The 115,343-nt window shown below is 49.1% G+C and carries 101 protein-coding genes, 1 tRNA gene and 1 other RNA gene (1 of these 103 only partly in view); 56 read left to right on the plus strand and 47 right to left on the minus strand.

Annotated features, from left to right (window positions below; genetic code table 11):
- Positions 1-98: 98 nt before the first annotated feature.
- Complete coding sequence (gene speB / locus BEA93_RS00905; protein WP_000105566.1) at positions 99-1,019, plus strand: agmatinase; 921 nt, start codon at positions 99-101, stop codon at positions 1,017-1,019.
- Positions 1,020-1,148: 129 nt separating this feature from the next.
- Here speB and loiP read toward each other — a convergent pair whose 3' ends face one another.
- The gene (gene loiP, locus BEA93_RS00910; protein WP_000701822.1) at positions 1,149-1,907 is read right to left on the minus strand and encodes a metalloprotease LoiP; all 759 of its coding nucleotides are present in this window, start codon (positions 1,905-1,907) and stop codon (positions 1,149-1,151) included.
- Between the two features lie 277 nt (positions 1,908-2,184).
- Here loiP and tkt point away from each other — a divergent pair, with 277 nt between their 5' ends.
- Entirely contained in the window at positions 2,185-4,176 is a 1,992-nt protein-coding gene (gene tkt, locus BEA93_RS00915) for a transketolase (RefSeq protein WP_105224367.1), read from the plus strand.
- 42 nt (positions 4,177-4,218) lie between these two features.
- Here the strand turns inward: tkt and BEA93_RS00920 are convergent, their stop codons facing one another.
- Entirely contained in the window at positions 4,219-5,127 is a 909-nt protein-coding gene (locus BEA93_RS00920) for a prohibitin family protein (protein ID WP_105224366.1), read from the minus strand.
- A 378-nt stretch (positions 5,128-5,505) separates the two neighbouring features.
- On the opposite strand from BEA93_RS00920, the gene cmtB reads away from it, so the two are divergent.
- The 6 genes from cmtB to BEA93_RS00955 are packed head-to-tail and all read left to right on the plus strand — an operon-like array spanning position 5,506 to position 10,860.
- On the plus strand, positions 5,506-5,949 hold the full coding sequence (gene cmtB, locus BEA93_RS00930; protein WP_001236708.1) for a PTS mannitol transporter subunit IIA: 444 nt from the start codon (positions 5,506-5,508) through the stop codon (positions 5,947-5,949).
- Between the two features lie 27 nt (positions 5,950-5,976).
- Positions 5,977-7,365 carry a PTS mannitol transporter subunit IICB gene (gene cmtA / locus BEA93_RS00935; protein ID WP_105224365.1) on the plus strand — a complete coding sequence of 463 codons (1,389 nt, stop codon included), beginning with the start codon at positions 5,977-5,979 and terminating at the stop codon, positions 7,363-7,365.
- A gap of 14 nt (positions 7,366-7,379) precedes the next feature.
- Positions 7,380-8,657 carry a zinc-binding dehydrogenase gene (locus BEA93_RS00940; protein ID WP_105224364.1) on the plus strand — a complete coding sequence of 426 codons (1,278 nt, stop codon included), beginning with the start codon at positions 7,380-7,382 and terminating at the stop codon, positions 8,655-8,657.
- A complete protein-coding gene (gene glpX, locus BEA93_RS00945) occupies positions 8,654-9,619 on the plus strand; it encodes a class II fructose-bisphosphatase (protein ID WP_016249178.1) in 966 nt (321 codons plus the stop codon). Before BEA93_RS00940 ends, glpX begins: the two co-directional genes overlap by 4 nt.
- A 21-nt stretch (positions 9,620-9,640) precedes the next feature.
- Positions 9,641-10,150, plus strand: a complete 510-nt coding sequence (gene fumE, locus BEA93_RS00950) for a fumarase E (protein WP_001517047.1) — start codon at positions 9,641-9,643, stop codon at positions 10,148-10,150.
- A complete protein-coding gene (locus tag BEA93_RS00955) occupies positions 10,147-10,860 on the plus strand; it encodes a nucleoside/nucleotide kinase family protein (protein ID WP_016262520.1) in 714 nt (237 codons plus the stop codon). Before fumE ends, BEA93_RS00955 begins: the two co-directional genes overlap by 4 nt.
- Here BEA93_RS00955 and BEA93_RS00960 read toward each other — a convergent pair.
- From BEA93_RS00960 to BEA93_RS00980, 5 genes are read right to left on the minus strand one after another with little or no spacing between them, the layout of a single operon-like run.
- Positions 10,832-11,509, minus strand: coding sequence for an ABC transporter ATP-binding protein (locus BEA93_RS00960; RefSeq protein WP_061090721.1), 678 nt, complete (start codon positions 11,507-11,509; stop codon positions 10,832-10,834). The genes BEA93_RS00955 and BEA93_RS00960 overlap by 29 nt on opposite strands.
- Positions 11,503-12,180 (minus strand): ABC transporter ATP-binding protein, encoded by a 678-nt coding sequence (locus BEA93_RS00965; protein WP_001517044.1) that lies wholly within the window; start codon positions 12,178-12,180, stop codon positions 11,503-11,505. The genes BEA93_RS00960 and BEA93_RS00965 overlap by 7 nt, the downstream gene beginning before the upstream one ends.
- Complete coding sequence (locus BEA93_RS00970) at positions 12,168-12,875, minus strand: energy-coupling factor transporter transmembrane component T (RefSeq protein ID WP_105224363.1); 708 nt, start codon at positions 12,873-12,875, stop codon at positions 12,168-12,170. The genes BEA93_RS00965 and BEA93_RS00970 overlap by 13 nt, the downstream gene beginning before the upstream one ends.
- Positions 12,876-13,454 carry an ECF transporter S component gene (locus tag BEA93_RS00975; RefSeq protein ID WP_105224362.1) on the minus strand — a complete coding sequence of 193 codons (579 nt, stop codon included), beginning with the start codon at positions 13,452-13,454 and terminating at the stop codon, positions 12,876-12,878. It abuts the gene before it with no gap.
- A 22-nt stretch (positions 13,455-13,476) separates the two neighbouring features.
- Positions 13,477-13,908, minus strand: coding sequence for a PPC domain-containing DNA-binding protein (locus BEA93_RS00980; RefSeq protein ID WP_105224361.1), 432 nt, complete (start codon positions 13,906-13,908; stop codon positions 13,477-13,479).
- A gap of 371 nt (positions 13,909-14,279) precedes the next feature.
- Between BEA93_RS00980 and epd the strand changes: the two genes are divergently transcribed.
- The 4 genes from epd to mscS all read left to right on the plus strand — a co-directional run bounded on the left by epd (position 14,280) and on the right by mscS (position 18,917).
- On the plus strand, positions 14,280-15,299 hold the full coding sequence (gene epd, locus BEA93_RS00990; protein ID WP_105224360.1) for an erythrose-4-phosphate dehydrogenase: 1,020 nt from the start codon (positions 14,280-14,282) through the stop codon (positions 15,297-15,299).
- Positions 15,300-15,348: 49 nt separating this feature from the next.
- Entirely contained in the window at positions 15,349-16,512 is a 1,164-nt protein-coding gene (gene pgk / locus BEA93_RS00995) for a phosphoglycerate kinase (protein ID WP_000111269.1), read from the plus strand.
- Between the two features lie 91 nt (positions 16,513-16,603).
- The gene (gene fbaA / locus BEA93_RS01000; protein WP_000034375.1) at positions 16,604-17,683 is read left to right on the plus strand and encodes a class II fructose-bisphosphate aldolase; all 1,080 of its coding nucleotides are present in this window, start codon (positions 16,604-16,606) and stop codon (positions 17,681-17,683) included.
- Positions 17,684-18,041: 358 nt separating this feature from the next.
- Entirely contained in the window at positions 18,042-18,917 is an 876-nt protein-coding gene (mscS, locus tag BEA93_RS01005) for a small-conductance mechanosensitive channel MscS (RefSeq protein ID WP_000389807.1), read from the plus strand.
- A 41-nt stretch (positions 18,918-18,958) separates the two neighbouring features.
- Here the strand turns inward: mscS and dctP are convergent, their stop codons facing one another.
- Both dctP and BEA93_RS01015 read right to left on the minus strand, forming a co-directional pair.
- Entirely contained in the window at positions 18,959-20,002 is a 1,044-nt protein-coding gene (gene dctP, locus BEA93_RS01010) for a TRAP transporter substrate-binding protein DctP (protein WP_000142897.1), read from the minus strand.
- Between the two features lie 54 nt (positions 20,003-20,056).
- Complete coding sequence (locus tag BEA93_RS01015; protein WP_105224359.1) at positions 20,057-20,986, minus strand: hypothetical protein; 930 nt, start codon at positions 20,984-20,986, stop codon at positions 20,057-20,059.
- A gap of 214 nt (positions 20,987-21,200) precedes the next feature.
- Here BEA93_RS01015 and argO point away from each other — a divergent pair, with 214 nt between their 5' ends.
- From argO to srsR, 3 genes are all read left to right on the plus strand, one after another.
- Positions 21,201-21,836, plus strand: a complete 636-nt coding sequence (gene argO, locus BEA93_RS01020) for an arginine exporter ArgO (RefSeq protein ID WP_000493344.1) — start codon at positions 21,201-21,203, stop codon at positions 21,834-21,836.
- Between the two features lie 92 nt (positions 21,837-21,928).
- Positions 21,929-22,669 carry an oxidative stress defense protein gene (locus BEA93_RS01025; RefSeq protein WP_000669823.1) on the plus strand — a complete coding sequence of 247 codons (741 nt, stop codon included), beginning with the start codon at positions 21,929-21,931 and terminating at the stop codon, positions 22,667-22,669.
- Between the two features lie 168 nt (positions 22,670-22,837).
- On the plus strand, positions 22,838-23,734 hold the full coding sequence (srsR, locus tag BEA93_RS01030; protein ID WP_000350787.1) for a LysR family transcriptional regulator SrsR: 897 nt from the start codon (positions 22,838-22,840) through the stop codon (positions 23,732-23,734).
- Here srsR and scpC read toward each other — a convergent pair.
- The 5 genes from scpC to argP all read right to left on the minus strand — a co-directional run bounded on the left by scpC (position 23,731) and on the right by argP (position 30,259).
- Positions 23,731-25,209, minus strand: a complete 1,479-nt coding sequence (scpC, locus tag BEA93_RS01035; RefSeq protein ID WP_000063070.1) for a propionyl-CoA:succinate CoA transferase — start codon at positions 25,207-25,209, stop codon at positions 23,731-23,733. The genes srsR and scpC overlap by 4 nt on opposite strands.
- A gap of 25 nt (positions 25,210-25,234) precedes the next feature.
- Positions 25,235-26,020, minus strand: coding sequence for a methylmalonyl-CoA decarboxylase (gene scpB / locus BEA93_RS01040; protein ID WP_000122073.1), 786 nt, complete (start codon positions 26,018-26,020; stop codon positions 25,235-25,237).
- A gap of 10 nt (positions 26,021-26,030) precedes the next feature.
- Complete coding sequence (meaB, locus tag BEA93_RS01045) at positions 26,031-27,026, minus strand: methylmalonyl Co-A mutase-associated GTPase MeaB (protein ID WP_000606737.1); 996 nt, start codon at positions 27,024-27,026, stop codon at positions 26,031-26,033.
- The gene (gene scpA, locus BEA93_RS01050) at positions 27,019-29,163 is read right to left on the minus strand and encodes a methylmalonyl-CoA mutase (RefSeq protein ID WP_016249171.1); all 2,145 of its coding nucleotides are present in this window, start codon (positions 29,161-29,163) and stop codon (positions 27,019-27,021) included. The genes meaB and scpA overlap by 8 nt, the downstream gene beginning before the upstream one ends.
- A 202-nt stretch (positions 29,164-29,365) precedes the next feature.
- Complete coding sequence (argP, locus tag BEA93_RS01055) at positions 29,366-30,259, minus strand: DNA-binding transcriptional regulator ArgP (protein ID WP_000828349.1); 894 nt, start codon at positions 30,257-30,259, stop codon at positions 29,366-29,368.
- A 375-nt stretch (positions 30,260-30,634) separates the two neighbouring features.
- On the opposite strand from argP, the gene rpiA reads away from it, so the two are divergent.
- From rpiA to fucO, 10 genes are all read left to right on the plus strand, one after another.
- On the plus strand, positions 30,635-31,294 hold the full coding sequence (gene rpiA / locus BEA93_RS01060) for a ribose-5-phosphate isomerase RpiA (RefSeq protein ID WP_016249170.1): 660 nt from the start codon (positions 30,635-30,637) through the stop codon (positions 31,292-31,294).
- 258 nt (positions 31,295-31,552) lie between these two features.
- Positions 31,553-32,785 carry a phosphoglycerate dehydrogenase gene (serA, locus tag BEA93_RS01065; RefSeq protein ID WP_001151616.1) on the plus strand — a complete coding sequence of 411 codons (1,233 nt, stop codon included), beginning with the start codon at positions 31,553-31,555 and terminating at the stop codon, positions 32,783-32,785.
- Between the two features lie 255 nt (positions 32,786-33,040).
- The gene (locus BEA93_RS26270; protein WP_370567170.1) at positions 33,041-33,085 is read left to right on the plus strand and encodes a hypothetical protein; all 45 of its coding nucleotides are present in this window, start codon (positions 33,041-33,043) and stop codon (positions 33,083-33,085) included.
- Between the two features lie 324 nt (positions 33,086-33,409).
- Positions 33,410-33,892, plus strand: a complete 483-nt coding sequence (locus BEA93_RS01070; RefSeq protein ID WP_000676303.1) for a PTS sugar transporter subunit IIA — start codon at positions 33,410-33,412, stop codon at positions 33,890-33,892.
- A 20-nt stretch (positions 33,893-33,912) separates the two neighbouring features.
- Positions 33,913-34,191: a PTS sugar transporter subunit IIB gene (locus BEA93_RS01075; protein WP_000725251.1), complete on the plus strand. Its 279-nt coding sequence runs from the start codon at positions 33,913-33,915 to the stop codon at positions 34,189-34,191.
- Positions 34,192-34,222: 31 nt separating this feature from the next.
- Complete coding sequence (locus tag BEA93_RS01080) at positions 34,223-35,590, plus strand: PTS galactitol transporter subunit IIC (RefSeq protein ID WP_105224358.1); 1,368 nt, start codon at positions 34,223-34,225, stop codon at positions 35,588-35,590.
- A 41-nt stretch (positions 35,591-35,631) separates the two neighbouring features.
- Positions 35,632-37,689, plus strand: coding sequence for a BglG family transcription antiterminator (locus BEA93_RS01085; protein ID WP_105224357.1), 2,058 nt, complete (start codon positions 35,632-35,634; stop codon positions 37,687-37,689).
- Positions 37,690-37,709: 20 nt separating this feature from the next.
- The gene (locus BEA93_RS01090; RefSeq protein ID WP_105224356.1) at positions 37,710-38,363 is read left to right on the plus strand and encodes a class II aldolase/adducin family protein; all 654 of its coding nucleotides are present in this window, start codon (positions 37,710-37,712) and stop codon (positions 38,361-38,363) included.
- A gap of 33 nt (positions 38,364-38,396) precedes the next feature.
- Entirely contained in the window at positions 38,397-38,663 is a 267-nt protein-coding gene (locus tag BEA93_RS01095) for an HPr family phosphocarrier protein (RefSeq protein ID WP_016249169.1), read from the plus strand.
- A 56-nt stretch (positions 38,664-38,719) separates the two neighbouring features.
- Positions 38,720-39,871 carry a lactaldehyde reductase gene (gene fucO, locus BEA93_RS01100; protein WP_000184888.1) on the plus strand — a complete coding sequence of 384 codons (1,152 nt, stop codon included), beginning with the start codon at positions 38,720-38,722 and terminating at the stop codon, positions 39,869-39,871.
- 24 nt (positions 39,872-39,895) lie between these two features.
- Here the strand turns inward: fucO and BEA93_RS01105 are convergent, their stop codons facing one another.
- The 3 genes from BEA93_RS01105 to zapA all read right to left on the minus strand — a co-directional run bounded on the left by BEA93_RS01105 (position 39,896) and on the right by zapA (position 41,073).
- Complete coding sequence (locus BEA93_RS01105; protein ID WP_105224355.1) at positions 39,896-40,498, minus strand: 5-formyltetrahydrofolate cyclo-ligase; 603 nt, start codon at positions 40,496-40,498, stop codon at positions 39,896-39,898.
- A 20-nt stretch (positions 40,499-40,518) separates the two neighbouring features.
- Positions 40,519-40,702, minus strand: a non-coding RNA gene (gene ssrS / locus BEA93_RS01110) — 6S RNA.
- 41 nt (positions 40,703-40,743) lie between these two features.
- Positions 40,744-41,073, minus strand: a complete 330-nt coding sequence (gene zapA, locus BEA93_RS01115; protein ID WP_001276008.1) for a cell division protein ZapA — start codon at positions 41,071-41,073, stop codon at positions 40,744-40,746.
- 167 nt (positions 41,074-41,240) lie between these two features.
- Between zapA and ygfB the strand changes: the two genes are divergently transcribed.
- Genes ygfB through ubiI form a run of 4 tightly spaced genes read left to right on the plus strand, consistent with a single transcriptional unit; the run spans position 41,241 to position 45,570 of the window.
- Positions 41,241-41,819, plus strand: a complete 579-nt coding sequence (ygfB, locus tag BEA93_RS01125) for a UPF0149 family protein YgfB (protein WP_001517036.1) — start codon at positions 41,241-41,243, stop codon at positions 41,817-41,819.
- Between the two features lie 25 nt (positions 41,820-41,844).
- On the plus strand, positions 41,845-43,170 hold the full coding sequence (gene pepP / locus BEA93_RS01130) for a Xaa-Pro aminopeptidase (RefSeq protein ID WP_001290085.1): 1,326 nt from the start codon (positions 41,845-41,847) through the stop codon (positions 43,168-43,170).
- A complete protein-coding gene (gene ubiH / locus BEA93_RS01135) occupies positions 43,167-44,345 on the plus strand; it encodes a 2-octaprenyl-6-methoxyphenyl hydroxylase (RefSeq protein WP_016262508.1) in 1,179 nt (392 codons plus the stop codon). The genes pepP and ubiH overlap by 4 nt, the downstream gene beginning before the upstream one ends.
- Positions 44,346-44,367: 22 nt before the next feature.
- Positions 44,368-45,570 (plus strand): FAD-dependent 2-octaprenylphenol hydroxylase, encoded by a 1,203-nt coding sequence (ubiI, locus tag BEA93_RS01140; protein ID WP_016249166.1) that lies wholly within the window; start codon positions 44,368-44,370, stop codon positions 45,568-45,570.
- A 73-nt stretch (positions 45,571-45,643) separates the two neighbouring features.
- On the opposite strand, the gene BEA93_RS24945 is transcribed toward ubiI, so the two are convergent.
- Positions 45,644-45,727, minus strand: a complete 84-nt coding sequence (locus tag BEA93_RS24945; protein WP_122983120.1) for a hypothetical protein — start codon at positions 45,725-45,727, stop codon at positions 45,644-45,646.
- Between the two features lie 290 nt (positions 45,728-46,017).
- On the opposite strand from BEA93_RS24945, the gene gcvT reads away from it, so the two are divergent.
- The 3 genes from gcvT (at position 46,018) to gcvP (ending at position 50,517) form a co-directional block, all read left to right on the plus strand.
- Positions 46,018-47,112, plus strand: a complete 1,095-nt coding sequence (gene gcvT, locus BEA93_RS01145) for a glycine cleavage system aminomethyltransferase GcvT (RefSeq protein ID WP_105224354.1) — start codon at positions 46,018-46,020, stop codon at positions 47,110-47,112.
- 23 nt (positions 47,113-47,135) lie between these two features.
- On the plus strand, positions 47,136-47,525 hold the full coding sequence (gcvH, locus tag BEA93_RS01150; RefSeq protein ID WP_000073211.1) for a glycine cleavage system protein GcvH: 390 nt from the start codon (positions 47,136-47,138) through the stop codon (positions 47,523-47,525).
- A gap of 118 nt (positions 47,526-47,643) precedes the next feature.
- Complete coding sequence (gene gcvP, locus BEA93_RS01155) at positions 47,644-50,517, plus strand: aminomethyl-transferring glycine dehydrogenase (protein ID WP_085449217.1); 2,874 nt, start codon at positions 47,644-47,646, stop codon at positions 50,515-50,517.
- Positions 50,518-50,680: 163 nt separating this feature from the next.
- Here gcvP and bglA read toward each other — a convergent pair whose 3' ends face one another.
- Positions 50,681-52,114 (minus strand): 6-phospho-beta-glucosidase BglA, encoded by a 1,434-nt coding sequence (bglA, locus tag BEA93_RS01160; protein ID WP_016262505.1) that lies wholly within the window; start codon positions 52,112-52,114, stop codon positions 50,681-50,683.
- Between the two features lie 44 nt (positions 52,115-52,158).
- Here bglA and yqfB point away from each other — a divergent pair, with 44 nt between their 5' ends.
- Both yqfB and trhA read left to right on the plus strand, forming a co-directional pair.
- A complete protein-coding gene (gene yqfB, locus BEA93_RS01165; protein WP_001182960.1) occupies positions 52,159-52,470 on the plus strand; it encodes a N(4)-acetylcytidine aminohydrolase in 312 nt (103 codons plus the stop codon).
- 162 nt (positions 52,471-52,632) lie between these two features.
- Positions 52,633-53,292 carry a PAQR family membrane homeostasis protein TrhA gene (gene trhA, locus BEA93_RS01170; protein ID WP_001517030.1) on the plus strand — a complete coding sequence of 220 codons (660 nt, stop codon included), beginning with the start codon at positions 52,633-52,635 and terminating at the stop codon, positions 53,290-53,292.
- 146 nt (positions 53,293-53,438) lie between these two features.
- Here the strand turns inward: trhA and ygfZ are convergent, their stop codons facing one another.
- Positions 53,439-54,419, minus strand: coding sequence for a tRNA-modifying protein YgfZ (gene ygfZ, locus BEA93_RS01175; RefSeq protein ID WP_000886070.1), 981 nt, complete (start codon positions 54,417-54,419; stop codon positions 53,439-53,441).
- A gap of 252 nt (positions 54,420-54,671) precedes the next feature.
- Between ygfZ and sdhE the strand changes: the two genes are divergently transcribed.
- Together sdhE and BEA93_RS01190 are read left to right on the plus strand one after the other, a co-directional pair.
- Positions 54,672-54,938, plus strand: coding sequence for an FAD assembly factor SdhE (gene sdhE, locus BEA93_RS01185; protein WP_000354045.1), 267 nt, complete (start codon positions 54,672-54,674; stop codon positions 54,936-54,938).
- Positions 54,919-55,323 carry a protein YgfX gene (locus BEA93_RS01190; RefSeq protein ID WP_000244789.1) on the plus strand — a complete coding sequence of 135 codons (405 nt, stop codon included), beginning with the start codon at positions 54,919-54,921 and terminating at the stop codon, positions 55,321-55,323. Before sdhE ends, BEA93_RS01190 begins: the two co-directional genes overlap by 20 nt.
- A gap of 33 nt (positions 55,324-55,356) precedes the next feature.
- On the opposite strand, the gene fldB is transcribed toward BEA93_RS01190, so the two are convergent.
- Positions 55,357-55,878 carry a flavodoxin FldB gene (gene fldB / locus BEA93_RS01195; protein ID WP_001055874.1) on the minus strand — a complete coding sequence of 174 codons (522 nt, stop codon included), beginning with the start codon at positions 55,876-55,878 and terminating at the stop codon, positions 55,357-55,359.
- Between the two features lie 110 nt (positions 55,879-55,988).
- Here fldB and xerD point away from each other — a divergent pair, with 110 nt between their 5' ends.
- The 5 genes from xerD (at position 55,989) to lysS (ending at position 62,075) form a co-directional block, all read left to right on the plus strand.
- Positions 55,989-56,885: a site-specific tyrosine recombinase XerD gene (gene xerD, locus BEA93_RS01200; RefSeq protein WP_000806649.1), complete on the plus strand. Its 897-nt coding sequence runs from the start codon at positions 55,989-55,991 to the stop codon at positions 56,883-56,885.
- A gap of 24 nt (positions 56,886-56,909) precedes the next feature.
- Complete coding sequence (gene dsbC / locus BEA93_RS01205; protein ID WP_000715232.1) at positions 56,910-57,620, plus strand: bifunctional protein-disulfide isomerase/oxidoreductase DsbC; 711 nt, start codon at positions 56,910-56,912, stop codon at positions 57,618-57,620.
- Positions 57,621-57,625: 5 nt separating this feature from the next.
- Positions 57,626-59,359, plus strand: a complete 1,734-nt coding sequence (gene recJ / locus BEA93_RS01210) for a single-stranded-DNA-specific exonuclease RecJ (protein WP_105224353.1) — start codon at positions 57,626-57,628, stop codon at positions 59,357-59,359.
- A 90-nt stretch (positions 59,360-59,449) separates the two neighbouring features.
- Positions 59,450-60,548 (plus strand): peptide chain release factor 2 gene (gene prfB / locus BEA93_RS01215; protein ID WP_098729101.1). Its coding sequence is split into 2 segments (ribosomal slippage): positions 59,450-59,524 and positions 59,526-60,548, totalling 1,098 coding nucleotides; the frame shifts between segments, so codons are not numbered across the junction.
- Positions 60,549-60,557: 9 nt separating this feature from the next.
- Positions 60,558-62,075, plus strand: coding sequence for a lysine--tRNA ligase (gene lysS, locus BEA93_RS01220; protein WP_001517026.1), 1,518 nt, complete (start codon positions 60,558-60,560; stop codon positions 62,073-62,075).
- A gap of 43 nt (positions 62,076-62,118) precedes the next feature.
- Here lysS and idi read toward each other — a convergent pair whose 3' ends face one another.
- The 3 genes from idi to uacT form a co-directional block, all read right to left on the minus strand.
- Entirely contained in the window at positions 62,119-62,667 is a 549-nt protein-coding gene (gene idi, locus BEA93_RS01225) for an isopentenyl-diphosphate Delta-isomerase (RefSeq protein ID WP_016262504.1), read from the minus strand.
- Between the two features lie 121 nt (positions 62,668-62,788).
- Positions 62,789-62,914, minus strand: a complete 126-nt coding sequence (gene yqfG, locus BEA93_RS01230; RefSeq protein ID WP_010378596.1) for a protein YqfG — start codon at positions 62,912-62,914, stop codon at positions 62,789-62,791.
- A 1-nt stretch (position 62,915) separates the two neighbouring features.
- Positions 62,916-64,364, minus strand: a complete 1,449-nt coding sequence (gene uacT / locus BEA93_RS01235) for a urate/proton symporter UacT (protein WP_001517024.1) — start codon at positions 64,362-64,364, stop codon at positions 62,916-62,918.
- A 435-nt stretch (positions 64,365-64,799) separates the two neighbouring features.
- On the opposite strand from uacT, the gene ygfT reads away from it, so the two are divergent.
- Positions 64,800-66,719: a formate-dependent uric acid utilization protein YgfT gene (gene ygfT / locus BEA93_RS01245; RefSeq protein WP_085449213.1), complete on the plus strand. Its 1,920-nt coding sequence runs from the start codon at positions 64,800-64,802 to the stop codon at positions 66,717-66,719.
- On the plus strand, positions 66,719-67,207 hold the full coding sequence (locus BEA93_RS01250) for a 4Fe-4S dicluster domain-containing protein (protein ID WP_001517022.1): 489 nt from the start codon (positions 66,719-66,721) through the stop codon (positions 67,205-67,207). Before ygfT ends, BEA93_RS01250 begins: the two co-directional genes overlap by 1 nt.
- Before the next feature lie 35 nt (positions 67,208-67,242).
- Here the strand turns inward: BEA93_RS01250 and ghxQ are convergent, their stop codons facing one another.
- From ghxQ to mocA, 8 genes are all read right to left on the minus strand, one after another.
- On the minus strand, positions 67,243-68,610 hold the full coding sequence (gene ghxQ, locus BEA93_RS01255) for a guanine/hypoxanthine transporter GhxQ (RefSeq protein ID WP_000012179.1): 1,368 nt from the start codon (positions 68,608-68,610) through the stop codon (positions 67,243-67,245).
- Positions 68,611-68,635: 25 nt separating this feature from the next.
- Entirely contained in the window at positions 68,636-69,952 is a 1,317-nt protein-coding gene (gene guaD, locus BEA93_RS01260; RefSeq protein WP_010378591.1) for a guanine deaminase, read from the minus strand.
- Between the two features lie 17 nt (positions 69,953-69,969).
- The gene (gene xanQ, locus BEA93_RS01265; protein WP_001517020.1) at positions 69,970-71,370 is read right to left on the minus strand and encodes a xanthine/proton symporter XanQ; all 1,401 of its coding nucleotides are present in this window, start codon (positions 71,368-71,370) and stop codon (positions 69,970-69,972) included.
- 165 nt (positions 71,371-71,535) lie between these two features.
- Positions 71,536-74,406: a molybdopterin-dependent oxidoreductase Mo/Fe-S-binding subunit gene (locus BEA93_RS01270; protein ID WP_105224351.1), complete on the minus strand. Its 2,871-nt coding sequence runs from the start codon at positions 74,404-74,406 to the stop codon at positions 71,536-71,538.
- Positions 74,403-75,182: a molybdopterin-dependent oxidoreductase FAD-binding subunit gene (gene ygfM / locus BEA93_RS01275; RefSeq protein WP_000572480.1), complete on the minus strand. Its 780-nt coding sequence runs from the start codon at positions 75,180-75,182 to the stop codon at positions 74,403-74,405. Before ygfM ends, BEA93_RS01270 begins: the two co-directional genes overlap by 4 nt.
- Before the next feature lie 50 nt (positions 75,183-75,232).
- Positions 75,233-76,561: a putative aminohydrolase SsnA gene (gene ssnA, locus BEA93_RS01280; protein ID WP_000906234.1), complete on the minus strand. Its 1,329-nt coding sequence runs from the start codon at positions 76,559-76,561 to the stop codon at positions 75,233-75,235.
- 2 nt (positions 76,562-76,563) lie between these two features.
- A complete protein-coding gene (ygfK, locus tag BEA93_RS01285) occupies positions 76,564-79,662 on the minus strand; it encodes a putative selenate reductase subunit YgfK (protein WP_000502356.1) in 3,099 nt (1,032 codons plus the stop codon).
- A gap of 328 nt (positions 79,663-79,990) precedes the next feature.
- Entirely contained in the window at positions 79,991-80,563 is a 573-nt protein-coding gene (gene mocA / locus BEA93_RS01290) for a molybdenum cofactor cytidylyltransferase (RefSeq protein ID WP_001110887.1), read from the minus strand.
- A gap of 105 nt (positions 80,564-80,668) precedes the next feature.
- On the opposite strand from mocA, the gene yqeC reads away from it, so the two are divergent.
- Positions 80,669-81,439 (plus strand): selenium cofactor biosynthesis protein YqeC, encoded by a 771-nt coding sequence (gene yqeC, locus BEA93_RS01295; RefSeq protein ID WP_010378585.1) that lies wholly within the window; start codon positions 80,669-80,671, stop codon positions 81,437-81,439.
- A 47-nt stretch (positions 81,440-81,486) separates the two neighbouring features.
- The gene (yqeB, locus tag BEA93_RS01300) at positions 81,487-83,112 is read left to right on the plus strand and encodes a selenium-dependent molybdenum cofactor biosynthesis protein YqeB (RefSeq protein ID WP_001020352.1); all 1,626 of its coding nucleotides are present in this window, start codon (positions 81,487-81,489) and stop codon (positions 83,110-83,112) included.
- Between the two features lie 39 nt (positions 83,113-83,151).
- On the opposite strand, the gene arcC is transcribed toward yqeB, so the two are convergent.
- Genes arcC through ygeW form a run of 5 tightly spaced genes read right to left on the minus strand, consistent with a single transcriptional unit; the run spans position 83,152 to position 89,281 of the window.
- Complete coding sequence (gene arcC, locus BEA93_RS01305; RefSeq protein ID WP_038355428.1) at positions 83,152-84,084, minus strand: carbamate kinase; 933 nt, start codon at positions 84,082-84,084, stop codon at positions 83,152-83,154.
- A 47-nt stretch (positions 84,085-84,131) separates the two neighbouring features.
- On the minus strand, positions 84,132-85,517 hold the full coding sequence (hyuA, locus tag BEA93_RS01310; RefSeq protein ID WP_016262500.1) for a D-phenylhydantoinase: 1,386 nt from the start codon (positions 85,515-85,517) through the stop codon (positions 84,132-84,134).
- A gap of 52 nt (positions 85,518-85,569) precedes the next feature.
- Positions 85,570-86,781, minus strand: coding sequence for a YgeY family selenium metabolism-linked hydrolase (locus BEA93_RS01315; protein WP_001107131.1), 1,212 nt, complete (start codon positions 86,779-86,781; stop codon positions 85,570-85,572).
- 58 nt (positions 86,782-86,839) lie between these two features.
- A complete protein-coding gene (gene dpaL / locus BEA93_RS01320; RefSeq protein ID WP_105224350.1) occupies positions 86,840-88,036 on the minus strand; it encodes a diaminopropionate ammonia-lyase in 1,197 nt (398 codons plus the stop codon).
- A 57-nt stretch (positions 88,037-88,093) separates the two neighbouring features.
- Positions 88,094-89,281: a knotted carbamoyltransferase YgeW gene (gene ygeW / locus BEA93_RS01325; protein WP_001360948.1), complete on the minus strand. Its 1,188-nt coding sequence runs from the start codon at positions 89,279-89,281 to the stop codon at positions 88,094-88,096.
- 478 nt (positions 89,282-89,759) lie between these two features.
- On the opposite strand from ygeW, the gene BEA93_RS01330 reads away from it, so the two are divergent.
- Positions 89,760-91,538 carry a sigma-54 interaction domain-containing protein gene (locus tag BEA93_RS01330; RefSeq protein WP_001517013.1) on the plus strand — a complete coding sequence of 593 codons (1,779 nt, stop codon included), beginning with the start codon at positions 89,760-89,762 and terminating at the stop codon, positions 91,536-91,538.
- A 39-nt stretch (positions 91,539-91,577) separates the two neighbouring features.
- On the opposite strand, the gene xdhC is transcribed toward BEA93_RS01330, so the two are convergent.
- Genes xdhC through xdhA form a run of 3 tightly spaced genes read right to left on the minus strand, consistent with a single transcriptional unit; the run spans position 91,578 to position 95,240 of the window.
- The gene (gene xdhC, locus BEA93_RS01335; protein WP_001016641.1) at positions 91,578-92,057 is read right to left on the minus strand and encodes a xanthine dehydrogenase iron sulfur-binding subunit XdhC; all 480 of its coding nucleotides are present in this window, start codon (positions 92,055-92,057) and stop codon (positions 91,578-91,580) included.
- Positions 92,054-92,932: a xanthine dehydrogenase FAD-binding subunit XdhB gene (gene xdhB, locus BEA93_RS01340; protein ID WP_105224349.1), complete on the minus strand. Its 879-nt coding sequence runs from the start codon at positions 92,930-92,932 to the stop codon at positions 92,054-92,056. Before xdhB ends, xdhC begins: the two co-directional genes overlap by 4 nt.
- A gap of 10 nt (positions 92,933-92,942) precedes the next feature.
- Positions 92,943-95,240, minus strand: a complete 2,298-nt coding sequence (gene xdhA / locus BEA93_RS01345) for a xanthine dehydrogenase molybdenum-binding subunit XdhA (RefSeq protein WP_000388122.1) — start codon at positions 95,238-95,240, stop codon at positions 92,943-92,945.
- A gap of 388 nt (positions 95,241-95,628) precedes the next feature.
- Here xdhA and actS point away from each other — a divergent pair, with 388 nt between their 5' ends.
- Together actS and BEA93_RS01355 are read left to right on the plus strand one after the other, a co-directional pair.
- Complete coding sequence (gene actS, locus BEA93_RS01350; protein WP_001517011.1) at positions 95,629-96,384, plus strand: amidase activator ActS; 756 nt, start codon at positions 95,629-95,631, stop codon at positions 96,382-96,384.
- A 78-nt stretch (positions 96,385-96,462) separates the two neighbouring features.
- A tRNA-Gly gene (locus tag BEA93_RS01355) sits at positions 96,463-96,536 on the plus strand.
- 39 nt (positions 96,537-96,575) lie between these two features.
- On the opposite strand, the gene BEA93_RS01360 is transcribed toward BEA93_RS01355, so the two are convergent.
- The 5 genes from BEA93_RS01360 to BEA93_RS01380 all read right to left on the minus strand — a co-directional run bounded on the left by BEA93_RS01360 (position 96,576) and on the right by BEA93_RS01380 (position 102,596).
- Positions 96,576-97,982 carry a winged helix-turn-helix domain-containing protein gene (locus tag BEA93_RS01360; RefSeq protein WP_105224348.1) on the minus strand — a complete coding sequence of 469 codons (1,407 nt, stop codon included), beginning with the start codon at positions 97,980-97,982 and terminating at the stop codon, positions 96,576-96,578.
- Positions 97,983-98,646: 664 nt separating this feature from the next.
- The gene (locus BEA93_RS01365; RefSeq protein WP_001517003.1) at positions 98,647-99,129 is read right to left on the minus strand and encodes a hypothetical protein; all 483 of its coding nucleotides are present in this window, start codon (positions 99,127-99,129) and stop codon (positions 98,647-98,649) included.
- Positions 99,116-99,931, minus strand: a complete 816-nt coding sequence (locus tag BEA93_RS01370) for a winged helix-turn-helix domain-containing protein (protein WP_061090704.1) — start codon at positions 99,929-99,931, stop codon at positions 99,116-99,118. The genes BEA93_RS01365 and BEA93_RS01370 overlap by 14 nt, the downstream gene beginning before the upstream one ends.
- A gap of 344 nt (positions 99,932-100,275) precedes the next feature.
- On the minus strand, positions 100,276-100,908 hold the full coding sequence (locus BEA93_RS01375; protein ID WP_001517001.1) for a helix-turn-helix transcriptional regulator: 633 nt from the start codon (positions 100,906-100,908) through the stop codon (positions 100,276-100,278).
- Between the two features lie 458 nt (positions 100,909-101,366).
- Entirely contained in the window at positions 101,367-102,596 is a 1,230-nt protein-coding gene (locus BEA93_RS01380; protein ID WP_000036848.1) for an amino acid permease, read from the minus strand.
- 255 nt (positions 102,597-102,851) lie between these two features.
- Here BEA93_RS01380 and BEA93_RS01385 point away from each other — a divergent pair, with 255 nt between their 5' ends.
- The 5 genes from BEA93_RS01385 (at position 102,852) to ygeA (ending at position 108,505) form a co-directional block, all read left to right on the plus strand.
- Positions 102,852-104,033: an acetyl-CoA C-acetyltransferase gene (locus BEA93_RS01385; RefSeq protein ID WP_000656046.1), complete on the plus strand. Its 1,182-nt coding sequence runs from the start codon at positions 102,852-102,854 to the stop codon at positions 104,031-104,033.
- A 288-nt stretch (positions 104,034-104,321) separates the two neighbouring features.
- Positions 104,322-105,158, plus strand: a complete 837-nt coding sequence (kduI, locus tag BEA93_RS01395; RefSeq protein WP_000383241.1) for a 5-dehydro-4-deoxy-D-glucuronate isomerase — start codon at positions 104,322-104,324, stop codon at positions 105,156-105,158.
- A 29-nt stretch (positions 105,159-105,187) separates the two neighbouring features.
- Positions 105,188-105,949 carry a 2-dehydro-3-deoxy-D-gluconate 5-dehydrogenase KduD gene (kduD, locus tag BEA93_RS01400; RefSeq protein ID WP_000602501.1) on the plus strand — a complete coding sequence of 254 codons (762 nt, stop codon included), beginning with the start codon at positions 105,188-105,190 and terminating at the stop codon, positions 105,947-105,949.
- Between the two features lie 314 nt (positions 105,950-106,263).
- Positions 106,264-107,682 (plus strand): arabinose-proton symporter AraE, encoded by a 1,419-nt coding sequence (araE, locus tag BEA93_RS01410; protein ID WP_000256427.1) that lies wholly within the window; start codon positions 106,264-106,266, stop codon positions 107,680-107,682.
- A 130-nt stretch (positions 107,683-107,812) separates the two neighbouring features.
- Positions 107,813-108,505, plus strand: a complete 693-nt coding sequence (ygeA, locus tag BEA93_RS01415) for an amino acid racemase (RefSeq protein WP_001516999.1) — start codon at positions 107,813-107,815, stop codon at positions 108,503-108,505.
- A gap of 4 nt (positions 108,506-108,509) precedes the next feature.
- Here the strand turns inward: ygeA and lysR are convergent, their stop codons facing one another.
- The gene (gene lysR / locus BEA93_RS01420; RefSeq protein WP_001516998.1) at positions 108,510-109,427 is read right to left on the minus strand and encodes a DNA-binding transcriptional regulator LysR; all 918 of its coding nucleotides are present in this window, start codon (positions 109,425-109,427) and stop codon (positions 108,510-108,512) included.
- Between the two features lie 121 nt (positions 109,428-109,548).
- Between lysR and lysA the strand changes: the two genes are divergently transcribed.
- Positions 109,549-110,811, plus strand: a complete 1,263-nt coding sequence (gene lysA, locus BEA93_RS01425; RefSeq protein ID WP_105224347.1) for a diaminopimelate decarboxylase — start codon at positions 109,549-109,551, stop codon at positions 110,809-110,811.
- 6 nt (positions 110,812-110,817) lie between these two features.
- On the opposite strand, the gene galR is transcribed toward lysA, so the two are convergent.
- Positions 110,818-111,849, minus strand: a complete 1,032-nt coding sequence (gene galR, locus BEA93_RS01430) for an HTH-type transcriptional regulator GalR (RefSeq protein WP_016249151.1) — start codon at positions 111,847-111,849, stop codon at positions 110,818-110,820.
- Between the two features lie 587 nt (positions 111,850-112,436).
- On the opposite strand from galR, the gene aas reads away from it, so the two are divergent.
- Both aas and lplT read left to right on the plus strand, forming a co-directional pair.
- Positions 112,437-114,596, plus strand: coding sequence for a bifunctional acyl-ACP--phospholipid O-acyltransferase/long-chain-fatty-acid--ACP ligase (gene aas, locus BEA93_RS01440; protein ID WP_001516995.1), 2,160 nt, complete (start codon positions 112,437-112,439; stop codon positions 114,594-114,596).
- On the plus strand, positions 114,589-115,343 hold the 5' portion of the coding sequence (lplT, locus tag BEA93_RS01445) for a lysophospholipid transporter LplT (RefSeq protein ID WP_000004668.1). The gene runs 439 nt beyond the window's last position; only the first 755 of its 1,194 coding nucleotides appear in the window; it begins with the start codon at positions 114,589-114,591; the stop codon falls past the right edge of the window. Before aas ends, lplT begins: the two co-directional genes overlap by 8 nt.

The raw sequence follows: 115,343 nt of genomic DNA on the forward strand, positions 1-115,343 counted from the left end.
TTAGCACAAACTTGTGTTTCGCAAATCCAACCCTTCCTCGTCGGGCCTAACGACGCGGAAGGGTTTTTTTATATCGACTTTGTAAAAGGAGTCCATCCATGAGCACCTTAGGTCATCAATACGATAACTCACTGGTTTCCAACGCCTTTGGTTTTTTACGCCTGCCGATGAACTTCCAGCCGTATGACAGCGATGCTGACTGGGTAATTACCGGCGTGCCGTTCGATATGGCTACTTCTGGTCGTGCGGGGGGGCGTCACGGTCCGGCAGCTATTCGCCAGGTTTCGACTAATCTGGCCTGGGAACACAACCGCTTCCCGTGGAATTTCGACATGCGTGAACGTCTGAATGTCGTCGACTGTGGTGATCTGGTATATGCCTTCGGTGATGCCCGTGAAATGAGCGAGAAACTGCAGGCGCACGCTGAGAAGCTGCTGGCTGCCGGTAAGCGTATGCTCTCCTTCGGTGGTGACCACTTTGTTACGCTGCCGCTGCTGCGTGCTCATGCTAAACATTTTGGCAAAATGGCGCTGGTACACTTTGACGCCCACACCGATACCTACGCGAACGGTTGTGAGTTTGACCACGGCACTATGTTTTATACCGCGCCGAAAGAAGGTCTGATTGACCCGAATCATTCCGTGCAAATTGGTATTCGTACTGAGTTCGATAAAGACAACGGCTTTACCGTGCTGGACGCCTGCCAGGTGAACGATCGCAGCGTGGATGACGTTATCGCCCAGGTGAAGCAGATTGTTGGTGATATGCCGGTCTACCTGACTTTTGATATCGATTGCCTGGATCCTGCGTTTGCGCCGGGAACGGGTACGCCGGTAATTGGCGGCCTGACCTCCGATCGCGCCATTAAACTGGTACGCGGCCTGAAAGATCTCAACATCGTTGGGATGGACGTAGTGGAAGTGGCTCCGGCATACGATCAGTCGGAAATCACTGCTCTGGCAGCGGCAACGCTGGCGCTGGAGATGCTGTATATTCAGGCAGCGAAAAAGGGCGAGTAAGCGCCGGATGTGATGCCATCCGTAGGCCGGATAAGATGCGCCAGCATCGCATCCGGCGATGTGCTCTGGCCATATATGTCAGATGCGGCCTAAACGCCTTATCTGACCTACGTTCGGCACCACCAGGTCTTACTTAACCCCATCAGCGCTCATACGGTCGCGAATATGCTGGGCGCGCTCCGCGGATGCTGGATGGTCGTCAAACATTGAGCTTTGACGGCCTTCTTCCAGCTTCGCCAGTTTTTCAAAGCTGGTGGCAAGGCCTGCCGGACTGATGCCGCGTTGGCGCAGCAAGTCATAGGAGTAATCGTCCGCCTCAGCTTCCTGACGCTGGGAGAATTGCGAATTGACTAATTTCTCGCCCAGATCGCCTAGTTGTGATTGAGATAAACTACCGACAATCCCGCCCGCCGATGCCGCAGCTACTCGCACTGCGTTTGTTCCAAGCGCGACCTGCATCCCTTTCTTCACATGGCCTAACGCCACGTGTCCCATTTCGTGACCGATCACCGCTTCGACTTCGTTATCAGTCATCATATCCATCAGTCCGCTATAAACACGGATGCAGCCGTTGGCCATCGCAAAGGCGTTCACATCCTTTGCCATATACACTTTGTAATTTACCGGCTGACCGTTGATATTGTTGCCCAGCGCGTTGGCAATAGTGGCCAGACGTTTAGCATATTCGCTACTGGCTGGCGCAATCGTCGCCTTACTGTCCATCTCCTGACATGCCTGATCGCTCAGGGCTTTGACCTGCGCATCACTCAGAGTGTAAGCCTGAAAAGCTTCCGCTCCTGATGAGAGCAGCCCACTGGAGTCCATATTCTGGCAACCGGTCAATACCGTTGCCACGCTCATTGCTATCAATAAGGCGCGAATTTTCATGTTTTCTCTTCCGCACAAAGTCAGGATTATTCTAAAAATGCGCCGTTTGCAGGTGAATCGACGCTCAGTCTAAGTATAAGGAAAAGCGCAGCGGACGGGCGAGCAGATTGCGCAACATGCGAGCATGATCCAGAGATTTCTGAACCGGCAAAAGGATGTTCCATGTACATGACGCGTGGCTTGCGGTAAATTGTTGGCAAATTTTCCGGCGTAGCCCAAAACGCGCTGTCGTCAAGTCGTTAAGGGCGTGCCCTTCATCATCCGATCTGGAGTCAAAATGTCCTCACGTAAAGAGCTTGCCAATGCTATTCGTGCGCTGAGCATGGACGCAGTACAGAAAGCCAAATCCGGTCACCCGGGCGCCCCGATGGGTATGGCTGACATTGCCGAAGTCCTGTGGCGTGATTTCCTGAAACACAACCCGCAGAATCCGTCCTGGGCTGACCGTGACCGCTTCGTGCTGTCCAACGGCCACGGCTCCATGCTGATCTACAGCCTGCTGCACCTCACTGGTTATGATCTGCCAATGGAAGAGCTGAAGAACTTCCGTCAGTTGCACTCCAAAACTCCGGGCCACCCGGAAGTGGGTTACACCGCAGGTGTAGAAACCACCACCGGTCCGTTGGGTCAGGGTATTGCTAACGCAGTCGGTATGGCGATTGCAGAAAAAACGCTGGCGGCGCAGTTTAACCGTCCAGGTCACGACATTGTCGACCACTACACCTACGCCTTCATGGGCGACGGCTGCATGATGGAAGGCATTTCCCACGAGGTTTGCTCTCTGGCGGGTACGCTGAAGCTGGGTAAACTGATTGCGTTCTACGATGACAACGGTATCTCTATCGATGGCCATGTTGAAGGCTGGTTCACCGATGACACTGCAATGCGTTTCGAAGCTTACGGCTGGCACGTAATCCGCGGTATTGACGGTCACGACGCTGCCGCTATTAAACGCGCAGTAGAAGAAGCGCGTGCAGTGACTGACAAACCGTCTCTGCTGATGTGCAAGACTATCATTGGTTTCGGTTCCCCGAACAAAGCCGGTACGCATGACTCCCACGGCGCGCCGCTGGGCGATGCGGAAATTGCACTGACTCGTGAGCAGCTAGGCTGGAAATACGCGCCGTTCGAAATCCCGTCTGAAATCTATGCTCAGTGGGATGCGAAAGAAGCCGGTCAGGCGAAAGAGTCTGCATGGAACGAGAAGTTTGCGGCTTACGCGAAAGCTTACCCGCAAGAAGCGGCTGAATTTACCCGTCGTATGAAAGGTGAAATGCCGTCTGACTTCGACGCGAAAGCGAAAGAGTTCATTGCTAAACTGCAGGCTAATCCGGCTAAAATTGCCAGCCGTAAAGCGTCTCAGAATGCCATCGAAGCATTCGGTCCGCTGTTGCCGGAATTCCTTGGCGGCTCCGCTGACCTGGCTCCGTCTAACCTGACCCTGTGGTCTGGCTCTAAGGCAATCAACGAAGATGCTGCCGGTAACTACATCCATTATGGTGTTCGCGAATTTGGTATGACCGCGATTGCCAACGGTATCTCCCTGCACGGTGGCTTCCTGCCGTACACCTCCACCTTCCTGATGTTCGTGGAATACGCACGTAACGCTGTACGTATGGCTGCACTGATGAAACAGCGTCAGGTGATGGTTTATACCCACGACTCCATCGGTCTGGGCGAAGACGGCCCGACTCACCAGCCGGTTGAGCAGGTTGCTTCTCTGCGCGTGACCCCGAACATGTCTACATGGCGTCCGTGTGACCAGGTTGAATCCGCCGTTGCGTGGAAATATGGCGTTGAGCGTCAGGACGGCCCGACCGCGCTGATCCTCTCCCGTCAGAACCTGGCGCAGCAGGAACGTACGGAAGAGCAACTGGCAAACATCGCGCGCGGTGGTTACGTGCTGAAAGATTGTGCCGGTCAACCGGAACTGATCTTCATCGCCACCGGTTCTGAAGTCGAGCTGGCGGTTGCAGCATACGAAAAACTGACTGCTGAAGGCGTGAAAGCGCGCGTAGTTTCCATGCCGTCTACCGACGTGTTCGACAAACAGGACGCGGCTTACCGTGAATCCGTACTGCCGAAAGCCGTCACCGCACGCGTTGCAGTGGAAGCAGGTATTGTTGACTACTGGTACAAGTATGTTGGCCTGAACGGTGCTATCGTCGGTATGACCACCTTTGGTGAATCTGCTCCGGCAGAGCAACTGTTCGAAGAGTTCGGCTTCACCGTTGAAAACGTGGTAGCGAAAGCGAAAGAACTGCTGTAATTAACACTATGGTGTGTGAAGAGCCGCAAATGCGGCTCTTTTTTATTTGGTTGAGATAAACGGAACGGTACTGCCAGGGATCATGGTATCGGGCAGTTTTCCGTCCCAGCGTTCGGCAGTGGTAAGGGCAACAAGCCCTGGGTTATCTCGCAGAGCTTCACCGCGCAGGCGGATAGCTTCTGCTTCAGCCCCACTTTTTAAACGAATAGTTTCTGCTTCTGCCGCGCCTCTTACGCGAATCGTCTCCGCTTCTGCTTTGGCTGCCGCCAGTTTACTTTCTGCTTCTGCCTGCGCCTGAGTTACCGCAATTTGTGCCTGGATTTTCTCTGTTTCCAGATTTTGTTTCCGTGTGGCAATGGCGACTTCCGCTTTCATACGATCTTCAATTGATTTTTCATAAGCGTCCGAAAAATCAATATTTTCAATCTGGACCCCGTCAATCACCACCGGACCAACAACGGCTTTGCGCATTGCATTTTGCAGATCCTGAACCAGTTTCGTGCGATCCTGTACAGCGCTGATGGCCGTATATTGACCGAAAACGTTCTCCAGTTGGGTTGGCAACTGGCGAACAATCAGGCGATCTTTTAATGCTTCAATGGTGTTGTAGGTGGTATAAACCGCACCTGCTTCCGAAGGCTTAATATGGAAACTGACTGACACAGTCATTTGTGCGGGTTGCTGGTCGCGGCTGTATGCCTGTAATCCCTGATAGACAACAGCCTGATTACGCGTGGAAATTTTCTCTACGCTTTCCATAAACGGGATCTTAAAACCCAGCCCCGGATCGGCAACTTTTACTATTTTTCCATAGCGCAACAAAATACCACGTTCACCTTCATTCACGGTGTAATACGACAGAAATGGCAGCACAATAACGGCAAGCACGCCAATGGCGATGGCAAGCGATTTTTGTGGGCGGAATGAGGTTATTGAAACAGGTGCTTTCATGTGAGTCTTCCTTGAGTAAAGTGTGGAAATATGTCACATGAGGTGAGAAGAAAACAGCCAACAGTCGAGAATTCAGAATCTATAAAGGGGGAATGGCGGAAAACCAACGAATGAAATAAGTATGTTTTCGAACATTCAATAAACAAATGGTGATATGCATCACGAATGTAATAACGTATAAAATATCTATTGTGTGACATACACAGCAAATATATAGTTGACTTGCGTAAAATTATTTTTATGTCATTGTTATTTAATACTTTGCTATTTTGGCTCGTGGAGTTTGTGCTCTCACGTGCACAATTGCTTTCATTAAGTCGCACGAGTATTTTATTTTTACCGCCGGACAGCACCCTAAAAATAAAATAAGGATAATTTATGCGGCTTATTGATTATTTCCCGGAATCATCAATCTCAGTTATATCTTCAGCAAAAGACTGGCAGGATGTTATCGATTTTTCGATGGCGTCATTGTTAGCAAAAAATTATATCAACGAGAATTACATTCAGTCTATTAAAGACTCAACTACCCGCAACGGGCCTTATTATATTCTCGCGCCGGGCGTAGCAATGCCCCATGCACGACCGGAATGTGGGGCGCTTAAAACCGGGATGTCACTGACATTACTCGAACAGCCAGTTTGTTTCCCCGGAAGTGATGAACCGATCAAATTACTCATCGGGCTTTCTGCTGCCGATGCTGATTCGCACATTGGTGCTATTCAGGCGTTAAGTGAATTACTGTGCGAAGAAGAAATACTCGAACAACTATTAACAGCAACATCAAAAAAACAATTAGCGGACATTATCAGCCGCGGATAATTACTCTCTCCTCTACAGGATAATATTATGGAAAACAAGTCTGCTCGTGCAAAGGTCCAGGCTTTTGGTGGCTTTTTGACTGCAATGGTCATCCCCAATATCGGTGCTTTCATTGCCTGGGGTTTTATTACTGCTTTATTTATTCCTACGGGTTGGATGCCTAACGAACACTTCGCCAAAATTGTTGGCCCCATGATTACCTATTTATTGCCCGTGATGATTGGTTCTACCGGTGGTCATCTGGTCGGCGGTAAACGCGGTGCGGTCATGGGGGGAATAGGGACGATTGGTGTGATCGTCGGTGCGGATATTCCGATGTTTCTCGGTTCGATGATCATGGGGCCGTTAGGTGGTCTGGTCATAAAATATGTTGATAAAGCACTGGAAAAACGCATACCTGCTGGTTTTGAGATGGTTATCAATAACTTCTCATTAGGTATTGCCGGGATGATCCTCTGCCTGTTGGGCTTTGAAGTCATCGGTCCGGCAGTGTTAATTGCCAATACTTTCGTCAAAGAGTGTATTGAGGCGCTGGTACATGCGGGTTATCTACCTCTGCTGTCAGTCATCAATGAACCGGCAAAAGTGCTTTTCCTTAATAATGCGATCGAGCAGGGCGTCTATTACCCGTTGGGAATGCAGCAGGCATCGGTTAACGGTAAATCTATCTTCTTTATGGTGGCGTCCAATCCTGGGCCGGGTTTAGGCTTGCTGCTGGCATTCACTCTGTTTGGTAAAGGGATGAGCAAACGCTCTGCGCCTGGTGCGATGATTATTCACTTCCTCGGTGGCATCCACGAGCTGTATTTTCCGTATGTATTGATGAAGCCGTTGACCATTATCGCCATGATTGCAGGCGGTATGTCTGGCACCTGGATGTTCAATTTGCTGGATGGCGGCCTGGTGGCAGGTCCTAGCCCGGGTTCTATTTTTGCTTATCTGGCACTGACGCCGAAAGGCTCGTTCCTGGCGACAATTGCCGGTGTTACGGTCGGTACTCTGGTGTCCTTTGTCATCACATCCCTGATACTGAAGATGGAAAAAACGGTGGAAACGGAGAGCGAAGATGAGTTCACCGAGTCAGCCAATGCGGTAAAAGCTATGAAGCAGGAAGGTGCATTTTCATTAAGTCGTGTGAAACGTATTGCCTTTGTTTGTGATGCGGGAATGGGCTCCAGCGCAATGGGGGCAACCACCTTCCGCAAACGTCTGGAAAAAGCCGGACTGACCATTGAAGTAAAACATTACGCCATAGAAAACGTGCCTTCGGATGCTGATATCGTCGTCACTCACGCCAGTCTGGAAGGACGAGTGAAACGTGTGACGGATAAACCGCTGATATTGATTAATAACTACATTGGCGATCCAAAACTCGACACTTTATTTAATCAATTAACCGCCGAACATAAAAACTGATTGCAGAGGTAAAAATGAAAACCAAAGTTGCTGCTATTTATGGCAAGCGGGATATCCGTCTGCGTGAATTTGAGTTACCCGAAATTACTGATAATGAACTGCTGGTCAGTGTAATTTCTGATAGTGTTTGTTTATCCACCTGGAAAGCGGCGTTGCTTGGTAGCGAACATAAACGGGTGCCGGACGATTTAGAAAATCACCCGGCGATCACCGGGCATGAATGTGCCGGAGTCATTGTTGAAGTGGGTAAAAATCTTACCGACAAATATAAAAAAGGTCAGCGATTTGTTTTACAGCCTGCGATGGGGTTACCCAGCGGATATTCTGCGGGATACAGCTACGAATATTTTGGTGGTAATGCCACCTATATGATTATTCCTGAAATCGCGATTAATTTAGGCTGCGTATTACCGTATCACGGCTCTTATTTTGCTGCGGCGTCTCTGGCGGAGCCGATGTGCTGCATTATTGGCGCTTATCATGCTAATTATCACACTGCGCAATATGTTTATGAGCATCGAATGGGCGTCAAATCTGGCGGCAATATTGCGCTACTGGCGTGTGCTGGCCCGATGGGAATTGGCGCTATCGATTACGCCATTAACGGCGGCATTCAACCATCACGGGTGGTAGTGGTCGACATCGATGAAAAACGGCTGGCACAAGTACAGAAGCTGCTGCCGGTGGAGATGGCGGCCAGCAAAGGGATTGAGCTGGTATACGTGAATACCAAAGGGATGAGCGATCCGGTACAGATGCTGCGGTCGCTGACAGGAGATGTCGGGTTCGATGATGTTTTTGTCTATGCGGCGGTGCCTTCGGTCGTTGAGATGGCTGATGAATTGCTGGCGGAAGATGGTTGTCTGAACTTCTTTGCCGGGCCAACGGATAAAAACTTCAAAGTGCCGTTTAACTTTTACAACGTGCATTACAACAGCACTCACGTCGTTGGGACGTCCGGTGGTTCTACGGATGATATGAAAGAGGCGATTGCCCTTAGCGCCACGGGGCAGTTGCAGCCGTCGTTTATGGTGACCCATATTGGTGGCCTGGATGCGGTGCCAGAAACCGTACTCAATTTGCCGGATATTCCCGGCGGTAAAAAACTCATTTATAACGGCGTCACCATGCCGCTGACCGCCATTGCCGATTTTGCCGAAAAAGGGAAAACAGATCCGCTGTTTAAAGAGTTGGCGCGACGGGTTGAGGAAACGCACGGCATCTGGAATGAACAGGCCGAGAAATATCTGCTGGCACAATTTGGCGTTGATATCGGGGAGGCAGCGCAATGATGTCCCTTGCGTGGCCATTATTTCGCGTTACGGAACAGGCCGCGTTGGCTGCCTGGCCGCAAACCGGATGTGGCGACAAAAATAAAATTGATGGCCTGGCGGTTACCGCGATGCGTCAGGCATTAAACGACGTCGCTTTTCGTGGGAGAGTGGTTATCGGTGAGGGGGAAATTGACCATGCGCCGATGCTGTGGATTGGCGAAGAGGTTGGCAAAGGTGATGGGCCAGAAGTCGATATCGCGGTTGATCCGATTGAAGGCACCCGGATGGTGGCGATGGGGCAGAGTAATGCCCTGGCAGTAATGGCCTTCGCCCCACGAGATAGCCTGTTACACGCGCCCGATATGTATATGAAAAAACTGGTCGTTAACCGACTGGCTGCAGGAGTGATTAATCTGTCTTTGCCCCTGACGGATAACTTGCGCAATGTGGCAAAAGCATTGGGCAAACCATTGGATCGATTACGCATGGTTACGCTGGATAAACCCCGTCTTCATGCCGCGATTGAAGAAGCGACGCAACTGGGCGTGAAAGTATTCGCCCTGCCGGATGGCGATGTTGCTGCCAGTGTGCTGACTTGCTGGCAGGATAATCCTTACGACGTGATGTACACCATCGGTGGTGCGCCAGAAGGCGTTATTTCTGCCTGTGCAGTCAAAGCGTTAGGTGGAGATATGCAGGCAGAGCTTATTGATTTTTGTCAGGCCAAAGGTGATTACACGGAAAATCGGCAGATTGCACAACAGGAGCGCCAGCGTTGCAAGGAAATGGGGGTTGAGGTCAACCGTGTGTACTCGCTCGACGAACTGGTGAGAGATAAAAATATCCTCTTTAGCGCCACGGGTGTGACGGGCGGAGAGCTGGTGAACGGTATACAACAGACGGCGAATGGGGTGCGGACGCAGACATTACTGATCGGTGGCGCAGACCAAACGTGTAATATAATAGACTCCCTGCATTGATGGTGATCTATCGGAAGACGAATGGCGACGCTGACAGAAGATGATGTGCTTGAGCAACTGGATGCACAGGACAATTTATTGTCATTTATGAAAACTGCGCATGCCATTTTGCTCCAGGGGATACGCCAGTTTCTGCCGTCGCTGTTTGTCGATAACGATGAAGAGATCGTGGAATATGCAGTGAAGCCGTTGCTCGCCCAAAGCGGCCCGCTTGACGATATTGATGTTGCGCTGCGTTTGATTTATGCGCTGGGGAAAATGGATAAATGGCTGTACGCCGATATTACGCACTTTTCTCAATTCTGGCATTACCTGAACGAGCAGAATGAAACGCCCGGATTTGTCGATGACATTACCTGGGATTTTATCAGCAACGTTAATAGCATAACCCGTAATACTTCCCTCTATGATGCGTTGAAAGCGATGAAGTTCGCTGATTTCGCGGTCTGGTCAGAGGCGCGTTTTAGCGGAATGGTCAAAACGGCGCTGACGCTGGCAGTAACGACAACTTTAAAGGAATTAACGCCGTGAAAATCGAACTGACGGTGAATGGACTAAAGGTACAGGCGCAGTACTCTGATGATGAAATTGAAAATGTACATAAACCGCTACTGCGTATGCTGGCGGCCTTACAGGCGGTAAACCCGCAGCGGCGTACGGTGGTATTTCTGAGTGCTCCACCAGGGACGGGTAAATCTACCTTAACTACCTTCTGGGAATATCTCGCACAACAAGATCCCGAATTACCCGCTATTCAGACGCTCCCGATGGATGGTTTTCACCATTACAACATCTGGCTGGATGAGCATCAGCTTCGCCCTTATAAAGGCGCGCCGCAAACGTTTGACGTGGCGAAACTGGCGGAAAATCTGCGTCAGGCCGTGCAAGGCGACTGTACGTGGCCGCAGTATGATCGACAAAAACATGATCCGGTAGAAGATGCGTTGCACGTTACCGCGCCGCTGGTCATCGTCGAAGGAAACTGGCTATTGCTGGATGACGAGCAGTGGCGCACGTTAGCGCAATTTTGTGATTTCTCGATATTTATCAACGCGCCCGCATCTGCGTTACGGGAACGACTGGTGGGGCGCAAGTTGGCGGGGGGATTATCGCAGGCAGATGCTGAAGCTTTTTATGAACGTACCGACGGGCCGAATGTTCGTCGGGTGCTGGAACAGAGTCGGCCTGCAAATTTGACCTTAATGATGACGCCTAACGGTGAATACTGTCTGGCAGATTGACCTCCCTCACTACACCACCTTCCAGTCGCATGACGCGAGAAAAATGACGCCGGGTAAATGCGGCGTCATGACTGATTGCCACCACACTCGTGCCACGAAGGCGGCACTTTTCCAGCCAACTTTCAAATACTGCCAGCCATTGGGCATCAAAATCCCGGCTCGGTTCGTCAAGTAATAACAGCGGCGGGGCGAGAGCTTCCAGGCAGGCGACGGCCACCATCCGTCGCTGGGCGCTATGCAGATCTAACGGATGAGCGCTGGCAACATCTGTTAACTGACAGCATTGCAGGACAGCGTCGGTGCGTTGAGCAATTTCATCAGTTGGGCATTTTTGCAGTTTCAAACCAAATGCGATCTCTTCCGCGACGGTACTGTGAAATAACTGGTTTTCCGCTTCCTGAAACAGCACACCAATGTTTGCCGCGCGTTGGCGGTTCTTGAGTGTATGTAGCGCCAGATGTTGCAACATTACCGTGCCGGACGAAGGGGGTAGAAGACCCGCCATGATACGCAACAGGGTCGATTTTCCCGCGCCATTGTCGCCGGTCAGCGCCAGCCATTCACCTTTTTTGAGTTGTAGAGAAATGTTGCAAAGACAATACGTTGCTGCGTCAGGCCAGCGATAAGTTACCTGATTTAACGTTAACATAATGGCTGGAGTGCTCCGTTTTGCAGTTGCCACGCTTGCTGGCAGTAGTTCAGGAAAGGTGTTTGATGGCGTTCAAAAAGAATAATCAGCGAATCACGTTTCAACGCCCAGTGTTGTAAGCGCTGCAACAGCATTTCGCTGGCCTGCGACGTCAGTCGGCTAAAGGCTTCGTCGAGAATTAAAATCTTAGGTTGCATCGCGATAGCACAAGCGATGACCACGCGTTGGGTTTCCCCGCCGGAGAGTGTTGCCGGATGGCGATGACGCAATGGCTGGCACCCGGTCAGAGTCAGAGCGGCGTCAATACGCGCCATAATCTCTGCTTCAGCAAGACACAGATTTTCTGGCCCAAACGCGACTTCTTCTTCCACGTTGAAGGTACAGCCAGAAAGCTGCAAGTAGGGGGATTGCTGGACGAGTTGAATGGTCGCAGATTGTTCGTTGAGTGAGCGTTGCCCAATGGGCGTATCGAGGAGCATTCCCGTACCTGCTATGTCACCCGGCAAGAAGTCGGGATACCACCCCGCCATCAGTTGCGCCAGCGTGCTTTTGCCACTGCCGTTGTCCCCAAAGATGGCGATCATCCCCGGTTCGTCATAGTAAAAGTCATAACAGAACGGAGGAATTGTTGAGTGTGTCGGGCAATAGCGAAACTGTTCTAACGTAACCATATCCACGCTCCGAATTCTGCCAGCATCAGCAAGATCATGGTGTAACGCGCCACTTTTTCCAGGTTACTGTCAGGTGGTGCCCACAGCGTAGTGCGCCGGTTGTGGAGTCGAAATGCCCGCATATCCAGCGCCGCGCCGCGGATCGCCAGATCGTTAAGCGCATTATGAGTTAGCGGAATAATTAACGCGGGCATCGCACGTAAACGTTGATACCAGCCTTCATCCAGCGGCACGCCGCGAGCGCGTTGTGCTTCATAAATAATCGCTAATTGTCGTTTTAACTGCTCAACGACCAATAACGGCCCGGCAAACAGATAAGCGACGCCCGGCGGCAGGCGAGAAGCAAACAAAGCGCGGATAAAACCTTGCACGGGGACGAATTGCATCCACAACTGTGAAGTTGAAACAATAGCCAGAATACGCAACCAGAGCGTAATGGCATGTGCCCACCGTTCTGGAGAGCGTGGCGCGTCACTTATCCATTCTGTCAGCCAGCCACCGTGCACCAGCCACAGACCGACGCCCAGCGAAAACATCAGCCAGGTGACATATTTTGCCCGCCGCCGCGCGGCCTTTAGCGCGATAAGGCAGAAAAAGGTCGCCGCGCTATAGATCGGCAAAATGGTCTGCGCGGGCAGGATAAGCGTGGTGCAGGCAGCCAGCGCCCACAACGTTAATGAGGTAAACGGATGCATTTAGCGCACGGCGGCCATCATTGGAAAATGGCGTGTGGTGCGAATCGGTAGTTGTCGCAGTAAAAGCCAGACAATCACCGCTGTGAGAATTTTATCGACCAGGTTAGCGCCTATCACCGTAATCGCCACTGATTCCACCAGGTTTTGCCCCATTGAATGTATCCAGGCGACGAACAAATCCGCTCCGCTACCGGTTACTCCGCCAAACAAGGCTGTACGCAGCGGCACGGCAACAATTGTCACCGCAAGAGTAATAATCACCCCGCTGACAATGACTTTCGGCAGAGTACGGAACCAACCCGCTCGCGCCAGCCAACCCGTGACCAGACCGATGACCATCGCCACGGGGGCAAAAGCGGCGGCGATCGGGTCAGTCAGTAACCCCCAGAGTAAATTGGTCAGTAAGCCGGTCAGCATACCGATCACTGGACCAAGCAGTACCGCGCTAATAAGCGTGCCGATGGAGTCGAGAAAAATAGGCAATTTGACTATGCTGGCCAGTTGACCGCCGATCATATTGATGGCGATAGAGATAACGATCAGCACCAAAGCCTGACTGGAAAAGTGGCGACGCGCCATAAGAAAACCTCTCTAAAGGGTGTTATTTAACAGGGGAAATATGCAACTCGTCGTAACCAGAAAGCGCGCAAGGCTGGCGACTGAATGCCAGTTCTTCCAGGCTACCGATCACCAGTTCAAGGGTGGTGCGCACGGTACAGCCAGGCATCATATGACCGCCGAGCATTGCGCCGTGCGGGTCTGAAATGCAGAGATGAAGATGTTCACCTGTCTGTTCCAGTGTGCCGTTCAGTGCGATTACTTCAAACTTACCGTTAAGATGGGTGGTGTTTTCTTGCCCGGCATAGCGTAAGGCGACGTCAGTCAGACTGCCGGTACAACCCGCAATCCACGCGGCGTGAAGTTGTTGCTGTCGCGCGAAGGCGCGTAATTGAGAGAAAACTTCCTGATCGGGAAGCAGGCGCAGCGCGTAAAAGCGCGCAGTTGAAGAATAAAGGTGGGGCAATGTCATCATTGAAGTACTCCGAAACTCGGACGTATTGCGGATGATATCGACGCGACATCAGTCATATTCTGATATAAATCAGGGTTTATGACGGCACAGCGAAAAGATTTTGCTACGCTTATTCGTGATTCTGCAAAGTGGAATAATTCCTGGCATACCATGGCCAAAAACGTGACGTAAGTCAGATAATTGTCTTCTTTGACTGGACAATCATTCCTTTTATTCCGCGTTTCGCTTATCCTAGCTGAAGCGTTTCAGTCGATTAAATGTTCGACAATTAACCAATCAGTCGCAATTTGCGACAGGTAAGGTTTTCCCGAACGATTTGCTGGACTACTCTGTCTGGCAAATTTGCTTTGAGAAAGCCTTGCAGGAGACCTATGACCGTACGCGTAGCGATAAATGGCTTCGGTCGCATCGGGCGTAATGTGGTTCGTGCTATGTATGAATCCGGACGCCGGGCGGAAATCACCGTGGTGGCAATCAACGAACTGGCGGATGCTGCGGGCATGGCGCATTTGTTGAAATATGACACCAGTCATGGCCGTTTTGCATGGGAAGTGCGTCAGGAACGCGATCAACTTTTTGTTGGTGATGACGCCATCCGCGTATTGCATGAACGTTCACTGCAATCGCTCCCCTGGCGTGAACTTGGCGTCGATGTGGTGCTCGATTGCACCGGCGTGTATGGCACCCGCGAGCATGGCGAAGCGCATATTGCCGCCGGGGCCCAAAAAGTGCTCTTTTCACATCCTGGCAGCAACGATCTCGACGCAACTATTGTTTATGGCGTCAATCAGGATCAACTTCGCGCGGAACACCGCATTGTTTCTAACGCTTCCTGTACCACGAATTGCATAATTCCCGTCATCAAATTGTTAGATGATGCGTACGGCATTGAGTCCGGCACTGTGACCACAATTCACTCCGCCATGCACGATCAGCAGGTTATTGATGCGTACCATCCCGACCTGCGCCGCACTCGGGCCGCCAGTCAGTCGATCATCCCGGTCGATACTAAACTGGCCGCCGGTATCACGCGTTTTTTCCCGCAGTTTAACGATCGCTTTGAAGCGATTGCGGTACGTGTGCCAACCATTAATGTGACGGCAATCGACCTGAGCGTGACGGTGAAGAAACCTGTAAAAGCCAATGAAGTCAACCAGTTGTTGCAAAAGGCAGCACAAGGTGCATTTCATGGTATAGTTGACTATACGGAATTGCCGTTGGTCTCTGTAGATTTTAACCACGACCCGCACAGTGCCATTGTCGATGGCACCCAAACCCGGGTCAGTGGCGCACACCTGATCAAAACGTTGGTCTGGTGCGATAACGAATGGGGCTTTGCTAACCGAATGATCGACACGACGTTAGCAATGGCCGCTGTTGCTTTCAGGTAAGACGCAAGCAGCGTCTGCAAAACTTTTAGAATCAACGAGAGGATTCACCATGTCTGTAATTAAGATGACCGATCTGGATCTTGCTGGGAAACGTGTATTTATCCGTGCGGATCTGAACGTACCAGTAAAAGACGGGAAAGTAACCAGCGACGCACGTATCCGTGCTTCTCTGCCGACCATTGAACTGGCCCTGAAACAAGGCGCGAAAGTGATGGTAACTTCCCACCTGGGTCGTCCTACCGAAGGCGAGTACAACGAAGAATTCTCTCTGCTGCCGGTTGTTAACTACCTGAAAGACAAACTGTCTAACCCGGTTCGTCTGGTTAAAGATTACCTCGACGGCGTTGACGTTGCTGAAGGTGAACTGGTTGTACTGGAAAACGTTCGCTTCAACAAAGGCGAGAAGAAAGACGACGAAACCCTGTCCAAAAAATATGCTGCACTGTGTGACGTATTCGTAATGGACGCATTCGGTACTGCTCACCGCGCGCAGGCTTCTACTCATGGTATCGGTAAATTTGCTGACGTTGCGTGCGCAGGCCCGCTGCTGGCGGCTGAACTTGACGCGCTGGGTAAAGCACTGAAAGAACCTGCTCGTCCGATGGTGGCTATCGTTGGTGGTTCTAAAGTTTCTACCAAACTGACCGTTCTGGATTCCCTGTCTAAAATCGCTGACCAGTTGATCGTTGGTGGTGGTATCGCAAACACCTTTATCGCGGCACAAGGCCACGATGTAGGTAAATCTCTGTACGAAGCAGACCTGGTTGACGAAGCAAAACGTCTGCTGACCACCTGCAACATCCCGGTTCCGTCTGATGTTCGCGTAGCAACTGAGTTCTCTGAAACTGCTCCGGCTACCCTGAAATCTGTTAACGACGTGAAAGCTGACGAGCAGATCCTGGATATCGGTGATGCTTCCGCACAGGAACTGGCTGAAATCCTGAAGAATGCGAAAACTATTCTGTGGAACGGCCCGGTTGGCGTGTTCGAATTCCCGAACTTCCGCAAAGGTACTGAAATCGTGGCTAACGCTATCGCAGATAGCGAAGCGTTCTCCATCGCTGGCGGCGGCGACACTCTGGCAGCAATCGACCTGTTCGGCATTGCTGACAAAATCTCCTACATCTCCACTGGTGGCGGCGCATTCCTTGAATTCGTAGAAGGTAAAGTACTGCCTGCAGTAGCGATGCTCGAAGAGCGCGCTAAGAAGTAAAAAATCACAGGGCAGGGAAACCTGCCCTTGTTTCAGCGCGCTCATGTAGCACGCACTTTTTCTCAAGCCCGACGATACAGGACAAAGAAACATGTCTAAGATTTTTGATTTCGTAAAACCTGGCGTAATCACTGGTGATGACGTACAGAAAGTTTTCCAGGTAGCAAAAGAAAATAACTTCGCACTGCCAGCAGTAAACTGCGTCGGTACTGACTCCATCAACGCCGTACTGGAAACCGCTGCTAAAGTTAAAGCGCCGGTTATCGTTCAGTTCTCCAACGGCGGTGCTTCCTTTATCGCTGGTAAAGGCGTGAAATCTGATGTTCCGCAGGGGGCTGCAATCCTGGGCGCTATCTCTGGTGCGCATCACGTACACCAGATGGCTGAACACTATGGTGTTCCTGTAATCCTGCACACTGACCACTGCGCGAAGAAACTGCTGCCGTGGATTGACGGTCTGCTGGACGCAGGTGAAAAACACTTCGCAGCTACCGGTAAGCCGCTGTTCTCTTCTCATATGATCGACCTGTCTGAAGAATCTCTGCAAGAGAACATCGAAATCTGCTCTAAATACCTGGAGCGCATGTCCAAAATCGGTATGACTCTGGAAATCGAACTGGGTTGCACTGGTGGTGAAGAAGACGGTGTGGACAACAGCCACATGGACGCTTCTGCACTGTACACCCAGCCGGAAGACGTTGATTACGCATACACCGAGCTGAGCAAAATCAGCCCGCGTTTCACCATCGCGGCTTCCTTCGGTAACGTACACGGCGTTTACAAGCCGGGTAACGTGGTTCTGACCCCGACTATCTTGCGTGATTCTCAGGAATATGTTTCTAAGAAACACAACCTGCCGCACAACAGCCTGAACTTCGTATTCCACGGCGGTTCCGGTTCTACTGCTCAGGAAATCAAAGACTCCGTAAGCTACGGCGTAGTGAAAATGAACATCGATACCGATACCCAATGGGCAACCTGGGAAGGTGTTCTGAACTACTACAAAGAAAACGAAGCTTACCTGCAGGGTCAATTGGGCAACCCGAAAGGCGAAGATCAGCCGAACAAGAAATACTACGATCCGCGCGTATGGCTGCGTGCTGGTCAGACTTCGATGATCGCTCGTCTGGAAAAAGCATTCCAGGAACTGAACGCAATCGACGTTCTGTAAGATATTCCTTTCTGCTTATCTCAAGGCCCGCTCTGCGGGTCTTTTTTTCGCCAAAAGCAAAATTGCCTGATGCGCTACGCTTATCAGGCCTACACGTATCCTGCAATATATTGAATTTGCAGGTTTTTGTTGGCCGGATAAGGCGTTCACGCCGCATCCGGCATGACAAAGCGCACATTGTCATATGTCTGAGCCCCACTCTGCGGGGCTTTTTTTCGCCAAAAGCAAGGTGATGTACTTAAGAAATTTGTGATCTATTTGGCAAAATTATACTTTATTGTTTACCCTTGTCAGACTGCCCGTCATAAGGCGGCGGAGTGTATTTCTCCATTTTGAGTCAGTTGAAAAGGAATATTGAATGGAAGATTTGAATGTTGTCGATAGCATACACGGTGCAGGTTCCTGGTTGGTGAATAATCAGGCGCTGTTGCTGAGTTATGCTGTAAACATCGTGGCGGCTCTCGCGATTATCATCATTGGTTTGATTGTCGCGCGGATGATTTCCAATGCGGTGAATCGCCTGATGATCTCCCGTAAAATTGATGCCACCGTTGCTGATTTTCTTTCTGCATTAGTCCGTTACGCAGTTATTGCCTTTACGCTAATTGCTGCACTGGGTCGCGTGGGCGTACAAACCGCATCGGTTATCGCCGTACTGGGTGCCGCAGGTTTAGCTGTAGGTTTGGCGTTGCAGGGTTCGCTGTCTAACCTGGCCGCTGGCGTGTTGCTGGTAATGTTCCGCCCGTTCCGTGCCGGTGAATATGTTGACCTCGGCGGTGTTGCCGGTACTGTGCAGAGCGTGCAGATTTTCTCTACGACTATGCGCACCGCAGACGGTAAAATTATCGTTATTCCGAACGGTAAAATTATTGCCGGTAATATTATTAACTTCTCTCGCGAGCCGGCGCGCCGTAACGAATTTATTATTGGCGTGGCGTATGATTCTGATATCGATCAGGTTAAGCAGATCCTGACTGATATTATTCAGTCCGAAGATCGTATTTTAAAAGATCGTGAAATTACCGTGCGCCTGCATGAACTTGGCGCATCCTCGGTTAATTTTATCGTTCGTGCCTGGAGCAACAGCGGTGATCTGCAAAACGTGTACTGGGACGTGCTGGAACGTATTAAACGCGAGTTTGATGCTGCTGGTATCAGCTTCCCATATCCGCAAATGGATGTGAACTTCAAGCGGGTGAAAGAGAATAAAGAGAGCGATGCGGTAACGCGTTAATCATGTAAAGCGCCCATAAGATTCATGGGCGCACTAACAATTCAATGGATTGTTCTATCAAGAAGATTGGCAACTTTTTGCATCACTTCCCTGGCATTGTCTATACCTTCAGCTTTCTGCTTTGCTACCCACTGAGCTTGTTCTTGCTGATAACCAATCGCTTTCCGCCAGGCCTCCAGTTCTGCTTTTGTCAGATAGCGAACATGTGTGCCTTCCTGTTCAAGCGTTTTTACCATGTTGATCAGATTGTTATCTAATGCCTGGCCCAGCGCCTTCTGGGTTGTAATAGCAGCTCGCTGAATCGCCTCGCGATCTTGAGTACTGAGGCTTTCCCAGGTGTGTTTATTCATCGTCAAAAGATAAACATGGCCGAGCCAGAGCGAAGGAGAGAGCAACACATTCGGCGCAGCACGTTCAGCATGGATGTCATACCCGCTATCGAGATTGACCATTAAGCCATCGAGTTTCCCGTCGCGGAGTGCTGTCGTAATTTGCTCATTCCACGGTAAGGTTACGGTTTTTGCTCCTGTATTAACTAAATAAGCCCGATGCCAGAAACTGGCTGTTCGCCAGGAAGTTCCCTGAAGAGCGGTTAATTTCATAATGGGTTTGGTAGAAAAAAAGCCTACCGGATAGCCAAGGAAAAATTGTAAGTTCACGACATTGTTACGCTCAATTTCAGCGTTAAGTTCGGGAATTTCTGCATATACGCGACGAAAGAATTCTACCTGACTGGCTCCATGCTCCGGGCCAATAGCAAAGCTCTTGAATATTTGATGAAGCGGTAATTGTTTCGCTGTGTATTCTGGCACCACTATACCCATATCAGCTTTGCTGCCATCACTTATCGTCGCCAGTGCGTCATAGCTGATGGCGATTTCACCGTTCCAGTGAGGTTCAATTTTCAAACGTCCTTGTGACTCTTTTCCAATTTCTGCAAATAATACCTCTTTAATGAGTTGTGTACGCATTCCACCATAAGGTTCATGATCGGTATAGCGAAGTATTTTTTCAGCAGCAATGTTGGGGAAAGATACCAGAAGTAACCCTGATATCAGAGAAAATAAAAAGTGTTTGAATGTCATATCAGTTCCTTCTGTAATTTTGTTGGTCGTCGTTAATATTAAAAGCAGTGAACTTTAACAACTAAAATCAAACTTCATATTTTTAAAGTCCAGCCAGACATTACCTGTGCCAAAATTATACCCGCCGAAATACTCTTCAAACTCAATATAATAAGGCGACATTCCGTCTGGTATAGGCTGCACGAGCGCCATCGAACCACCGAGATGATCGGGCAGATGTGCGCTATGCCACTGGAGAGGTTCACATTTGCTCTTTCCCTCTGCATCTTTAGAAAAATAATGAATGGACTGATATTCCGTATCATTTCTTTCTGAGGGGCTAATTCCCGCATTAGGATCAAAAGCGCGCGGCTCGCATGAAATCGCCAGATTGAACGCCAGCGACTGCTCAGGAATGGTGCCCAATTTACGGTAAATAAAATTGCTTTCAGGCGTATCTTTTGGTCTGACGTTAGCCTGAAAATAACTAAATGCACTGCCAATAGTCATCCATTCTGGCGTATCTTGCTGGTCGCGATAGTGGTCAGGTATAAGTTCAGGTGGCTCGCAAAATGGGCCGTTGAACTCGTACTGGGTTAGTAAAATTACCGCATAAGAACAACCTAATATATCTGCCATCCGAAATAGCCGTGGATGTCGTTGCTTTTCTGCCAGCCAAAAAACATAAAGATTTGGATCTTCTGGGGGCGTGCAGGATTCAAAATTTTCAAACACATCCAATATTTCTTCTGTACACGGAGTTCCGCCATCGTTGTGTTCTGGCGCAACTGCAAAGAAAGATAACGCGACAACCTCTGGTCCATAAATCCGATAGTCCTCTGGCAATAGTAGGGTAAATCCATGATTCAATGGGAAACCATTATTTGGATCCAGCGGCCACTGTTCGGGTGTTATGCCTGGTGGTAGTCCAAAGCACCAACCTTGTTGTCGCGGCATATTTTCGCGGATAGGGTAGGGGAGCAGAGTGAGATCATATGATTGCATTGTGTTAGTCCTTTACAACGCGAGCAGGGAAGCGAGTCATAACGTCGTTTACGCCATGGGGAATGTTGAGATTGTTATTCTAAAATCAGTCACCGAGTAGAATTATTTAAATTAATATTAAAATTATTTATATGCTATTAGAATTATCAATTTTATCTAATAACAATCCCGCGCTATAGTCTCTGCATCAGGTAATCAACTCGGAATTTTTAACGTGTTTTCTTATTATTTTCAAGGTCTTGCGCTTGGTGCGGCTATGATCCTGCCGCTCGGTCCGCAAAATGCTTTTGTGATGAATCAGGGCATTCGCCGTCAGTACCACATAATGATTGCCTTACTTTGTGCAATCAGCGATTTAGTCCTGATTTGCGCCGGGATTTTTGGTGGTAGCGCGTTACTGATGCAGTCTCCGTGGTTATTGGCATTAGTGACCTGGGGTGGTGTTGCCTTTTTGTTGTGGTATGGCTTTGGCGCTTTTAAAACTGCGATGGGCAGTAATATTGAACTGGCGAGTGCCGAAGTGATGAAACAGGGGCGATGGAAAATTATCGCCACCATGCTGGCGGTGACCTGGCTGAATCCGCATGTCTATCTGGATACCTTTGTGGTACTGGGCAGCCTGGGCGGTCAACTTGATCCTGACCCAAAACGTTGGTTTGCATTCGGGACGATTAGCGCCTCTTTCCTGTGGTTTTTTGGCCTGGCGTTATTAGCCGCCTGGCTGGCACCGCGTTTGCGTACCGCCAAAGCGCAGCGCATTATCAATTTCGTGGTGGGCTGCGTGATGTGGTTTATCGCTCTACAACTGGCGAAAGAGGGGATTGCCCATGCACAAGCCTTGTTCAGTTAGGTGCTATCTGATGGAAAATTAAAACAGAGACGCTAAGCTTGCCTCCAGAGGTCCTGAATTTTGGGCAAGTCAATTAACACGGAGAGACTAACGTGAAGTTCAAAGTTATCGCCCTGGCGGCATTGATGGGTTTCAGCGGAATGGCAGTACAGGCCAATGAACTACCGGATGGTCCGCATATTGTCACTTCAGGAACAGCAAGCGTGGATGCGGTGCCAGACATTGCCACCCTTGCGATTGAAGTCAACGTGGCAGCGAAGGATGCCGCGACCGCCAAGAAGCAGGCGGATGAGCGTGTGGCGCAATATATCTCTTTCCTTGAACTCAATCAGATCGCGAAAAAAGATATCAGCTCTGCAAATTTACGCACCCAGCCTGATTACGATTACCAGGATGGTAAAAGTATTCTGAAAGGCTACCGGGCGGTGAGAACGGTGGAAGTAACGCTTCGTCAGTTAGACAAACTGAATTCTTTGCTGGATGGCGCGCTGAAGGCCGGGCTTAACGAAATTCGTTCTGTTTCCTTGGGTGTGGCGCAACCTGATGCCTATAAAGATAAAGCGCGTAAGGCGGCGATTGATAATGCGATTCATCAGGCACAGGAGCTGGCGAACGGCTTTAATCGCAAGCTGGGTCCGGTATATAGCGTGCGCTACCATGTTTCCAACTATCAGCCCAGCCCGATGGTTCGAATGATGAAAGCTGATGCCGCGCCGGTTTCCACTCAGGAAACTTACGAGCAGGCTGCTATTCAGTTTGATGATCAGGTTGATGTGGTCTTCCAGTTAGAACCTGTTGATCAGCAACCAGCAAAAACACCTACCGCACAATAATACTTTTAGCCCGACGCCTTTGTCGGGCTAATGTCTTCACCTGATATCGCCTCCTTTTTCTGTAATTTTCTGTAAAACCATGATGCAATCACCTATCTTTGCACGCGATTTCATCAAAGATTGAATAACTGAAACGGTTAAGCGGACAGTGATGTTTGGGGAGAGGGTATGGATATTTTTATTTCAAAAAAGATGCGCAATTTTATTTTATTAGCGCAAACTAATAATATTGCCCGGGCAGCAGAAAAAATACATATGACGGCGTCGCCGTTCGGCAAAAGTATTGCCGCGCTGGAGGAGCAAATTGGTTATACATTGTTTACCCGTAAAGATAACAATATTAGTCTTAATAAAGCTGGACAGGAACTTTATCAAAAACTTTTTCCGGTTTACCAACGAATTTCTGCTATTGATAATGAAATTCATAATTCCGGGCGTCGTTCTCGTGAAATTGTAATTGGTATAGATAATACCTATCCGACGATTATTTTTGATCAGCTAATCAGCCTTGGTGACAAATATGAAGGGGTGACAGCCCAGCCGGTTGAGTTTAGCGAAAATGGGGTTATTGATAATCTCTTCCACCACCAGTTTGATTTTATTATCTCTCCGCAGCATGTCTCCGGGCGTGTAAAGGGGTTGGAGAGCCTGACTATCAGCGAACTTTCGCCGCTGCGACTGGGGTTTCTCGTTTCTCGCCGTTTTGAAGAACGCCAGGAGCAGGAGTTATTACAGGAGCTGCCGTGGTTACAGATGCGCTTTCAGAACCGCGCTAACTATGAAGCGATGATTGATGCGAACATGCGTCCTTGTGGGATTAATCCAACAATCATTTATCGTCCCTACAGTTTTATGGCCAAAATAAGCGCCGTTGAGCGCGGACATTTCCTGACAGTCATTCCACATTTTGCCTGGCGGTTGGTGAACCCGGCAACGCTGAAATATTTTGATGCGCCGCATACGCCAATGTATATGCAGGAATACCTCTATTCACTGAAAAACCATCGCTATACCGCCACGATGCTACAGCAAATTTCTGAAGATCGTGACGGTACGAGCAATTAACTCAGCATCGAGCCAGTTTCGATCAAGTTACGATGCAGATCGAAAACGTGGCTAAGATCGTGGTGAATATGCCCACCAGGTGCATTTTCCAGATAGTGATGCAGATAGTCACGGTACATGGGATGGGCACAGTTATCGATGATAGCGCGTGCGCGCTGAAGTGGGGAGAGGCCGCGCAGGTCGGCAATCCCTTGTTCAGTGATGATCACTTTCACGCTGTGTTCGCTGTGATCGACATGGCTACACATTGGCACGATAGTTGATATCTTGCCTTCTTTGGCGATCGACGGTGCCATAAAGATCGACAGGTAAGCATTGCGTTCAAAATCGCCGCTGCCGCCGATACCGTTCATCAAATTAACTCCGGCAACATGCGTTGAGTTGGCATGTCCGTAAATATCAAACTCCAGACCCACGTTCAGAGCGATAACACCAAGGCGGCGGATAATTTCCGGGTTATTGGAAATCTCCTGCGGACGTAACACAATGCGGCTGGAGAAGTAGTCCATATTGTCGTAAATCTTACGCAGTGAATCGGCAGAGATTGTCAGACTGGAGGCGCTGGCACCGGTGATTTTGCCGGTTTCCAGAAGATGAACCACCGATTCCTGTAGCACTTCCGAATACATCATAAACGGTGGAATATCCGGGTTATCTCCGAGACGTGCCATTACCGCATTATTGATGTTGCCAACCCCACTTTGCAATGGCAAAAACTCCGGTGGAATACGCCCCTGTGCCATTTCACGTAACAGAAAGGTGACTACATTGTCAGCGATTTGCTGGCACATGGGATTTTGCTTATCCAGGATATTACCTGCATCAGGTAAGTTGGTTTCCACGACCGCAACAATCTTTTTCGGATCAATGTGCACATAACGAGTACCGACGCGATCCATTGCATGGAAGATCGAAACGCTATTGCGCCGCGGTGGTGCTCCTGGAATCACAATATCTGCCAGTTCCGCAACGCGCGGATCGTGATAGTGATTGAGTTCAATGATCACTTTCTTTGCCTGCAGTAACCAGGTCGGCGCGTTACCGATCCCACTGGTCAACCAGACACGTCCATCCGGTGCGATCTCTGAAGCTTCAATTACCGCAACATCAATGTCACCGAAGAAGCCGTAGTTGACCATTTGCGCTACTTCGCTCAAATGTAGATCAACAAAACTGACCGCACCCTGATTGATCTTTTTGCGTAATCCAGATGATGTTTGATACGGAGCGCGCCACGAAACAGCGTCAGCTTCAGAGAGTACATCATCGGCGGCGGCGCTAATTGACGCTCCGGTTAGCAGGCGAATTTGGTACGGTTTTTTCGCCTCATGCTGTTCATTGGCACGACGGGCAATAGCAGCAGGCAGGGCTTTAGGTGAACCCGCAGGGGTAAAGCCGCTGAATGCCACCATATCGTTGTGCCGGATAATTTCCGCCGCTTCATCGGCGGTCATCCTTGCCCAGGTCATACTCATCCTTTACTCCTTTGTTCGCAGATCATTAATGACCGACGAAATTAGGTTTACGTTTTTCCAGGAAGGCGTTCATACCTTCCTGATAATCCTCGCTGTCATAAACCTCCCGGCGCATCCCCTGAATACGTTCAAACTCATCTGAATTCATGGTGTGTGCTTCGCCCAACACGCGCAGTTCTTCCTTGATTACCGCAATCGCCAGCGGTGCTTTTTCGGAAATGTGGTGAGCCATTTGTAAGGTGAAATCTTCCAGCTCGTTGATGTCAACAACGTGGTTGAGAATGCCAACAGCCAGCGCGCGTTGGGCTGTGATTGGCGAAGCGGTAAAAATCAGCTCTTTGACAATGTGGAAACCCGCGTCACGGGTCAGGTTGTGAATGCCGACCAGGTTATATGGGACGCCGAGGTTAACTGGCGTCATTGAGAAGGTGGAGGTGCTGGCGGCGATGATCAGATCGGAACTCATGATCATTTCAAATGCGCCTCCCCAGACGCTCCCTTCAACCATCGAAATTACCGGTTTGGGGCATTTTTGGATCATGCGGGTGATTTGGCGTAGCGGATCATCGTAGGAGAGTGGATCGCGGCCGCCTGATGGCAGTTCATGAATATCGTGACCTGCGGAGAACACTTTGGAACCACTCGGGGCACGCAGAATGATACAACGGATTTCCGGACGGTTGAGATCGCTTAATGCCTGGAGCAGGTCATCAATAAAGACTTTACTTAATGCATTGAGTTTGCGGCCATAGTTAAACTCAATTACCGCAACTTTGTTGATGGTGACAACATTAACATACTGATAAGACATAAAAATTCCTTTAATCAAAATATTGAGTCTGGATAAATTCACTGAGTTGCCGCAGGCCGGTGCGCGGCGAAAGCGTGTTGTTTTTGACTGCTAATAGCGTCTGGCGGTAATAGCGATCGAAATCTTCATTAGCGAACAGGTGGTGCAGCACTTCTTCCTCGGTTTGCTTACGCAGCCATTCCACCGATTGTTGCTGCCGCATCAGGGGCAAACGACCGCTGGCGGTAAGCGCGGTTTTGAAATCGATAATCGCGTGCCAAATCTCATCGATACCGCATTTTTCCAGTGCGCTACAGGTGAGGACTCGTGGTTGCCATTCTTCATATTTGCGACGCAGAATATGTAGGGCGCTTTCGTACATATGGCGGGCAATGGCGACATTCGTGTGGTTATCGCCATCGTCTTTGTTGATGACAACCAGATCTGCCACCTCCATTAGCCCCTTTTTAATGCCCTGGAGATCATCACCACCACCGGCAATTTGTAGTGAGATAAAACAGTCGACCATGCGGGCTACTTCCGTTTCCGACTGTCCGACGCCGACGGTTTCAACGATCACCACGTCATAACCCGCCGCTTCGCATAACAGCATTAACTCCCGTGCTCGTTGGCTGGCACCGCCCAGATGACCAGATGACGGAACCGGGCGAATAAACGCCGCATCGGCACGAGCCAGTTCGGTCATACGTGTCTTGTCGCCAAGGATGCTGCCACCGGTTACCGGGCTGCTGGGATCAACGGCAATCACCGCGACCTTCAACCCCTGGCGAATTAGCTGCATGCCGAAGACTTCAAGAAAGGTACTTTTCCCCGCGCCGGGTGTACCGGTAACGCCCAGCCGCAGCGCATTTCCACAGAATGGCATGATGGCATCGAGCAACAGGTTACTTAGCGCCTGATGACGCGGATGGCGGCTTTCTACCAGCGTCATGGCTTGGGCAAGTGTGGCTCGTTCACCCTCACGTAAGCGGCGAATGTTGTCTGCTAGTGTGGTTTCGTTAATCATGATGCTGGCTAATTCGGTTCAGCACATCACGTACACTGTCGAGCATGGGAGTACCCGGGCCATAAATCGCCGCCACGCCACGCTCTTGCAGGAAGGCATAATCTTGCGGTGGAATAACGCCGCCAGCGACTACACAGATATCTTCGCGCCCCCATTTTTTAAGGGCTTCGACCAGTTCCGGGATCAGCGTTTTGTGTCCAGCCGCGAGAGAGGATGCGCCCACCACATGAACGTCGTTTTCTACCGCCAGTCTGGAGATCTCTTCTGGCGTCGAGAACATCGGGCTGAGATCAACATCAAAACCCAGATCGGAATAGGCGCTGGCAATGACTTTCGCTCCGCGATCGTGCCCATCCTGACCCATTTTTGCGATCAGAATACGTGGGCGACGACCATTGTTGGCGAGGAACAGCTCCGTTTGCGCAACAATGGCATCAAATTCGCAGGCTGATTTTTCCGACTGGTGATAACTTTGCGCAATCACGCCGGTAACACACTGACTCGGCACCAGATAACGGTCAAAAGCGGCCTCCAGTGCATCGGAAATCTCACCCAATGTCGCGCGAACGCGTGCTGCATTAACAGCGGCAGCCAGCAGGTTTTCGTTTTGCAGCGCAGCGTTAGTCAGGGCGTTCAGCGCGGCGGTTACGGCTGCATCATCACGGGTGGCACGAATGCGTTCCAGCGAAGCAATTTGCTCGTTACGAACCATCACATTGTCGATCTCCAGTACATCGGTTTTGTCTTCGTGATCCCGTTTGTACTTGTTCACGCCAACTATCACCCGTTTGCCCTGGTCGATCAGCGATTGTTCACGCGCAGATGCTTCTTCGATCATTCGTTTTGGCAAGCCCGCTTCGATCGCTTTCGCCATGCCACCGGCTTCGTCGATCTGATCAATGATGGCTCTGGCCTGTTTCACGATCTGATCAGTTAGTGACTCAACGTAATAAGAACCGGCTAGCGGATCGACGGTGCGGCAGAGTTCTGACTCTTCCTGAATAATGATCTGAGTGTTGCGGGCAATACGTGCCGAGAAATCGGTCGGCAGACCAAGAGCTTCATCAAAAGCGTTGGTATGCAGCGACTGAGTACCGCCCAGAGTCGCGGCCAGTGCCTCAATGGTGGTGCGGATAACGTTGTTATAGGGATCTTGCTCGGTGAGACTCCAGCCGGAGGTTTGACAATGGGTACGCAGCGCCAGTGATTTCGGATCTTTGGCTCCAAATCCGCTTACCGCTTCGCTCCAGAGATAACGTGCGGCACGCAGCATGGCGATGTTCATAAACAGATCCATGCCAATACCGAAGAAGAACGACAGACGTGGGGCAAAGTCGTCAATTTTCAGACCAGCAGAGAGTGCAGCTTTGATGTATTCAATCCCATCAGCCAGGGTGAATGCCACCTGCTGCACGCAATTTGCACCCGCTTCGCCCATGTGGTAGCCGCTAATACTGATGGTATTAAAGCGCGGCATATTGCCGGAACACCAGGCGATGATATCAGCGATAATGCGCATAGACGGTTTCGGCGGGTAAATATAGGTATTGCGGCAGAGGTACTCTTTCAGGATGTCGTTCTGGATGGTGCCAGTAAGTTTATCGGGGGGAACTCCTTGCTCTTCAGCGGCCACGATATAAAACGCCAGTACTGGCAGGACTGCGCCGTTCATGGTCATTGACACCGACATTTTATCCAGTGGAATTTGGTCGAACAGCACCTTCATATCTTCTACGGTGTCTATAGCAACGCCCGCTTTTCCGACATCGCCAGCAACACGCGGATTGTCGGAGTCGTAACCGCGGTGGGTGGCGAGGTCAAAGGCAACGGAAAGACCTTTTTGCCCGGCCGCGAGGTTACGGCGATAAAAGGCGTTAGACTCTTTGGCCGTTGAGAAACCGGCATATTGGCGGATGGTCCATGGCTGGGCTGTGTACATGGTGGCGCGGGGGCCACGAACGTAGGGCGGCAAGCCAGGAAGGGTGCCTGTCACTTCCAAATTGTTGAGATCGACTTCGGTATACAGCGGCTTGATGGCGATCCCTTCCGCCGTTTGCCGTACCAGTGAGTCGACGGTTTTTTCCCGACGGCTCAACTCCTTGTTGGCAAGCTGTTGCCACTCCTGCACGTTTGACATTATTTGCTCCATAAAGCGCAATAAAAATAGGGGATTTGCGCTTACGGTGAGCTTTTTAAACGGGTTTGTCGCCAGCAAAAAAAATGCATTGAGGCGTCGTTTTTTGCCGTGTGAGATTTGTCTCTTTTGTGACGTTGTTCAAAGAAGGTAAAAAGAAAGAAGGAAAATGCCTGATATGTGCTATCAGGCATTAAGTGATTGATTAATCCTGACGAAGTACTTTGTGACCATAGTCGAGCAAAGCATCAGTGACTTTACGCATCATGCGGCTTTCTGGGGCAAAGCGATGCCAGTAGAGCATTCGCCGTTGAAACAGCCCCGGTGTCAGGTCTATTAACTCGCCGCTAGCCAGTTCTTTCTCAATTTGTAGGTGTGGGATCATACAGCAGGTTGTTCCCTGGCGAGCGAGTTGAACGAAGGCTTCTGACGAGTTAACGATATGGCACGGTACGCTACCTGGCGGCAGATCGAAGTTTTGCTGCAAAAATGCCTGGTGCATATCGTCAAGATGGTCAAACGCCACCACCGGTGCCTTGAGCAGCGCGGAGCGGCTTACTCCGTTGGGGAAGTATTTCTCAGCAAACGGTTTGGAGCTGACGAACAGATAGTCAAGCGCGCCAAGTTTATCGACAAGACAGCTTGGTAGCGCCTGATGTTGAATACTCACCGCGCCGACCACTTCGCCACGACGCAGGCGCTCCTGGGTACGGGTTTCATCTTCCACCTGTAAATTCAGACGGATAGGAGAGTCAGCCAGCACAGGAGCGAGCGCCGGAAGCAGCCAGGTTGCCAGACTGTCGGCGTTGACTGCAAGCGAAAGCAGTAGCGGGGTTGAACCGGTTTGTTCATCGCCCAGCCACTCCTCTTCCAGCAACTCAACCTGGCGAAGCAGTGCCAGCAGTTTTTGCCCTTGCTCAGTAGGCCGCGGCGGGACAGTGCGCACCAGTAACGGCTGCCCGAACATATTTTCTAGCTGCTTAATGCGCTGTGAGACGGCTGATTGCGTAATGCACAATTTCTGTGCCGCACGCTCAAATCCTCGTTCACGTATCACCGCATCCAGTGCCTGTAATGTCCTGTAGTCCGGGCGTTTCATTGCTTTAACCTACTCCTCAAATTTTCTTATGCCGAACTATGACATAATTTTGCTTTGGGTACAGAGCATTTAGCGTATGAAAAAGTAGCTATAATGGAAATTTTGGGTGGCGTTACCGTGTCTTTTTGTCTTTGTGGAGACCCGGGAAAAGTTCTGTAGAGCTTCACTTTTATCGGTGCAGCTTCAGATATGCACGCTGGTTGATAAAAGGGGTCACCCGATGCCTGCTGATATCCAGGCTTGCAGGGACGAAAGAGAATTCCCCCTATTGCCTGTTATTCATGGATGAGTTAGTCGCACGACTTGCTGACGGGGTCTGAACCGCGTTTTTTGTATATAATGCGTGTGAAATTTCATACCACAGGCGAAACGATCATGACGCAGGATGAATTGAAAAAAGCAGTAGGATGGGCGGCACTTCAGTATGTTCAGCCCGGGACCATTGTTGGTGTAGGTACAGGTTCCACCGCCGCACACTTTATTGATGCACTCGGCACGATGAAAGGTCAGATTGAAGGGGCAGTTTCCAGCTCCGATGCATCCACTGAAAAACTGAAAAGCCTTGGCATTCACGTTTTTGACCTCAATGAAGTGGACAGCCTTGGAATTTACGTCGACGGAGCAGATGAAATCAACGGCCATATGCAGATGATCAAAGGTGGCGGCGCGGCGCTGACCCGTGAAAAAATCATCGCTTCAGTCGCGAAGAAGTTTATCTGTATTGCAGATGCTTCCAAGCAGGTCGATATTCTGGGTAAATTCCCACTGCCGGTAGAAGTTATCCCGATGGCGCGTAGTGCAGTAGCTCGTCAGTTGGTGAAATTAGGCGGCCGTCCGGAATACCGTCAGGGCGTGGTGACTGATAACGGCAACGTGATCCTCGACGTTCACGGCATGGAAATTCTTGACCCGGTGGCGATGGAAAACGCAATTAACGCTATCCCTGGCGTGGTTACTGTTGGTCTGTTTGCCAACCGTGGTGCGGATGTCGCGCTGATTGGCACACCTGACGGCGTCAAAACCATTGTGAAATGATCTGACGGGGGAGTTCTCTCCCCCGTTAAAAATTTTTTTCATTGTTAAATTTGGTGACATCTGTCACGTTTTTAACCCTCTGTTACCTAACGCTCTAAACAAAGTCTTATCTCCAGCATTTTCTTCTGTTAATCAACCTTGTGTGATATTTCCTCAACATCGCGACGCAAACGTTCATATTGCCGCAATATTATTTTTTGATATGTTGAAAGGCGGATGTAAATCCACACACAACATTTCAAAGACAGGATTGGGTAAATGGCAAAGGTATCGCTGGAGAAAGACAAGATTAAGTTTCTGCTGGTAGAAGGCGTGCACCAAAAGGCGCTGGAAAGCCTTCGCGCGGCGGGTTACACCAACATCGAATTTCACAAAGGCGCGCTGGATGATGAACAATTAAAAGAATCCATCCGCGATGCCCACTTCATCGGCCTGCGATCCCGTACCCATCTGACAGAAGACGTGATCAATGCCGCAGAAAAGCTGGTCGCTATTGGTTGTTTCTGCATAGGCACAAACCAGGTTGATTTAAATGCTGCGGCAAAACGTGGGATCCCGGTATTTAACGCACCGTTTTCGAATACGCGTTCCGTTGCTGAGCTGGTGATTGGCGAACTTTTGCTGCTATTGCGCGGAGTGCCGGAGGCCAACGCTAAAGCGCACCGTGGCGTGTGGAACAAACTGGCGGCGGGTTCTTTTGAAGCTCGCGGCAAAAAGCTGGGTATCATTGGCTATGGTCATATTGGTACGCAGCTTGGCATTCTCGCGGAGTCGCTGGGGATGTATGTTTACTTCTATGATATTGAAAACAAACTGCCACTGGGCAACGCGACTCAAGTGCAACATCTTTCCGACCTGCTGAATATGAGCGACGTGGTAAGTCTGCATGTGCCAGAAAATCCGTCCACCAAAAATATGATGGGCGCGAAAGAGATTGCGCTGATGAAGCCCGGTTCGCTACTGATTAACGCCTCGCGCGGTACTGTAGTCGATATTCCGGCACTGTGTGACGCGCTGGCGAGCAAACACCTTGCTGGTGCGGCAATTGACGTATTCCCGACGGAACCGGCGACCAATAGTGATCCGTTTACCTCTCCGCTGTGCGAATTCGACAACGTCCTGCTGACGCCACACATTGGCGGTTCGACTCAGGAAGCGCAGGAGAATATCGGCCTGGAAGTTGCAGGAAAATTGATCAAGTACTCTGACAATGGCTCCACGCTTTCTGCGGTGAACTTCCCGGAAGTATCGCTGCCGTTGCACGGTGGTCGTCGTCTGATGCACATCCATGAAAACCGTCCGGGCGTGCTGACTGCGCTGAACAAAATATTTGCCGAGCAGGGCGTTAACATCGCCGCGCAGTACCTGCAAACGTCTGCTCAGATGGGCTACGTAGTTATTGATATTGAAGCCGATGAAGACGTTGCCGAAAAAGCATTGCAGGCCATGAAAGCTATTCCTGGCACCATTCGCGCCCGTTTGCTGTACTGATTCCCCTTCTCTGACAAACAACGGGCAGGTCGCTGACTTGCCCGTTTTTTTGTCCCTTTTCCCCATGCTTCTCACCACATTTGCAGGGTTGTGCAATCGCCTTTGTGAGCCTGCTCGAAGAAAGAAATCAAAGCCAGATCAATACGTTGTGTTTACTCGAAGAAGATTTACGATGGCGGTGCAGCATGGCGCTGTAACGGTAAAGCCCTCACCGAAGCGAGGGCTTAAAGGAGAAGGGGTATGATGTGACTTGTCATCATACTGATTGTACTGTTACTGATAAATTTGCCAGCTTATTAACAGTCAGTCTCAGGACCCTTACTCACTAAATTAGGTTAAAAAATAAACGATGTCAATCAGGGCGATGCAGGTGTGTCGTTTTGAGCCAATATAAATCTATATAAACAGTATCAGTCGTATTCTGGGGCGCTGGGGAAAAGTACTATATATGATCTATTCACATAATGAATATATGTAAATTACATATATCAGAATATGTGATTTCAATCGCACATTTCATCACAATTGTGGACAACTTGCTGCCGAAAATTTGTGAGCAAATAATCTTGTGGTTTTTTAAATGAGATTTATTATTCCGTTATTACGATTTAATGGGGTGTTATTATGAAAGGAATTAATCAGAATTTTACTAATGTCATTAGATTCACGGATGACCTGGTTTTTCTTCGCCAGCGTTTTATCGACTCTGATGATTTCTTTCATACTGTAAATGAAAAACTTCTGGCTGCTAATTTGGTAACAATTGACTTTCTTCAGAATATTCGTTTGCGAGAGAGAGAATATCCTACCGGATTGGCGTTGGAATCGTTTTCAATTGCTATTCCTCATACAGATATTAAATTTATAAAAGAACCATTTGTCGCTTTTTATCAACTTGCCGAAGAGATGCCATGGAATGAAATGGGGGCAGACGAAAATAAACTTAAAATCAAATTTATTATATTGTTAGGACTGGTAGATACTTCCAGTCATATTGATTTTCTACAAAATCTGATCACCTTATTTTCAACTGAGAATCATGCAGATTGGTTAAGCAAAACCCAAAGTAGCCATGACGCTACTAATTACCTTAATAAATACATTTAATTAAATTATAAGGAATTATCATGAAAAAGATTGTTGTAGCCTGTGGTAGTGGCGTAGCAACTTCACAAACAGTAGCAAGTAAAGTGGGACGTTTGTTAAAAGAAAAAGGATTTGAAGATATCAGAATTGAGGTTGTCGATCTCAAATCTCTGGATAATCATCTCCGGGATTCTGTTGCTTATGTGGCGATTACAAAAATAGATAAGGAATATCCGATCCCTGTTATAAACGGCATCGCGTTTTTAACAGGGATCGGTATGGAACAAGAATTACAAAAAATTATTAATCTTTGCCAATAGACAATTATCACGTCTACAAGGAATAAATACTATGGATTTTCTTGCGCAAATAATTAATTACATCCTGAATTTAGGTGCTCCGGTTTTCGTGCCATTTATTATGCTGTTAGCTGGGCTTTGTGTCAAAATGCGTTTTAAAGAAGCCTGTTCGGCTGCAATAACACTTGGTGTGGCTTTTGTGGGCATGAGTATGCTTATCGGCTTTATGGTTGGAGCCATCGGTGTTGCTGCTGAAGCAATGATGAAACGAACAGGACTTGAACTTAGCATCATTGATGGTGGCTGGACCACAATGGCAAATATTTCATGGGCCTGGCCATATGCGTTTTTAATGTTCCCATTGCAGATTGGCATCAATATCCTGATGCTGATGTTAAAAAAGACCGATACTTTCAATGCAGATTTATGGAATGTCTGGGGGAAAATATTTACCGCATTTATCGTTATGGGGACGGTAACGCCACTGTTTGGCTCAACCTGGGCATTAGTGATAGCATTTATCATCGCCTCTTTGCAAATTATCCTCGAACTAAAGTCTGGTGACTTACACCAGTATCGTATCGAGAAAATGACCGGGATCCCGGGAATTACCTGCACGCACCGGATGATGTTTCTCGGTGCTATTTATTATCCCTTTGATGTGTTGTTACGCAAAATTCCTTTGTTGAATAAACCAATGGATGCGGCAACGTTACGTAAGAAAGTCGGGATCTTTGCGGAAAACCATGTTATTGGTTTCATCCTCGGGATACTTTTTGGCATCGTAGCGGGTTACGATGTGGCGAAAACCTTGATGTTGGGAATACAGGCGGCTACGGCGTTACATCTATTTCCTGTCATTTCGAAGTTTTTTATGCAGGCACTATCGCCACTCTCTGAAGCGATTAGTGATTACATGAATAAACGGTTTTCAGGACGTAAGCTCTTTGTTGGTATTGACTGGCCATTTCTTGGCGGGGCGAGTGAAATTTGGTTTGTTATTATTGTCGCAATTCCTCTTACCTTGCTCTGGGCTATAATCTTACCGGGGAATAAAATTCTACCTTTTGCCGGCATTATTAACATAGTGTTAGTGGTTCCGGCCTATCTGTTAACGCAGGGTAATACTTTACGAATGGTCATTCTTAGTTTTATTGGTATTCCATTCTTTTTATTTGTGGGGACTGAGTTTGCACCCATAATTACTGAGCTGGGGAATGTGACCAAAGCGATAGACATTCCTGTAGGTAAGCTCATATCAAATAGCTGTATTGATGCACCAGTGTTTACCTATGCGTTTTCTCATTTATTTCAGTTTATGCAAGGGAATTTTGTTCCATTAGTAATGGCAATAATCTGGAGTATTGGCTTTTACTTTTATTGTCGAGGGTTATCACAGGACGCGAAACAAGTAGAGTAAAAATCCTAACCCGCAATACTTATAATAAAGAGGTTGTTACTATGATTGATAACCGTATTTATGCAGTGCTGAATGCCATAGTACGTGAACCTCTTATTACCAGTGGAGAGTTGTGTAAGAAATTTGTATTAACCAGGAAACAACTCAGTTATACATTGCTTAAAATAAATGACTATCTGGCGACGAAAGAACTTTTGCCAATTTCCCGTCAACGCAGCGGTGGTTTCAGTGTTGATGCTAATGTATTAGCACTTTTTTACAGCGATATTGAATATCAGCTTAACGAGCGTTATGTCTATAGCGAAAAAGAGCGACATTATATTATACTGTTTTTATTATTGTGTCGTAATGAGAGAATTAAACTTTTTCACTTTACTCAAACATTACGTGTAAGCCAGAATACTATTCTTAATGATATTAAGAAAATTAATTCAATAACTGATCGCTACGAAGTTCTGATCGTTTATGAAAGGAGGCAGGGCTATTTTATTGAGGGCAGTGAAATCCAAAAAAGATACTTATTACTGGAGGTTGTGACTTATTGTCTTTCCAGACCATTTTTTGAGGATTTCACTGTAGAAATTACTAAAAATGTTGAACTGCACCGGAGAGTGTTTGCTGATGCACTGACCTTAATTGAACATGAGTTTAAAATATTTCTGACCGATGAGAAAATCCAGCAACTGACTTTATACATGAGTCTGGTCATGCTACGAATTAGTGCCGGGAAAATTCTACATGCTTTGCCAGAACATCTCCATGAGGTCTACCGGACTCGTGAGTTTTTAATTATAGGTAAGATTTTAAATAAAGTAGGTATTAACCAGGTTTCTGAACAATCATTTTTAACGGCGATAATTCGTAGTGCAAATATTCAGACAATTTCAGATCGTTATTTTAATCTTGAGCCATTATTGTTAGAAGGGATAGTTGCTGTTGTTAATAATTTTGAGAAATTATGCTGTATTGCCTTTCGTGACAAGGATGAGTTGATTAACAAAATCTATCAACACTGGAAGCCAGCTTATTATCGCATTATTTATAATTTTACTTATGATTCTGGAGTTTATGAATTAATTGCTCAGGAGTTTAACTATCTTCATCAACTTGTCATTCGCTCAATTAGCCCGCTGGAGAGTTTGCTGCAGCAAGGACTACCGGAAGAGGAAGTTGCCTCATTGACGGTAATATTTGGGGGATGGTTAACGCGTGAGGGGTTGCTGCATAAGGTTAAAGTGAAAAAGTCTGGAGTTGTGGTGAGCTCAGGTAATGTCACGGTTTCTACATGGATTTTCTTGACGTTACAATCGCTGCTGCCTGAAATCTACTTTCAGGATATCTTGTCATTTCGCGAGTATGAAAAATATACTAAAGAGCATGACGTTATTTTTAGCACCAGCCTTTTTTCGACCCATCGCCCTTTGTTGCTAATTAATTTACCTTTTGATAATGGACAAAAAAATACGCTACGCGGTCAGGCTCTTTCGTTATTGGGATATCAGGATAATGAATCTGTACAGGTTGAGAATGTTTTAGCTATCGTTGAACGGTATGGCACTATCCAACAACGAAAGGATCTTCGGACTGCTCTTGAAGACTACCTCTATAGCCATTCAAGACCCGTTAACAATTTAGTGGCAGCCCATCCGTTACCCTCTTTGGGCAGCTTGCTGCAGAAAGATTTTATCACTCTTGAGATGGATATACCAAAGACATGGCAAGAAGTTATTCATCAGGCAGCATTACCATTACTGAAAAATGGTGTAATCGAGTCATGTTATATATCTGCGATTATTAATAAGATTATTAACGAGCGGCCATATATTATGTTAGGGGAAGGGGTGATAATTGCTCATGCCGGAGTTGATGAAGGCGTTAATAAAATTGGCTTTTCATTATATCGATTACCACATCCGGTTCTGATAAATGATTATATATATGCAGATATTATCATTACATGTGCAACCCATAATACGCAGGGGCATTTAAAAGCTTTATCGCAGTTAAATAATTATCTTGAAGAATGCAATGGCGCAAAATTTATTCGTGACGCAGTAGATAAAGAAGTGATCATACGAGCGTTACAATACTACTCGTAATCAACAGAAGGAACGTTATTATGTTAGAAATACTAAAGCAGCAAGTTGTAGAAATGGCAAAAACGACCCAACAGTGGGGGATGTGTAAGCACAAAGCCGGGAATACCAGTGTCCGGGATCCAGAAACGGGGCTTATCTGTGTTACACCAACCACCGTTGACAAAAATGAATTAACCGTTCGGGATATCGTTGTCCTTTCTCCAGAGGGAGAAATTGTCGAAAACCTTTCCGGGCTGCGACCCACCAGTGAATGTATGATGCACCTGCAGGCCTACCGGACACGGCAGGATATTCACGCTGTTTGTCATACGCATTCACGTTTTGCTTCCATTTTTGCAGTACTGGAAAAAAGTATCCCCGCGGTTATTTATGAATGTGCAATTTTAAATCTGCAACAGGGGATTGTACCCGTTGCACCATTTGCATTACCTGGTACTCAAGAGCTGGCATTAAGTATCATTGAGCCCCTACAACAAGCCGATGCTATTTTATTAGGTCGCCATGGAGCGATGACCGTTGATGTGTCGTCTTATGATGCTGTATTAAAATCCGCCTACCTGGAAGAACTGGCTGAAATTTATTATCACACACTACTGGTAAATGGTCCGCAGGAACCGAAAGTATTTAGTGGTGAGGAACTGGCATGCTGGTCGTATCCACAGGTTATTAGATGAGCCACTATTAGCTATAGAGAAATTAGGTGGCCTATGATTAAAGAAATAGTGTGGGTGACAAACAAAACGGGGCTTCATGCCCGACCTGCAAGTGTACTAGCGAAAACTGTAAGACAATTTCAATGTGTGACAACCTTAAACTATAAGGGAAAAAATATCAAACCACACAGTGCGATGGCGTTATTAACGGCAGGTATCAAAGCTAACTCTCAAGTTGAACTGATTTGTGAAGGTGTTGATGAACAGCAAGCAATTTCGGAGTTGAAAAGATTATTTGCTATTGGTTTTGGTCATGATTAAACGAAAAATTTATTAATCCATTTATAACACAACATCCGTTGAATAAGGAAATCATTGTGACAAACAGAATCGTACTTAATCCCATTGCCTATTTTGGTAATGGGGCGATAAAACGCATCCTTGATGAAGTAAAAAAACGAAAATTAACAAAAGCATTTATTGTAACGGACTCAGAGATTGTCCGGTGCGGTGTAAACGAAAAAATAACTAACTTATTAAAGCACAACGATCTCACTTACACAGTATTCGATGGCGTTGAAGCGAATCCAACAATAGAAAATGTACAAGCTGGCGTCAGGGCGTTTAAGTGCAGTAATGCAGATTATTTGATTGCGGTAGGGGGCGGTTCTTCAATCGATACGGCTAAAGCAATTGGAATAATTATTGCTAATCCTGGTTTTGCCGATGTTCGTTCTCTGGAAGGGGGCGCAGCCACAGAGAACCCTGCGATACCGACTATTGCTGTTCCAACTACAGCGGGGACTGCGGCAGAAGTGACCATTAACTATGTCATCACAGATGTGGAGAATAGGCGCAAATTTGTTTGTTACGATCCACATTCTGTACCAGTGGCTTCAATTATTGATGCAGACATGATGTCTTCTATGCCGCCATCATTAAAAGCGGCAACCGGGATTGATGCACTCACACATGCGATTGAAGGTTACACCACTCTCGGCGCATGGACGTTGACAGATATGTTCCATATACAAGCGATTGGACTCATTGCCGATGCGCTAAGAGCTTCCGTGGCAGGAGATACACAGGCGAGCGAAGATATGGCGCTGGGACAATACATTGCCGGGATGGGCTTTTCAAATGTTGGGTTGGGGTTGGTGCACGGCATGGCGCACCCGTTGAGTGCATTTTACGGTACGCCTCATGGCGTGGCGAATGCTGTTTTGCTACCGTCTATCATGGAGTGGAATGCGGAATTTACCGAGGAGAAATATCGCAATATAGCGGCAGCGTTTGATATACCGCAAGCGTATACCATGCCATTATCCGAAGCGCGTAGAGAGGCAGTGAACGCGGTTCGAAGACTTAATCAGGATATCGGTATTCCATCACGCTTACGCGAAATTGGGATGAAAGAAGAGGATGTGATGGCTTTAGCGACTGCCGCTATGGCTGACATTTGTACAGGGGGCAATCCTCGGCCTGTAACCTTGACGGATATCCAGCAGCTTTATCGTCAAATGTATTAATTACTCTATGGGAGTGTGTCGTCCTCACCACTCCCAGACTTTCGACGGTGTAACCACCGCAGGTAGCGGAATATCCCACTCTTCGACAGGAAGTTTTTCTACTAACTGACAATCATGTGCATAACCAACTGGTTGCATTTTATAGTGCTGCCAGTTTTGCAATGTCCGATCATAAAAACCGCCACCCATTCCCAGGCGTTGACCGTACTTATCAAAGGCTACCAGCGGCGTTATGAGGACATCTAATTGGGAAAGGGGAAGTACATCGCGCACGTCCAGTTTCGGCTCGTGGATTTTTAATCTGTTCACCACCAGTTCACTTTGCGGATGGTAATTCAGGAACAGTAAGTTACCGACACTAAAGGGATGCAAAACTGGAAGATATACGCGCTTACCGGCACGCCAGAGCTGTTCTATGAGCGGTTGGGTGTCGAGTTCGCCATCAAATGAGAGAAAAACGGCAACCGTATGCGCCATTACAACAGGGGGGTAGTTCATCATCCGGGTTGCGGCCTGCTGACCCATTTCGCATTGTTGCTCCGGCGTTAAGGCACGACGGCGATGCCGAATCATTTTACGGATTTCTTGTCGGGATAATGTAAGTGGAAGTTCTGGTAGTTGTGTCATGGCTGGTGCCAGATAAGAAGGGAATCTCCGAGATGCCGCCGCAGGCTGTAACCCTTGAACCCTTGGTTCAAGGTGAATGTGTCGTCGCAGTTTTAAGGCTTCTCGGACGAACCGAGCATGCTCACCAACCACGGAGCGCCACATTCTTGTGGTATGAAATATCGGCTCAGGGGACTGGCCCGCTTGCGAACATCTCAGAGAAATTTTGTCTTCACGTTTACTCTACCACAGTAAACCGAAAAGTGTCATTCAAAGTTTTGGTTCGTTTTTTCGGTGATGCGACCTTGTTCAAGTAACGCTTGTTCTATGGTCTGTTGCAGCATCCGAATACGCTGTTCCATACTTGCCGCGTAGTCACGAGTCTTCGCTTTTTCTTGCGCTAACTCATAGCTGATGTTCAATGCAGCAATGAAAACCAACTGTTCTGTATTTGTGACTCTAGTGCGTTCTTTCAGATCTTGCAACCGTTGGTTCAGATCGTCCGCAGCCTGATTCAACGCATCCCTTTGGTCAGGCGGGCAGTTCACACGCAGTGAACGGCCAAAAATTTGGATATCGACGGGTTGTGCAGACATGCCACCTTCCTGCTGATTGACTGCGCTGCCTTCGCCTTCAGACCTTTGGTCTGCGAAGGGGCGAAACTATAGCTACCCTGGTGCAATGAGACAAGCCCTTTTCTGGTTCACCAGGGTCCAAAGTGATAGCATATCATGAATCTTCCTCCCTTTGATGTCGAATGCTTATGTCTATACAGAACGAAATGCCTGGTTACAACGAGATGAACCAGTATCTGAACCAACAAGGGACAGGTCTGACCCCTGCTGAAATGCATGGTTTAATCAGCGGGATGCTTTGCGGTGGCAATGATGACAGCTCATGGCTACCGCTGCTTCATGACCTGACGAACGAAGGCATGGCTTTCGGTCATGAGCTGGCACAGGCATTGCGTAAAATGCACTCTGCTACCAGCGATGCCCTGCAAGATGACGGCTTCCTTTTTCAGCTTTATCTGCCTGATGGCGATGATGTCAGCGTTTTCGATCGCGCTGATGCACTGGCAGGCTGGGTAAATCACTTCCTGCTTGGTCTTGGCGTCACACAACCGAAGCTCGACAAAGTGACCGGTGAAACCGGTGAAGCTATTGACGATTTGCGTAACATTGCACAACTGGGCTACGACGAAGACGAAGATCAGGAAGAGCTGGAAATGTCCCTCGAAGAGATCATTGAATACGTTCGTGTTGCTGCGCTGTTATGTCACGACACCTTTACCCATCCGCAACCGACCGCGCCAGAAGTACAAAAGCCGACTCTACACTAAAAACAAAAAACGTAAGGAGAGTGTTATGAGTGAGATATCTCAGCAAGAATTTCAGCGCCGCCGCCAGGCTTTACTGGCGCAAATGCAACCTGCCAGCGCCGCGCTGATTTTCGCAGCGCCAGAAGTGACCCGTAGCGCCGACAGCGAATATCCCTATCGTCAAAACAGCGACTTCTGGTACTTCACTGGCTTTAATGAGCCAGAAGCAGTGCTGGTGCTGATTAAAAGCGATGACACTCATAACCACAGCGTTCTGTTTAACCGCGTTCGCGACCTGACGGCAGAGATCTGGTTTGGCCGTCGCCTGGGGCAAGATGCCGCACCGGAAAAACTAGGCGTTGACCGCGCACTGGCATTCAGCGAAATCAATCAGCAACTTTATCAACTACTTAACGGTCTGGATGTGGTTTACCATGCCCAGGGCGAATATGCGTATGCTGATGAAATAGTGAACAGTGCACTGGAAAAACTGCGTAAAGGCTCGCGGCAAAATCTCACCGCTCCGGCAACGATGATCGACTGGCGCCCTGTTGTTCATGAAATGCGCCTGTTCAAATCGCCAGAAGAGATTGCCGTACTTCGCCGCGCTGGTGAAATCACCGCACTGGCGCACACTCGGGCGATGGAAAAATGCCGTCCAGGAATGTTTGAGTACCATCTGGAAGGCGAAATTCACCACGAATTTAACCGCCACGGCGCACGTTATCCTTCCTACAACACCATTGTCGGCAGCGGTGAAAATGGCTGCATTTTGCATTACACCGAAAACGAGTGTGAACTGCGCGACGGCGACCTGGTGTTGATTGACGCGGGGTGTGAATATAAAGGTTACGCTGGCGATATTACCCGCACCTTCCCGGTCAATGGCAAATTCACTCAGGCACAGCGTGAAATCTACGACATTGTGCTGGAGTCTCTTGAAACCAGTTTGCGCCTGTATCGTCCGGGAACCTCCATTCAGGAAGTCACGGGTGAAGTGGTGCGTATCATGATTAGTGGCCTGGTAAAACTGGGGATCCTGAAAGGTGACGTCGATGAACTGATCGCCCAAAATGCCCATCGTCCTTTCTTTATGCATGGCCTTAGCCACTGGTTAGGTCTGGATGTTCATGATGTGGGTGTTTATGGTCAGGATCGCTCGCGCATTCTTGAACCGGGTATGGCTTTGACCGTAGAGCCGGGGCTGTATATCGCGCCGGATGCAGATGTGCCGGAACAATATCGCGGTATCGGCATTCGTATTGAAGACGATATTGTGATTACTGAAACCGGTAACGAAAACCTCACCGCCAGCGTGGTGAAAAAGCCGGAAGAAATCGAAGCATTGATGGCGGCCGCGAGAAAGCAATGAGCGTAATCATCGTCGGTGGCGGCATGGCTGGCGCGACGCTGGCGCTGGCTATTTCCCGGTTAAGTCACGGGGCGCTGCCGGTACATCTGATTGAAGCGACTGCACCGGAATCACATGTTCATCCTGGCTTTGATGGCCGAGCTATTGCGCTGGCGGCGGGCACCTGCCAGCAACTGGCGCGCATCGGCGTCTGGCAATCTCTGGCTGATTGCGCAACCGCCATCACCACTGTTCATGTCAGCGATTGCGGTCATGCTGGATTCGTCACCCTCGCCGCAGAAGATTATCAACTGGCGGCACTGGGGCAGGTTGTTGAGTTGCACAATGTCGGGCAACGGCTGTTTACATTGTTGCGCAAAGCGCCTGGCGTGACGCTGCACTGTCCGGATCGCGTTGCTAACGTTTCTCGTACTCAGGATAACGTTGCCGTAACGCTGGAGAGTGGCGAGACGCTGACGGGGCGTGTGCTGGTTGCGGCTGATGGTACGCATTCAGCATTAGCGACCACCTGCGGCGTTGACTGGCAGCAAGAGCCTTACGAACAACTGGCAGTGATTGCTAATGTTGCTACCTCTGTTGCGCATGAAGGCCGTGCTTTTGAGCGCTTTACGCAATATGGCCCGCTGGCGATGTTGCCGATGTCTGGCGGACGTTGTTCGCTGGTCTGGTGTCACCCGCTGGAACGGGGCGATGAGGTCATGGCGTGGAGCGACGAGACGTTTTGCCGTGAACTCCAGTCCGCTTTTGGCTGGCGTCTGGGGCAAATTACCCACGCCGGTAAACGCAGTGCTTATCCGCTGGCGTTAACCCGCGCCGCTAAACCCATTACCCATCGCACCGTGCTGGTGGGTAATGCAGCGCAAACCCTGCATCCGATTGCCGGACAAGGATTTAACCTCGGTATGCGTGATGTTATGAGCCTTGCAGAAACCCTGACTCAGGCGCAAGAACGTGGTGAAGACATTGGTGATTACGGCGTATTGTGCCGCTACCAGCAGCGTCGGCAGAGCGATCGCGAAGCGACTATCGGCGTTACGGACAGTCTGGTGCATCTTTTTGCCAACCGTTGGGTGCCGCTGGTTGTCGGGCGCAACCTCGGGCTGATGGCGATGGAATTATTCACTCCGGCACGCGATGTGCTGACGCAGCGCACCCTCGGTTGGGTGGCGCGTTGAAGGCGGTTTTAAGGAATAAACAATGCAAAGTGTTGATGTAGCCATTGTTGGCGGCGGCATGGTGGGGCTGGCGGTTGCCTGCGGCTTACAGGGGAGCGGCTTACGCGTCGCCGTACTGGAACAGCGTGTACCGGAACCTCTGGCGGCGGATGCACCACCACAACTGCGCGTTTCGGCTATCAATGCCGCCAGCGAAAAATTACTCACCCGTCTTGGCATCTGGCAGGACATTCTCTCCCGTAGAGCCAGTTGCTATCACGGTATGGAAGTGTGGGATAAAGACAGTTTTGGTCACATCTCTTTTGACGATCAAAGCATGGGCTATAGCCATCTTGGGCATATTGTTGAAAACGCAGTGATTCACTACGCGCTGTGGAACAAAGCGCAACAGTCGTCAGATATCACCCTGTTTGCCCCTGCAGAATTACAGCAGGTCGCCTGGGGGGAAAACGAAACCTTCCTGACGCTGAAAGACGGCAGCATGTTAACGGCGCGTCTGGTGATTGGCGCGGACGGGGCAAATTCCTGGTTGCGCAACAAAGCCGATATCCCGCTGACTTTCTGGGATTATCAGCATCACGCGCTGGTAGCGACCATTCGTACTGAAGAACCACATGAAGCGGTGGCGCGCCAGGTTTTCCACGGTGAAGGCATTCTGGCTTTTTTGCCGCTGAGCGATCCGCATCTTTGCTCGATTGTCTGGTCATTACCTCCTCAGGAGGCGCAGCGGATGCAGCAGGCGAGCGAAGATGAATTTAATCGCGCATTAAATATCGCTTTTGATAATCGCCTGGGCTTATGCAAGGTTGAGAGCGAGCGTCAGGTGTTCCCGTTGACGGGGCGTTATGCCCGCCAGTTTGCCGCTCACCGCCTGGCGTTGGTGGGCGACGCCGCGCATACCATTCACCCGCTGGCGGGGCAGGGGGTGAATCTCGGCTTTATGGATGCCGCAGAGCTGATTGCCGAACTGAAACGTCTGCACCGTCAGGGCAAAGACATCGGGCAGTACATTTACTTGCGTCGCTATGAACGCAGCCGCAAGCACAGTGCGGCGCTGATGCTGGCAAGTATGCAGGGATTCCGCGATCTCTTTTCCGGAGCTAATCCGGCGAAAAAACTGCTGCGCGATATTGGTTTGAAACTGGCCGACACGCTGCCTGGCGTTAAGCCGCAGCTTATTCGTCAGGCAATGGGGTTAAATGATTTGCCTGAATGGTTGCGTTAAAAATTTCTCCTCTGTTGTTTATTTGATACCCATCACACTTTAATCTCCCGGTTTTTCTGTCGGGAGATTTTCCTCATTTGAAATAAACTAATTTCACCTTCAATTTCGCATTATATTTTCTAATGTTACGATTTTTTGATTTAGTGATTTTTGACATATTTTCAGTTCTTAATATTGCTTTATCCAAATTCAATTTCTTAATACATTGTATTTATATAAAAATAAAATCAATTTTTGGTTTTTTATTCTGTTGAGATTTTTGCGTTTTTTAACCATAAGCTAATGTGATGATCAATTTTACCTTATGGTTAACCGTCTATTTCGGTGGTAAGTTCAGAGAAAAGAGAACGATTGCGTTGGGGACCGGGAGTGGCTCCGATGCTGGGTTTCGTGGTGATAATTTCACTGTGAAAAAGTTGTCAGCCCCGCTTATTCAATGAGGACAAGATGGCACAACAGACTCCTTTGTACGAACAACACACGCTTTGCGGCGCACGCATGGTGGATTTCCATGGCTGGATGATGCCGCTGCATTACGGTTCGCAAATCGACGAACATCATGCGGTACGAACCGATGCCGGAATGTTTGATGTGTCGCATATGACCATCGTCGATCTCCGCGGCAGCCGCACCCGGGAGTTTCTGCGTTATCTGCTGGCGAACGATGTGGCGAAGCTCACCAAAAGTGGCAAAGCGCTCTACTCCGGGATGTTGAATGCCTCTGGCGGAGTGATAGATGACCTGATCGTTTACTACTTCACTGAAGATTTCTTCCGCCTCGTTGTTAACTCCGCCACCCGCGAAAAAGACCTCTCCTGGATAACCCAACACGCTGAACCCTTCGGCATTGAAATTACCGTTCGTGATGACCTTTCCATGATTGCCGTACAAGGGCCGAATGCTCAGGTAAAAGCTGCCACACTGTTTAATGACGCCCAGCGTCAGGCGGTGGAAGGCATGAAGCCGTTCTTTGGCGTGCAGGCGGGCGATCTGTTTATTGCCACCACCGGTTATACCGGCGAAGCGGGCTATGAAATTGCGCTGCCAAATGAAAAAGCAGCAGATTTCTGGCGTGCGCTGGTGGAAGCGGGCGTTAAGCCATGCGGTCTGGGTGCGCGTGATACGCTGCGTCTGGAAGCGGGCATGAATCTTTATGGTCAGGAGATGGACGAAACCATCTCGCCGCTGGCAGCCAACATGGGCTGGACCATCGCCTGGGAACCGACTGACCGTGACTTCATCGGTCGTGAAGCACTGGAAGTGCAGCGTGAACATGGCACAGAGAAACTGGTTGGTCTGGTGATGACCGAAAAAGGTGTGCTGCGTAATGAACTGCCGGTGCGTTTTTCCGACGCGCAGGGTAATCAGCATGAAGGCATTATTACCAGCGGGACTTTCTCCCCAACGCTGGGTTACAGCATTGCGCTGGCGCGTGTGCCGGAAGGCATTGGCGAAACGGCGATTGTGCAAATTCGCAACCGTGAAATGCCGGTAAAAGTGACTAAACCTGTTTTTGTGCGTAACGGCAAAGCCGTCGCGTGATTTACTTTTTTGGAGATTGATTGATGAGCAACGTACCAGCAGAACTGAAATACAGCAAAGAACACGAATGGCTGCGTAAAGAAGCTGACGGCACTTACACCGTTGGCATCACCGAGCATGCTCAGGAACTGTTAGGCGATATGGTGTTTGTTGACCTGCCGGAAGTGGGCGCAACGGTAAGCGCGGGCGATGACTGCGCGGTTGCCGAATCAGTAAAAGCGGCGTCAGACATTTATGCGCCAGTAAGTGGTGAAATCGTAGCGGTGAACGACGCACTGAGCGACTCCCCGGAACTGGTAAACAGCGAGCCATACACTGGCGGCTGGATCTTTAAAATCAAAGCCAGCGATGAAAGCGAACTGGAATCACTGCTGGACGCCACCGCATACGAAGCATTGTTAGAAGACGAGTAACGGCTTTATCCCTCTTCTTTGGGAGAGGGGCAGGGTGAGGAAAATTTACGCCTCACCCTTACTCTCTTCGCAAGAAGGGAGGTTCACAATTCACTGCACGTTTCAGGAACCATCGCTCATGACACAGACGTTAAGCCAGCTTGAAAACAGCGGCGCTTTTATTGAACGCCATATCGGACCGGACGCCGCGCAACAGCAAGAAATGCTGAATGCCGTTGGCGCACAATCGTTAAACGCGCTGATCGGCCAGATTGTGCCGAAAGATATTCAGCTTGCGACCCCGCCGCAGGTTGGCGCACCGGCGACCGAATACGCCGCGCTGGCGGAACTCAAGGCTATTGCCAGTCGCAATAAACGCTTCACGTCTTACATCGGCATGGGTTACACCGCCGTGCAGTTGCCGCCGGTTATTCTGCGCAACATGCTGGAAAATCCGGGCTGGTATACCGCGTATACCCCGTATCAGCCTGAAGTCTCCCAGGGCCGCCTCGAAGCCCTGCTCAACTTCCAGCAGGTAACGTTGGATCTGACCGGGCTGGATATGGCTTCGGCGTCTCTGCTGGACGAAGCTACCGCAGCCGCTGAAGCAATGGCGATGGCTAAACGCGTCAGCAAACTGAAAAATGCCAATCGCTTCTTCGTTGCTTCTGACGTTCATCCGCAAACGCTGGATGTGGTTCGCACCCGTGCAGAAACCTTTGGTTTTGAAGTGATTGTCGATGACGCGCAAAAAGTGCTCGATCATCAGGAAGTGTTCGGCGTGCTGTTACAGCAGGTTGGCACTACCGGTGAAATCCACGATTACACAACGCTTATCAGCGAACTGAAATCACGCAAAATTGTGGTCAGTGTTGCCGCTGACATTATGGCACTGGTGCTGCTTACTGCACCGGGAAAACAGGGCGCGGATATTGTCTTTGGTTCGGCGCAACGCTTCGGTGTGCCGATGGGCTACGGTGGCCCGCACGCGGCCTTCTTTGCGGCGAAAGATGAATATAAACGTTCTATGCCGGGCCGTATTATTGGTGTATCGAAAGATGCCGCAGGCAATACCGCGCTGCGAATGGCGATGCAGACTCGCGAACAACATATTCGCCGCGAGAAAGCGAACTCCAACATTTGTACTTCCCAGGTACTGCTGGCAAACATCGCCAGCCTGTATGCCGTTTATCACGGTCCGGTTGGCCTGAAACGCATCGCTAACCGCATTCATCGTCTGACCGATATTCTGGCTGCTGGCCTGCAACAAAAAGGTCTGAAGCTGCGCCATGCGTACTATTTCGACACGTTGTGTGTAGACGTAGCTGACAAAGCAGGCGTGCTGGCGCGTGCCGAAGCGGCTGAAATCAACCTGCGTAGCGACATTCTGAACGCCGTGGGGATCACCCTTGATGAAACCACGACGCGTGAAAACGTGATGCAGCTTTTCAGCGTGCTGCTGGGTGATAATCACGGGCTGGATATCGACACGCTGGACAAAGACGTGGCTCACGACAGCCGCTCTATCCAGCCTGTAATGTTGCGCGACGATGAAATCCTGACGCACCCGGTATTTAATCGCTACCACAGCGAAACCGAAATGATGCGCTATATGCATTCGCTGGAGCGTAAAGATCTGGCGCTGAATCAGGCGATGATCCCGCTGGGTTCCTGCACCATGAAACTGAACGCCGCCGCCGAGATGATCCCGATCACCTGGCCGGAGTTTGCTGAACTGCACCCGTTCTGCCCACCGGAGCAGGCCGAAGGTTATCAGCAGATGATTGCGCAACTGGCTGACTGGCTGGTCAAACTGACTGGTTATGACACCGTCTGTATGCAGCCGAACTCCGGTGCTCAGGGTGAATACGCGGGCCTGCTGGCGATTCGTCATTACCATGAAAGCCGCAACGAAGGGCATCGTGATATCTGCCTGATCCCGGCATCTGCCCACGGGACTAACCCAGCTTCTGCGCATATGGCGGGAATGCAGGTGGTGGTCGTGGCATGTGATAAAAACGGCAATATCGATTTGACTGACCTGCGCGCGAAAGCGGAACAGGCTGGCGATAATCTCTCCTGCATCATGGTGACTTATCCATCCACCCACGGTGTGTACGAAGAAACAATCCGTGAAGTGTGTGAAATCGTGCATCAGTTTGGCGGTCAGGTTTACCTTGATGGCGCAAACATGAACGCCCAGGTCGGCATCACTTCACCGGGCTTTATTGGTGCGGACGTTTCGCACCTCAACCTGCATAAAACTTTCTGTATTCCGCACGGCGGTGGCGGCCCGGGTATGGGGCCGATCGGCGTGAAATCGCATCTGGCACCGTTTGTGCCGGGTCATAGCGTGGTACAAATCGAAGGCATGTTAACCCGTCAGGGCGCGGTTTCTGCGGCACCGTTCGGTAGTGCATCCATTCTGCCAATCAGTTGGATGTACATTCGCATGATGGGCGCAGAAGGGCTTAAAAAAGCAAGCCAGGTAGCAATTCTTAACGCCAACTATATTGCCAGCCGCCTGCAGGATGCCTTCCCGGTGCTGTATACCGGTCGCGATGGTCGCGTGGCGCACGAATGTATTCTCGATATTCGTCCGCTGAAAGAAGAAACCGGCATCAGCGAGCTGGATATAGCCAAACGTCTGATCGACTACGGTTTCCACGCGCCGACAATGTCATTCCCGGTTGCGGGGACGCTGATGGTGGAACCGACTGAATCCGAAAGCAAAGTGGAACTGGATCGCTTTATTGACGCGATGCTGGCTATCCGTGCGGAAATTGACCAGGTGAAAGCCGGAGTCTGGCCGCTGGAAGATAACCCGTTGGTAAACGCGCCGCACATTCAGAACGAACTGGTTGCTGAGTGGGGGCATCCGTACAGCCGTGAAATTGCGGTGTTCCCGGCAGGCGTGGCAGACAAATACTGGCCGACGGTGAAACGTCTGGACGATGTTTACGGTGACCGTAACCTGTTCTGTTCCTGCGTACCGATTAGCGAATACCAGTAATTAACTGATTTGACTATCTTCTAAAGGCGCTTCGGCGCCTTTTTAGTTTGTTAATAAGGTGCGCTTTGTGTGTCGGATGAAGCGTAAATACAAAATCCTGGAGTTCAATATATGACAGGAGCTCCAGGCCTGATGAGCGGGGCGCATCAGGCACATCGGCTAATTAAAGTTTCTCGCCGTTGCTGGCGATCACCTCTTTGTACCAGTTAAAGCTCTTCTTACGTGAACGCGACATATCACCAGTACCGTCGTCATGCTTATTCACATAGATAAAACCGTAGCGTTTGCTGTACTGCCCGGTGGTGAATGATACGCAGTCGATGCAGCCCCACGGCGTGTAGCCCATCAGATCGACGCCATCGTAAGTCACCGCTTTTTTCATCTCTTCAATGTGGGCGCGCAGGTAATCAATGCGGTAGTCATCGTTGATGCTGCCGTCCTCTTCTACTTTATCGTAAGCGCCAAAACCGTTTTCGACGATAAATAGAGGCTTCTGATAACGCTCATACAGTTCGCAGAGCGCGTAACGCAGACCCACCGGATCAATCTGCCAGCCCCAGTCAGAGGCTTTCACATATGGGTTCGGCACGCTGCCTTCGAAACCAGAAATCGCATCACCGGTGCCGCCTTCGGCTTTTACCGCGTTGGTCATGTAATAGCTGAAGCCGAGATAATCGCAGGTACCTTCGTGCAGTACATTCAGATCGCCATCTTCCATTTTGATGTTAAATCCGCGACGCTCCCACTCGTTCAACACATAGGACGGGTAATAGCCGCGCAGTTGCACATCGGTAAAGACATAACGTTCGCGCATCGATTCCTGGGCGAACATCACATCGTCCGGGTTACAGGAGTAAGGATAAAGTGGCACCATTGCCAGCATACAACCGACTTTCATCTCCGGGTTGATGCGACGTGCCGCTTTCACCGCCAGGGCGCTGGCAACAAACTGATGATGCAGCACCTGGTACATCGTCTCTTCTGGATTTTCATGTTCGGTATAAACCACGCCAGAGCAGCAATAGCCAAACAGCGGTGCGCGCCAGTTACGCTGGTTGTTAATCTCGTTGAAGGTCATCCAGTATTTGACTTTGTGCTTATAGCGTTCAAACACCACTTCAGCAAAACGTACAAAGAAATCAACCACCTTACGGTTGGTCCAACTGCCGTATTGCTGCACCAGATGTAGCGGCATTTCAAAGTGAGAAAGGGTGATCACCGGTTCAATGTTGTATTTCAGCAGTTCATCGAACAGGGCGTCGTAAAACTTCAGCCCTTCTTCATTAGGCTGGGCTTCATCGCCTTTCGGGAAAATGCGCGTCCAGGCGATGGAAGTACGAAAACATTTGAAGCCCATTTCGGCAAACAGCTTGATGTCTTCCTTATAGTGACCATAAAAATCTACTGCTTCATGGTTCGGATAGTATTTGCCTGGCAAGACTTCTTTGGTGATTTCGCGCGGTACGCCGTGTGCGCCGCCGGTCAGAACGTCACAAATGCTTGGCCCTTTGCCGCCTTTGTTCCAGCCGCCTTCGACCTGATGGGCGGCAACTGCGCCGCCCCATAAGAAATCTTTCGGTAAGGTGAGTTTTTTCACTATCATAGGCTCCAAATGAGTCAATTCTTACAGGAAATATTACCATGCAGCCAAACGACATCACTTTTTTTCAACGTTTCCAGGATGACATTCTGGCTGGGCGTAAAACCATCACCATCCGTGACGAATCTGAATCGCACTTTAAAACGGGCGATGTACTTCGCGTCGGGCGCTTTGAAGATGATGGCTATTTTTGCACTATTGAAGTCACCGCAACTTCAACAGTGACGCTGGATACTCTCACAGAAAAACATGCGCAACAGGAAAATATGACTCTGGCTGAACTGAAAAAGGTCATTGCTGACATCTATCCCGGTCAGACGCAGTTTTATGTAATTGAATTTAAATGCCTTTAAGTTGAACTAACGCCTGTTAGCTGAAACTTTATATTTAATTTCATGATTTTTCGGAGATTACTCTCAAATCAGAATTTATTTTAGCTAACAGGTGTTCACTGGAACTATTCTCAGTTACGCTGGAGTTGCAATCACGCGCGTGGACGTTCTCCGGAGTAAGTTATGGTTCAGAAGCCCCTCTCTAAACAGGGATATTCGCTGGCAGAGGAAATTGCCAATAGTGTCAGTCATGGTATCGGACTGGTGTTTGGCATTGTCGGGCTGGTGTTACTACTGGTTCAGGCTGTTGATCTCAACGCCAGCGCCACGGCGATAACCAGTTATAGCCTCTATGGCGGTAGTATGATCCTGCTGTTTCTGGCCTCGACGCTGTATCACGCTATTCCCCATCAACGGGCAAAAATGTGGCTGAAGAAATTTGACCACTGCGCCATTTATCTGTTGATTGCCGGAACTTACACACCTTTTTTGCTGGTGGGGCTGGATTCACCGCTGGCGCGCGGGCTGATGATTGTTATCTGGAGCATGGCGCTGCTGGGGATTCTGTTCAAGCTGACCATCGCGCACCGATTTAAAATATTATCGCTGGTGACCTATCTGGCTATGGGCTGGTTGTCGCTGGTGGTTATTTATGAAATGGCAGTGAAGCTCGCGGCGGGCAGCGTTACCTTACTGGCGGTAGGCGGCGTGGTTTACTCGCTTGGCGTAATTTTCTACGTCTGCAAACGCATCCCATACAACCATGCCATCTGGCACGGATTTGTGCTCGGCGGCAGCGTGTGCCATTTCCTGGCGATCTATTTGTATATTGGGCAGGCGTAATTGGCGCACAACCGCCGGATACGGCGAAAACGCCTTATCCGGCTTACGGGTAGCGTGCCCATTGTGAAAACAGATACCCACTCCCATGCCTGATAAGACGTGTCAGCGCCGCATCAGGCAATAGATGCCAGGAGCGATACAGAGATTTACTCTTCCAGCGAATAAGGTAGCGGCTCGATATGCAGCGTATTCGCATCGTCACGAACGCGGAAGATGCTGTCCGGCTCCATATCGTTATTCATGACTACCTGAACCACGACATGACCATCGTCCAGTTTTACCGCCGCCAGTACGGTTCCGGTACGACGCCAGTTCTCGCCCATTTTCAGTTCTAAGTCTTCGCCCACTTCCGGCACACGACTGGCACTACCCGCCAGCAACCAGAGTGCACGTTTGTTGGCACCGCGGAATTTAGCTCGTGCCACCATCTCTTGTCCGGTGTAGCAACCCTTCTTAAAGCTGATCCCACCCAGCGCCTGAATATTCGTCGCTTGTGGGATAAACTGCCCACTGTTGGCCGCGTCAATCACCGGGAAACCCGCTTCAATATTCAACGCCAGCCACTGTTGGCTATTGTTCAACTCCGCTTCACCGCGAAGTTTATCGGTCAGCATATTGGCGGTGGCTTCATCGGTGACGATCAGAAAACGCTCTGCCGGATGTTCAAACCAAAGTAGGGTTGTCGCGCCTTCTCTGACTACCTGTTTTTCCTGAGTCGGCAGCTCACTGAAAAGATTCGCTAATGCGGCGCGCGCCTGGAACCCGGCAACACCAAGCAGTACACGTTCATCGTCCGGGACGATAGTCACTTTAGAGAAGACCGCATATTTTTTCAGTTCGGTAAGCTGGTTGTCGCGCACGCTGCGACGTTCAATCCAGGCAAAACCGTCGCCGTCGCGGAACAGACGTAAATTGCTCCACATCTTACCTTTGGCATCGCAGTGCGCGGCAAGCAGATGCTGGTCTTCGGTCATCTGGCTGACATCTGCCGTTACCTGGCCCTGCATATATTTTTCGCTATCTGCGCCGGTAATGGTGGCAAGCGCCCAATCATCAAGCGTCATCAACGTCAGCGGTAAACGGGCAGAAGCCGTGGGCTGACGGGGAGGAAAAGGTGTAAAAGCCATAATGGAGTCCTGTTTTACAAACGGCGTAATTAATGACTAATGGTAAAAGAGCTATGGGGCATTGCAAGTGCTTTCACTACGCGATCCGTGCCTTCTGATTCGCTTTGCGAGATGACTTCCAAAAAAATGAAGCCATTGAATTGTTGTGGATTAATTTCGCGATCGCGATTGTGTTTACCGATATTCCCGCAAAAGAAGTCGAAAAACACGTTACAATATCCTGGTACTGGATTTTCGTGAGACAGGAAGAAAATGGATATTAACAACAAAGCCCGCATTCATTGGGCATGCCGCCGCGGTATGCGTGAACTCGATATTTCAATCATGCCGTTTTTCGAACATGAGTACGACAGCTTAAGCGATGACGAAAAACGCATCTTTATTCGTCTGCTGGAATGCGACGATCCGGACCTGTTCAACTGGCTGATGAATCATGGTAAACCTGCCGATGCAGAACTGGAAATGATGGTCAGACTCATTCAGACACGGAACCGGGATCGTGGTCCTGTGGCAATCTGAATTACGCGTCTCCTGGCGCGCGCAGTGGCTTTCCCTGCTGATTCATGGGCTGGTTGCCGCAGTTATTTTACTCATGCCATGGCCACTTAGTTACACCCCGCTATGGCTGGTGTTGCTTTCGCTGGTGGTGTTTGATTGCGTTCGCAGCCAGCGACGCATTAATTCCCGTCAGGGAGAGATTCGCCTGCTGATGGATGGGCGTTTACGTTGGCAAGGACAGGAATGGAGCATCGTCAAAACGCCGTGGATGATTAAAAGCGGCATGATGTTACGTTTACGTTCTGATAGCGGCAAACGTCAGCATTTGTGGCTGGCAGCAGACAGCATGGACGAAGCCGAATGGCGTGATTTACGGCGAATTTTGCTACAGCAAGAGATACGATGACGGCGAAGCAAATACGCTAAGCCGTCAGGGAAATCAGGCGTAGTGTTCCGCCATTTCATTAAGAATTTGCTCGCACCAGCTCTGAATACGCTCATCGCTGAGGTCATACTGGTTGGTTTCATCCAGCGCCAGGCCGACAAACAGTTGTCCGTCAGCAATAACGGGTTTCGGGCTGGTGAATTCATATCCTTCCGTTGGCCAGTAACCGACGAACTTCACGCCTTTGGTTGAGAGTTTGTCATGCAGCATTCCGAGCGCATCGAGGAACCACTCGCCATACCCGAGTTGATCGCCCAGCCCATACAGCGCAACAATTTTACCTTCGAGGTTCAGGTCGTCGAGCTGATCCCAGACGGCCTCCCAATCCTCCTGGATTTCACCAAAATCCCAGGTCGGAATTCCCAGAATGAGCACATCGTATTGCTCCATTAATTTAGGGGAGTCGTCCTTGAGGTTATGTAAGGTCACCAGTTCTGGACCGATAATATCGCGGATTTTTTCCGCCGCCATTTCGGTGTAACAGGTGCTGGAACCGTAAAAAAGACCCATATTCATAACGTAAGCTTCTCGATTCTGCTGTGGCTTTTGCGGCTAGTGTATCAGAATCGTTTTAGTCACGGCACAATAAGGCATAATGCATCAAACGAGAAATGTAAGGGGCGCAAGTGAAACAAGATTTGGCACGCATCGAGCAATTTCTTGATGCCCTGTGGCTGGAAAAAAATCTGGCAGAAAATACGTTGAACGCATATCGCCGCGATCTGTCAATGATGGTGGAGTGGTTGCATCATCGTGGGCTAACGCTGGCAACGGCGCAAAGCGGTGACTTACAGGCATTATTGGCAGAACGGCTGGAGGGCGGGTATAAAGCCACCAGTTCAGCCCGTTTATTGAGTGCGGTGCGCCGATTGTTCCAGTATCTTTACCGCGAAAAGTTTCGTGAAGACGATCCCAGTGCGCATCTTGCTTCACCGAAATTACCCCAGCGCTTACCGAAAGATTTAAGTGAAGCGCAGGTCGAAAGGTTATTGCAGGCACCGCTGGTGGATCAGCCACTGGAACTGCGTGACAAAGCGATGCTCGAAGTGTTGTATGCTACCGGGTTGCGCGTTTCTGAACTTGTCGGTCTGACGATGAGTGATATCAGCTTGCGTCAGGGGGTGGTGCGGGTAATAGGTAAAGGCAACAAAGAGCGACTGGTGCCGTTAGGTGAAGAGGCGGTCTACTGGCTGGAAACCTATCTGGAACATGGGCGACCGTGGTTGTTAAACGGTGTGTCGATTGATGTACTGTTTCCCAGCCAGCGCGCGCAGCAAATGACGCGGCAGACTTTCTGGCATCGCATTAAACACTATGCTGTGCTGGCGGGGATCGACAGCGAAAAGTTATCGCCGCACGTGTTGCGTCACGCCTTTGCCACCCATTTGTTAAATCATGGTGCGGATTTACGTGTGGTGCAGATGTTGCTGGGTCACAGTGATCTCTCCACGACTCAAATTTATACGCATGTCGCCACTGAGCGTCTGCGGCAACTTCATCAACAGCATCACCCGCGGGCGTGATAGCTGAAAAGAACAGGATGATTTATGAAGAAAGGTTTTATGTTGTTTACTTTGTTGGCGACGTTTTCTGGCTTTGTTCAGGCGGATGACGCGGCAATACAACAAACGTTAGCTAAAATGGGCATCAAAAGCAGCGATATTCAGCCCGCGCCCGTTGCTGGTATGAAAACAGTGCTAACTAACAGCGGCGTGCTGTATATCACCGATGACGGTAAACACATCATTCAGGGGCCAATGTATGATGTTAGCGGCGTGGCACCGGTCAACGTCACCAACCAGATGCTGTTAAAGCAACTGAATGCGCTGGAAAAAGAGATGATTATCTACAAAGCGCCGCAAGAAAAGCACGTCATCACCGTGTTTACCGACATTACCTGCGGTTACTGCCACAAACTGCATGAGCAGATGGCTGACTACAACGCGCTGGGGATCACCGTGCGTTATCTCGCGTTCCCGCGTCAGGGGCTGGAAAGCCAGGCGGAGCAACAAATGAAAGCCATTTGGTGTGCAAAAGATAAAAACAAAGCCTTTGATGACGTAATGGCAGGCAAAGCTGTTACTCCGGCAAGTTGCGATATCGATATTGCCGACCATTACGCACTTGGCGTACAGCTTGGTGTTAGTGGTACTCCGGCGGTTGTGCTGAATAACGGTACTCTGGTGCCGGGCTACCAGCCGCCGAAAGAGATGAAAGCATTCCTCGACGAACATCAAAAAATGACCAGCGGTAAATAATTCGCGTGAAACAACAGATACAACTTCGTCGTCGTGAAGTCGACGAAACGGCAGACTTGCCCGCTGACCTGCCCCCCTTGCTGCGCCGTTTATACGCCAGTCGGGGCGTGCGCAGCGCGCAGGAACTGGAGCGCAGTGTTAAAGGTATGTTGCCCTGGCAGCAACTGAGCGGTGTCGAAAAGGCTGTTGAGATCCTTTACAACGCTTTTCGTGAAGGAACGCGGATTATTGTGGTCGGGGATTTCGACGCCGACGGAGCCACCAGCACAGCCCTTAGCGTGCTGGCGATGCGTTCTCTCGGCTGTGACAACATCGACTATCTGGTGCCAAACCGTTTTGAAGACGGTTATGGTTTAAGTCCGGAAGTGGTCGATCAAGCTTATGCGCGTGGTGCGCAGTTGATTGTAACGGTTGATAACGGTATTTCTTCCCACGCAGGTGTTGAACACGCTCGCTCGCTGGGCATTCCGGTTATTGTTACCGATCACCATTTACCCGGCGAAACGTTACCCGCGGCGGAAGCCATTATTAATCCCAATTTGCGTGACTGCGAGTTCCCGTCAAAATCACTGGCAGGCGTTGGTGTGGCCTTTTATCTGATGCTGGCGTTACGCACCTTTTTACGTGATCAGGGATGGTTTGATGAGCGTGGCATCGCAATCCCCAATTTGGCGGAATTGCTGGATCTGGTCGCTCTGGGGACTGTGGCGGATGTTGTGCCACTGGACGCCAATAACCGCATCCTGACCTGGCAAGGGATGAGCCGTATTCGTGCCGGGAAGTGCCGACCGGGGATTAAAGCTCTGCTGGAAGTGGCAAATCGCGATCCGCAAAAACTCGCTGCCAGCGATTTAGGTTTTGCGCTGGGGCCGCGTCTCAATGCTGCCGGGCGACTGGATGATATGTCCGTTGGCGTGGCGTTGCTGCTTTGCGACAACATCGGTGAAGCGCGCGTTCTGGCCAATGAGCTTGATGCGTTAAACCAGACACGTAAAGAGATCGAACAGGGAATGCAGGTCGAAGCATTGACCCTGTGTGAGCAACTGGAGCGTAGTCGCGATACACTGCCCGGCGGGCTGGCAATGTATCACCCTGAATGGCATCAGGGCGTCGTTGGTATTCTGGCTTCGCGCATCAAAGAGCGTTTTCATCGTCCGGTTATCGCCTTTGCGCCTGCAGGTGATGGTACGCTGAAAGGTTCCGGTCGCTCCATTCAGGGACTGCATATGCGCGATGCGCTGGAGCGGTTAGACACGCTCTACCCTGGCATGATGCTCAAGTTTGGCGGTCATGCGATGGCGGCAGGATTGTCGCTGGAAGAGGATAAATTTGAACTCTTTCAGCAACGCTTTGGCGAGCTGGTTACCGAGTGGCTTGATCCTTCTTTATTGCAAGGCGAAGTTGTGTCAGACGGCCCGTTAAGTGCAGCGGAGATGACAATGGAAGTCGCGCAACTGCTGCGTGATGCCGGTCCGTGGGGGCAGATGTTCCCGGAACCGCTGTTTGACGGCCATTTCCGCCTGCTGCAACAGCGCCTGGTGGGGGAGCGCCATCTGAAGGTTATGGTTGAACCGGTCGGCGGCGGCCCGCTACTGGATGGTATTGCGTTTAACGTTGATACGGCTCTTTGGCCAGATAACGGCGTGCGCGAAGTGCAACTGGCTTACAAACTGGATATCAACGAGTTTCGCGGCAACAGCAATCTACAGATTATCATCGACAATATCTGGCCAATTTAGCGTCATCTTCTCTATAAAAAAGAGTGTGGATTGGGTACAATCCCGCTCTTATCACCGCATTTTGACTAGCTCAATAAAAGAAATCAGACCATGTTTGAAATTAATCCGGTAAAGAATCGCATTCAGGACCTCACGGAACGCTCCGACGTTCTTAGGGGGTATCTTTGACTACGACGCCAAGAAAGAGCGTCTGGAAGAAGTAAACGCCGAGCTGGAACAGCCGGATGTCTGGAACGAGCCTGAGCGTGCGCAGGCGCTGGGTAAAGAGCGTTCCTCCCTCGAGGCTGTTGTCGATACTCTCGACCAAATGAAACAAGGGCTGGAAGATGTTTCCGGTCTGCTGGAACTGGCAGTAGAAGCCGACGACGAAGAAACCTTTAACGAAGCCGTTGCTGAACTCGACGCCCTGGAAGAAAAACTGGCGCAGCTTGAGTTCCGCCGCATGTTCTCCGGCGAATATGACAGCGCCGATTGCTACCTCGATATCCAGGCGGGCTCCGGCGGCACAGAAGCGCAGGATTGGGCGAGCATGCTTGAGCGTATGTATCTGCGCTGGGCAGAATCACGTGGTTTTAAAACTGAAATTATCGAAGAGTCGGAAGGTGAAGTGGCGGGTATTAAATCCGTGACTATCAAGATCTCCGGTGATTACGCTTACGGTTGGCTGCGCACAGAAACCGGCGTTCACCGTCTGGTGCGTAAGAGCCCGTTTGACTCCGGTGGCCGTCGCCACACGTCCTTTAGTTCCGCATTTGTTTATCCAGAAGTAGATGACGATATCGATATCGAAATCAACCCAGCGGATCTGCGCATTGATGTTTATCGCGCATCCGGTGCGGGCGGTCAGCACGTTAACCGTACCGAATCTGCGGTGCGTATTACCCACATCCCGACAGGGATTGTGACTCAGTGCCAGAACGACCGTTCCCAGCACAAGAACAAAGACCAGGCCATGAAGCAGATGAAAGCGAAGCTTTATGAGCTGGAGATGCAGAAGAAGAACGCTGAGAAACAGGCGATGGAAGACAATAAATCTGACATCGGCTGGGGCAGCCAGATTCGTTCTTATGTCCTTGATGACTCCCGCATTAAAGATCTGCGCACCGGGGTGGAAACCCGCAATACGCAGGCAGTGCTGGATGGCAGCCTGGATCAATTTATCGAAGCAAGTTTGAAAGCTGGGTTATAAGGAACCAACATGTCTGAACAACACGTACAAGGCACTGACGCGGTAACCGATCTTAACAATGAACTGAAAACCCGTCGCGAAAAGCTGGCGAACCTGCGTGAGCAGGGGGTTGCTTTTCCGAACGATTTTCGTCGCGACCATACTTCTGACCAACTGCATACAGACTTCGACGACAAAGAGAACGAAGAGCTGGAGGAGTTGAACATCGAAGTGGCTGTTGCTGGTCGCATGATGACTCGTCGAATCATGGGTAAAGCCTCCTTCGTTACCCTGCAGGACGTCGGTGGCCGCATTCAGTTATATGTCGCTCGTGATGATCTGCCGGAAGGCGTTTATAACGATCAATTTAAGAAATGGGATCTTGGCGATATTATCGGCGCAAAAGGTAAGCTGTTTAAAACCAAGACCGGCGAACTGTCGATCCACTGCACCGAGCTGCGTCTGCTGACCAAAGCACTGCGTCCACTGCCGGACAAATTCCACGGTTTGCAGGATCAGGAAGCGCGTTATCGTCAGCGTTATCTGGACCTCATCTCTAACGATGAATCCCGCAACACCTTTAAAGTTCGCTCGCAGATCCTCGCTGGCATCCGTCAGTTCATGGTGAACCGCGGCTTTATGGAAGTTGAAACCCCGATGATGCAGGTGATCCCTGGCGGTGCGGCGGCGCGTCCGTTTATTACCCATCACAATGCGTTGGATCTCGACATGTACCTGCGTATTGCGCCGGAACTGTACCTCAAGCGTCTGGTGGTTGGTGGCTTTGAACGTGTGTTCGAAATCAACCGTAACTTCCGTAACGAAGGTATTTCCGTGCGTCATAACCCAGAGTTCACCATGATGGAACTCTATATGGCTTACGCGGATTACAAAGATCTGATTGAACTGACCGAATCGCTGTTCCGCACTCTGGCGCAGGATATTCTCGGTAAGACTGAAGTGACTTACGGTGATGTGAAGCTGGACTTCGGTAAGCCGTTCGAAAAACTGACCATGCGTGAAGCGATTAAGAAATATCGTCCGGAAACTGATATGGCGGATCTGGATAACTTCGACTCTGCGAAGGCGATTGCTGAATCTCTCGGCATTCACGTGGAGAAGAGCTGGGGTCTGGGTCGTATCGTCACTGAGATCTTCGACGAAGTGGCAGAAGCGAATCTGATTCAACCGACCTTCATTACTGAATATCCGGCAGAAGTTTCTCCGTTGGCGCGCCGTAACGACGTCAACCCGGAAATCACCGATCGCTTTGAGTTCTTCATTGGTGGTCGTGAAATCGGTAACGGCTTTAGCGAACTGAATGATGCTGAAGATCAGGCACAGCGTTTCCTCGATCAGGTTGCAGCAAAAGATGCAGGCGACGATGAAGCAATGTTCTACGATGAAGATTACGTTACTGCACTGGAACATGGTCTGCCGCCGACAGCAGGTCTGGGAATTGGTATCGACCGTATGGTTATGCTGTTCACCAACAGCCACACTATCCGTGACGTGATTCTGTTCCCGGCGATGCGTCCGGTAAAATAAGCCTTACGCGTAAGCACACAGCCCCGGCATTTGTCGGGGTTTTTTATTTTTGTTGCGCGAAGGCTGACAACATTTTTCTGGCTTCGCTGTTTGTCGCCTGCATGACCATCCACGGACTGAACGCCCACGGTGTGGCATCAATACTGCGTAATACTTCCGCTAAATCACACCATTGATAATCGATCACTTCATCATCGTTGAGCTGTAACGTACTGGTAATTCGTGCGGCAAATACCGGGCATACTTCATTTTCGACAATGCCATTCGGGTCAGTGGCGCGATAGTGGAAGTCTGGATAAACCGGTTCGGGTGGTGTTATTTCTACGCCCAGTTCATAGCGGCAACGGCGGATCACCGCCTCTTCATTGCTTTCACCCAGTTGCGGATGTCCGCATACCGAGTTGGTCCACACACCTGGCCACGCTTTTTTGTTTAGTGCACGGCGAGTAACCAGCAATTGTCCTTTGGCGTTAAATAGCCAACAGGAGAACGCGAGATGTAAGGGGGTATCAGCCGTGTGTGCAGCATATTTTTCCAGTGTTCCCGAAGGGACTCCCTGTGTATTCAGTAAAATGACGTGTTCCGTTGGCATAATTTCTCACATGTAATTCTAATCATTCGTCATTATAGATAACTAAAATGTTAAATGATTAACCAAGTGAGTGTTATCGGCAACCGCCCGTTTTGAGCGGATGCCGACAGAGGAATGTCAGCTAAAAAAGCAGCATCATATATTTGAAGCGACTTTCAATAGCCATTGCAACACAGTCAGAAATGACAGGAATGGAGATCATAAAGAGCAATAACAGGCTGAATATAGCGCGCATTACAAGATTCATATTATTCACCATGCTCATTTTTCTTCAGCTTGCGCATCAGAAGCCACATGCGTACTGTCCTGACTTTTAAATCTTTATCAGAGACAGATTCTTTCACCAAATCGGCATGATGCTGATAGCCATTAAAGAAAACGTTCAGCACAACAGCGCTAAGGGTTGCCAACATAATGCCGCTATGCAGCAATGGTTGTAGTACGGCTGGTAACTTAGAAAAGAAATCGTGAGAAAGCGTTGGGGTCATGCCCACGCCAAGGCTGATTGCCACAATATAGAGGTTGTAACGGTTGGTGGTGTAGTTACAACGCGACAGAATACGGATCCCTGTCGCCAGCACCATGCCGAACATGACAAGCCCTGCGCCACCAAGTACAAATTGCGGAATGGAAGCTACCAGCACTGCCATTTTGGGCACCATACCGAACAGAATAAGAATGATCCCGGAAGAGATACACACCCAGCGACTGTGAACGCGTGTTACGCTGACCAGACCGACGTTCTGCGAAAATGAGGTATGCGGGAAGCTGTTAAATGTACCGCCAATCATTGTTCCGACACCATCTACGCGCAGCCCGCGAATAATGTCTTGTGAAGAAAGTTTTCGACCAACAATTTCCCCCAAAGCCAGGAACATCCCCATTGACTCAATAAACACGATGATTAACACGGCGGTCATGGTCAGAATGGAAACAGGATCGAAAACTGGCATACCAAACGACATTGGCGTGACAATGGCAAACCACGATGCATCATATAATCCGGACAGATTTACTTCGTTCATCATCCATGAAAGGAAGAAGCCAAATACAATCCCCAGTAATACGGCAACGTTGGACATAAATCCTTTCGCATAGCGAGTAATGAGCAAGATAAAAATTAAGACTGCGAAAGAGATGCCTAAATAAACGGGATTGCCATATTGCGGATTGCCCTTACCACCAGCAGCCCAGTCAATACCAACCTGAATAATACTCAGCCCGATAGAGGTAATAACTACACCGGTAACCAGCGGTGGGAACAAAGGCATTAAGCGACCAATAAGTGGTGCTAATAATGTTGTGATAAACCCTGCTGCGATAGTCGCGCCAAAAATCCCCAGCAGGCCGATATCGGGGTTCATCCCAATGGCAATCATTGGCGTTACAGCCGCAAAGGTCACCGACATAATCACCGGCAGGCGGATCCCCATAAAGCGGCCGACACCGATACATTGCAATAACGTGACGATCCCGCAGCAAAAGAGATCCGAGCTAATAAGCATTGCTATTGCTTCTTTGGAGAGGCCGAGTCTGTCACCAATCATCAGTGGTACAGCGACCGCGCCTGCGTACATAACAAGGACGTGTTGCAGACCGAGTATGATCAACTTTCCTGGTGATAATATACGGTCAACCTCATCAGTGGGGCAGTCTTGCCCTGAAGATGAGGGTAATTGGGAATCTATGGCGCTCATCAGTCATTCTCCTTTCGCTCGCCAGAGTAAAAAGCAACCGTTTACGTTAATAAAACTGTCTAATGACATGCTCGTGGGATGCCAGTTTTAGCGATGAGAGGGAGTTATAGAATGGAAATGCGGAGGCAATCACATAATCGCGGTTAAACCGAAAAAGTGAGAAAATAAATGGGCAGTGAAATTATCTCTAATTTTCTCATATTGATATTTCTTTAATCATTCTGGCATGTCGGACTCTCGCATTTAATGTTTTTGAGTCGGATACTTCTGTTTTTTGTAATGATGTTTAATGAATGAAAGCAGCATATATTGGGGGGCAATAATTTGATCTCAGTAGCAAAATGATTATTAAATCGGGCATGTTCTATAATATATGCCCGTTTATTGCATCGCGACATTTGAGAAGACATAACTCATCAAATGAAAGGGATGCAAATGAATAAGTTTATCGCTGCTGATGCTGCGGAATGTATAGGCTGCCATGCCTGTGAAATTGCCTGTGCGGTGGCACACAATCAAGAACTCTGGCCGCTGAGTCATCGTGACTTTCGACCCCGTATCCACGTTGTTGGGAAAGGGCTGGCGGCTAATCCGGTGGCCTGCCATCATTGCAACAATGCTCCCTGCGTTACGGCTTGTCCGGTAAACGCTCTGACTTTTCAGCCCGATAGCGTACAACTGGACGAACAAAAATGTATTGGTTGTAAAAGATGCGCAATCGCTTGCCCCTTTGGGGTCATTGAGATGGCCGATACTATTGCGCAGAAATGTGACCTTTGTAACCAGCGCAGTTCCGGCACGCAAGCTTGTATTGAGAGTTGCCCAACACAGGCGTTACGGCTGATGGATGATAAAGGGTTACAGCAGATAAAAATGACCCGCCAACGCAAAACGGCACAAGGAAAAGCGTCAGAGGGAACTCCTCCATCCCGCCACGCGGCGTTGCTCCCTGTTAACCCACGCAAAGGCGCAGATAAAATTCCAGCGAATGAGCGGAAAAAACATTTTGGCGAAATTTATTGCGGGCTGGATCATCAACAAGCGGCTTATGAAAGCGAGCGATGTGTTTATTGTGCCGGGAAAGCCAACTGTAACTGGTTTTGCCCACTGCATAATGCGATTCCCGACTATGTTCATCTGGTACAGGAAGGGAAGATTATTGAAGCGGCAGAACTCTGTCACCAGACCAGCTCCTTACCAGAAATTTGCGGCAGGGTATGTCCACAGGACAGGCTTTGTGAAGGCGCATGTACGTTAAAAGATCACTCTGGCGCTGTATCGATCGGGAATCTGGAACGCTACATCACCGATACCGCGCTGGCGATGGGCTGGCGTCCCGATGTCAGCCTGGTTGCTCCCCGCGTGGAAAAAGTGGCGGTGATTGGCGCAGGGCCAGCGGGGCTGGGGTGTGCTGATATTCTGGCACGCGCGGGCGTTCACGTTGATGTCTTTGATCGTCATCCAGAAATTGGCGGTATGCTAACGTTTGGCATTCCTCCGTTCAAGCTCGATAAAAGGGTATTAAGCCAGCGGCGTGAGATATTCACCGCAATGGGAATCGACTTTCATCTCAACTGTGAAATTGGCCGCGATATCTCTTTCAACGAGTTAACGGTGGAATATGACGCAGTTTTCCTCGGTGTGGGGACTTACGGGATGATGCGTGCAGATCTGCCGCATGAAGACGCTCCCGGTGTCATTCAGGCGCTACCGTTCCTGACCGCCCATACCCGCCAGCTTATGGGATTGCCGGAGTCTGGAGAGTATCCGCTGACGGAAGTTGAAGGTAAGCGAGTCGTGGTATTGGGCGGGGGCGATACGACTATGGATTGTTTGCGTACTTCCATCCGTCTGAATGCCGCCAGTGTGACCTGTGCTTATCGTCGTGATGAAGTCAGTATGCCGGGTTCTCGCAAAGAGGTGGTCAACGCGCGCGAGGAAGGCGTTGAGTTTCAGTTCAATGTTCAGCCGCAATATATCGCCTGTGATGACGATGGGCGTTTAACTGCGGTGGGTCTGATTCGTACTGCAATGGGGGAGCCTGGGCCAGATGGTCGCCGTCGTCCACGTCCGGTGGCGGGGTCGGAGTTTGAGCTGCCCGCCGATGTTCTGATTATGGCCTTTGGTTTCCAGGCACATGCGATGCCGTGGTTGCAGGGCAGCGGAATTAAACTTGATAAATGGGGCCTGATTAAAACCGGCGACGCGGGATACTTATCTACTCAGACGCATCTGAAAAAAGTCTTTGCGGGTGGTGATGCCGTTCACGGCGCGGATCTGGTTGTTACCGCAATGGCCGCAGGAAGGCAGGCGGCGCGCGATATGTTAACTCTGTTTGATACAAAGGTATCGTGATGAAATCGTTAATTATCGTTAATCCGGCTGACTGTATTGGCTGCCGTACCTGTGAAGTTGCCTGTGTAGTCGCTCATCCGTCTGAACAGGAGTTGAATGCCGATGTCTTTTTACCCCGGCTAAAGGTACAGCGGCTGGACAGCATTAGTACGCCAGTGATGTGCCACCAGTGCGAAAACGCTCCTTGTGTTGGCGCTTGTCCCGTGCAGGCGTTGAGCATAGGGGAGCTGATGGTGCAGGCAAACTCTGCCCGCTGCATTGGTTGTCAGAGTTGTGTTAGTGCATGCCCATTTGGGATGATCACTATTCAGTCGTTGTCCGGTCATACCCGGCAACAAATCGTGAAATGTGATCTCTGTGAACAGCGGGAAGAGGGGCCAGCCTGCGTTGAATCTTGCCCGACGCAGGCTTTGCAGTTGCTGACCGAGAGAGAGCTCAAGCGAGTTCGCCAGCAGCGTATTGCAGCCAGCGGTGCGAATCCTCTTTGATAAAAACCTCCGCGCTGAAAGGCGCGGAGAATCGTTTAGATTGCCCAACCACCCGCGTAAAACGCGACCAGCGCGGCGGTAATGATAACAGTGCCGATATTCAGCTTGTGCCATTCGCGAGCAAAGACGCGACCTACGACCAGCGTCACAAACCCCAGCATAATACCGGTGACGATATTACAAGTCAGGACGATGAATACCGCGCAAACCAGCCCTGCCATTGCATCAATAAAGTCATTGAAGTCCAGCTTTGAGACGTTGCTCAACATCAGTAGCCCAACGTACATCAGCGCGGGGGCGGTGGCATAACCGGGGATCAGAAACGACAGCGGAGATAAAAACAGAATCAACAGAAACAGAACGCCAACCACGGTTGCGGTTAAACCGGTTTTACCCCCGGCTGCGGTCCCGGCCGCTGATTCGATATAAACTGCCGCAGGTGCTGCACCCACCAAACCGGAGAATATTGAACTTACCGAGTCACTGGTCAGGGCTTTGCCCCCGTTGATAATCTGGTTGTCTTTATCCAGCAGATTCGCCTGGCCGGCTACGGCACGGATGGTGCCAGTGGCGTCAAACACGGCGGTCATCACCAGCGCCAGTACACTCGGAAGTACGGTTGGCTGGAGCGCGCCCATAATATCCAGACTGAAAATCAGAGACTTACCATCTTCGCCAGTCAGGCTCGGCATTGCCACCAGACCGTGGTATTTCACCGCCGGATCAAAGATTAAACCGATGATCGAGATGGCGATAATGACCAACAAGATCCCGCCTGGTATGCGGCATTTTTCCAGACCGAAAATCACCGCTAATCCCAGCAAGCTCATCAGCACCGGGAAGGAGGTAAACGCGCCGAGCGCAACCGGTAAGCCTTCAATCGGGTTTTTGATAACCATACCAACACCGTTAGCGGCAATCAGTAGCAGGAAAAGACCAATACCGATACCTGTACCGTGTGCAATACCCATCGGTAAATTACGCAAGATCCAGGTACGAATACCTGTTACGGAGATGGCGGTGAATATCAACCCCATCAGAAAGACCGCCCCCAGTGCTACCGGAACGCTAATTTGTTGCCCGAGCACCAGACTGAATGCGGTAAATGCCGTTAAGGAAATGGCGCAACCAATCGCCATTGGCAGGTTAGCCCATAACCCCATCAGCAGGGAGCCAAAGCCTGCGACCAGACAGGTGGCAACAAAGACCGCTGCGGGAGGAAAACCTGCTTTACCCAGCATTCCTGGCACTACGATAACGGAGTAAACCATCGCCAGGAATGTGGTCAGGCCTGCCAGAACTTCCTGGCGAACGGTACTGCCACGAGCGGTAATTTTAAAATAATTATCCAGGGCGCCCTGTGGCTTTGATGCGTCCGGTGTTTGTAGGATGTCTCCAGACATAATGATGTCCTCACGAGGTTTATTATTAGTTACGTTCGTACACCAGACGACCATCAACGTAGGTGCGGTAGATCGAACGATCATCGCCCAGCGTCATCATCACGAACAATTTATCGACTAAAGATACAGAGTTGTCATAGCGCAGTTGCTGTAGCGGTGTGGCAGTGGGTTCCATCACCACAAAATCAGCCTCTTTGCCTGGTAAAAAATTGCCAATCAGGTTGTCAAGGCCCAGAGATTTCGCGCCGCCGAGCGTGGCAAGGTAAAACGCTTCATAGGCTGAGAGACGATAGCCCTGTAATTGCAACACTTTGTAGGCTTCGTTCAGTGTTTGCAGCATGTTGAAGGTGGTTCCGGCACCGATATCGGTTCCCATGCCCACTTTGACTTTCTTCTGCCATGCTTTTTGCAGATTGAATAAGCCGCTACCGAGATAAAGGTTGGAGGTCGGACAGAAAGCGATGCTGGATTGAGTTTCGCTAAGGCGATCCCACTCTTTTTCTTCCAGATGAACGCAGTGAGCAAAGACGCAGTTTTTACCGGTCAGACCGTACTGGTGGTAAACATCCAGATAACCATCATGTTCAGGATAAAGTGATTTCACCCAGGCAATTTCATCTTTGTTTTCACAGAGATGGGTATGTACCCACGTATCGGGGTACTCTTTTTTCAGGCGTTGCGCCATTGCCATCTGTTCGGGCGATGAAGTGGGGGCGAAGCGTGGCGTAATGGCGTACAACAGACGACCATTTTTGTGCCAGCGTTTGATCAGCTCTTTGCTTTGCAGGTAGCTGCTTTCGGCGGTATCAAGCAGATAATCCGGCGCGTTGCGATCCATCATCACCTTACCGGCAATCATGCGCATATTGATATGACTGGCGGCTTCAAACAGTGCATCAACGGATTGCGGATGAACCGTACCAAACACCAGTGCCGTGGTTGTGCCGTTACGTAAAAGTTGCTTGATGAAGAACGCCGACATTTCACGGGCGTACTCTAAATCCTCATAGCGACGTTCAGTAGGGAAGGTGTGTTTATTCAACCATTCCAGCAATTGTTCGCCATAGGCACCGACCATTTCACTTTGCGGGTAATGGATATGCGTATCGACAAAGCCCGGTACTATCAGTTTGCCGCGATAGTCGCGAACGCGAATGGTGTCAGGAATTTGATGCTTGCCGTCTTCCCATTCGCCAAACCATTCCACCTTCCCCTGTTTAATGAGTAATAAACCGTCCTCAATAAAACGCAGCGCAGAGGCAATCTCTTCCGGGTTATCGACTGTACGGGTGACATCAATAAAACTGCCTCGTACTGCTTTTAACGTGTGTTCTCCTGACATCATTGACTCCTTTATTGTTAATCCATCTCTTCCGCTGAGGTAATACCCGGCAGAACGCTTTCCTGTCGGTAGCCACCAGGGAGGATAATATTTAATAAAATCGCAGTTAACCCGCCTGCACAAATAGGGTTTTCAACTAATACATAAATTGAGGCAGGTAATATTTTAAAAATTTCGGGGTCGTAGGAGACGCCAAGCCCTAAACCTAAAGAAGTGGCGACAATAAGTGTTTCACGGCGTTTTAATCCGTTGGTGATAATGATGCGGATACCGGCGATGGCAATCATGGAAAACATTAGCGTCATTGCCCCACCCAGAACTGCTGAGGGAATGGTAGTGAAGAAGCCGCCGATCATCGGAAATAACCCGAGGATAACCAACATTACCGCGATGGTTCGCCCGACATAACGTGAGGCGACGCCGGTCATCTGAATAACACCGTTATTTTGCGCAAAGGTAGTTAATGGTAATGAGCCGACTGCGGAGGCGATAACAGAAACCAGACCATCAGCCAACACGCCGCCTTTCAAACGTGATTGATATTCTTCCCCCTGAATGGGGCGGCGGGAAACCATTGCCGTGGCGGTGATATCGCCTACTGCTTCCAGTACGCTAAGTAGATAAATCGTGCCGACCACCAGGAACTGATGAAAGTTGAAACTAAATCCGTATTTGAAGGGATGCGGGACGGTGATTAACGGCAGATTGCGCATACTGCTGAAATCTACCATTCCCAGGCATAAGGATGCGATATAGCCGACACATAGCCCAATGGCGATCCCGCCCATGCGTAACAACGGACTGCGGCAGCAGTTAAAGCCGATCACCACAATCAGAACCAATAATCCAACGCCGAGGTGTTCGTAATTGCCGAACGTACCGCTGCTTTTGGCTGCAAATCCACCACCAAAATCAATAATGCCGACTTTAATCAGACTTAAGCCGATCATCAGCACCACAATACCGCTGACGGTGGGGGAGATAACCCGACGTAAATAGGGCAGGATAAAAGAAGAACCGACAACCAGAAATGCGCCAACGAAGGAGACGCCGAGTAGCGACGACATGATTAATTCTTCGTGAAAACCGTCACTTTTCATGCTGCTGCCTAGCGCAATCATGACCGTAACAAATGAAAAATTAACGGATTGAATTGAGAGCAAACCGGAACCCACAATACCGTAACGGTTTACCTGTAACCAGGTGCCAATGCCAGAGGCAATCATCGCCATAGAAACCAGATAGGCGGTCGTTTCTGCAGAAAGCTGTAAAGCCGCACCAACAATTAATGCGGGGGTCACCATCGGAACAAAAATTGCCAACAGATGGGTAATGGCACCAACAATAGCCTGATGAAAGGGAGGGCGATCCTCCAGTTCAAATATAAGGTCGGAGCCTGCATGGTTTATATCAGACATCCCTTCACTCCTTTTAAAGTAAATTTGATCATCTGAATCAGTAAAATAAATACCCACGAATTTGGGGCGCAGGACGCCTTGAGAACGGCTTATCTCATTTTCGCAGTTACTAATTAGTTATCTTTAATACAAGGGAAACAGGCCGCCGAAGCGGCCATTAATTACTTATATTTTTTTCAGCGCGGTAAGTATTTTCTCCGGTGTGAAATGCCATTCGCGTAGCCAGATGCCGCAGGCATCGTGAATTGCGGTGGCAATTGCTGGTGCTGCACCATTTACACCAATTTCTGAGATCGATTTTGCTCCGAATGGACCGACTTTATCGTCGCTCGGCACCAACACGGCACGGAAATCACGCGGGATGTCACCAATTTTGGGAGCACCGTAGCTACGTAAATCACGTGTTAACGGGTGTCCTTCGGCGTCATAAATGATTTCTTCGCTCATACTGTGTCCGATAGCACGCAGGGTAGCTCCATAGATCTGTCCCAACGCTAACTCTGGGTTAACTGGCGTACCGCAATCCAGCAATGCGTAGAATTTGTCCAGGCGGATTTCACCGGTACGCGTGTTGACGGCAACTTCAGCAAAGTTTGCGCCATACGGAAAGGCGAAATCAGGCGTGATGTAGCAGGCTGTTCCCACCAGCGAACCAAAACCAGTACCGGTTTCGCCTTTATGGGCAATATCCCCGAAACTGACTTCGCCTTTCTTGCCACGAACGACACCTGGCGTTGCCAGTTGGACATCTTCCAGTGGTTCATCAAGCATTTGTGCGCCATGAAAGAGAATTTTCTCGCGCAGATTTTCTGCCGCCATACGCGCCGCGTTGCCTGAGAAGCAAGTACCAGACGAGGCATAAGCGCCTTTGTCAAACAATGCATGGTCAGTATCACCGGAGATAACATGCACATCCTGAGGTGGACAGTGCAGCACTTCTGCTGCCAGTTTTGTCACTACGGTATCCAGGCCGGTTCCGATATCAGCACCACCAGAATGGACAATAAAGGTGCCATCAGATTCCAGTTTGATCATGCAGTTAGCCTGATCGATATCCGGGATCCCCGATTTCTGCATGATAATGGCGACGCCACGACCTGTGCGCCAGTCACCTTCCTGTGATTTCGGTGAAGACCATTGGATCATTTCACGACCCTGACGCAGGATCTCTTCCAGTGCGCAACTGGCAGCAGAAGGAACGGAGGTTGGCGCTTTACCTTCACCAATCGCACCGAGGATCTTCAGCTCTTGCCCTTCATGTACCCGGTTACGTTCGATAATTTCCAGTTGATCAATCTGTAATTGTTCAGCAAGTTCTGCTAACGCCATGGTGATAGCAAAGTTACCTTTTGGCGCGCCATAGCCCTGATAAGCACCATTTGGACAAATGTTGCTGTAGTAGGTGGTGACCTGAAAATCGACGTTATCGCACGGGTACAGCGGCAACGACAGCGCCGGTCCGTTACACGGTACGGTGAGTGAGTGGTTGCCATAAGGGCCCGTATTGGCGCGGAAATCCATTTTCACTGCCGTCAGGCGACCATCTTTTTTTGCCCCCAGTTTGACGGTGACTTTCGCGACGTGACGAGAGGTGTTAGCAATAAACTCTTCTTCACGGGTGTAGTGGAACAGTACCGGACGCCCGGTCACACAGGTTGCCCAGGCGCACACTTCCTCCAGCAGGATGTCCTGTTTGGAGCCGAAACCGCCGCCCACGCGTTCTTTAATGACATGAACTTTATGCTGTTTCATACCAACGAGACGCGCTACCTGACGGCGCAGGTGCCACGGTACTTGGGTGGAGGCGTGGATCACCAGCCGATCGCCATCCATACGGGTAAAGCAGATATGTGTTTCAGTCGGGCATTGTTGTGCCTGAGTTGAATTATAGGTTCGCTCAATGATCACATCAGCATCAGCGAAGCCTTTGTCCATATCACCGATATGACCATGAATGCTGGCGGCAATATTTTTACGTGGGCGAGAACCGATAGGGAAGTTAATGATCATATGCTCGCCGCGCTGGGCCGCGTGGCTATTGTCTTCTTCCAGCGTCTCTGGCGCACCAGCGACGTACACCACCGGTTCATCGTGAACGACAGGGGCATCTTCCGCCATTGCTTCGTCAATCGACATTACCGGTTTAAGCACTTCATATTCAACGTCAATGAGCTTCAGTGCTTCGAGCGCAATTTCTTCACTTTCGGCAACGATCGCAGCAACGCGATCGCCAACGTGACGCATTTTTTTGCCGAACATGCGACGGTCGAGCGGTGAAGGTTCTGGCGCGCTTTGACCACCAGGAGTGTAGTAAATATCCGGGCAGTTGAGATGAGTGATAACGTGAACGACGCCCGGTAAGGCTTCGGCTTTGCTGACATCCAGATGAGTAATCAGTGCGTGAGCATGTGGGCTGCGTAACATTTTAATGACGCAGGCGTCAGCCGTTACGCGGTCTTCAACATAGCAGGGTTTCGCCTGCACCATTTTAGCAGCATCGGTTTTGGGGTAGTGCTTGCCAATAACTTCAAGGTCGTTACGGAAAGTGGGGGCGATGTCAATCGTGGCACGCGGGTTATTTTTACGCGCAATAGCCAGTTCAATGACTTGATAGTATTGCTGCCAACCCGCATCGCGGCTGAACAGACCAGAAAGCGCGTCGTCGATCTCTTCGCGGGTTGGCTCGGCAATGCGATCGAGTAGATCGGTAATAATCAAAGATGCTGCCGGATCGTTATAACCGGACTGCACCACGCCAACATCAACCATTGCCTGTTGAACCGGGCTTAATTCGTTCCATTTGCCTAAGGATTCTGCGGTGCGAATGTTTGCTTTTTCTAACTGTGCTGCAATCAGCAAGGAGGCATTAACGATGTTGCCGTTAAAAAGAATCGCATCAGAACCGGCGAAACCGAAACCATCATCACTGTTGCGCACGGAATGCATACCCATACCAAACAACAGCTTTTGCACGTTTTCGCCAGGGTTAACGGTTAGCCCCTGGGGTGCGCCATTTAAAGTAAAGTGGATGATCATACGGCTTCCTCCCCAGCCTGTTGGCAGTCGGCATAAAGGTCGGCCACCAGAACTCCCGTGATATAGCGTTTATACGCTACGCTCCCCCGCAAATCTTCCTGGGGGAAAATGGCGTTGGCGACGGCCTGTTCAAGTGCATTGCCTTCCAGGTTTTGTTTTTCGACATCGTGCAGGCGCAGGGCTTTACTGGCAACGCCATCCAGCGCAATTCGCAGTCCGTCGTGGTCAGTTAATGCAACGGCTGCAGTCACCACTGTTAACCCCGCCCGGGAACGGCTAATTTTACGGGTCGCACAGGTGCGATACGGATCTTTAATGATGATTTCGGTTAGCAGGCGATCGCCCGGATCGGCCAGATAGCTCTCAATCGACAACGTTTCACCATTGCCAAAGACCAGTTCTGCATCCAGTGCTAACAGAACCGGAAGAAGAACGGACTCTTCCTGCCGGGCCGCTATTTCGCCGCCGATAGTCGACTGATTTCGTACATGACGAGAGTAGACAAAGCCGAGAGCTTCACGCAGTGCCACTGGAATAAATCGCGCATCGCGCAGTGGTTGTAAGCGCGACATTGCGCCAATACGCAGTGCGCCGTTATCCCAGTCAATCCAGTCCAGTTCCAGATCCTGCAAGGAAATAGCAATTTTTTTATTGGTACGGGTTGGCGTGGCGTTGAGTTTGCTGCCCCCGGCAAACCAGACGGCTTCATCCTGGTAGCGGCGCTTCAGTTCCAGCGCCTGTTCTACAGAGTCGGGCCTGAAAAATTGTTCAATCATCTTCTTTCCTTATTTAACCCTCTTCCCTGAAGGAAGAGGGTATAGGTCATTTATGCCAGCGCATCCATCCGACGCCACATACTGGCGGCGGCTTTTCTGGCTTGCGCATAAATGGAATCGCAATCGAAGTTAAACTGACGATCTTCGTAGACCATCACGCCGTTAACCATCACGCTGTTAACGCTGCCTGAACCCATACCGAAGGCGATGTGGCCTGCAATATTGTCTGCCAGCAGCGGCGTTGGCGAGTTGTAATCGCAAATGGTTAAATCTGCTTTATAACCGGCTTCCAGAAGGCCAAATTTCGCACCAAAGTTGCGGCTCATCAGTTCGTTGCCGTTAGTCAGCGCTCTGGCAAAACTGTCTGGCCACAGTGGGCCACCAGAGTCACGATGTTTAAAGAAGGCGAATTTCATCTCTTCAAACATGTCTGAACCGATGCCGTCAGTTCCCAGTGCCAGATTGCGAATGTCGCTAAGATGATGGTTGTAACCAACATGGTTGTTCATGTTTGAACGGGCGTTATGTACCAGGAACGCGTCACGTTGGTTAAGCAGGGCAATATCCTCTTTCGACAGATACAGTCCATGAGCGACCAGCGTTTTGCTATCGATGAGATCGAATTGCGCCAGGCGTGCCAGCAGATCTTTTCCGTACCTGTGGTGACTGTAAGAAACGTCGTAAAGGTCTTCCGCAGCGTGTATGTGTAAACCACGGCCTGTGGCTTTCACTGCTTCGCGCAGCATTTCCAGACCAACATCTGGCACGGTAAACGGCGCGTGAGCACCGATATGCGCTTCTACCAGATACGGCTCGCTTGCCGCTTTCTTCGCGTCGTCAATCTGACGGGCGAAACGGATGTTTTCCTCTACCCCATCCTGCAACTCTTTAATACCGTTATTACGATCTGTTGTTTCAAAACAGGTCATCGCACGTAGACCAACTTTTAGAAATGCGTTGCGCAACGTCGAGAGCGATCCGCCGATATAAGCCGGAGAGGCATGGTGATCGATAACCGATGTACATCCGCTCTTAATCGCTTCCAGTGAACAAATCAGCCCGCTGTAATAGAGCGACTCTTCATCAAGGGCGCGATCGAGTCGCCACCAGAGATTTTTTAGCGTTGAGATGAAGTCCGGGCAGGGGGCAATATTCGCCATAATTCCGCGGGAAAGCCCTGAGTAAAAATGGTTGTGCGAGCATACGATCCCTGGCATCACAATCCGGCCATGCATCTCTTTGTAGCTGGCTTCAGGGTAGCGGTGTGTCAGGGCGTTGCCGATAGCGATAATGACATCATTTTCGATGGCGATATCGACGCCTTCCTGCACTTTCGCCGGGTGTAGCTGTACTGCAGTGACATTCTTCAGAATCAACATGATTACACCTCCACGCGGCCCAGCAGATAATGATGATGCTGGTGAATATGGCTGATAATGCGGCACATATCGTTCAGCTCTGGCGGTACGTTGTTGAACTGGCCTTCGCTATTAATGTTCAACACCCAGCTTTGGTTATTCAGACGTACGCTTACCCGATCATCTTCCACCAGGAAGCCAGGGTTGCTGCTGTTATCAAAGTCTTGCGACAGACTGAAGACGGTGATTTTGTCTTTGTACGGTTTACCGTTCCATGGACAGAACTGAGCACAGTTACCGCATTCGTTGCAGTAGGCATCAAGGTGCAGCGTCTGGAAACGGTTCTGGAAGCCAGGAACCGCAATTGAGATGTTGGCGCGGTTCGGGCAGACATCCACACACTTGCTGCAAACGTAGTTACATTCAAGGCAGCGCGCGGATTCCTGAGCGACAAATGCGTCACGATCATCGCTGTTCACCAGGGTGACAGAGATGTCGCCTTTACGTTGGTAGATTTCTGCCGGGTTAACGTTGTTCCAGTATTTATCGCGCTGGTGGGAACGGATATTTTCCCGGCTAAGGATGGCATCGGCTGCCCGACGAGCGGTGCTGACAGCGGCAACGATCGAGGACGGCCCGCGTTGTACGTCACCGATCATAAAGACGTCAGTCAGACGGGTTTCGCCGTTATGGTCGACGTCAGGCCAGCCGTTTTTGTCCAGTGGCACACCCATCGCATTCAGGGCTTCGGTATCCTGCTGTTCGCCAATGGCAGTAATCAGGCTGTCTACATGCAGCGTTACCGTTTCGTTGGTTTCAACCGGACGGCGGCGACCTTTCTCATCAGGTTCGCCAAGTGACATGACGCGCAATGTTAAGGTGCCATCAGCATCGAAACGTTGCGGATTGTTCAGGAAACGGAACTCCACGCCATCGTGCAACGCTTCTTCATACTCTTCGCGCCACGCGGGCATCTCTTGCAGTGAACGACGGTAAACCACAGTTGCTTTTTCTACGCCCGGAACGCGTAACGCTGCTCGCGCGCAGTCCATTGCGGTGTTGCCCGCACCGACAACCACTACATGTTTGCCAAGGTTGAGCGCCGTACCTTTATTGTACTCGCGCAGGAAGGGGAGTGATTTCCAGATATTCTGGTTGTCGCCTGCCAGTTTCACACCGCTGTTTTTATCGGTGCCGGTAGCAATCAGAACGTAGTGGTAGCCCTGATTCTTTAACTGCTCGACGGTCAGTTCCGGTGAGCAGCCATACTCAAATTTCACACCGTGATCGGCAACAAAATCGATATCGTGCTGAATTAACTCTGCCGGAATACGGAACTGAGGAATGATATTTTTCACCACGCCGCCTGCGTTGGCTTCGCGTTCAAATAACGTAACCGGATGACCCGCTCTGGCAAGGAAGTAACCGGCAGCCAGACCTGCTGGACCCGCGCCAATCACGGCAACCGGATGGCGTGAACCGGAACCGGCAGGTTTGTGCCAGCGTTGCTTATACTCATCCCAGCCTTTTTCCAGGGCGACTTTTTTCAGTTCGCGGATATTCAGTGCGCTGTCGTAATCGAGGCGGGTACAGTTGTACTGGCACTGATGATCGCAAATGTGGCCGGTAATGGCGGGCAGCGCATTACGTTGGTAGATGAGTTCCAGCGCATCGGCATAGCGATGTTCGCCCAACAGTCGAATGTATTCCGGAATATCTTGTTTGATGGCACAGGCAGTGACACATGGAGCAACGTAGCAATCGGTCAGCGGTAGATCTTCTGCCACTTCAATACGCTCTTCTGGCTTCCAGTGTTTTTGAGTGTATTCCATGGTTAATGCATCTGCTGCCAGCTTGCTCAGTCGTTCAACGTCAACGTGGTTAAGCCCCCAGGCGTCTGACCCTTCCAGTTCGCGCATACAGGCGCTTAAACGCAGATAGCCGCCAGGTTTCAGCAGGTCGGTTGCCATAGTGATCGGGCGAATACCGGTATCGAAAATATCGCGGATCGTCAGTTGGCTCGCACCACCGGAGTAAGAAATTGGCAGTTTGCCGTCAAAGGCACGAGACAGAACGGCTGCAACATTGATAGAGAGTGGGAACAGCGCGCGACCCGACATATACATCTCTTCACCAGGCAGTGCGCCTTTATTGTTGATAGTGCCGAGGGTGTTAGTCAGTTTGACGCCAAAGCCGAGTGATTTCTCTTTTGCCAGCGCCATCAGGCGTTCCAGCATTTCCAGTGCCTGCGCCAGCTTGAGGTCATGATCAAATGATTCTTCTTTTAAGCCGATGTAATCGAAGCCGCAGCCATCGAGAATCTCGCGAACACGAGCGTAACCTAATAAAGTTGGGTTGAGTTTTACAAAGGTATTCAGCTCTTTTTCTTCCAGCATGTAGCGGCAAATGGCTTCGATTTCATGCGGAGGGCAACCGTGCATGGTGGAGAGAGTAACGCCTTGTACCATGCTGGTGGGGATGCGTGCCGGTAATGCCTGTAAATGTTCGCGTTTATCCTGCAAATCGTGACGAGCCAAAAACGCGTCATCCTGAAGCAGTTTATTAAGCGTATCGCGGTATTGAGCGAATTTCGGATGGTCAGATGCGTCCATCATATTATCGATGAACTGCTGCATTGGCGGCTGCTTAATACCGTCGAGGTTGTAACCGACGCTCATATTAAAGATGAACGACTTGCCTGATTCTGAAGGCTGGAACAGGGCTTCAAGCAGATGCAAGGCAAACCAGGCTTTAAGGTATTCATCCCACGCTTTAAGCAGAGTGAATTCGGTAGACCATTCGGTGTTAAAACACTCGTCTTCGGCATCGATACAGGGTTTTTCCAGCTCCAGACGGTCAAGAATTTGTACAGTTTTTAGTTCGATGAATCGTCCGCCGGTCAGCCAGGAGGTGACGATGTTTTGCGCGAGCTGTGTGTGCGGTCCGGCGGCTGGGCCGACGGGGGTAGCACAGGTTTCACCGAAGACGCTAACAGATTTACCTTTTACGGGTGAGTAAAACTGTTGTTCGGGAATACCAAAGATTGAGCGTTGTTGTTGGTACTCATCAAATATGCGCGTCAAAAGTTCCTCAAACGGAATGGGACGCATAATATCCCCCATAACCCTCTCCTTAGCTTATACAGATATCATTGAGTGACCGGTATTGATAAATCCGGTGGTTTAAGGGGATAGAGCAACAATCGCACCACTCTTGCCCGGTTTGCCCGGAAATATAAAAAAATGTGAAGCGCCTCGAAACTTAATGGTTTTTTGTGAATGATCTCACAGGTGCCAAATGAGAATTAAAATCACTCCTGAACGTTATTATTCTTATGGCTTTTATCATCTTTTCTCATTTCTCAAAAACAGTGGTTCCTTATCATTATGATAAAGGAGTGGAGGGTGGATTAAATATTTGAACGCAATCGTTTAGCTTGATTTTCTAAAATTAAGTATGCCATTTTTGCGCATTAATAAAGTCATCCGGAGTATCAATGTCTAAAATTATTTCTTCATTTTCCATCTCGACGGAATAATGTTCACCCATGCGTAATGCCTGACGCATATTGATTACATTGGGGCGTTGTATTGCCTGCATCAGGCTCGATTTTGAGATTAAAATGGGATGGCCAGGGATACCATTGTGTAGCGGGAGTATTGCGCCGCTGTTACGTAACTGCCAGATTTTTAGGAAAATATCTCTATTTAGAGTTGGCATGTCACCATGGGTAATAAAGCAATGCTCTGTTTGCACTTCGTGGGCCGCTGCCTTCACCGAGGTCAGTAAACCCTGCTCATAATCTGGATTATAAATAAGAGTAATATTGGCAGTATGTGCGTAGCGATGATGCAGTTCATTGGCGCGAAAACCTGTGACTAAAATAATTCGGCTACAAAACTGCAACGCATTTTTGATACTTGCATCAAGAATTGTTCCTTGCTGCCAGGGTAACATCATTTTCCATTGTCCCATTCTTGATGATAATCCGGCAGCGGTAATTATACAGTCGATAGCTGGCATAGTCGTTCCATTATTTATATTGGGTAATAACGTCTGGGGATTACGTTACTTCCTGGTTAATGAATTTGTGGGGTTAATTTATCCCTGAGAGGACTATAAAGATTTGTGAAAAGTATAATTGACCCATCAGCGTTATTCATTGACTTAGACGTGCAGAAACGTCCTGCTGTGATTTCAGTTGTTGGCGCAGGGGGGAAAACCAGTCTGCTTTTTTGGCTGGCAGAGGTACTCCGGGCTAGTGGCAGACGTGTGTTAATTACTACGACTACGCATATGTTTATGCCAGTTTCTCATTGGCCTGTAGTTTTTTGCCGTGATCCTGCAACACTTCCTCATGCGTCTCTCACATCCCCCATTTTATTTTGTTTTCATCGTTGGAAAGCGATACAGGGGAAAGCACAGGGATTTTCGCCAGATGCCATTGATGCACTGGCGCAACGGTCGGAATGTGACGTAATTCTCATTGAGGCTGATGGCTCGCGTGGAATGCCGTTAAAAGCGCCGGATGAGCACGAACCTTGCATACCACGAAGCAGTTGTTGCGTGATTGCTGTGATGGGGGGGCATGTTTTAGGCGCAAAAGTTGGCGCGGAAAATGTCCATCGCTGGCCGCAGTTTGCCGACATTACTGGCCTGACGCCGGGGGCGACCTTGCAACTTAGCGATCTTGTTGCCCTGGTTCGCCATCCGCAAGGTGCGTTTAAAAACGTGCCATCAGGGTGTCGGCGGGTCTGGTTTATTAACCGTTTTTCTCAATGTGAGAATGCGATTGCGCAAAGCGAACTACTCAAACCACTGCAACACCACGACGTAGAGGCAATCTGGCTGGGCGATATACAAGAGTATCCTGCAATCGCGCGCAGATTTGTGAATTAGCGACCTGGGTATTCCGGGTTACTGAAAGGATATCGATTGAGGTTGGTATGAATATTTTCACAGAGGCTGCAAAACTCGAAGATCAAAATTGTCCGTTTGCTATGGCGCAAATTGTGGATAGCCGAGGCTCTACTCCCCGCCATTCTGCACAAATGTTAGTGCGTGCCGATGGTTCCATCGTTGGTACGATTGGTGGAGGAATGGTTGAGCGTAAGGTGATTGAAGAGTCGCTACAGGCATTGCAGGAACGTAAGCCGCGATTATTTCATGGACGAATGGCCCGTAACGGCGCGGATGCCGTCGGGTCAGACTGTGGAGGCGCAATGTCAGTGTTTATCAGCGTGCATGGTATGCGGCCACGTCTGGTGTTGATCGGCGCGGGGCATGTTAACCGGGCGATTGCCCAGAGTGCTGCGCTATTAGGGTTTGATATTGCTGTTGCCGATATTTATCGCGAAAGCCTCAATCCTGAACTTTTCCCGCCAGCAACCACGCTTCTACATGCCGATTCGTTTGGTGCAGCGGTAGAGGCGCTGGAAATTCGACCTGATAATTTTGTTCTCATTGCCACGAATAATCAGGATCGTGAAGCTCTCGATAAACTCATTGAACAGCCCATTGCATGGTTGGGGTTACTGGCAAGTCGCCGCAAGGTTCAGCTTTTCCTGCGTCAATTGCGTGAGAAAGGCGTGGCTGAAGAGCATATTGCCCGTTTACATGCACCAGTTGGTTATAACATTGGTGCGGAAACGCCGCAGGAGATCGCCATCAGCGTGTTGGCAGAAATATTACAGGTGAAAAATAACGCGCCGGGCGGGTTGATGATGAAACCTTCGCATCCTTCCGGGCATCAACTGGTGGTGATTCGTGGCGCGGGAGACATTGCCAGTGGAGTGGCGTTACGTCTGTATCATGCGGGTTTTAAAGTGATCATGCTGGAAGTTGAAAAGCCGACGGTGATTCGTTGTACCGTAGCGTTTGCCCAGGCCGTGTTCGACGGTGAAATGACAGTTGAAGGTGTTACTGCTCATTTGGCTTCGACCCCTGCGGAGGCGATGAAACTGACTGAGCGAGGATATATCCCGGTAATGGTGGACCCTTCCTGTTCGCTGCTTGATGAACTGAAACCGCTGTGCGTGGTAGATGCCATTCTGGCGAAACAGAATTTGGGTACGCGTGTGGACATGGCACCGGTAACAATTGCGCTCGGTCCTGGTTTTACCGCAGGAAAAGATTGCCATGCGGTTATTGAAACAAACCGTGGGCACTGGCTGGGACAGGTGATCTACTCCGGTTGTGCGCAGGAGAATACCGGTGTTCCAGGTAATATTATGGGGCATACCACCCGGCGGGTTATTCGCGCTCCGGCGGCGGGTATCATGCGCTCGAATGTGAAATTAGGCGATCTGGTAGAAGAGGGGGATGTTATTGCCTGTGTTGGCGATCATGAAATTAAAGCGCCGTTGGCTGGTATGGTGAGAGGCTTGCTGAACGATGGGCTGGCTGTCGTCGGCGGTTTTAAAATCGGTGATATCGACCCTCGTGGCGAAACGGCTGATTTCACCAGCGTTTCTGATAAAGCCCGGGCGATTGGTGGTGGTGTACTTGAGGCGTTAATGATGTTGATGCACCAGGGCGTTAAAGCGACGAAAGAAGTACTGGAAGTGGCTTAAATGAAAACGGCCGGATGGCATCGCCACCCGGCCTTTAACTTACTGGCAAATCACCGTTCCGGTTTTACCTTCAATCCCTTCTTTCGCTTTGCTTAACACGGTAATCAGCGCTTCGCGGCCTGCGCGAGAGCGAGCAAATGACGCGGCGGCTTCCACTTTCGGCAGCATCGAACCTTTAGCAAAATGCCCCTCATCAATAAAGCGTTCTGCATCGGCCAATGACAGGCGGTCGAGCCACTGTTCATTCTCTTTACCAAAATTAATTGCTACTTTCTCTACCGCAGTAAGAATGATCAGCATATCGGCATCGATCATTTCTGCTAAACGGGCGCTGGCCCAGTCTTTATCGATAACCGCGCTGGCACCGCGCAGATGGTTACCTTCACGAATCACCGGAATACCGCCACCGCCAACGGTGATTACGACCTGGCCGGAATCTACCAGAGCTTTTACCGTCTCTTTTTCAATAATATCAACTGGTTTTGGCGAAGCGACGACACGACGATAGCCACGACCCGCATCTTCTTTCAGGGTGTAACCCTGTTTTGTCAGTTGTTCTGCTTCCTGCTCGGTAAAGAATGAGCCGATCGGTTTGGTCGGATTGAGGAATGCCGGATCGTTAGCGTCGACTTCAACTTGGGTAACCAGCGTTGCAACGGGTTTATTAATGCCACGAGAAAGCAGTTCTTCCCGTAAGGCGTTTTGCAGATCGTAACCAATATATCCCTGGCTTAAGGCGACACAGACAGACATCGGCAGCATAGGCGAATGCGCTTCCGTTTTTGCGGCGGCTTCGAATGCCTGGTTAATCATGCCCACCTGTGGTCCATTACCATGAGTGACGATAACTTCATGCCCCTGGGCAATTAAATCAACAATTGCCTGAGACGTAATTTTTACCGCTTTCATTTGTCCGGCCAGATCATCGCCCAGCGCATTCCCGCCCAGGGCGAGAACAATTTTCTTACTCATTTTTCCTCACTCATCATTCTTGATTGTGTATAGATCCCTGGCAGTGGTTAGAACACGGGAGGGACAAACGGTTTGCGTCGCAGGAAACGTCCCCGTCCGGCTTTGCCTGTAAAGGTGCCGTCACAGAAAATCGTTTCACCACGGGATAGGGTTCTGACAATTGCACCCTGGCAGGTAAAGCCCTCCCAGGGCGAGTAGTCAGCATTGTCGTGGAGATGGCAATGCTGAATTTGCTGGCTCTGATGTGGATCTATAATCACTACGTCACCATCTGAACCGGGCGCTAATGTTCCTTTTTGTGGCCACAGGCCAAACAGTCTGGCGGGCATTGCACTGGTTAATTCAACAAAACGCTCCGGTGTGATACGTCCGGTCATTACGCCGCTGGAGAACAGCAACTGCATACGATTCTCCACACCGGGAAGGCCATTTGGGCAACGGCTGAAATCACCTTTGGAAATCTGCTGGCGCTGGGCCATTGAGAAGGTGCAGTGATCGGTCGCCACCACGTCAATCGCACCATCGCTGATGCCGCACCACAGCTTGTCCTGCTCGCGAACGTTGCGCAGCGGTGGGCTAAGAATAAATTTCATGCCGTCTTCTGCGTCATAACTACGTTCGTCGAGCAGAAGATATTGCGGACAAGTTTCAACCCAGACAGGCTGGCGGTTCGCGCGGGCAAGGCGCAGATAATCCAGGCCTAAGCCGTTAGACAGGTGGACGATATAGAGCGGTACGTTACCGGCAAGTTTTGCCAGGTTGATCATTCGGGCGATGGCTTCCGCTTCGCACTCCAGCGGTCGACTCAATGCGTGATAGCGCGGCGCGGTTAGCCCGGCAGCGATAAACTCCGCCCGCTTACTGGCGATAGCAGCATCATTTTCCGGGTGTACGGTGGTTAGCGCGCCGGACTCATGCAAACGGCGTAACGCCTGTAACACTTCGTCATCGTTGAGTTTGTATTGATAGGTTAAATAGAGTTTAAAACTAGTCAGCCCTTCTTCGACCATCATCGGAATTTCATCGAGGATAGCGTGATTGATATGCTGGATAACACCGTGAAAGCTGTAGTCGATGACCGCTTTATGGGCGGCATAACCACGATAAACTTCCAGTTGATGGCGTAACCGGCAGCCGTTTGGGCCAAATCCCATATGGTCAATAATGGTTGTTGTACCGCCACACGCAGCCGCGCGGGTGCCGGTAAAAAAATCATCACAACTGCGCGCAATGCCGACATCAATATTAAAATGCGTATGGACATCCACGCCGCCTGGGAAAACGTAACAGCCAGTGGCATCAATTTCTTCATAAGGGAGCTGCGGCGAAATATCGTTACCTAACTGGCGAACAATCCCGCTTTCAATCAGCAAATCCTGCTTTGCTTGCCCATCAGCGTTAACAACAGTGCCGTTTTTGATCAATACACGCATAGCAAACTCCAGAAACCCTCCGGCGAACCGGAGGGGAATAAGTGATGAATAATTATTCGGTTGCCAGCCAGCTTAATGGGATTGCCGCATACATAGCGGCACAGGTTACCAGGTGAGATTTCCAGGTTTTTTCGTTTGGCGCGTGCGCTTCAGGTTCTTTACCGGGGCCAAAGCCGATAACCGGAATACCGTGACGGCCCATGATGGAGACGCCGTTAGTTGAGAATGTCCACTTATCAACGACCGGTGCTTTGCCGAACAGCCCTTCGTAGGCATTCACCAGCGCTTTAACGGTGAAGTGATCTTCTTCTACTTTCCAGGTCGGGAAGTAGCATTCGGTTGGGTAAACCAGACCAGTCCAGGACGGACGGTCGTAGTTGTACATAGAAACGACTGCGTTGGCTTTCTGTACCGCAGGCAGCGCGCGGATTTCATCCAGTGCACCTTCCCATGTTTCGCCCCAGGTCAGACGACGGTCAATAGAAACTGCGCAACTGTCTGCGACAGCGCAACGACTTGGGGAGGTAAAGAAGATTTCGGAAACGGTCAGCGTACCTTTACCGAGAAATTCGTCATAGCCCAGACGTTGGGACAGTTCTTGTAATTCGCCAAGAATTGGGCCCATTTTGAAAATGGCGTTATCTCCGCGTTCTGGTGCAGAACCGTGGCAGCTAACACCCTGAACATCAACACGGATTTCCATACGACCGCGTTGACCACGGTAGACCTGGCAGTCGGTCGGTTCAGTACTGACCACAAATTCCGGACGAATACCGGATTGTTCAATAATGTACTGCCAGCACAGACCGTCGCAGTCTTCTTCCTGCACTGTCCCCGTTACCAGCAGGGTGTATTCATCTTCCAGCCCCAGATCTTTGATGATTTTACCGGCATAAACCATAGACGCCATGCCGCCTTCCTGGTCAGAAGTACCGCGACCGCCGATCAGTTCATCAGTTTCCATACCTTCGTACGGGTCGAATTCCCAGTTTTTGATGTTGCCAATACCGACGGTGTCGATGTGAGCATCCATTGCAACCAGACGCGGGCCGTGGCCGATATAACCGAGAACGTTGCCCATCGGGTCGATTTCAACTTTATCGAAACCTACTTTTTCCATCTCTTCTTTAATACGATGCACTACGCGTTTTTCATCGCAACTTTCGCTGGGAATCGCAACCATATCGCGCAGGAAGCGGGTCATGTCTGCCTGGTAATCTTTTGCTTTTTCAAGAATCAGTTTGAATGGAATATTCTTAGCCATTATTTTTCTCCAGATTTTTGACTCCCCGTTTGGCGGGGAGCTATTTCCAATAGGGTGATTATGGTGCTACAGAGTGTTTGCCTTCCCAGACAACTTCGCGGTAGTGCTTCACGTCAGTGTCGCCTTCAGTGCTGATAACCAGCACCACGGCATCTTTGTTCAGCGCCAGTTTTTCCATCAGACTTTGACGTTGCGGGTGATAATGAACAGCCGCAAGAACGCCTAAACCGACAGCGCCAGATTCACCGGAGATGATGCGCGGATCGTTGCCGTAGGGATTACCCAGCACGCGCATACCTAATGCGGCAACGCTGTCCTGGCAGGAGATGAATTGGGTGGCACAGTTACGTAAGATTTCCCAACCCAGCGGATTCGGTTCGCCGCAGGCCAGGCCCGCCATGATGGTGGCCATATCGCCGCCAACGTTAACGATGTCGCCTTTGACGCCAGAGCGATAAATACAGTCAGCTTTGTCAGGTTCAACAATGATGCTGTGCAGATTTTGAGGACTATAGACATCCACCAGATATCCCAGCACGCCGCCGGCCATTGCGCCGACGCCAGCCTGCAGCAGGACGTGAGTTGGCGTAACGCCCATTTCACGCATTTGCTCAACAGCCTCATCCGCTAATGTGGCGTAGCCCTGCATGATCCAGGTTGGGATTTTGGTATAGCCTTCCCAGGCGGTATCTTGTACGACTTCCCAGCCGTGTTGCTGAGCGTGTTGCATAGTCAGGCGGACGGTATCGTCATAATTCATGTCGGTGACGATGCACTCGGCGCCGAGGTTCAGAATGGCGTCTACACGCTCCTGAGCAGAACCTTTCGGCATGTAAATCACCGCGTTTTGACCGAGTTGTTGAGCAGCCCAGGCAACACCGCGCCCGTGGTTGCCGTCGGTGGTGGTGGCGAAGGTCATCTTTTCGCCAATGGCATTTTTCAGATGCTCAAATGACAGTGTTTCGATATCCAGATGATATTTTTCGCACAGTAACTGAGCGATAGCGTACGCACCGCCGAGCATTTTGAAGGCGTTCAGACCGAAGCGTTTTGATTCGTCCTTAACGAGAATTTTCTTTACACCAAAAAGAGTTGCGAGATCGTCCAGCGCACAAAGCGGTGTTGGGCGATAGCCAGCAATTTTCTGGTAAAACTGGCGCGCCAGTTTTGCCTGGTTTTGCGAAAAGAGCGGTGATGTTTCGCCGTTGAAAAATTTGTTATCGACGATATCAACCTTCAATGAGAAAACGGACATATCCTATCCTTTTGGCCTCTGGAAATAGAGAGCCGACCTGCCGATCGGCTCGAGGGGTTATTTCACGCGTTCTTGCGCTTCTTTCAGCAGTTGTTCGAGCAGTGCACCAGGTTTGGAATATTTACGGGAAAGGATCATCGCGGCGATGATATAGGGTTTCCAACTGGCTTCTTTGTAGGTAGCGATACGGTATTTTTCGAATACGCCTTCCGTGACTTCACCTTCTTTGCAGGATACGCCGCTAATATCGGCTGGCAGACAGTGCATATACAGGGCTTCACCGTCGCGGGTGAGTTCCATCATCTCTTCAGTGCAATGCCAGTCTTTATGTTGCGCGTTCTGTGCCAGGCACTGTTTTTCCAGTGCTTTTAAGCCTTCGTGATCGTTCGCGCGCAGCAGTTCAGTTCGCTCTTCCATCACTTTATAAGGTGCCCATGACTTCGGATAAACGATGTCTGCGTCTTTGAATGCTTCTTCCATGCTGGTGACCTGACGGAAGCTACCGCCGGATGCTTTAGCGTTGTTTTTAGCCACTTCAACGACATCCGGAATCAGGTCATAGCCTTCCGGATGAGCCAGGGTGACATCCATACCGAAGCGAGTCATCAGGCCGATAATGCCTTGCGGTACAGAGAGCGGTTTACCGTAGCTTGGGGAATACGCCCAGGTCATGGCGATTTTTTTACCTTTCAGGTTTTCCAGTGAACCAAAGTGTTCACGTAACCATGCCAGGTCGGCCATAGACTGAGTCGGGTGGTCGATATCGCATTGCAGGTTAACTAAAGCCGGACGCTGCGGCAGTACGCCCTGTTTGTAGCCGTCGTCAAGCGCGGCTCCCACTTCACGCATATAGGCGTTGCCTGCCCCCAGATACATATCGTCACGAATACCGATAGCATCGGCACAGAAGGAGATCATATTGGCCGTTTCACGAACGGTTTCGCCGTGCGCAATTTGTGATTTACCTTCATCAAGATCTTGCTGCGCCAGGCCGAGCAGATTAAGCGCGGAAGCATAAGAAAAACGGGTGCGGGTAGAGTTGTCGCGGAATACGGAAATACCTAATCCACTATTAAAGACTTTGGTCGAGATGTTTTCAGCACGCAGTGCTTTTAACGCTGCGGCAACGTCCAGTACTTGTTTCAGTTCATCTGGCGTCTGTTCCCACGTTAACAAAAAATCTTTCTCGTGAAGGTGAGAGGTCAGCGAATTGATATCCTTAATCAGCTCATTAACAGTTTTCATCATAAAGTCCCGATAGTGGAATGACAGGCAAAGTGGTTTATTTCACTGTGACATGCCAATGTGATTGGTGTTTTCACAGCTATACCAGGAACTAACAATAAACATGCCAGAATTATCTGCATGGTTATGAAATGCTAATTTAACGAATAATGTGTGGGTTTGATCACAAATTATTGATGTGCTATGGAACATCAAAATATACGGAAACGATTGGCTTTTTTTATGCAGTTATTTATTTGCTGCTAAGCATCAGAAATAAGATAAAGAGGCAGGTAAATCGTCGTCAGTTTGATAAATGCACTCCCGTAATTCTCATATTGATATAGAAATGTGATATTACTTCCATAATTTCATTAGAAAATGATAAAAATCCTATGTTTTTAGCAAAGCTATATTTGTCTGAGTTAATATCGTCATGACCTGTGAACCATCAACGTCTTCAATGATCGACTTTTAAGTGATTCTGGAAGGTAAAGCTATGGAGCTTGTTTCTACGCAGTCAGTATTGATGCAAATTCAACCAACAATTCAGCGTTTTGCCAGAATGCTAGCCAGCGTTTTGCAGCTTGAGGTTGAGATCGTTGATGAAAACTTGTGCCGCGTCGCTGGAACTGGCGCATATGGGAAATTTCTTGGTCGCCAGTTGAGTGGCAACTCGCGCTTGCTCCGCTATGTCCTCGAAACCAAAACCGAAAAGGTTGTGACACAATCTCGCTTCGATCCCCTTTGTGAAGGTTGCGACAGTAAAGAGAGTTGTCGTGAAAAGGCATTTCTGGGCACGCCTGTTATTCTACAGGAACGCTGTGTCGGGGTAATAAGTTTGATTGCTGTTACTCATGAGCAACAAGAACATATCAGTGATAATTTACGCGAATTTTCAGATTACGTTCGCCATATATCGACTATTTTTGTTTCAAAGCTTCTGGAAGATCAGGGGCCAGGAGATAATATAAGTAAAATATTCGCTACCATGATTGATAATATGGATCAGGGAGTATTAGTTATTGATGAAGACAATCGTGTTCAGTTTGTTAACCAGACTGCATTAAAAACTCTCGGTGTTGCTCAAAATAATATGGTTGGGAAACCTGTTCGTTTCAGGCCATTAACATTTGAGAGTAATTTTACTCATGGCCATATGCAGCATATCGTTTCGTGGGATGATAAAAGTGAATTGATAATTGGTCAGTTGCATAACATACAGGGCCGACAGTTATTTTTAATGGCATTTCACCAATCTCATACCAGTTTTTCCGTGGCGAATGCCTCTGATGAACCGCATATTGAACAATTAGTTGGCGAATGCCGGGTTATGCGGCAATTAAAACGACTCATTAGCCGCATTGCGCCTAGCCCATCCAGTGTTATGGTCGTTGGTGAAAGTGGCACCGGGAAAGAAGTGGTGGCTCGCGCAATCCATAAGCTGAGTGGACGGCGGAACAAACCATTTATTGCTATCAACTGTGCGGCGATTCCGGAGCAGCTTCTGGAGAGTGAGCTGTTCGGTTATGTTAAAGGCGCATTTACTGGCGCTTCAGCCAACGGCAAAATAGGGTTGATTCAGGCGGCGAATACAGGCACGTTGTTTCTTGATGAAATTGGCGATATGCCATTGATGTTGCAGGCTAAATTACTGCGAGCTATTGAGGCGCGTGAAATCCTGCCGATTGGTGCCAGTAGTCCAATACAGGTCGACATCCGCATCATTTCTGCAACCAACCAGAATTTAGCCCAGTTCATTGCCGAAGGTAAATTTCGCGAAGATCTCTTCTACCGACTCAATGTCATTCCTTTAACTTTGCCACCGCTGCGTGAACGTCAGGAAGATATTGAACTGCTGGTGCATTACTTTTTACATCTACATACCCGTCGTTTGGGATCGGTTTACCCAGGTATTGCTCCCGATGTTGTGGAGTTACTGCGTAAGCATTATTGGCCAGGGAACCTGCGAGAGTTAAGCAATCTGATGGAATATCTGGTCAACGTTGTTCCTTCTGGTGAAGTCATTGACAGCACGCTTTTGCCACCCAATCTGGTAAATAACGGTGCGATGGAGCAAAGTGAGATGCCAGAAGCTTGCGAGGCACATTTGGCACTTGATGATACTGGCGGCACGGCGCTGGAGGAGATGGAAAAACAGATGATACGCGAGGCGCTTTCACGTCATAACAGCAAGAAGCAAGTCGCTGATGAACTGGGTATCGGCATTGCTACCCTCTATCGTAAGATTAAAAAATATGAGTTGTTAAGCGTGTAACCACGGTAAATCCGGCCTGAATTCAGGCCGGATTTCGTTTTACTTCGTTTCTTCGCAGTCCAGTACTGTATTCACAATCATCTGATAACCGGTGCAGCGACAGAGATTTCCCGCCAGGCCACGACGAATCTCCGTAATGGTTAATGGTTTCTCTCGTGGTTTCGCCAGCATTGCCGTGGTGGCCATAATCAACCCTGGCGTACAAAAGCCACACTGCACTGCGCCGGATTTCGCATAAGCCTGTTGAACATGAGAAAGTTTGCCACCTTTTGCTTCGCCTTCCAGCGTGCGGATCTCTTTTCCTTCAGCCCATGCGGCCAGGTATAAACAACTGTCGATTGCCGTTCCGTCAACCAGTACTGTACAGGCACCGCATTCGCCAACGCAGCAACCTTGCTTGACACTAAGCAGTCCTTGTTCGCGGAGCATCTCCGAAAGTGGCATTCCTGGTGCGGCGTGAAGCTGAAAAGGCATACCGTTAATGACACATTCAATGGTAATACTTTTGCTGTGATTCATTGCAATGTTCCCCCCGCCGCGGCGACGGCTTCGCTAATGACTTTTTTGGTCATCGTCTGGATGAGATGCAGACGAAACTCTTTACTTGCACGCCAGGAAGAACGCGGGGCGACATCCTGTAGGACTGATTCGCTAATAGCTTCCAGCGTTTGCTGAGTTAATGGCGCGTTTTGTGCAGCCTGTTCAGCATGTTGGCAGCGAATCGGCGTTGGTGCGGCAACACCAAATGCCAGGCGTAATTCACTGAAATTGCCGTTGTCCAGGCGGCAATGAGCAGCGCAACCGATGGTTGAAATATCCATCGCGTCGCGCATGGCATATTTAAAATGCGCGCTACCTGCATGTTCTTTCGGCTGCGGTGGGAAATGAAATGCGACAAGGATTTCATCATGCTCAAGGGAAATCTTGCCCGGCCCGGTATGAAAGCCGTTAATCGGGACGAAGCGAACACCGCGCGGGGAGTGGATCTCCAACTTCGCGTCATATATCAGTGTTGGCGTGGCTGAGTCTGCGCTGGTGGCACCGTTGCAAATATTTCCACCGTAGGTCGCGACGTTACGGATCTGCGGCCCGGCAATTGACGAAGCCGCAGCACATAACGCCGGGAGATGACGCTGGGTTAATAGATTTTCAATTAACTGGGTAAAGGTCGTCGCGGAACCGATTCGTAGCGCGCCATCTTCCGCCAGCGTAATCCCCCGAAGCTCTGCCAGATTGTGGATATCAACAATATGACGGTAACGGTCATTGTGATGGTGGAGCTGAATCAGCACGTCAGTGCCACCGGCGAGCAGTTTGGCCTGCGGATTGTGAGTCAGCAGGTTGATGGCATCGGCAAGGGTGGTTGCGCGATGGTAAGATGCAAAATCAAACATGATGTTATCCTCAAATCAATCCTGCCAGATGGAACTCTTCGTATAACCGTTTTGGCGTCAGCGGCAGGGTATTGATTGCAACACCGGTAGCCATTTTCACCGCGTTACGAATCGCAGCGGCGACAGGAATTATTGGCGGCTCACCCAGTGACTTATGTCCGTATGCGGATTGTGGTTCATTGATTTCGACAAACGCGCTTTCCAGTTGTGGCAGATCCGGCATGGTCGGCATTTTGTAATCCAGCAGATTGGGGTTACGTACCACACCACTTTTCGCATCGATAATCATCTCTTCAAATAACGCCCAGCCAATGCCCATTCCCATTCCGCCGTGTACCTGACCTTCAGCCAGCAGCGGGTTAAGAATATGGCCCGAATCATGGACGTTGAGGATGCGATTGATGGTCACTTTACACAGCGCAATATCAACCGTCAGATCAACAAAAGTACAGCCAAATGCCGGTGGGTTAGTGGTGGTTTTGATCGAGCTTTCAGCAGAAAGTTGCCCGCCGCGCTCAGGATGATAAAAAGCATCCATCGCCAGATCTTTTAACGACAGCAATGGCTCTTCCGGCCTTTTAACCAGCGCGATATGGCCTTTTATCAGTGTCAGATTCATCGCTGACTGATGTAGCATTACAGCGGCATGAGCGATGATTTTCTCTTTCAATAGCAATGCAGCACTGCGTAACGCAGGCGCGGCAACATAGCTCTGGCGTGAAGCAAACGCACCTGGGTCGAATGGCGTAATATCGGTATCTTGTGTCGAAATCACGCGGACATCGCTGACCGGAACCCCCACGGTTTCAGCCACCATTTGCGAGAACACAGTGTCGGCACCCTGACCGATTTCCGTAGCGCCGCTTTGCACGTTGATAGTTCCATCCTGATTCATCAACAAGCGTGCGCCCGCGATTTCTACACCAACAGGCCAGGTGTTAGAGGTGTAGCTAAAACAGGCAACGCCAACGCCGCGGCGTAAATTGCCTTGCAGGTTCTGGCACTCTGCACGTCGTTTTTCCCATTCAAAGATTTCCCGCCCTTTTTCCAGACACTCAGGTAATCCGGCACTGTAAATGCGTTTTCCAGTGAGTGGATTTGCATCGCCTTCACGGGCGGCATTACGTAAACGAATTTCTACCGGGTCAAGATCTAACGCGGTAGCGGCGTCATCCAGCATTGATTCGACGGCAAAAACGACTTGCGGTGCGCCATAACCACGCATTGCGCCAGCCGAGGGTAGATTGGTATAGCAGGTCTTTGAGCTGTAAGCGTAGGCGCAACGAGGATAAAGATACGCGACTTTGTTACCACCTGCGGAAGCAATGGAATGGCCGTGAGAGGCATAAGCACCCGTGTTGGACAGAACATCCAGACTATAGCCTTTCAGCGTACCATCGTGGTTAACCCCCATTTTCCCGTCAATGGTAAAAGCGTGGCGGGTACGGGTCGCCAGGAAACACTCTTCACGACTAAGGGAAACTTTCACCGGAATACCGCCGAGCTTGCTGGTCAGGAATGCCGCCATTGGCTCCTCCAGCACATCTTGTTTATTACCAAAACCTCCACCGACAAACGGTTTGATTACCCGCACGCATGACCAGGGAATATCCAACGCCTGACCGACAACGCGGCGAACAATGTGCGGGATCTGCGTACTGGAGACGATGGTAATTCGCGCGTCATCCTCCATCCACGCCAGCGATGTCACACTTTCCATGTGGCAATGTTGAATGACGGGGGTCTGATAGTGTCCCTGCACCTGGTAATCGGCGGCATCGATTGTTTGCTGGACATTGCCCGTAGACATCGTGCTTTGCTTAAGCAAATTACCGCGGCTGTGAATTTTAGCGGCGTCTTCTGCAAGTGCCGCTTCTGGTGTGGTGATAACGGGTAATTCTTGCCACTCAATACTGACTAATTGCGCTGCTTTTTCTGCTGTGAGTTCATCTCGGGCCACGACGATGGCAACGGCATCACCATGATGGCGAACATGGCGAGTTAACAGTGCGCGATCGGCGGTATCGCGTTTATTTTCGTCAAGTGTCCAGGCATGCCCTGCCGTGGCGAATGGGATATCCGGTACATCTTCCCAGGTAAAAATAGCCAGTACGCCAGGCAGACTTCTGGCTTGTTCATCATTAATACTTACGGCATAACCATGTGCGATAGGACTACGTACATATTTCGCGTAACACATGCCCGCCATAACATAATCGTCAGTATATCGTGCCCGCCCGGTAACCTTAGCAATGGCATCTACGCGCATACATGATTCACCTGTAGCGGTTGCTTCCCGCGCTTCCATAGAAATCCCCTTGATTTGAACATTTGGTTCTTATGGCAATGATTTAGTCTTTGAAGGCAAGAATTACGCCAGAAACGACTATAAGCATGAGGGGAGGAGGGAAGTGTGATGTTGTTAATAAAACGCCAGGGATGATGTGGTTTTTATCAGCAAAGCAAGAGAGTGCTGTGTATCAATATGAGTGTGATAAAAATCATTGTGATAAATGAATATTAGGAGGCAGTCATGATGCTTTCTTTTTCGTTATGATGTACTAATGGTGGTTATCCTATCCTAATAGATTCATTAACAATTCTTGATTTGTACATCCATTTTCCGAGCAATGGATTGGGTATCTGACAGGTGACTGCTATGATATAGCGTCTTGTTTTTTGAGCGAGGAAAGATTTTGAGCGCAGGACGCCCGAATAAAAAAATGCTGGGTATCGTGATGCTGTTATCGGCTGGACTGCTTCTGGCGGGCTGTTCGGGTAGCAAATCATCAGACACAGGAACGTATTCCGGCTCCGTTTACACCGTGAAACGGGGGGATACGCTTTATCGTATTTCACGCACCACGGGAACAAGCGTAAAAGAACTTGCCCGGCTCAACGGCATTTCTCCCCCCTATACCATCGAAGTAGGCCAAAAGTTGAAACTTGGTGGGGCAAAAAGCAACCGCAGTTCGCGGAAATATACCGCCAAATCAACGACGAAAACAGCGTCAGTAACGCCGCCGCCAGTGGTTCCGAAATCTTCATGGCCACCTGTTGGACAACGTTGCTGGTTATGGCCAACGAGTGGAAAAGTTATCATGCCTTACTCAATGGCAGATGGCGGCAATAAAGGGATTGATATTGCTGCAGCGCGCGGGACGCCAATATACGCAGCCGGTGCCGGTAAGGTGGTGTATGTCGGTAACCAATTACGCGGCTACGGTAATCTCATCATGATTAAACACAGTGAAGATTACATCACAGCCTACGCTCATAACGACACGATGCTGGTAAACAATGGGCAAAGCGTTAAGGCTGGGCAAAAGATAGCGACGATGGGCAGTACTGATGCAGAATCCGTGCGGTTACATTTCCAGATTCGTTACCGTGCTACGGCAATTGATCCTTTGCGCTACTTGCCGCCACAGGGCAGCAAACCAAAGTGTTGATGGTGAATTAATCAGCAGTCAGTAGCAAGACACTTGCTAAGAAGAGCGTAAGGTTTATAATGCCTTACGCATCTCAAAGCGGGCGTAGTTCAATGGTAGAACGAGAGCTTCCCAAGCTCTATACGAGGGTTCGATTCCCTTCGCCCGCTCCAGTTTTTTTACGCCCTCATATATTATTTCTTTATAACGCATCAAGCTACCGCATATTGATTATTAAAATCGATAGTGTTGTTATAATTTGTCAATTGCCTTAGTTTTTGGATGTTGTTAATAATAGCTAAATGGTGTTCTTTCTCAGTGCCGTGATAAGAGAGTACGCTTTTTTTATTCTGCATTGTAGAGACATATGCATCAATGGATTTTTTTATTACCGCAGTTTTATGTATTTTTGGTTCAAGTAACAGTGATTGTTCTATACAAGAGATTGCATCCTCAATTCTTTCATTATATATGTTTACCAGTGACTTATAGTAGTATAGGGAAGCGACATCTAATATTTTTATTTGTGCATGATCAAAAAAAATACGTGATGTTGTTGCTTGTCCGGAAAGACCAGTTATCAGCCCCATAATTCCTAATATCTTACCATCAAAAATAGCTTTATCTGATACCTTATCTATAAATTCTAATGCCTTTTGAGTAGCATGTTTATGTTCATATATACCATGAAGAGCCAGAGACATATGGCATTCAGCTAACAGACAATAGCATTCATTTATTAATAACTGAGCATTGTATTTTTTTATCAGGTTTTCAAATATAGTTATTGCTTTGACAATGCTTTCTGGTGTGAACTCATTTAGTGCATTTTTCCCAGCAGACATTTCTTTGGATAAAACATGCTCATTAGATGATTCGTTTTGGCTAATCAATCCTGGTGCAGTTTCAGGATCCTTCATGACCATATACAAGTTACTTATTATAAATTGTGATATTTTTTGTATATCATCAGCCTGAAGATGAGTGCTGGCAACAAGATAAAAACTTTTTGCATCGATCACCTCAACATATAAGCTGTTTGATGTGTCATGTTGGTTAATCCTTCCTGTTATAAAATAATCTGGTTTGAATCTGGCCAGAAAAGCTGTTTGGGATTTATTATCTATACAATACTGGGTTGCAGCCATTGGGTATATATATAGGTTATCGTTTTTTTTATTTGAAATGAACTGTATAAGCTCTTGATTAAGTGTTAATGGATCCTGGTGGCTGTGAGACGTTGTAAATGGGAATAAAGCAATAGTGCTTCCTGCTTCATTATATTGATTTCCTTTTATTTTGAATACTTGTCCACTGAATCGGTAACCTTTTCTATATATGGTTTCTATACAACGGGTATAACCAATTTGTTCAAAAATACATCTTAATGAATATATACAACGTGTAAGGGACTCATCACTTACAATTACATTTTTCCACACGGATTCGATGATCATATCTTTTGATACAACATTGCCAGCAGATTCAAGCAATACAAATAATACACCTAGCTCTTTGGGGGGAATGTAAGATTGCTCATTCCCTTTAGTAAGAATACCATCTTCTGTCAGTATTATCCCATCAGGGAAATGATATGAAAATTTAATTTCTAAATCCATTAGCTAACCTCTGTGAATTTTATGGCTATTTGCGTCCTGCATGAGTAATAGATATGACTGATACTCATATATATTTCATTAAACTGTATATGACTTTGTATATACAAAATTCCCATGACTGTTGGCATTAATTTATCCAGAATTGCTTTGAATGTAATCTGAAATATTCTTAAGTAATGCATGTTAATCATGTATGTGTATAACTAATTGAAATACATAGATAAAAAGTGGGTGTTTCATTTCTTAACTGAGCATTAATTTCATTTAAGAAAGATAAAATACTAAAAGGTAATCTATATATCGAGATACAATCTGTTTGTAGAAACAATATGAGTAACACTTCTATTCATTAGCTAACTATTGTTTTTGATATAATAGGTTAAGATAATCATATGCGCTTTCTTTTTGCACCGTTAAATCATCTGTTTTTATAATGTAGCATCTTCGCCAAAGAGTGCTTTTGATGTTTTCTGACAAAAATATTATGTAAAGTAATTGTCATGCGGGGGAGGGATGTACTATTGGTGTTTTTATAGCGCGAGGGAGTTATGTATAAGAGTTTAGATGTACAGAATTATAAATTTCAAAAGATTATGGCGTGTTTCAGTACCAATAATATTCAAATGGTTGTTTTTAACATTTTTGTTTCTATAATGATATTATATTATCTTGCACAGTACATAATTGCTCTATTACTAATATTAAAAAGAAATCCATGATTACGTTGTTTTTGTATATTATAGCTTATTATTTTTCCTGAAAAGACATAAAAATCAGGAAGGAGTAGTGCAAGTTTATCATCCTCAACTTGATCAATAATATCAAATTTGTTTATTTTGTTGGAGATGAGATGCAAAGTATTATAATTTTCACTCCATGTATATTCAATATCTCGTCGAATTGCTTTATAAACCTTTGTGTTTTGTTTCCATGTGCCACTCAGTGCAACTGTTCCAGTCTTTTGGTTTTTATTATACATAAAATCAAGAGTAAGATTGGCTTGTCCCTGGTCATTAAAAATAACCCAATTAGCCGTACATTTTTCATTATATGCGATTTGTTCTTTAGAATAATGATAGGCAATGAATAAAATAAACCCACTGATAAAGCATAAAACAATAAGCAGGACTTTTTTACAGCGAGTCACGATTAACCTCACGATAAGACAGAGTTAAACAGCCGGCAACTTCGTTATTACTGTAGTTTTTTTTGCATGCCATAACAATCAAACCCGGAGACGACCTGGAGAGTGAAAAATATAGCCACGGATATTTTTTACAGTCAATTCCTGACCCTAATATACGGTTCTTATATTTATCGAAATCTTTCAAACCATCGATGCTATCTTCTGCAACATTAAAATGACAACCATTTATTTGTGCAACAGTTCTGTAATCTTTGAAAAATGATCTGGGTTGACTATTATTCCATAGTAAAAATGCGGTAAGCAAACCTACACCAAACGCACTTAACATTGGTAAATAAAATTTAGAGCGCCAGAGTATGTTCCTGACATGATTATCTGGAGCAACATTTATGTCTCTAAGCTCATCTGTAACGTTCAGGTTGTGAGGAGAATTGTTCTTTTGAACATCTACTGAAGGGGGGAGGGTATGACTTCCTATGTTTATATCATTATTGATCTTGAACCCTTTTCTCGGCACGGTTGCAATAAGCGAATGCGTAGTCTCACCAACCGCACGAAATCCGCGTCTGATAATCGATATGTTTTGGTATAACGTGTTGACCGGTACACGCATACCTTCTTCTTCCCAGACTCTGGAGAAAAAATCTTGTTGGGCGACCACATCTGGAAAAGCTTCAAGTAGCAACGATAAACACCTGCTTGCTGGCGTTGTCAGAACGACGTTCAGCTCGGCGTCATGTACCGAAATTAATTTCCTGTGTTCCGGCCAGAACTCAATATTATTGTTAATAATCCAGTACATACGTCAATAAAATACGGCATCAAGAAAATTGAAATTAAATAGTTTGATAAGTATATTAGTATTTATCTAATAAATATATATTAATTTTATATTCATTCCGATAATCATGATTGCAATATGTTAATGTAACTTAAAATTCTATATGTATTAACAAATTTAACGGTTGTAACGACGTTTTTATGATTTTTCTCTCATGATGTCTCTTCATCTTTTGAGATAACACACAAAACTTACATGATTAAACTAAATATTTAACAAATGGCGTTAAAAGTGCGTGATATAAAATACGGGCATCTTTATAAATGCCCGTATATACAATAATTATGATTATTGATAGTTACGTTTCAATGCTGAACTGAGTTTGAACGTATAAACAATTCGTTAATTTTACCACCCATCCTTTTTTCAATTCTTTGCTTGTAGGCGTAGATGCTACGGATATCCATGTTGAGTGTTTCTGCAATCTGATATGGATTATAGCCAGAGACCATATGCCCCATTATGGTGAACTCCATTTGAGTTAACGTATTGCCTCTGGTAAACGACAGATAACGACCGATAAACAACTGTCTGATCTTTTCGTTAGCAACATCCAGTCCATCATCATTATATATAATGGCTGATATTGCTGGGTTATGTTTTCTCCAGTAATTAGCAAGAGATTGCATATTCCTGTCGCTTACCAATACAATTCCCATATCAGTACTCGTAAGATAGTCAATCCAGTCTTTATCTAAAAAAAGACGTAAAAAACTTACTGAAAAATCTACAAAAATGTATCCGCTTAATCGTGCGTTATGGTTTTTACTTAATATGCCTTCAACCACACCACGATTAAAATACGAACTATCTTCGGGCCACATACAAAAGCATGCGTTTGCACAATACTGCAAACGTGGTGACTTTTCTGGCATTATTTGACAATGCATTGAGCAACTATTGCATGTAAGACTTTTATATCTACTACAAAGTCTCATGTTAATAACCTCCCTATTCATAGATAATCGCATAATTTCATTGGTTATTGATGATGTCAATACACTCTGATTTAATAAGCTTTTAATAGAAATTTGCGTTTAATCTGTATTTGATATTATTCTCAATAAACTATTTAAGAATACGTCGTTAAGTTTTAAATATGGTTTGATTTCACTTGGTTAACCATATTGGCTTTATTGCAAATCAGATAACTACCTAATGCATTAGGAATATCTATACTGCGAATTGTTTTCGAATAACCAGAAGATATCTTGTAAATCTAAGTGAAGCATCTTAAATAGTCTTATTTAAGATGTTCAGATTTTTACTGATGATAACAGCTTGATAATGCTTGTTTATGCTATGAATAGTCAGAGGGAGGATTAATGGTGGGCAGGCATTGTAAGAATTGGAATGGTTCAAAATTATGACTATTTTGAACCATTCACCTCAGAGATTAACTAAAGAACATTACCGAAACGCACAAAATACCCACGATCAACGTAATTAGATTTCCGATGGAACGCCAGGGTTTAAGCGCAGGGATGAGGTACGTAGACAGTGTAGGCATGATAAAAAGAATCATGGCAATGAGCGGACCGCTGATTGCGTAGATCATCGAAATTGCGTTAGGGTTGATGCAGCAGACGATGAAAGTAATCAGTGATACCAACATAATTGACAGTGCGCGGTTAAATGCACGGCTTTTTTTAACCCCTACCTGCTGTAACGTTGTTTTGACTAATTCCGTCGCACCTTCAATAACGCCAAAGTAAGTGCCTAAAAATGATTTAGACATTGCAACTACCGCGACAATAATCCCAGAAATTGACAACCATGCAGGGGCATTTGGCAACATAGACAGTGCCGATAAAATGGTGACGCCTTCCTCTTTTGCCGTTTCAATATATGAAGGTGGAATTGATAACAGGCAGCTAAAGACAAAGAATAGCACGCTCACGCAGATGATGAGATAAGCGACCTTCATAATTTTTTTGCATTTATCCATAGCGTGTTCGCCGTATTTTTCACGTCTGTCGATGGCAAACGTAGAAATAATCGGTGTATGGCTAAAGGCGAAAACCATCACGGGAATCGATATCCATATCTGGTGAAGGGTATTCTGATTGAACTCTACCTGGGTTGTTAATAAAGAAGGCTGCCAGCTACCGACCAGGTAGATGGAAAGAAATAAAAAGTAGGCAATCAGCGGGAAAACCAAAAATCCCATTACCCGAATTGTGGCATGGCGTCCCATCAGAAAAATGAGATTCAGGATCAACACAACACCAAGACTCACCAGCATACGGATGCGTAGATCAATGGCCATATGCTTCGCCAGTTGTTCAGTGAGTGAGTTGGTGATTGCCACTGCATATATCAACACGACGACAAAAAAAGCAATGAAGTACAGAGTGGTAATCAGATTACCAATCTTCTTGCCATAGTAGTGAGTTACCGCGCCAGTGATCCCTTCGCCTGCTGATGTTTTTGAAGAAAGGATGAACTGGCACAAGGCCTTATGTGGCCAATATGTTAAAGGCCAGGCGACCAGTGCAGTAATAAACAGGACCACCGCTCCCGCTGAACCTAACTGAATAGGAAGGAAGAGTGTGCCTGCGCCAACGGCAGTGCCGTAGAGTGCGAAGCTCCAGAGAGTTTCTTCTTTTGACCAAATCTTAGACATTATTTGAACGTATCATCTACAAATTAAACAAAATGGAGGGCAATTTACCATAAACCAGGCCAGACATGGGAGATTAACGCTATATCAACCGTGGATTGGTGTGTTAGTAGATGCAAACCTTGCGTGCCAGCCTGGTATCTCCATCCCTCATTCCGACGAATTTCCTTTGTGATAAAAATCACTATTTTTAAACATTTAAGATAATTGTTGTTAACAATCATTTACTATTACGCGGTTAATTGGTGCGAGGTTGTGATGAAAGACGTTGTGATTGTCGGGGCGTTACGAACACCTATCGGTTGCTTTCGTGGAGCATTGGCAGGCCATTCCGCCGTGGAATTAGGCAGCCTGGTCGTGAAAGCATTATTAGATCGCACTGGTGTTGCAGCACATGCGGTAGATGAGGTGATTCTGGGACAGGTTCTGACCGCCGGAGCAGGGCAGAATCCAGCACGGCAATCAGCGATTAAAGGTGGTCTTCCCAACAGCGTTTCGGCAATTACCATTAATGATGTTTGTGGTTCCGGACTAAAAGCTTTGCATCTCGCCACTCAGGCGATCCAGTGTGGTGAGGCTGATATTGTTATTGCCGGTGGCCAGGAAAATATGAGTCGCGCGCCGCATGTTTTGACTGATAGCCGCACCGGAGCACAGCTTGGCGATAGCCAATTGGTTGATAGCCTGGTGCATGACGGCTTGTGGGATGCATTCAATGATTACCATATTGGTGTCACCGCCGAAAATCTGGCGCGCGAATATGGTATCAGCCGCCAGTTACAAGATGCCTACGCACTTAGTTCGCAGCAAAAAGCGCGGGCGGCCATTGACGCCGGACGATTCAAAGATGAGATCGTCCCGGTCAGAACGCAAAGCAACGGGCAGTTATTGATCGTTGATACCGATGAACAGCCGCGTACTGATGCCAGTGCAGAAGGGCTAGCCAGTTTAAATCCGTCATTTGATAGCCACGGCTCTGTTACTGCGGGAAATGCCTCATCCATCAATGATGGTGCTGCTGCGGTAATGATGATGAGCGAAGCCAAAGCGCGAGCGTTGAATTTACCCGTGCTCGCACGTATTCGCGCCTTTGCCAGCGTTGGTGTCGATCCTGCACTGATGGGCATTGCCCCGGTGTATGCAACCCGCCGTTGCCTGGAGCGTGTTGGCTGGCAACTGGCCGATATCGATCTTATTGAGGCTAATGAAGCATTTGCCGCGCAGGCGCTTTCTGTTGGCAAGATGCTCGAGTGGGATGAACGCCGGGTCAATGTCAATGGGGGCGCGATTGCGTTGGGCCACCCGATTGGTGCCTCCGGGTGCCGCATTTTAGTTTCTTTGGTTCATGAAATGGTGAAACGCAACGCTCGTAAAGGATTGGCTACACTCTGCATTGGTGGTGGTCAGGGGGTGGCATTAACTATTGAGCGTGACGATTAGATCTGTATTTCTTCCTTATCCGTTAAACATCTGCCGCCATCAATCTGCTTTATGATGATGGCTGGCACCGCTATGCACATTTCATATAAAACCTGACTTTTCTCCTTCTACCTGGCTGATTCGTGATCGGTACTACACTTTTTTCAATCCTTTTCCAGAAAATGAAACAATGTTTTATTTTTAATTGAAAACCATATCCCATGGGCATATCATCCCTTTAAAGAGAAAACGAAACGATGTTTCACTATCGTTTGTAATTTCATGCTTCACTGATTATCGGAGGTTGATGTGGACGTAAGACAGAGCATCCACAGTGCGCACGCGAAAACGCTGGATACCCAGGGGCTGCGCAATGAATTTTTGGTTGAAAAGGTATTCGTCGCGGATGAGTACACCATGGTTTACAGCCACATTGACCGTATTATTGTTGGCGGTATTATGCCGGTAGCAAAAACGGTTTCCGTTGGCGGGGAAGTCGGAAAACAACTGGGCGTGAGCTACTTCCTTGAGCGTCGCGAGCTGGGTGTTATCAATATTGGCGGTGCCGGAACGATTACTGTCGATGGTCAATGCTATGAAATCGGTCACCGCGATGCCTTGTATGTAGGTAAAGGTGCAAAAGAGGTTGTCTTTGCCAGCATCGATAGTGCCACTCCAGCGAAGTTTTACTACAACTGTGCGCCTGCTCACACAACGTATCCCACCAAAAAAGTGACTCCGTCCGAAGTGTCTCCGGTTACGCTGGGCGATAACCTCACCAGCAACCGCCGCACGATTAACAAATATTTTGTGCCGGATGTGCTGGAAACCTGCCAGTTGAGTATGGGGCTGACGGAGCTGGCACCGGGTAACCTGTGGAACACGATGCCGTGCCACACCCACGAACGTCGGATGGAAGTTTATTTCTATTTCAACATGGACGATGACGCCTGCGTTTTCCACATGATGGGGCAGCCGCAAGAAACGCGTCATATTGTGATACATAACGAACAGGCAGTGATCTCCCCAAGTTGGTCTATCCATTCTGGCGTAGGAACCAAAGCTTATACCTTTATCTGGGGCATGGTCGGTGAAAACCAGGTCTTTGATGATATGGACCACGTTGCCGTTAAAGATCTGCGCTAGTCGCGAGTATAAATGAATAAGGTATTATTATGATTTTAAATGCATTTTCTCTTGAAGGTAAAGTTGCGGTAGTCACCGGTTGTGACACCGGGCTGGGACAGGGAATGGCACTGGGGCTGGCACAGGCGGGTTGTGACATTGTCGGCATCAACATTGTTGAGCCAACAGAGACTATTGAACAGGTTACTGCGCTGGGGCGTCGCTTTTTAAGTCTGACTGCCGATCTGCGTAAGATTGATGGCATCCCAGCACTGCTGGATCGTGCGGTAGCAGAGTTCGGTCATATTGATATCCTGGTGAATAACGCCGGATTGATTCGCCGTGAAGATGCCCTCGAGTTCAGCGAAAAAGACTGGGATGATGTGATGAACCTGAATATCAAAAGCGTGTTCTTCATGTCTCAGGCTGCGGCGAAACACTTTATCGCTCAGGGCAACGGCGGCAAGATTATCAATATTGCGTCAATGCTTTCATTTCAGGGCGGGATCCGTGTGCCTTCGTATACCGCATCAAAAAGCGGCGTGATGGGCGTGACGCGCCTGATGGCGAACGAATGGGCAAAACATAACATCAACGTTAATGCGATTGCTCCGGGTTACATGGCGACCAACAATACTCAGCAATTGCGGGCTGATGAACAACGTAGTGCGGAAATTCTTGAGCGCATTCCTGCCGGACGCTGGGGGCTACCGAGCGATCTGATGGGGCCGGTGGTATTCCTTGCCTCCAGTGCTTCAGACTATGTGAATGGTTATACCGTTGCTGTGGATGGCGGCTGGCTGGCACGTTAATTTATTCAGTTTGCTATTAAGACCCTACCTGACGGCGGGGTTTTTTATTTCTGATAATCAGCATAATCCATATCATGGTTATGAAATAATCCATATTAATTATCAATTAATAAACTTTATGATTTTTATCTGCTTTAAAATTATATGCTTAATTATAATGTCATTAATTTCACTTAATTTTAAAAGTGTAATGTCCATCACATAACAGTATGTAGCAGCAGTTTAATCCATATTTATGATGTTTCCGACCTGACACCTGAGTTAATTGTTCACGTATTTTTTCACTATGTCTTACTCTGTGCTGGCAGGAAAAAATGGTTACTATCAATACGGAATCTGCTTTAACGCCGCGCCCTCTGCGCGATACGCGGCGTATGAATATGTTTGTTTCGGTAGCTGCTGCGGTCGCGGGATTGTTATTCGGTCTTGATATCGGAGTTATTGCCGGAGCGTTGCCGTTCATCACCGATCACTTTGTGCTGACCAGTCGTTTGCAGGAGTGGGTGGTCAGCAGCATGATGCTTGGCGCGGCAATCGGTGCGCTGTTTAACGGTTGGCTGTCGTTCCGCCTGGGGCGTAAATACAGTCTGATGGCGGGGGCTATCCTCTTTGTGCTCGGTTCGATAGGGTCGGCTTTTGCGACCAGCGTTGAAATGCTGATTGCCGCCCGTGTGGTGCTGGGGATTGCTGTCGGAATCGCCTCTTATACTGCACCTCTCTATCTCTCAGAAATGGCGAGTGAAAACGTTCGTGGCAAGATGATCAGTATGTACCAGTTGATGGTCACACTCGGCATTGTGCTGGCGTTTTTATCCGATACAGCCTTCAGCTATAGCGGTAACTGGCGCGCAATGTTAGGTGTTCTTGCCTTACCTGCAGTCCTGTTGATTATTCTGGTGGTCTTCCTGCCGAATAGTCCGCGCTGGCTGGCGGAGAAAGGGCGTCATATTGAGGCGGAAGAAGTGCTGCGTATGCTGCGCGATACATCGGAAAAAGCGCGAGAAGAACTCAACGAAATACGTGAAAGCCTGAAATTAAAACAGGGCGGTTGGGCGCTGTTTAAGATCAACCGTAACGTCCGTCGTGCCGTGTTCCTCGGTATGTTGTTGCAGGCGATGCAGCAGTTTACTGGTATGAACATCATCATGTACTACGCGCCGCGTATCTTCAAAATGGCGGGCTTTACGACTACCGAACAGCAGATGATTGCGACTCTGGTGGTGGGGTTGACCTTTATGTTCGCCACCTTTATTGCCGTCTTTACGGTCGATAAAGCGGGGCGTAAACCGGCGCTGAAAATTGGTTTCAGCGTGATGGCGTTGGGAACTCTGGTGTTGGGTTATTGCCTGATGCAGTTTGATAACGGAACGGCTTCCAGTGGTTTGTCCTGGCTCTCTGTTGGCATGACGATGATGTGTATTGCCGGTTATGCGATGAGTGCCGCGCCTGTGGTGTGGATCCTGTGCTCCGAAATTCAGCCGCTGAAATGTCGCGATTTCGGTATTACTTGCTCGACCACCACCAACTGGGTGTCGAACATGATTATCGGCGCGACCTTCCTGACGTTGCTCGACAGCATTGGCGCTGCCGGTACGTTCTGGCTCTACACCGCATTGAACATTGCGTTTGTGGGCATCACTTTCTGGCTCATTCCTGAAACCAAGAATGTCACGCTGGAACATATCGAACGTAAACTGATGTCTGGCGAGAAGTTGAGAAATATCGGCGTCTGATTTCACTGGCCGGATGTGCTGTACATCCGGCCTTTTTTTCGCTAATAGAGATCGGGCACCTGGCCGTTGAGGCGTTCGTTACGTCCTTTATTCTGCCTCGCTGCGGTAACTCACAAGACAGGAGAGAGGAATGAAAACAATTGGTTTGCTGGGGGGAATGAGTTGGGAATCCACCATCCCTTACTATCGCCTGATAAATGAAGGCATTAAACAGCGGCTTGGTGGACTTCACTCTGCGCAAGTGCTGCTACATAGCGTCGATTTTCATGAAATAGAAGAGTGTCAACGTCGTGGTGAATGGGATAAAACCGGGGAGATTCTGGCAGAGGCGGCGATTGGCTTACAGCGGGCGGGTGCAGAGGGCATTGTGTTATGTACCAATACGATGCACAAAGTGGCAGATGTCATCGAATCCCGTTGCTCGCTGCCTTTTTTACATATTGCGGATGCCACCGGACGAGCAATCAGCCGCGCCGGAATGACGCGCGTAGCGCTACTGGGCACGCGCTACACTATGGAGCAGGATTTTTATCGTGGGCGGTTGGCGGAGCAATTTTCTATCGATTGTCTGGTGCCTGAAGCAGATGAACGGGCGAAAATTAATCAGATTATTTTTGAAGAGCTGTGTCTGGGGCAATTTACCGAAGCATCGCGCGCTTATTATGCGCAAGTGATTGCTCGCCTCGCAGAACAGGGCGCGCAGGGCGTGATTTTCGGCTGCACAGAAATTGGTTTACTGGTGCCTGAAGAACGCAGCGTTCTTCCCGTATTTGATACTGCAGCGATCCATGCCGAGGATGCGGTTGCCTTTATGCTGTCGTAACTGACTACAAAATAGCGTCAAGCGAGGCAACCAGTTTCGGTAAACCGACTTGTAAATGCTCTGTAAATGCCTGTACCAGTGCTGAAGACGGGCGGTGCAGGGGGCGAATCAGGCTAACGGTGAAGGGAACAGCAATACTGAATCGCCGCACGACTAATCCGCTTGCTGCATAATCCAGAGCAGTGAGTGGGTTAACTATCGAAACGCCCGCTCCCGCCCGTACCATCGCGCAGACTGACGCGGCACTATGGGTCTCCACAATCATGCGGCGTTTAACCTGATGTTCATTAAACAGTTGATCCAGCAACTGGCGATAGCTGTCAGTACGGGAAAGGCTGATGTAATTCTCACCCTGAAAATCTTCCGGCGTTAATACCTCTTTTGTCGCCAGCGGATGTGCCCGCGGTAAAACACAGACTTCATCTAAAGACAGTAATTCGGTACGTTCCGTACCCGCAGGCGTATGCAGCGTTTCGGTGAGTCCTAAATCATGGCGCTGGGCCGAAAGCCACTCTTCAAGTAGCGGCGATTCCTGCGGCACGATATTTAAACTGACTTCAGGATAACGGGCCAGAAAAGGTTGTAGCAGCGGGGGCAAAAAAGACTGCGAAAAGACCGGCAGGCAGGCAATTGAAAGTTCTCCCTGGCGAAACTCGCGCAGACTTTCAGCGGCGCTGACGATGCGATCCAGCCCGTACCAGGAGCGCTGCACCTCTTCAAATAGCCGCAGTCCTTGCACGGTAGGATGTAATCTTCCGCGTATGCGCTCAAACAGTTTCAGCCCAATCACCTTTTCAAAACGTGCCAGTTCGCGGCTGACAGTTGGCTGTGAGGTGTGCAGCAGTTGTGCGGCTTCAGTCAGGCTTCCGGCGGTCATAACCGCATGAAAAATTTCAATATGACGTAAGTTAACGGCGGCCATCGACTTTCTCTCGCAATCCGGTAATCCATATCATTTTTGCATAGACTCGGCATAAATCGATATTTTTTATTCTTTTTATGATGTGGCGTAATCATAAAAAAGCACTTATTCGGAGTTTGTTATGCCACATTCACTGTTCAGCACTGATACTGATCTCAGCGCCGAAAATCTGCTGCGCTTGCCCGCAGAATTTGGCTGCCCGGTGTGGGTCTACGATGCACAAATTATTCGTCGGCAGATTGCGGCGTTGAAACAGTTTGATGTGGTGCGCTTCGCACAGAAAGCTTGTTCCAATATTCATATTTTGCGCTTAATGCGTGAGCAGGGCGTGAAAGTAGATTCCGTCTCGTTGGGTGAAATCGAGCGTGCGCTGGCGGCGGGATACAATCCGCAAACGCATCCCGATGACATCGTCTTTACCGCGGATGTTATCGATCAGGCAACGCTTGAGCGCGTCAGTGAATTGCAAATTCCAGTGAATGCTGGCTCTGTCGATATGCTCGACCAACTGGGGAAGGTTTCGCCAGGGCATCGGGTATGGCTGCGCGTTAACCCGGGGTTTGGTCACGGTCATAGCCAAAAAACCAATACCGGTGGCGAAAACAGTAAGCACGGCATCTGGTATGCCGATCTTCCCGCCGCACTGGAAGTGATACAACGTCATCATCTGCAACTGGTCGGCATTCACATGCACATTGGTTCCGGTGTTGATTACGCGCATCTGGAGCAGGTGTGTGGGGCGATGGTGCGTCAGGTCATCGAATTTGGTCAGGATTTACAGGCTATTTCTGCAGGTGGTGGGCTTTCTGTTCCTTATCAGCAGGGAGAGGAGTCGGTTGATACTGAACATTATTATGGTCTGTGGAATGCCGCGCGTGAGCAGATCGCTTGCCATTTGGGGCATCACGTGAAACTGGAAATTGAACCGGGTCGCTTCCTGGTGGCGCAGTCTGGCGTGTTGATTACTCAGGTGCGGAGCGTCAAACAAATGGGCAGTCGCCGCTTTGTGCTGGTTGATGCCGGATTTAACGACCTGATGCGTCCGGCAATGTACGGCAGTTACCACCATATTAGCGCCCTGGCGGCTGATGGTCGTTCTCTTGAACAGGCACCAACGGTGGGAACCGTTGTCGCCGGGCCGTTATGTGAATCGGGCGATGTTTTTACCCAGCAGGAGGGGGGAAATGTCGAAACCCGCGCTTTGCCGGAAGTGAAGGCGGGTGATTATCTGGTGCTGCATGATACGGGGGCATATGGCGCGTCAATGTCATCAAACTACAATAGCCGCCCACTGTTGCCAGAAGTTCTGTTTGATAATGGTCAGGCGCGGTTGATTCGCCGCCGCCAGACCATTGAAGAATTACTGGCGCTAGAGTTGCTTTAATCACCGCTAGTCGCTGGCGGTGTTATGCGTTGCCTCCAGCGACGGCGTTGAAACTGAATGGCGGCGTACCAGCGTAGGACTAAAGACATTGGTGATTTCGGGGAGGGGGCGATTATCCGCCAGCGCTAATGCCAGTTCGGCAGCCTGGGTTGCCATCGTCACAATGGGGTAACGTACGGTGGTCAGCCGTGGGCGCACATAGCGTGATACCAGCACATCATCAAAACCAATCAACGAAATCTCGCCCGGTACATCGATCCCATTGTCATTGAGTACGCCCATCGCGCCCGCCGCCATTGAGTCGTTATAACAGGCCACCGCGGTGAAATTCCGGCCTCTTCCCAGCAGTTCAGTCATTGCCTGTTCGCCGCCACTTTCATCCGGTTCACCAAAAGTTACTAACCGGTCATTAACTGGAATACCGCTTTCAGTAAGGGCATCGTAATACCCCTGGAGGCGATCTTCGGCGTCAGAAATAGAGTGGTTAGAGCAAAGGTAACCAATACGGGTATGACCTTGCTGAATTAAATGACGTGTCGCCAGCCAGGCACCGTAACGATCGTCCAGAGCGATACAACGGTTCTCAAAACCAGGGAGTATCCGGTTGATCAGCACCATGCCTGGCATTTGTTTCATCAATGCGGCTAAATCGGCATCCGGGATCATTTTGGCATGGACAACCAGTGCGGCGCAGCGATGACGGATCAACTGCTCAATGGCCTGACGCTCTTTTTGCTCGTTGTGGTAACCATTACCAATCAATAAGAAATTACCGGTGTGATAAGCCACCTGTTCGACCGCTTTCACCATTGCGCCGAAAAAGGGATCGGAAACATCGCCAACGATCAGGCCAACGGTTTCAGTTGTCTGTTGTGCCAGCGCCCGGGCGTTGGCGTTTGGGTGATAGCTAAGAGATTCCATCGCGCTATGCACAGCCAGACGAGAAGCTTCACTGGCTTTTGGAGAGTTATTAATGACGCGGGAAACTGTGGCGACTGAAACGCCTGCCAGTCGGGCTACATCCTTTATGGTCGCCATGAAAATACCTTTGTGGGTAAACGCTTACATTCTGTCAGTGTTACGGAAAACGCCCGTTGGTTCAAGGGGTGTGGTGTTTTCTGCGCGGGGAATGTGAGCGAAACGCGAATAAGTAAGACAAAAAAAGAGATTACAAACCTTTGGTTACACTTTGCGAAACGCTGTTGCGATTGACCGCTGGTGGCGTTTGGCTTCAGGTTGCTAAAGTGGTGATCCCAGAGGTATTGATAGGTGAAGTCAACTTCGGGTTGAGCACATGAATTACACCAGCCTGCGCAGATGCGCAGGTTTTTTTTCGCCTGACATCAATCTGTAACAGTAACCGATAATTTACACACCTCGTTGCATTTCCCTTCATTCCTTTGCGTTTTCTCGCTGGCGAACATGCTTTGCGCAGACCACAATCAAGATCCCAGAGGTATTGATTGGTGAGATTATTCGGTACGCTCTTCGTACCCTGTCTCTTGCACCAACCTGCGCGGATGCGCAGGTTTTTTTTCATACCTATTTTACTGTCGCTCGAGTTCTCCTTCTGGTGTAATCTCGCACCATTCATTATTACTGAAGAATGAGCAAAGGGAGTTGGAATGCTTTTTAGCTTTTTTCGTAATTTGTGCCGTGTTCTGTACCGCGTTCGCGTGACAGGCGATACCCAGGCACTGAAGGGCGAGCGCGTTCTTATCACGCCCAATCACGTCTCATTTATTGATGGCATATTGCTGGCGCTGTTTTTACCCGTTCGCCCTGTTTTTGCCGTTTATACTTCCATTAGCCAGCAGTGGTATATGCGTTGGCTGAAATCATTTATCGACTTCGTTCCCCTCGATCCGACGCAACCCATGGCGATTAAACATCTGGTGCGTCTGGTGGAACAGGGCCGCCCGGTGGTGATTTTCCCTGAAGGGCGAATCACGACAACCGGTTCGTTGATGAAAATCTACGATGGTGCGGGGTTTGTCGCGGCGAAGTCAGGCGCGACGGTTGTTCCGCTGCGTATTGAAGGGGCGGAGCTTACGCACTTCAGCCGCCTGAAAGGGCTGGTTAAACGCCGCCTGTTCCCGACAATTCATCTGCATATTTTGCCGCCAACACAAGTGCAGATGCCAGATGCGCCGCGCGCGCGTGATCGTCGCAAAATTGCAGGCGAAATGCTGCATCAAATTATGATGGAAGCGCGTATGGCCGTGCGTCCACGTGAAACGCTGTACGAATCGCTGCTGAGCGCGATGTACCGTTTCGGGGCCGGAAAAAAGTGTGTTGAAGACGTCAACTTCACCCCGGATACCTATCGCAAATTACTCACTAAGACACTGTTTGTTGGGCGTATACTCGAAAAATACACTGCTGAAGGGGAAAGAATCGGCTTAATGCTGCCTAACGCAGGTATTAGCGCAGCAGTAATTTTCGGTGCTATCGCCCGTCGCCGTATCCCGGCAATGATGAACTACACCGCCGGGGTAAAAGGGCTGACCAGCGCCATTACCGCGGCTGAAATCAAAACCATTTTCACTTCCCGTCAGTTTCTCGATAAAGGCAAACTCTGGCATTTGCCGGAACAGCTTACCCAGGTACGCTGGGTCTATCTGGAAGATTTAAAAGCGGATGTCACTACCGCCGACAAAGTGTGGATCTTCGCGCATTTGCTGATGCCGCGCCTGGCACAGGTAAAACAGCAGCCGGAAGAAGAGGCGCTGATCCTGTTCACCTCCGGTTCAGAAGGCCATCCGAAAGGCGTGGTTCATAGCCATAAAAGCATTCTGGCGAATGTCGAGCAGATTAAAACTATTGCCGACTTCACCACCAATGATCGCTTTATGTCGGCATTGCCACTGTTCCACTCTTTTGGTCTGACTGTTGGCCTGTTTACGCCACTGCTGACTGGGGCGGAAGTGTTCCTTTATCCAAGCCCGTTGCACTATCGAATTGTGCCGGAACTGGTGTACGACCGCAGTTGCACCGTGCTTTTCGGCACCTCGACCTTCCTCGGTCACTACGCGCGCTTTGCCAACCCGTATGATTTCTATCGTCTACGCTATGTGGTGGCAGGCGCAGAAAAACTGCAAGAAAGCACCAAACAGCTTTGGCAGGATAAATTTGGCCTGCGCATTCTTGAAGGTTACGGCGTGACGGAATGTGCTCCGGTGGTGTCCATCAACGTACCGATGGCGGCGAAACCCGGTACGGTAGGGCGTATTTTGCCTGGTATGGATGCGCGACTGCTGGCGGTTCCGGGTATCGAAGACGGCGGTCGCCTGCAACTGAAGGGGCCGAACATTATGAACGGCTACCTGCGAGTGGAGAAGCCGGGCGTGCTGGAAGTACCTGCGGCCGAGAATATCCACGGCGAGATGGAGCGAGGCTGGTATGACACTGGCGATATTGTGCGTTTCGACGAGCAGGGATTTGTGCAGATTCAGGGGCGAGCGAAACGCTTTGCCAAAATTGCCGGGGAGATGGTGTCGCTGGAAATGGTTGAGCAACTGGCTATTGGTGTTTCACCAGACAAGATGCATGCCACCGCCATTAAGAGTGATGCCAGCAAAGGCGAGGCGTTGGTGCTCTTTACCACAGACAATGAATTGACTCGCGATAAGCTGCAACAATATGCCCGCGAGCACGGTGTGCCGGAACTTGCCGTACCGCGCGACATTCGCTATCTGAAGCAGATGCCATTACTGGGCAGCGGCAAACCTGACTTTGTCACGTTGAAAAGCTGGGTAGACGAAGCGGAAAAACACGATGAGTGAGTCAGTGCAAACTAACACTTCGCTATGGTCGAAAGGGATGAAAGCGGTTATCGTCGCGCAGTTTCTCTCTGCGTTTGGCGATAACGCGCTGCTGTTTGCCACTCTGGCGTTACTGAAAGCGCAGTTCTATCCGGAGTGGAGCCAGCCCATCCTGCAAATGGTGTTTGTAGGTGCTTACATTCTTTTTGCACCGTTTGTCGGTCAGGTTGCCGATAGTTTTGCCAAAGGTCGGGTGATGATGTTTGCCAACGGTCTTAAGCTGCTGGGTGCTGCCAGTATCTGCTTTGGCCTCAACCCCTTTCTCGGTTATACGCTGGTGGGCGTTGGTGCGGCAGCCTATTCACCAGCAAAATACGGCATTCTTGGTGAATTAACCACCGGCAGCAAGTTAGTGAAAGCTAACGGTTTAATGGAAGCTTCCACCATTGCGGCAATTTTGCTCGGTTCCGTAGCTGGTGGTGTGCTGGCTGACTGGCATGTTCTTGCTGCTCTGGCTGCTTGTGCTCTGGCTTATGCTGGCGCGGTCGCGGCAAATCTGTACATTCCGAAGCTGGCGGCGGCGCGTCCGGGACAGTCGTGGAATCTCATCAACATGACCCGTAGTTTCCTACTGGCCTGCACTTCACTGTGGTGCAATGGCGAAACGCGATTCTCGCTGGTAGGCACTAGTTTGTTCTGGGGAGCCGGCGTCACGCTGCGTTTCCTTTTAGTGCTGTGGGTGCCGGTGGCGCTGGGCATTACTGATAA

Origin of the sequence: Escherichia sp. MOD1-EC5950 (assembly GCF_002965345.1) — a bacterium.
Classification (GTDB): Bacteria; Pseudomonadota; Gammaproteobacteria; order Enterobacterales; family Enterobacteriaceae; genus Escherichia; species Escherichia marmotae.

What these genes read in the sequence shown, in the direction of transcription:
- speB (WP_000105566.1), top strand. Translation starts at nt 99, where the DNA reads ATGAGCACCTTAGGTCATCAATACGATAACTCACTGGTTTCCAACGCC.
- loiP (WP_000701822.1), bottom strand. Translation starts at nt 1,907, where the DNA reads ATGAAAATTCGCGCCTTATTGATAGCAATGAGCGTGGCAACGGTATTG.
- tkt (WP_105224367.1), top strand. Translation starts at nt 2,185, where the DNA reads ATGTCCTCACGTAAAGAGCTTGCCAATGCTATTCGTGCGCTGAGCATG.
- BEA93_RS00920 (WP_105224366.1), bottom strand. Translation starts at nt 5,127, where the DNA reads ATGAAAGCACCTGTTTCAATAACCTCATTCCGCCCACAAAAATCGCTT.
- cmtB (WP_001236708.1), top strand. Translation starts at nt 5,506, where the DNA reads ATGCGGCTTATTGATTATTTCCCGGAATCATCAATCTCAGTTATATCT.
- cmtA (WP_105224365.1), top strand. Translation starts at nt 5,977, where the DNA reads ATGGAAAACAAGTCTGCTCGTGCAAAGGTCCAGGCTTTTGGTGGCTTT.
- BEA93_RS00940 (WP_105224364.1), top strand. Translation starts at nt 7,380, where the DNA reads ATGAAAACCAAAGTTGCTGCTATTTATGGCAAGCGGGATATCCGTCTG.
- glpX (WP_016249178.1), top strand. Translation starts at nt 8,654, where the DNA reads ATGATGTCCCTTGCGTGGCCATTATTTCGCGTTACGGAACAGGCCGCG.
- fumE (WP_001517047.1), top strand. Translation starts at nt 9,641, where the DNA reads ATGGCGACGCTGACAGAAGATGATGTGCTTGAGCAACTGGATGCACAG.
- BEA93_RS00960 (WP_061090721.1), bottom strand. Translation starts at nt 11,509, where the DNA reads ATGTTAACGTTAAATCAGGTAACTTATCGCTGGCCTGACGCAGCAACG.
- BEA93_RS00965 (WP_001517044.1), bottom strand. Translation starts at nt 12,180, where the DNA reads ATGGTTACGTTAGAACAGTTTCGCTATTGCCCGACACACTCAACAATT.
- BEA93_RS00970 (WP_105224363.1), bottom strand. Translation starts at nt 12,875, where the DNA reads ATGCATCCGTTTACCTCATTAACGTTGTGGGCGCTGGCTGCCTGCACC.
- BEA93_RS00975 (WP_105224362.1), bottom strand. Translation starts at nt 13,454, where the DNA reads ATGGCGCGTCGCCACTTTTCCAGTCAGGCTTTGGTGCTGATCGTTATC.
- BEA93_RS00980 (WP_105224361.1), bottom strand. Translation starts at nt 13,908, where the DNA reads ATGATGACATTGCCCCACCTTTATTCTTCAACTGCGCGCTTTTACGCG.
- epd (WP_105224360.1), top strand. Translation starts at nt 14,280, where the DNA reads ATGACCGTACGCGTAGCGATAAATGGCTTCGGTCGCATCGGGCGTAAT.
- pgk (WP_000111269.1), top strand. Translation starts at nt 15,349, where the DNA reads ATGTCTGTAATTAAGATGACCGATCTGGATCTTGCTGGGAAACGTGTA.
- fbaA (WP_000034375.1), top strand. Translation starts at nt 16,604, where the DNA reads ATGTCTAAGATTTTTGATTTCGTAAAACCTGGCGTAATCACTGGTGAT.
- mscS (WP_000389807.1), top strand. Translation starts at nt 18,042, where the DNA reads ATGGAAGATTTGAATGTTGTCGATAGCATACACGGTGCAGGTTCCTGG.
- dctP (WP_000142897.1), bottom strand. Translation starts at nt 20,002, where the DNA reads ATGACATTCAAACACTTTTTATTTTCTCTGATATCAGGGTTACTTCTG.
- BEA93_RS01015 (WP_105224359.1), bottom strand. Translation starts at nt 20,986, where the DNA reads ATGCAATCATATGATCTCACTCTGCTCCCCTACCCTATCCGCGAAAAT.
- srsR (WP_000350787.1), top strand. Translation starts at nt 22,838, where the DNA reads ATGGATATTTTTATTTCAAAAAAGATGCGCAATTTTATTTTATTAGCG.
- scpC (WP_000063070.1), bottom strand. Translation starts at nt 25,209, where the DNA reads ATGAGTATGACCTGGGCAAGGATGACCGCCGATGAAGCGGCGGAAATT.
- scpB (WP_000122073.1), bottom strand. Translation starts at nt 26,020, where the DNA reads ATGTCTTATCAGTATGTTAATGTTGTCACCATCAACAAAGTTGCGGTA.
- meaB (WP_000606737.1), bottom strand. Translation starts at nt 27,026, where the DNA reads ATGATTAACGAAACCACACTAGCAGACAACATTCGCCGCTTACGTGAG.
- scpA (WP_016249171.1), bottom strand. Translation starts at nt 29,163, where the DNA reads ATGTCAAACGTGCAGGAGTGGCAACAGCTTGCCAACAAGGAGTTGAGC.
- argP (WP_000828349.1), bottom strand. Translation starts at nt 30,259, where the DNA reads ATGAAACGCCCGGACTACAGGACATTACAGGCACTGGATGCGGTGATA.
- rpiA (WP_016249170.1), top strand. Translation starts at nt 30,635, where the DNA reads ATGACGCAGGATGAATTGAAAAAAGCAGTAGGATGGGCGGCACTTCAG.
- serA (WP_001151616.1), top strand. Translation starts at nt 31,553, where the DNA reads ATGGCAAAGGTATCGCTGGAGAAAGACAAGATTAAGTTTCTGCTGGTA.
- BEA93_RS01070 (WP_000676303.1), top strand. Translation starts at nt 33,410, where the DNA reads ATGAAAGGAATTAATCAGAATTTTACTAATGTCATTAGATTCACGGAT.
- BEA93_RS01075 (WP_000725251.1), top strand. Translation starts at nt 33,913, where the DNA reads ATGAAAAAGATTGTTGTAGCCTGTGGTAGTGGCGTAGCAACTTCACAA.
- BEA93_RS01080 (WP_105224358.1), top strand. Translation starts at nt 34,223, where the DNA reads ATGGATTTTCTTGCGCAAATAATTAATTACATCCTGAATTTAGGTGCT.
- BEA93_RS01085 (WP_105224357.1), top strand. Translation starts at nt 35,632, where the DNA reads ATGATTGATAACCGTATTTATGCAGTGCTGAATGCCATAGTACGTGAA.
- BEA93_RS01090 (WP_105224356.1), top strand. Translation starts at nt 37,710, where the DNA reads ATGTTAGAAATACTAAAGCAGCAAGTTGTAGAAATGGCAAAAACGACC.
- BEA93_RS01095 (WP_016249169.1), top strand. Translation starts at nt 38,397, where the DNA reads ATGATTAAAGAAATAGTGTGGGTGACAAACAAAACGGGGCTTCATGCC.
- BEA93_RS01105 (WP_105224355.1), bottom strand. Translation starts at nt 40,498, where the DNA reads ATGACACAACTACCAGAACTTCCACTTACATTATCCCGACAAGAAATC.
- zapA (WP_001276008.1), bottom strand. Translation starts at nt 41,073, where the DNA reads ATGTCTGCACAACCCGTCGATATCCAAATTTTTGGCCGTTCACTGCGT.
- ygfB (WP_001517036.1), top strand. Translation starts at nt 41,241, where the DNA reads ATGTCTATACAGAACGAAATGCCTGGTTACAACGAGATGAACCAGTAT.
- pepP (WP_001290085.1), top strand. Translation starts at nt 41,845, where the DNA reads ATGAGTGAGATATCTCAGCAAGAATTTCAGCGCCGCCGCCAGGCTTTA.
- ubiH (WP_016262508.1), top strand. Translation starts at nt 43,167, where the DNA reads ATGAGCGTAATCATCGTCGGTGGCGGCATGGCTGGCGCGACGCTGGCG.
- ubiI (WP_016249166.1), top strand. Translation starts at nt 44,368, where the DNA reads ATGCAAAGTGTTGATGTAGCCATTGTTGGCGGCGGCATGGTGGGGCTG.
- BEA93_RS24945 (WP_122983120.1), bottom strand. Translation starts at nt 45,727, where the DNA reads ATGTCAAAAATCACTAAATCAAAAAATCGTAACATTAGAAAATATAAT.
- gcvT (WP_105224354.1), top strand. Translation starts at nt 46,018, where the DNA reads ATGGCACAACAGACTCCTTTGTACGAACAACACACGCTTTGCGGCGCA.
- gcvH (WP_000073211.1), top strand. Translation starts at nt 47,136, where the DNA reads ATGAGCAACGTACCAGCAGAACTGAAATACAGCAAAGAACACGAATGG.
- gcvP (WP_085449217.1), top strand. Translation starts at nt 47,644, where the DNA reads ATGACACAGACGTTAAGCCAGCTTGAAAACAGCGGCGCTTTTATTGAA.
- yqfB (WP_001182960.1), top strand. Translation starts at nt 52,159, where the DNA reads ATGCAGCCAAACGACATCACTTTTTTTCAACGTTTCCAGGATGACATT.
- trhA (WP_001517030.1), top strand. Translation starts at nt 52,633, where the DNA reads ATGGTTCAGAAGCCCCTCTCTAAACAGGGATATTCGCTGGCAGAGGAA.
- ygfZ (WP_000886070.1), bottom strand. Translation starts at nt 54,419, where the DNA reads ATGGCTTTTACACCTTTTCCTCCCCGTCAGCCCACGGCTTCTGCCCGT.
- sdhE (WP_000354045.1), top strand. Translation starts at nt 54,672, where the DNA reads ATGGATATTAACAACAAAGCCCGCATTCATTGGGCATGCCGCCGCGGT.
- fldB (WP_001055874.1), bottom strand. Translation starts at nt 55,878, where the DNA reads ATGAATATGGGTCTTTTTTACGGTTCCAGCACCTGTTACACCGAAATG.
- dsbC (WP_000715232.1), top strand. Translation starts at nt 56,910, where the DNA reads ATGAAGAAAGGTTTTATGTTGTTTACTTTGTTGGCGACGTTTTCTGGC.
- lysS (WP_001517026.1), top strand. Translation starts at nt 60,558, where the DNA reads ATGTCTGAACAACACGTACAAGGCACTGACGCGGTAACCGATCTTAAC.
- idi (WP_016262504.1), bottom strand. Translation starts at nt 62,667, where the DNA reads ATGCCAACGGAACACGTCATTTTACTGAATACACAGGGAGTCCCTTCG.
- yqfG (WP_010378596.1), bottom strand. Translation starts at nt 62,914, where the DNA reads ATGAATCTTGTAATGCGCGCTATATTCAGCCTGTTATTGCTCTTTATG.
- uacT (WP_001517024.1), bottom strand. Translation starts at nt 64,364, where the DNA reads ATGAGCGCCATAGATTCCCAATTACCCTCATCTTCAGGGCAAGACTGC.
- ygfT (WP_085449213.1), top strand. Translation starts at nt 64,800, where the DNA reads ATGAATAAGTTTATCGCTGCTGATGCTGCGGAATGTATAGGCTGCCAT.
- BEA93_RS01250 (WP_001517022.1), top strand. Translation starts at nt 66,719, where the DNA reads ATGAAATCGTTAATTATCGTTAATCCGGCTGACTGTATTGGCTGCCGT.
- ghxQ (WP_000012179.1), bottom strand. Translation starts at nt 68,610, where the DNA reads ATGTCTGGAGACATCCTACAAACACCGGACGCATCAAAGCCACAGGGC.
- guaD (WP_010378591.1), bottom strand. Translation starts at nt 69,952, where the DNA reads ATGTCAGGAGAACACACGTTAAAAGCAGTACGAGGCAGTTTTATTGAT.
- xanQ (WP_001517020.1), bottom strand. Translation starts at nt 71,370, where the DNA reads ATGTCTGATATAAACCATGCAGGCTCCGACCTTATATTTGAACTGGAG.
- BEA93_RS01270 (WP_105224351.1), bottom strand. Translation starts at nt 74,406, where the DNA reads ATGATCATCCACTTTACTTTAAATGGCGCACCCCAGGGGCTAACCGTT.
- ygfM (WP_000572480.1), bottom strand. Translation starts at nt 75,182, where the DNA reads ATGATTGAACAATTTTTCAGGCCCGACTCTGTAGAACAGGCGCTGGAA.
- ssnA (WP_000906234.1), bottom strand. Translation starts at nt 76,561, where the DNA reads ATGTTGATTCTGAAGAATGTCACTGCAGTACAGCTACACCCGGCGAAA.
- ygfK (WP_000502356.1), bottom strand. Translation starts at nt 79,662, where the DNA reads ATGGGGGATATTATGCGTCCCATTCCGTTTGAGGAACTTTTGACGCGC.
- mocA (WP_001110887.1), bottom strand. Translation starts at nt 80,563, where the DNA reads ATGCCAGCTATCGACTGTATAATTACCGCTGCCGGATTATCATCAAGA.
- yqeB (WP_001020352.1), top strand. Translation starts at nt 81,487, where the DNA reads ATGAATATTTTCACAGAGGCTGCAAAACTCGAAGATCAAAATTGTCCG.
- arcC (WP_038355428.1), bottom strand. Translation starts at nt 84,084, where the DNA reads ATGAGTAAGAAAATTGTTCTCGCCCTGGGCGGGAATGCGCTGGGCGAT.
- hyuA (WP_016262500.1), bottom strand. Translation starts at nt 85,517, where the DNA reads ATGCGTGTATTGATCAAAAACGGCACTGTTGTTAACGCTGATGGGCAA.
- BEA93_RS01315 (WP_001107131.1), bottom strand. Translation starts at nt 86,781, where the DNA reads ATGGCTAAGAATATTCCATTCAAACTGATTCTTGAAAAAGCAAAAGAT.
- dpaL (WP_105224350.1), bottom strand. Translation starts at nt 88,036, where the DNA reads ATGTCCGTTTTCTCATTGAAGGTTGATATCGTCGATAACAAATTTTTC.
- ygeW (WP_001360948.1), bottom strand. Translation starts at nt 89,281, where the DNA reads ATGAAAACTGTTAATGAGCTGATTAAGGATATCAATTCGCTGACCTCT.
- BEA93_RS01330 (WP_001517013.1), top strand. Translation starts at nt 89,760, where the DNA reads ATGGAGCTTGTTTCTACGCAGTCAGTATTGATGCAAATTCAACCAACA.
- xdhC (WP_001016641.1), bottom strand. Translation starts at nt 92,057, where the DNA reads ATGAATCACAGCAAAAGTATTACCATTGAATGTGTCATTAACGGTATG.
- xdhB (WP_105224349.1), bottom strand. Translation starts at nt 92,932, where the DNA reads ATGTTTGATTTTGCATCTTACCATCGCGCAACCACCCTTGCCGATGCC.
- xdhA (WP_000388122.1), bottom strand. Translation starts at nt 95,240, where the DNA reads ATGGAAGCGCGGGAAGCAACCGCTACAGGTGAATCATGTATGCGCGTA.
- BEA93_RS01360 (WP_105224348.1), bottom strand. Translation starts at nt 97,982, where the DNA reads ATGGATTTAGAAATTAAATTTTCATATCATTTCCCTGATGGGATAATA.
- BEA93_RS01370 (WP_061090704.1), bottom strand. Translation starts at nt 99,931, where the DNA reads ATGTACTGGATTATTAACAATAATATTGAGTTCTGGCCGGAACACAGG.
- BEA93_RS01375 (WP_001517001.1), bottom strand. Translation starts at nt 100,908, where the DNA reads ATGAGACTTTGTAGTAGATATAAAAGTCTTACATGCAATAGTTGCTCA.
- BEA93_RS01380 (WP_000036848.1), bottom strand. Translation starts at nt 102,596, where the DNA reads ATGTCTAAGATTTGGTCAAAAGAAGAAACTCTCTGGAGCTTCGCACTC.
- BEA93_RS01385 (WP_000656046.1), top strand. Translation starts at nt 102,852, where the DNA reads ATGAAAGACGTTGTGATTGTCGGGGCGTTACGAACACCTATCGGTTGC.
- kduD (WP_000602501.1), top strand. Translation starts at nt 105,188, where the DNA reads ATGATTTTAAATGCATTTTCTCTTGAAGGTAAAGTTGCGGTAGTCACC.
- araE (WP_000256427.1), top strand. Translation starts at nt 106,264, where the DNA reads ATGGTTACTATCAATACGGAATCTGCTTTAACGCCGCGCCCTCTGCGC.
- ygeA (WP_001516999.1), top strand. Translation starts at nt 107,813, where the DNA reads ATGAAAACAATTGGTTTGCTGGGGGGAATGAGTTGGGAATCCACCATC.
- lysR (WP_001516998.1), bottom strand. Translation starts at nt 109,427, where the DNA reads ATGGCCGCCGTTAACTTACGTCATATTGAAATTTTTCATGCGGTTATG.
- lysA (WP_105224347.1), top strand. Translation starts at nt 109,549, where the DNA reads ATGCCACATTCACTGTTCAGCACTGATACTGATCTCAGCGCCGAAAAT.
- galR (WP_016249151.1), bottom strand. Translation starts at nt 111,849, where the DNA reads ATGGCGACCATAAAGGATGTAGCCCGACTGGCAGGCGTTTCAGTCGCC.
- aas (WP_001516995.1), top strand. Translation starts at nt 112,437, where the DNA reads ATGCTTTTTAGCTTTTTTCGTAATTTGTGCCGTGTTCTGTACCGCGTT.